Here is a 110,771-nt window from a genome sequence, read left to right as displayed (position 1 = left end):
CAACGGGCGACGGTGTGCCGACGCCACACCACGCGGCCTTCACGCCGCCCGCCTATGGCGCCGGCACGGTGGAACGTTACCAGGTCGGCTACGCACAGCACTTGCGCGACGCGCTGCCCAATGCGACGTTCGTCGCTTTCACCGGTACGCCGGTGAGCGGTGAAGACCGCGATACGCGTGCCGTGTTCGGCGACTACATCCATGTCTACGACATGCAGCAGGCCCGCGAAGACGGTGCGACCGTGGCGATCTACTACGAGTCGCGCCTCGCCAGGCTGCGGCTGAAGGAATCCGAGTTGGCGCTGCTCGACGACGAAGTCGACCAACTGGCCGAAGACGAAGAAGAAAGCGACCAGTCTCGCCTCAAGAGCAAATGGACTGCGCTCGAGAAGGTGGTGGGTGCCGAGCCTCGTGTGGCGAGTGTTGCTGCAGATCTGGTGGCGCACTTCGAAGAGCGGAACAAGGCACAGAACGGCAAAGCGATGGTAGTGGCCATGAGCCGCGACATCTGCGTGCACCTGTACGACGACATCGTGAAGCTTCGCCCCGACTGGCACGACGCCGATCCTGAAAAGGGTGCGATCAAGATCGTGATGACCGGATCGGCCAGCGACAAGGCGCTGCTGCGTCCGCACATCTACAGCCCGCAGGTGAAGAAGCGGCTCGAGAAGCGATTCAAGGACCCGGCGGATCCGCTGCGCCTGGTGATCGTGCGTGACATGTGGTTGACCGGCTTCGATGCGCCCTGCGTGCACACGCTCTACGTCGACAAGCCGATGAAGGGCCACAACCTGATGCAGGCCATTGCGCGTGTCAACCGCGTGTTCAGCAACAAGCAGGGAGGACTGGTGGTCGATTACATCGGGATCGGCAACGAGTTGAAGGCCGCGATGAAGGAGTACACCGCAAGCAATGGGCGGGGCCGGCCCACAGTGGACGCGTACGAGGCCTACAGCCTGCTGGCCGAGAAGATCGACGTGCTGCGCGGCATGCTGCACGGCTTCGACTACAGCGGGTTCTTGACCGGTGGGCACAAGGTGCTCGCGGGTGCGGCGAACCATGTGCTCGGCATCAAGGAGGGCAAGAAGCGCTTTGCCGATGCGGCGCTCGCCATGAGCAAGGCGTTCACGTTGTGCTGCACGCTCGACGAGGCCAAGGCAGTGCGCGAGGAGGTCGCCTTCTTGCAAGGCGTGAAAGTGATCCTGACGAAGAAGGAAATCACCGCCAAGAAGCGTACCGACGAACAGCGCGAGTTGGCCATTCGCCAGATCATCGGTTCGGCGGTGGTGTCCGACAGCGTGGTCGACATCTTCGATGCGGTCGGCCTTGAGAAACCCAACATCGGATTGCTGGACGAAGCCTTTCTGGCGCAGGTTCGCAGCCTGCCGGAGCGCAACCTTGCAGTCGAATTGCTGGAGCGCCTGTTGGAGGGCGAAATCAAGAGCCGATTTGCCGGGAATGTGGTGTTGGACCGGAAGTTTTCGGAATTGCTCGGCAATGTGATCAGGCGCTACCAGAATCGCTCCATCGAGACGGCGCAAGTGATGGAAGAACTGGTCGATATGGCCAAGAAGTTTCGCGAGGCTGCCCAGCAGGGAGAGAAGCTCGGTCTCACGGAAGATGAGGTTCGCTTCTATTCAGCGCTGATCGACAACGAGTCGGCGGTGCGTGAGTTGAGCGATGAAACGCTGAAAAAGATTGCGCATGAGCTGACCGAAAGCCTGCGGCAGAACCTCTCGGTGGATTGGGAGAAGCGTGAGAGCGTGAGAGCCAAGCTTCGGTTGCTCGTGAAACGGATCTTGCGCAAATACAAGTACCCGCCGGATCAGCAGGATGCAGCAGTGGAGCTCGTGCTGCGGCAGGCCGAGGCGTTGGCGGCCGAAATGGTGGACTGATCAGCGACTGACAGCGGCGATCGCAAACAACTCCCCCACCAGCCGCTCCCCCAGCTCCACGCGCACCGGCTCCCCCCCGAACACCAGCCGGAACACGATCGGCGCGATCAGGTGATCGATCACCTGTTCGGCCGTCGGCGTGGCCTCGCCGCGCGCACGGGCCTGTTCGACCAGGGCCAGCGCCTCGCGGCGGCGGTTGCGCAGGCAGTCGGTGTCCTCGTCGCCGTTGGCCAGCGCGGCCGCGGCCTTCAGCAGCGAGGTGTTGCACGGCTTGGCCAGGTGCTCGATCAGTTCGCGTGCCCAGGCCGCGAGGTCGGCGCGCAGCGTGCCGGTGTCCGGCAGCGGGCGGTCGGGGTCGAGGCGGTGGGTGGCGGTCTCGGCCAGCAGGCCGGAAAGATCGCCCCAGCGGCGGTAGATGCTGGAGGCGCTGACGCCCGCGCGTTCGGCCACGGCCGGCACGGTGACGCGCTCTCGGCCCTGTTCGGCGACCAGTTCCTCGAGCGCGGCGCGCACCTGCGCCTGCACCTGCGCGCTGCGCCCGCCGGGGCGCTTGGCTGAAGAAGAGGAAGCGGCGGACGGGACGGCGGTGTTCATGGTGAATCGACTTTAACGCAAAGATATTTGCTTTAACAGCGGGAGAGGCCTAGAATCGCAAACGCAAAGATTTGTGCGTTAAGAGCCGTTCCGCGCCAAGGAGTTCACCGTGTCCCAATGCCCCGACCTCGCAAGCCGTCCCGGCACCGCCGCCGCCCCTGTCCGCGCGGCGCCCCTTGCCGCGGCACCCCGGCGCATGCCGGCGGCGCTGGCCTTCCCGCTGCTGGCGGCGGTGCTGTTCGCCTTCTTCTTCGCGGCGGCCGCGCCGTCGCCGCTGTTCGTGGTGTTCCAGCATGCCTGGGGCTTCTCGTCCTCGATGCTGACGGTGGCGTTCGCGATCTACGCCATCGCGCTGCTGATCTCGCTGCTGGTGGCCGGCTCGCTGTCCGACCACATCGGCCGCCGCCCGGTGGTGCTCGCGGCGCTGGTGCTGCAGGCGGTGGCGATGGGGCTGTTCCTGCTGGCGGGCGACATCGGCGGGCTGATCCTCGCGCGCGTGGTGCAGGGCGTGGCGACCGGCATCGCGAGCGGCGCATTGAGCGCGGCCGTGGTCGAGGCAGCACCGGCCGCGAAGAAGCGGCTGGGTGCGCTGATCACCAGCGTGTCGCCGCTCGCGGGGCTGGCGCTGGGCGCGCTGCTCACGGGCATGGCGGTGCGCTGGACCGGGCAGCCGGTGACGTGGGTGTTCGGCGTGCTGGCGCTGGTGTTCGCGTTCGGCGCGGCGCTGGTGCTGTGGATGCCCGAGACCGTGACGCCGCGCGCCGGCGCGCTGGCCTCGCTGGTGCCGCGGGTGTCGATTCCCGTGCGGGCGCGCGCCGAGTTCGCGCGCGGGCTGCCGGTGTTCATCGCGGTGTGGGCGCTCGGCGGCTTGTTCCTGTCGCTCGCGCCTTCGCTGATGCACCACGTGTTCGGCATCGACAGCGGCGTGGTCAACGGCCTCACGATCGCGGTGCTGTCGGGCGTGGGGGCCGTGGCGCCCACGCTGCTGGGCCGCTTCGCGGCGCCGCGCCCGGCGATCCTCGGCATGGCCAGCCTGGCGCTCGGGCTGGTGCTGCTGCTGGCGGCGCTCGCCACGCGGTCGCTGGCGCTGTTCTTCGTCGGCACGGCGGTGGCCGGCATCGGCTTCGGCGGCGCCTTCTCGGCGCTGGTGCAGACGCTCGCGCCGCTGGCCCAGTCGCACGAACGCGGCGAACTGTTCGCGGCGATCTTCGTGGTGAGCTACCTGGCCTTCAGCCTGCCGGCGATGCTCGCGGGCTTCCTGGTCGCGCCGCTGGGGCTGCTCGCGACGGTCGAGGGCTACGCGGGCGTGCTGCTGCTGGTGGCGGCGGTGGGCACCTGGAACCAATGGGCGCCGCTGCGCCGACGTGCCGCGCCTTAGTTCGGTCGCGCCGCGAGGATCGCGGCCACCGCCTCGCCGAAGCCCGCGCCGCGCTCGCCGCGCGTCACGTAGTGCGGCAGGAACTCGAGTTGCGGCACGAAGCGCGCGACGTTCGCCACGCCGATGCTGTGCGCGAAGCTGCGGAACATCAACTGGTCGTTGGTCGAATCGCCCACGTAGGCCCAGCGCGCCATCTCCTCGTCGAGCCGGCGGCCCCAGAGTTCGCGCACGATCCAGCGCGCGCCCTCGAGCTTGTCGTTGCCGCCGTACCAGCCGTTGATGTGGATGCTGCTCACGGTGGCATGCATGCCCTCGCCGCGCATCAGCGCCACCACGCGCGCGATGGTGGCCTCGTCGAGCCGTACGAACTCGCTGTGGTCGATCGCGATGTCGGTCTCGCGGCCCGGCGAGTCGGTGGCGCGGCCGACGCCCGGAATCTCCGCCTCGATGCGCGCGAGCACGCCCTGCATGCGCCGGTAGTTGGCGGCGCGCGTGGGCGCGTCCTGCTGGTAGCGCTTGGCGATGCCGCCGCCGGGCAGCGGCAGCAGCGCCACCGCGCCGTTCTCGGCCACGATCGCATCGACCGGCCAGGCGTTGACGAAAGGCTCGCTCCAGCCCACGGGCCGGCCGGTGATCGCCACCACGTGCAGCCCGGCCGCGCGCAGCGCGCCGAGCGCTGCGAGCGCATCGGCGGTGATCGCGCCCTCGGTGGTCAGCGTGTCGTCGATGTCGGTGAACACGCCCGCGAGCGTGGCGCGCGCGGTGGCGGGCCATTGGCCCAGCGGCAGCAGACGGTCGGGCGAGGCGGGGAGGGAGGAAGACTTGGTGGAGGAGGACATGGCGGACGGCACGGCAGGAGCGCGGATCGTACCGGTGGCCGCGCGCGCCGCGCTTTCGTGTAGCATCCCGCCCCCGCCGGCCGGTCGCGCAGACCGCACCGGCGCGGCCCGCCCATGTCCCAGATCGTCGTCGACCGCCTCCTCAAGACCTACCGCATCGCCGAGCGCGACCCCGGCGTGCTCGGTGCCGTGCGCGGCCTGCTGCACCGCCGCCATCGCACGGTCGAGGCGCTCGCGGGCGTGTCCTTCGCGCTCGAGCGCGGCGAGCTGCTGGGCTTCATCGGTCCCAACGGCGCGGGCAAGTCCACCACCATCAAGATCCTCTCGGGCATCCTGCGGCCCGACGGCGGCAGCGTGCGCATCGACGGGCGCGATCCCTTCGTCGACCGCGAGCGCCACGTGGGCCGCATCGGCGTGGTGTTCGGCCAGCGCACCCAGCTGTGGTGGGACCTGCCGGTGGGTGAGGGCTTCGACCTGCTGCGCGACATCTACCGCGTCGACCGCGAGCGCTACCGCCGCACGCGCGACGAGCTGGTCGCGCTGCTGAGCCTCGAGCGCGTGCTCGACCAGCCGGTGCGTCAGCTCTCGCTGGGCCAGCGCATGCGCGCCGAGATCGCGGCCGCGCTGCTGCACGAGCCCGAAATCCTGTTCCTCGACGAGCCCACCATCGGCCTCGATGCGCCCTCGAAGCTCGCGGTGCGCGACTTCGTGCGCCGCGCCAACCGCGAGCGCGGCACCACGGTGCTCTTGACCACGCACGACATGCACGACATCGAGGCGCTCGCGCGGCGCGTGATCGTGATCGGCCATGGCCGCGTGCTGGCCGACAGCCCGGTCGAGGCGCTGCGCGCGCAGGTGCTGGCCGAGCGCCGGCTGGTGGTCGATTTCGCGCAGGAAGCGCAACTGCCCGACGACCTCGGCGCGCACTGGCCCGGCGTGCGCGTGAACGCGCGCGACGGCCGCACGCTGGTGCTCGACTTCGATCCCGCGGCCGTCTCCGCGCCGGCGCTGATCGCGCGCATCGCGGCCGAGCATGCGGTGGAGGACATCCGGCTCGAGGGGCTGGCGATCGAGGCCGTGATCGCGCGCTTCTATGCGATGCATGGAGCGGCCGACGCATGACGGACGGATGGCGCGAGATCGCGCGCCCCTACACCGCGGCCTTCGCATCGCGCTTCCTGCAGATGCTGCAGTACCGCACCGCCGCGCTCGCGGGCTTCGGCACGCAATGCTGGTGGGGCGGCATCAAGGTGATGGTGTTCGCGGCCTTCTACGGCGGTGCCTCGGCCGCCGCGCAGGCGCCGATGTCGCTCGAGCACGCCATCACCTACACCTGGCTCGCGCAGGGCCTGCTGGTGCTGATGCCCTGGCTGGTCGATCCCGAGGTGGCGCAGTCGGTGCGCACCGGCTCGGTGGCCTACGACCGGCTGCGGCCGGTCGATGCCTATGCGCTCTGGTATGCGCGCAGTGCGGGCTGGATCGCCGCGCGCCTGCTGCCGCGCGCGGCGCTGATGCTGGGCTTCGCCGCCGTCGTGCTGCCGCTGCTGGGGCTCGGCGCCTGGGCCTGGCAGCCGCCGGTGGGCGTGGCGGCCGCGCTGGCCTTCGCACTGTCGATGGGGCTGGGCCTGGCGCTGTCGACCGCGATGGTGATGCTGCTCAACGTCGCGACCTTGTCGGCGCTCAACGAGCGCGGCATCAACGCGCTGTCGGCGCCGCTGGTGATCGTGCTGTCGGGCAACCTGCTGCCGCTCGCGCTGCTGCCCGATGCCTGGCAGACGGCGCTGCTCGTGCAACCGCTGGCCGGGCTGATGGACATTCCCGCGCGGCTGTACTTCGGCCAGCTGCGCGGCGCCGACGCGCTGCTCGGGCTGGCGCTGCAATGCTTCTGGATCGCGCTGCTGGTGGCCACCGGCCGCTGGCTGCTGGTGCGCACCATGCGCCGGCTGCAGGTGCAGGGCGGGTGAGGTCCGCATGAGCAGGTCCCCGGGATCGATCGCGCTGTTCCTGCGGCTGGTGAAGGCCTCGGTCGGCGCGCAGGCGCGCTACCCGGCCTCGGCGCTGATGCTGACGGTGGGCCAGTTTCTCGTCACCGGCATCGAGGTGGTCGCGGTCTGGGCCATGTTCCACCGCTTCGGCGAGGTGCGCGGCTGGACCCTCGGCGAGGTCGCGCTGTTCTATGGCCTGGTCAACTGCATGTTCGCGCTGGCCGATGCCCTGGGCCGCGGCTTCGACGTGCTGGGCACCGAGTTCCTGCGCAGCGGCGCCTTCGACCGTCTGCTGCTGCGCCCGCGCCCGCTCGCGCTGCAGCTCATGGGCCACGACTTCCGCATCAGCCGCATGGGCCGGCTGCTGCAGGGGCTGGCGGTGATCGGCTTCGCGACCGCGCAGGCCGGCATCGCCTGGACGCCCGAGGCCGTGGCCGTCGCGCTGTTCGCGCTGGCCGGCGGCGTGGCGCTGTTCCTCGGCATCCTGGTGCTGCAGGGCACGCTGGCCTTCTGGACCGTCGAGAGCCTGGAGATCGCCAATGTGCTGACCTATGGCGGCGTGCAGGCGGCGCAGTATCCGCTGGCGCTCTACGCGCGCTGGTTCCGGCGCCTGCTCACCTTCGCGGTGCCGCTGGCCTGCGTGGCCTATTACCCCGCGCTGCTGATCCTCGGGCGGCCCGATCCGCTCGGCGCGCCGCACTGGGTGGGCTGGGTGTCGCCGCTGGCGGGCTTCGTCTTTCTCGCGCTGGCGTTCCGCGTCTGGGGGCTGGGCTTGAGGCACTACGCCTCGACGGGCAGTTGAATTCGGACTTCCGGACGCGAAGAACGCGAAGGTTTCGCGAAGGGCGCGAAGAAAACCTTTTTGTTTCTCTTTGGCGTCCTTCGCGAAACCTTCGCGTCCTCTGCGTCCGGCTACCTGCTTCCGCGTTATCCCGCGCTCTGCAGCGCCAGCCCCGCGTGTTCGCGCAGCGGGTGGAAATGGATCTTCGGGAAGCGCTCCTGCGCCAGCCGCACGTCGTAGGGCGAGGTGCACAGGAAGGCCAGCGTGTCGGCCGCGTCCTTGGCCATGCGCTGCGGATAGGCGTTGACGAACTCGCGCAGCTCGGCCGGCGTGTCGGCCGTGATCCAGCGCGCGCCGGTGTACTGGCAGCCCTCGAGCCGCACGTCGGCGTCGTACTCGGCCTTCAGCCGGTGCTGCACCACTTCGAACTGCAGCTGGCCGACCGCGCCCAGCAGCATCGGGCCGCCGATCTCGGGACGGAACACCTGGATCGCACCTTCCTCGCCGAGCTGGGCCAGGCCCTGCTGCAGCTGCTTGGTGCGCAGCGGGTTCTTGAGGATCACGGTCATGAACAGCTCGGGCGCGAAGAAGGGCAGCCCGGTGAACTGCAGGCTCGCGCCGTCGGTGATGGTGTCGCCGAGCTGCACGCCGCCATGGGTGGTGAAGCCCACGATGTCGCCCGCGTAGGCTTCCTCGACCGCCTCGCGGCGCTGGCTCATGAAGGTCACGACGCTGGTGGGGCGCAGTTCCTTGGCGGTGCGCTGCACCTTCAGTTTCATGCCCGGCGTGTACTTGCCCGAGGCCATGCGCACGAAGGCGATGCGGTCGCGGTGGTTGGCGTCCATGTTGGCCTGCACCTTGAAGACCACGCCCGCGAAGTCCTTGTCCTCGGGCTGGATCTCCTTCGTCACCGGCTGGCGGTTGACCAGCGTGGTGCTGGTGCGCGATTGCGGCGAGGGCGCGAGGTCGACCAGCGCGTCGAGCACTTCCATCACGCCGAAGTTGTTCACGCCCGAGCCGAAGAACACCGGCGTCTGCTTGCCGGCGAGGAAGGCCTCGCGGTCCCAGGTCGGCGATGCGCCGGTGGCGAGCTCCATGCTGTCCATCGCGGTCTCGAAGTCGGCGCCGAAGCGCTTGGCGAGCGTGTCGCGCTCGCTCAGGGGGATGGTCTCGAAGTCCTGCGGCAGGCGTTCGCTGCCCGACTCGAACACCGTCATGGCCTGCGTGCGCAGGTTCATGATCCCGCGGAAGCTCTTGCCCTGGCCCACGGGCCAGGTCATCGGCACGCAGGGCATGCCGAGCTCGCGCTCCACCTCGTCGAGGATGTCGAGCGGCTCGCGCACTTCTCGGTCCATCTTGTTGACGAAGGTGATGATCGGCGTGTCGCGCTGGCGGCAGACCTCGATCAGGCGCCGCGTCTGCGCTTCCACGCCGTTGGCCGCGTCGATCACCATCAGCGCCGAGTCGACCGCCGTGAGCACGCGGTAGGTGTCTTCCGAGAAGTCCTTGTGGCCGGGCGTGTCGAGCAGGTTGATCACGTGGTCGCGATACAGCATCTGCATCACCGACGAGGCCACCGAGATGCCGCGCTGCTTCTCGATCTCCATCCAGTCGGAGGTCGCGTGGCGCGAGGCCTTGCGCGCCTTCACCGAGCCGGCGATCTGGATCGCGCCGGAGAACAGCAGCAGCTTCTCGGTCAGCGTGGTCTTGCCGGCGTCGGGGTGGGAAATGATCGCGAAGGTGCGGCGGCGGCGGGTTTCGGAGGCGAAAGACACGGTAGGGCCAGGTAGAAGGGGTCGGTCGGGCGAACCGGCGATTGTCGCAGGTCACCCCGCGGACCGCACCCCTGCCCCTCAGTTGTGCCCGTGGGGCAGCGACAGCGCGTCGTCGGCCGCGACGAAGCGCCGCGAGGCCTTCGGATCGCGAAACACCAGCGGCTGCGCGGGCAGCTCGCCCGCGTCGGCGCGGCGCACCGCCTCCAGCACCTCGCCGTGCGCGGGGCTCTTGGCGCACACCGGGTCGGCCGCCGCGGCGTCGTGCGCCAGCATGTAGGCCTGGCAGCGGCAGCCGCCGAGGTCGCGCTCCTTGTGCTCGCAGCTGCTGCAGGGCTCCTTCATCCAGCCGGTGCCGCGGTAGCGGTTGAAGCCGTCCGAATCGCGCCAGGCGCTGCGCACGCTGGTCTCGCGCAGGTTCGGGAATTCGAGGCCCGGCAGCATGCGCGCCGTGTGGCAGGGCAGGGCGGTGCCGTCGGGCGCGACGGTCATGAACATGCTGCCCCAGCCGTTCACGCACTTCTTGGGCGCGGCCTCGTGGTAGTCGGGCGCCACGAAGAAGATCCGCATGCGGCCGTCGAGCTTGCGGCGCCAGGCCTCGGTGGCGGCCTCTGCTTGGCGCATCTGCTCGCGCGTGGGCAGCAGGTGGGCGCGGTTCTCGCGCGCCCAGGCGTAGTACTGGGTGTTGGCGAGCTCGAGGTACTCGGCGCCCATGGCCTCGGCCATCTCCACGATGCGGTCGATGTGGTCGATGTTGAGCCGGTGGATCACCACGTTGAGCACCATCGGCCAGCCGTTGGCCTTGATCAGGCCGGCCACCTTCTGCTTGAGGTCGAAGGTCTTCGTGTGCGAGAGGAAGTCGTTCATCTCGCGCGTGGAGTCCTGGAACGAGAGCTGCACGTGGTCGAGGCCCGCGGCCTTGAGCGCCGCCGCGCGCGCCTCGCTCAGGCCCACGCCCGAGGTCAGCAGGTTGGTGTAGTAGCCAAGGCGCCGGGCCTCGGCCACCAGCACCTCGAGGTCGTCGCGCAGCAGCGGTTCGCCGCCCGAGAAGCCGCATTGCACCGCGCCCAGTTCGCGCGCCTCGCGCAGCACGCGCAGCCAGTCCTCGGTGGGCAGCTCGTCGGCATGGCCGGCGAAGTCGACCGGGTTGTAGCAGAAGGCGCAGTGCAGCGGGCAGCGGTAGGTGAGCTCGGCCAGCAGCCACAGCGGCGGACCCGGCAGCGCCGCCGTCGCGCTCACTTCAGCACCACCCAGCGCTGCGCGAGCGCGATCTCGAGGAAGGCCAGCACCTCCTTGCCGAGGCCGGTGGTGTCGAAGCATTCCTCGAGGTCGAGCACGATCGCGCGCACGTCGCTTTGGCCGTCGCAGCGCTTGAGGATCTCGCCCGCGCTCTGGTTGAGCTTGACCATGCCCTCGGGGTAGAGCAGCACGTGGCAGTCCTGCGCGGGCTCCCACTGCAGCCGAAAGCCGTCGGCGATGCCGGGCCGGCTGTCGAGCGTGGGCGCGCTCATGCGGCACCTCCCTCGGCGGCCGGTGTCACGCCATAGGCCAGCGCCATCGCATCGTTCATGGCCCAGAGGATGTCGAGCTTGAACTGCAGGATGTCGAGCGCGCGCTCCTGCTGCGCGCGCGTGGCGAAGTGCTCGAGCGTGAGCGCCAGGCCCTGCTCGACGTCGCGCCGCGCCTGGCTCACGCGGTTGCGGAAGTAGGCGAGGCCGCCGGGCTCGATCCACGGATAGTGCTCGGGCCAGCCGGCCAGCCGCTGCTTGTGGATCTCGGGCGCGAACAGCTCGGTCAGCGAGGAGCACACGGCCTCCTGCCAGGGCGCGCGGCGCGCGAAGTTCACGTAGGCATCGACCGCGAAGCGCATCGCGGGCGTCACGTGGCGCAGGTCGACGATCTCCTCGCGCGCCAGGCCGGTCGCGATGCCGAGGCCGATCCAGGCCTCGATGCCGCCGGGGTCGTCGCCGCTGCCGTCGTGGTCGACGATGCGCTGCACCCAGCCGCGCCGCACCTCGCGCACGGGGCAGTTGGAGAGGATCGCCGCGTCCTTCACCGGAATCGCGATCTGGTAGTAGAAGCGGTTCGCGGCCCAGCCGCGCACCTGCGCGGGCGTGGCGCGGCCCTCGTTGAGCATGCGGTTGAACGGATGGTGGATGTGATAGGCCTTGCCCCTGGCGCGCAGCTGCGCCTCGAACTCGGCGTGGCTCCAGGCCGGCTCGCCGCTGGGCGCGCGTGGCGGCGCGAGGGAGATGTCGATGAGGGCGATGATGGGCTCCTGGGTCCTGGCGGTTCGTTCGTCGTGCTCAGAGCACGATCTCCATGCCGTCGAAGGCGACCTCGATGCCGCGCCGGTCGAGCTCGGCGCGCTCGGGCGAGTCCTCGTCGAGGATCGGGTTGGTGTTGTTGATGTGGATCAGCACCTTGCGCGTGCGCGCGGGCAGGTCGGCCAGCCATTCGAGCATGCCGCCCGGTCCCGACTGCGGCAGGTGGCCGATGCTGCGGCCGGTCTTGCGGCTGAAGCCCAGCGCGATCATCTCGTCGTCGCGCCAGAAGGTGCCGTCGACCATCACGCAGTCGGCCGCGCGCATCGCGGCATCGACCTCGGGGCTGTGCGCGCCGAGGCCCGGCGCATAGAAGGCGCTGCGGCCGCTCGCGGTGTCGGTCAGCGTGAGGCCGATGTTGTCGCCGGGCACGGGATGCTCGCGGTGCGGCGAGTAGGGCGCGGCCTTGCCGACCAGCGCGAGCGCGCGCAGCGCCAGGCCGCTCACGCCCGGCACCTCGAAGCCGCGGCCGTCGAGCGGCAGCTCGTGGTGCGCGACGCCGCAGAAATGCGAGAGCACGCGCAGGATCGGGTTGCCCTGCGTGAGGTCCTCGTGGACCGGCCCGGTGCACCACAGCGGCAGCGGCGCGCCGCGCTCGCGCAACATGTAGAGGCCGGTCGAATGGTCGACCTGCCCGTCGACCAGCACCACGCCCGCGATGCCGGTGTCGCGCGGGCCGCGCCCGGGCTGCAGCGCGGGCGTGGCCTTGATCTGTTCGAGGATGTCGGGCGAGGCGTTGACCAGCACCCAGTCATCGCCCACGTCGCCCTTGGCGCAGATCGACGACTGCGTGCGCGCGCGGGCGCGCACGGTGCCCGCGCGCAGGCCGGCACAGTTCGCGCAATTGCAGTTCCACTGCGGAAAGCCGCCACCGGCGGCGGCGCCCAGGACGCGGATGTGCATGCGGTGCAGCGCCGCGACGCGGCGCGAGAGAAGGGGGAAGGGAAAGCGAAACCGGCACGGACCGCCGAAGCGGGCCGTGCCGGAAAGGGCGTGGCGCTCAGCGCGCCGCCACGTACATCGTGATCTCGAAGCCGAAGCGGAAGTCGGTGGCTTGAGGGGTGGTCCAGGTCATGAAGTCTCCTTGAGGAATTCCATTCGCAGGCGAAGGTCGATGGACGCCTTCGGAAGCGGCGAAAGCGCGCTCCGCGGACAGCATACCCAGTTTGAGCAGGCCGCGCAGCGTGGTCGCGGCACCCGTCGTGGCGTGGGCGTGGTCCGACGGCGTAGCATCGGTTGCATGCTGGAGGCACTTGGTTCTACAGGGAATGGCACGGGCCGGCTGGACGTGGGCGAGGGTCATCGGTTGTACTGGGAGAGCACCGGTGCCGTCGAGGGTCGCGCCGCGCTCGTGCTGCATGGCGGGCCGGGCTCGGGCGGTTCGCCCGCGCTCGCGCGCGGCTTCGATCCACAGCGCTATCGCGTGGTCGCCTTCGATCAGCGCGGCGCGGGACGCAGCACGCCGCGCGGCGAGACGCGCCACAACCGCACCGAGCTGCTGATCGCCGACATCGAGGCGCTGCGGCGGCACCTGGGCATCGAGCGCTGGCTGGTGGTCGGCGGTTCGTGGGGCGCGACGCTGGCGCTGGCCTATGCGGCGCGCCATCCCGCGGCGGTCGACGGACTGCTGCTGCGCGGGCTGTTCGTGCCGAATGCCGCGGAGTTGCATTGGAGCTTCGAGGGCGCGCGCGCGAGCTATCCCGAAGCATGGTCGCGGCTGGCCGGCGCGGTCTCGCTGGCCGAGGGCGCGCCGTTGCTGCCCGCGCTGTGTCGCGTGTTCGCGGACGACGACCTCGCGCCGCAAGCGCGCGCGACGCTCGCCTGGCTGGCCTGGGAGCACGCGCAGGGCGGACAGTCCGGCGCCGCGCCCGAGCCGCAAGGCGATGCGCTGCAACGCGCGATCGATCGCTACAAGGTGATGGCGCACTACCTCGCGCACCGCTGCTGGCTCGCGGACGGCGACGCGGTGGCGTGGGGCGCGCTCGACGCGCTGCGCGACCATCCGGTGCTGTTCCTGCACGGCGAGCTCGATCTGACTTGTCGCCCGGCCGCCGCTCGAGCCGTACAGTGCCTGCTGCCCGCGAGCCGCTTCGAGACCGTGCCAGGCGCGGGCCACGATCCCTTTCATCCCGCGATGGCGCAACGCATGGCGCGCGCGCTCGATGCCTTCGCCGCGCAAGGCCGCTTCGACCCGCCGCCTCAGAACGCCTCGGTCACCCCGTAGGCCCGCATCTGCGCCTCGACCTGCGCGACGTCCTGGCACAGCACCACGAGGTCGTGCGCGCGGCCCTCGCGGTCCTTCACGTGCTTGCTCAGCAGTGCCTCGGGCCGGAAGCCCAGCGCCTGGAACACCGCGATCGCGCCGCGCTGGTCCACGGTCATCTGCGCCACCACCTTCTCGTGGCCCTGTTCCATCGCGAGCGCGCAGCCTTCCTGCGCGAGCTGCTGGCCCAGGCCGCTGCCGCGCAGGGCAGGCTCGACCAGCACGCGCAGCTCGGCCACGTGGCGCGACCACGAATGCGGATCGCGGATCACCGCCGCGCAGCCCAGCACCTTGTCGTCGCGCACCGCGAGCACGCTGTCGATGTCGCCGCGCGCGATGGCGCGCACCCAGGCATCCATCACCTTGGGCTGCGTGATGTCGCGCGGCAGGAACAGCAGGTCGTGCGTGGGCAGCGCCTGCGCGAAGGCCAGCACCGCGCCGGCATCGGCGGCGTCCATGCGGCGCAGCGCGATCTCGCCGTCGGCATGCGGCAGCGTGCGCGGATAGAGCCGGGTCGAACCCGGGTTCGTCGAGGTGTCTGCGGCATTCGTCATGTGGATCGCACTCCCAGCCATTCGTCGAGCTTCGGCCACAGCCGGCGCACCGCGTTCGGTCCCGCGGCCAGGCTCACATGGCCCCCCTTGAGCACCACCTCTTCCTTGTCCGCCGATCCGATGCCCGCGATCAGCGGCGCGCCCGCCTCATAGGGAACGATGTGGTCGTGCTGCGCGAGCGCATGCAGCACCGGCACCTCGATGTTGGCGAGGCGCACCGGCCGTCCGCCGATCGAGAGCTCGCCTTTCAGCAGCTTGTTGCCCCACATCAGCTCCTTCACGGTCTGGCGGAAATACTCGCCCGCCAGCGGCAGCATCTCGGCGCCCCAGCGGTCGAACATGCGGTAGGACTTGACGAACTCGTCGTTCGCCATGTTGTCCCACAGCTGCACCAGGCCCGCGCCGCGGCCCGCGGGGCGCAGCATGTCGAAGGAGGCGAACAGCATCTCGGGCGGCACGTTGCCCACGCCGTCGACCAGCCGGTCGACATCGAAATAACGGCGATCCGACCAGGCATGGAACATCGTCATGCGGCTGAAGTCGATCGGCGTGGTGAACAGCGCGAGGTTCTTCAGCGGCCCGCCCGGATGCAGCGCCGCGTAGAGCGTGGAGAGCACGCCGCCCATGCAGTAGCCGACGATGGTCACGTCCTCCTCGCCCGAGCGCTGCTGCACGCGGCGGATCGAGTCGGGAATGAAGTCGAGCACGTAGTCCTCGATGCGCAGCCGCTTCTCCTGCGGCCGCGGCGCGTTCCAGTCCATCATGTAGACGTCGTAGCCCTGCCGCAGCAGGTGCTCGACCATGCTCTGGCCCGGCGCGAGGTCGAGGATGTAGCCCTTGTTGGTGGTGGCCATCACGATCAGCACCGGCACGCGGTAGATCTCGTCGACCATCGGCCGGTAGTGGTAGAGGCTCAGCGTGCCGCGGCGATGGATCTCGTCCTTGGGCGTGAGCCCGACCGCGGGCGTGGCGCTGGTCAGGAAATCCAGGCCCTTGATGTTGCGCTGGATGGTGCGCTCGATCTCGGCGCGCAGATCGGGCAGCACCGGCAGTTCGGCGGCGGGCGTGCTCATGGGCGCGGGCGGCGGGTGCGGGCCGGGGACTTCGAGGCCTTGGCCGCTGCCTTCTTCGCGGGTGAGGGTGCGGGAGCGGGTGGCGTGGCCGCCATCGAGGGCGGCTGCTTCGTGCGCTTCGGCGCCGATGACTGCGGCGCCGGCGCTGGCGCAGCACCGCCCTCCTCGAGCTGCCGCGCGATCCGCGCCAGGTGGTCGTCGATGTGCTGCAGCTGCTCCGAGAGCGCCTGCAGGTCGGCGCGCGTGGGCAGGTTCAGCATCGTGAGCAGCCGCGCCATCAGGTCGCCGAGCGCCTTCTGCGCGCCCAGCGAGGCGTTCATGCCGCCATGCATGCCCTGTCGGAACGGATCGGAGGCCATGGCCTCGTTGGCGAACGCGTTGGTGCTCTTTTCCCATTGCGCGGTGAGCTCGCGCCAGATCGCCATGGGGTCGAGGGGAGAGGAGGACTGGGTCATGGCCGCACACCGAGGTTCGTCGTCGGAAGGCCGCGCCGTGCGCCGGCGCGGCGCCTGGGCCGCGCGCTACTTGCGCTGCAGCATCTTCGTGACCTCGTCGACGTTCGACTGGATGCGCTGGCGCACCACCTCGAAGGCATCGGCCTGCGACTTGGCCGCGAGGTTGGCGAGTTCCTTGATGTCGTCGACCGCGCGCTGGAACGACTGGCGGCCGAGCGCGTCGAGCTTGGCGAGGCTTTCCTTCGGGTCCTTGCCGGGGATGTCCTTGGCGGCGGCCTGCCAGTCGGTGATCGCGCTCTTGATCATCTCGGTCTGGCGCTGCACCACGGTCTGCAGGCCCTGGAACGACTTCTCGTTGGCCTGCATCAGCGCCTGCAGGTCCTTGCGTCCGCTGTCGAGCAGCTTGCTCGCGCCATCGGTCATGTTGAGGTTCTGCAGCCGCTCGGCCATGCCTTTGAGCGGGTTGAGCATGTCGGCCGCGCTCGGGGCCGCTTTTCTCTCGGCGCTTCCGCTGCTGCTGCTGGCAGTGGTCTTCTTGGCGGCGGCTTTCTTGGCAGTGGCCATGGTGCGGAATCTCCTGAGGACGTTGGACAAGATGGTGGCGGGACCGGCCGCGCACGCGCGTGGTCCGCCGCCACGATACGCCGCGGCGACCCTGCCGCGGCGATCGCGGCCGCGGATTTGCCTGGGGGATTTCCCGAAGGGATGGTGTGCGCCGCGGCACCGGCGCTCGCTGGAGCGCCGGCGGGTAGCGGCAACGGCTTACATCGGCGGCGTGAAGCCGTCGCGGCCGGCCACCACGCGCAGCGCGGTCGGCGTGCCGTTGCGCTCCTGCGCATTGACCAGCACCTTGGCGCCCGGCACCAGCAGCGCCTCGGTGCCCGCGCGGAAGGTCACGACCGGCACGTCGCGCGGCACGATCACGGTCTTCTCGCCGCCCTTGTAGGACAGGCGCAGCTGCTGCCCGCCGCGCACCGAGCGCGGCGCGGCTGCGAGGTCGGCCACGGTGGCATTGGTCATGGTGCTCTGCGGTTGCAGGTCCCACGGATAGTGACCCTCGCCGGTGCCGCGCGCGGCCTCGGGGAACACCACCACCTCGAGCGCCTTCTGCGTGCCGTCGGCCTGCGGCATCGCGGCGGTGCCGATGAAGCTGCCCTTCTTGATGTCGGACAGCTTGATGCGATAGACCTCCGACAGCGACATGTCCGCGGGCCGCGCGAGGCTCACGACCTCGCCGCCACGGTCCTTGACGACGAGCTTGCTCGCATCGGCGTAGACCAGCGTGCCGCGCACGCGCACCACGGGTTGCGCGGCCTGCGCCTGCTGCGCGAAGGACAGGCCCGGCAAGGTGGCGAGGCCGAGCAGGGCCGCCGTGCAGAGCGCGCGGCGCGCGGTGGGCGACGAGGGAAGGGAAAGACGGGATGAACGCATCGGAGGGGCTTTCGCGGAAAAGGAATGCAAGCAGCGTTGTACGCCTCGACTCTGAGCCCTGCATGACGCGGGGTGTTGGCGCGCCCTCGCGTTCCGTGATGTGGGAAGCCCCGGCCGTTGGCGCCCGTGTCCGGCACGTCTACAATCCGCCGCTTCCGAGGAGCGTTGCAGCGCCGCCAGGCGTGAGGCTCGGACCCATCGCAACCACGCTCATCCGCTGTTCTCGCGGTGAGTCTTTTTCCCCCGACGCAGTGGCCTCGTTCAAACACAGTTCTGGAGTTCACTTCACATGAGCGCTGTTCTCAAGCCCACCCCTGTTTCGTCCGCCGACCAGGCGATCGCCGACCTTTCGCTCGCCGCCTGGGGCCGCAAGGAAATCCGCATCGCGGAAACCGAGATGCCCGGCCTGATGGCCATCCGCGAGGAATTCGCCAAGAGCCAGCCGCTCAAGGGCGCGCGCATCACCGGCTCGCTGCACATGACGATCCAGACCGCGGTGCTGATCGAGACGCTGCAGGCCCTCGGCGCGCAGGTGCGCTGGGCCTCGTGCAACATCTTCTCGACGCAGGATCACGCGGCCGCCGCGATCGCCGCGTCGGGCACGCCGGTGTTCGCGATCAAGGGCGAGTCGCTCAAGGACTACTGGGACTACACCCACGCCATCTTCGACTTCGGCCCCAAGGACTCGAAGGGCGAAGGCCCGAACATGATCCTCGACGACGGCGGCGATGCCACGCTGCTGATGCACCTGGGCCAGCGCGCCGAGAAGGACCTGGGCGTGATCGCCAACCCGGGCAGCGAGGAAGAGCGCATTCTCTTCGCCGCGATCAAGGCCAAGCTGGCCGTCGATGCGACCTGGTACACGCGCAAGTCGGCCGAGATCATCGGCGTGACCGAGGAAACCACCACCGGCGTGCACCGCCTCAACGAGATGAGCGCCAAGGGCACGCTGCTGTTCCGCGCCATCAACGTCAACGACTCGGTCACCAAGAGCAAGTTCGACAACCTCTACGGCTGCCGCGAATCGCTGGTCGACGGCATCAAGCGCGCGACCGACGTGATGATCGCCGGCAAGGTGGCCTGCGTGGCCGGCTACGGCGACGTGGGCAAGGGCTCGGCCCAGGCGCTGCGCGCGCTGTCGGCGCAGGTGTGGGTCACCGAGATCGACCCGATCAACGCGCTGCAGGCCGCGATGGAAGGCTACAAGGTTGTGACGATGGAATACGCGGCCGACAAGGCCGACATCTTCGTGACCACCACCGGCAACAAGGACGTCATCACGCACGACACGATGGCGAAGATGAAGGACCAGGCCATCGTCTGCAACATCGGCCACTTCGACAACGAGATCGACGTCGCGTCGATCGAGAAGTACGAATGGGAAGAGATCAAGCCGCAGGTCGACCACATCACCTTCCCCGACGGCAAGAAGATCATCCTGCTGGCCAAGGGCCGCCTCGTGAACCTGGGCTGCGGCACGGGCCACCCGAGCTTCGTGATGTCGTCGTCGTTCGCGAACCAGACCATCGCGCAGATCGAGCTGTTCACCAAGCCCGACGCCTACCAGGCCGGCAAGGTCTACGTGCTGCCCAAGCACCTCGACGAGAAGGTCGCGCGCCTGCACCTGAAGAAGGTCGGCGCCATGCTCACCGAGCTGACCGACGCCCAGGCCGCCTACATCGGCGTGAGCAAGAACGGCCCCTACAAGCCGGACAGCTACCGCTACTGATCGCCGCGCATGCGAGCCGACCAGTTGCTGGTGGAACGCGGCCTCGCCGCCTCGCGCTCGCAGGCCGTGCGGCTTATCGCCGGCGGCATGCGCTGGCGCGATGCGGGCTCGACCGATGCGTGGCGTTCGGTCGTGAAGAACCGCGACGAGGTGCCCGAGTCGGCCGAGCTCGAGCTCGACGATGCGGCCGAGGCGCGCTATGTCTCGCGCGGCGGGCTCAAGCTCGAAGGCGCGCTCGAGGCCAGCGGCGTCGATGCCGCCGGCAAGCTGTGCCTCGACGTGGGCCAGTCGACCGGCGGCTTCACCGACTGCCTGCTGCAGCGCGGCGCCGCACGGGTGGTGGGCGTCGACGTCGGCCACGGGCAGCTGCATGCGAAGCTGCGCGAGGACGCGCGCGTGCTCGCCATCGAAGGCGTCAATGCGCGCGCTCTCTCGGCCGACGACCTGCAGGAAGAGGGCGAGGAGCCCTTCGACGAGCGCTTCGACCTGATCGTCGGAGACCTGTCGTTCATCTCGCTCACGCTGGTGCTGCCGGCGGTGGTGCAGTTCCTCGCGGACGACGGCCAGCTGCTGATGCTGGTCAAGCCGCAGTTCGAACTGCAGCCGGGCCAGGTCGGCAAGGGCGGCATCGTGCGCGACGCGGCGATGTACGAGATCGTCGAGAAGCGCCTGCGCGATGCCTGCGCCGCGCTTGAGCTGCGCGTGCTGCGCTGGTTCGACAGCCCGATCGCCGGCGGCGACGGCAACCGCGAGTTTTTTATTCACGCCGTGCGCGCGACGGGCGCGGGCGGTTCCTAGGAGACGCAGGTGCGCCTTCCGCTGAGTTTCGAATTCTTCCCGACCAAGACGCCCGAAGGCGCGGTCAAGCTGCGCGCGGCGCGCCAGCAGCTCTATGCGCGCAAGCCCGAGTTCTGCTCGGTCACCTACGGCGCGGGCGGCTCCACCCACCAGGGCACCTTCGGCGCGGTGCAGGAGATCCTGTCCGAGGGCGTGGACGCGGCCAGCCATTTCTCGTGCATCGGCGCCACGCGCGAGACCGTGCGCGCGCAGCTCGCCGAGCTCAAGGCCATGGGCGTGAAGCGCCTGGTGGCGCTGCGCGGCGACCTGCCCAGCGGCTACGGCGCCGGCGGCGAGTTCCAGTACGCGAGCGACCTCGTGGCCTTCATTCGCGAAGAGACCGGCCGCGACTTCCACATCGAGGTGGCCTGCTATCCCGAGGTGCATCCGCAGGCGCGTTCGCCCGAGGCCGACCTGCAGGCCTTCGCGGCCAAGGTGAAGGCCGGCGCCGATTCGGCGATCACGCAGTACTTCTTCAGCGCCGATGCCTACTTCCGCTTCGTCGACGAGGCGCGCGCGCTCGGCATCGACACGCCGATCGTGCCCGGCATCATGCCGATCACCAGCTCGACGCAGCTGATGCGCTTCTCGGACGCCTGCGGCGCCGAAATCCCGCGCTGGATCCGGCTGCGGCTGCAGGCCTTCGGCGACGACACGGCCTCGATCAAGGCCTTCGGCCTCGACGTCGTGACCGACCTGTGCGCGCGGCTGCGCGAGGGCGGCGTGCCGGCGCTGCACTTCTACACGATGAACCAGTCGGCGGCCACGCTGGCTGTCTTGGAGCGCCTGGATTGAGAGGGGCGGCGCGGGCGCCAGGCTCGCTGCGCGCGGGGCTTCGCGCCGCGCTCGTGGCCTGCACCTGCGCGCTCGCGGGCTGCGCCATGCCGCCGGCGACCGAGGGCGGCGCGGCGTCGGACACCGTGGCGCAGGAGAGCCTGTCGCCGATCCCGCGCCAGATGACCGTGCCGCCCGGCGCCGAGCCGCGTTCGAACGTGCCCTCGGTGCGCTACGACCTCGCGGTGACCGGGCCCGACGAACTGCCCGCCGATGGCCTGCCGGGCGACGAACCGCGCGGCGAGATCTTCGAGCGCGGCGGGGCCTCGTGGTACGGCATCCAGTTCCACCAGCGCCGCACCGCCAGCGGCGAGCGCTTCGACATGGGCGCCCTGACGGCCGCGCACAAGACCCTGCCCTTCAACACCCGCGTGTGCGTGCGCAGCCTCGTCAACGGCAAGGAAGTGCTGGTGCGCGTGAACGACCGCGGCCCCTACACGCAGGGCCGCGTGATCGACCTGAGCCGCGCCGCGGCCGACCGCATCGGGCTCGCGAGCCTGGGCATCAAGCAGGTGGCGCTGACCGTCATCGACCGCGAGGGCATGCGCTGCGACGGCGAACTGGCGCAGCCGGGCGAGACCGACACGCCGTCGCTCGACGTGGCGCCGGTGCGGCCGCAGGCCCAGCCCGCGGCGGCCCGCAAGGCGCCGGCGCGCCGCGCGCCGGCACGGCGGCGCTGAACGGCCGCCGCGCGGATCAGCCCGCGGCTTCGACCGTGAAGCCCGCGTTGCGGTCCTGTCCCAGCTTCTGCACCAGCTGCGGCAGCGCCGCCTCGAGCAGCGGCTTCAGCGTATAGGGCGGGTTGATCAGGAACATGCCGCTGGCCGGCAGGCCCGGGCGGCGGGTTTCGCCGCTGGGCGCGGTCGTGATCTTGCTCGACTTGACCGTCAGCGTGACGTTGAGCGAGGACTTGCCGGCCTTGGTGGCCAGCGTCTTGAGGCGGCGCGGCAGGTCGTGCGCCTCGGGCCGCGGAATGATCGGATACCAGACCGCGTAGGTGCCGGTGGCAAAGCGCTTGAGCGCCTCGGCCGCGAAATCGAGCACCCGGCCGTAGTCGGTCTTGAGCTCGTAGCTCGGGTCCATCAGCACCAGCGCGCGCCGCGAGGGCGGCGGCAGGAACTTGGTCGCGCTGCCGAAGCCGTCCTCGTGCAGCACCGCGATCTGGCGTCCGGCCTCGAGCTGCGCGATGTTGGCCGTGAGCGTGCGGCTGTCGGTGGGATGCAGCTCGAACAGCTTGAGCCGGTCGTGGTCGCGCAGCAGGTGCTGCACGATGAACGGCGAGCCCGGGTAGACGCGGGCGCCGCCCTTGGCATTGAAGTCGTGGATCACCTCGAGGTAGCGCGCGAGCGCATCGGCCAGCGGAGCCTCGGCTTCCTTGGCCGCCTTCTTGGCGGCGGCGGTCGTCGCGGGAGCGGGCGCCGGGGCCGGCGCGGCCTTGGGGTCGGCGACCAGGCGCAGCACGCCCTCGGCGGCCTCGCCGCTGGTGCCCGCGTAGTCGCCATCGAGCCGGTACAGGCCCGCGCCCGCGTGCGTGTCGACCACCGTCAGGGCGGTCTCCTTTTCGAGCATGTGATCGAGCGTGGCGATCAGCACCATGTGCTTGAGCACGTCGGCGTGATTGCCGGCATGGAAGGCGTGGCGGTAGCTGAACATTAGAAAAAATACCTAAAAGGTGGAGGCATGCGGCCGGCGGCATCGCTAGACTCGCGCGCCGGAAACATTAATTAACAAGAGGGGCGCAAATGCGTGGAGCAGGGTGGAGATTCTGGGGCCTGTGCGTGGGTGCGGGCGTGCTGTCTATTTTGACGGGGTGCGCGTCGGTGACGCACGGCACCCAGCAGAGCGTGAAGATCGAGACGCTGACGGAGGCCGGAAAGACCGTCGAGGGCGCCAAGTGCACGCTCACGAACGACCGCAACGGCATCGTGATGCGCTCGGGGGAAAGCGTCTCGGTGCGCCGTTCGGGCGCGCTGCTGAACATCGAATGCACGCAGCCCGGCCTGGCGCCGGCCACGGGGCAGGCGATTTCGCGCGTCAACACCGGCATGGTCGGCAACATCCTGATCGGCGGCGTGCTGGGCGCGGCCATCGATTCGGGCACCGGCGCCGGCTTCAACTACCCGAGCTGGATGCAACTGGTGTTCGGCGAGGTGCGCAGCTTCGACCGCAGCGGCCAGACCGGCGATCAGGCGCTGGCGGGCGTTCGCATCGGCGAGACCCGGCTGGCGGCGCCCTCCGTCGTGCCGCCGCCGCCCACGGCCATCGCGGTGACGCCGCCGCCCCAGATCGCGCCCACGCCCGCACCCGCGCCGACGCCGCCGGTGGCCGAGGAGAAGCCCGCCGTCCCGCCGGTGGTGGCCTCGGCCGCACCGCCACCGGCCGCGTCCGCGGCCCCCGTCGTGCCCCAGCCGGCGCCGCGCGCCGCCGCCGTCGGCGCACGCGTCTCGATGGAAGACCTCGGCGCGCTGCTTCCCGCCAAGCCATGAGGGCCGGCGTTCTCTGCCTGGCGGCGCTGCTGGCCGCCGGCCCCGCCGCGGCGCTCGAGCCCGATGCGCTGTTCGCCAAGGTGTCGGGCAGCGTCTGGGCGGTCCGCACCTTCGACGCCCAGGCCCGGCCGCTCAGCGCCGGCAGCGCGGTCGTGATCGCGCCCGGCCGGCTCGTGACCAACTGCCATGTGCTGGCGAAGGCCAGCAGTTTCGTCGTGCGCCAGGAGAACGTGGCCTACGGCGCCACCCTCGAGTACCCCGATCCGCAGCGCGACCTGTGCCAGGTCAAGGTGGCGAACTTCACGGCGCCGCCGGTGGCGCTGGCGCCCGCGGGCAGCGCGCGCGTGGGCCAGCGCGTCTACGCCATCGGCAATCCGCGCGGCCTCGAGAACACCCTCAGCGACGGCATCCTGTCGGGCCTGCGCGGCGACGAGGGCGAGCGCCTGCTGCAGACCACCGCGGCCATCGCCCCCGGCTCGAGCGGCGGCGGGCTGTTCGACAGCGAAGGTCGGCTGCTGGGCATCACGACCTTCGCCGCCAAGGACGGCGGCAGCCTGAATTTCGCGGTGCCGGCGGAGTGGCTGGCCGAACTGCCGGCGCGCGCGAAGACCGCGCTGGAAGCACGCGCCGGCGGCGCCGACGGCAACGGCCGCGGCGCGCCCGCGGCGGGCCGTCCGGGGGCGCCCCGGCTCGGCGAAGTGTTCGAATACGTGCTGATCGATGGCCTCACGGGCGTGCGGACGCCGGTGCGCTATCGGGTCGACCGGATCGAGGGCGATAACGTCTATTACAACCAGGGCGCACGGGTCGAGAAGGCCGATGGCCAGCTGGTGTCGATGACCTCGCCGGCCGGCGGCCTGTTCGACGCGGCCTCGCCGCCCGACGGCTGGACCCGGCCCGCGATGACGCCGGGCATGCGCTGGCGCAGCGAGTACACCTCGTCCTCCAGCGGGGAGAAGGCGCGCTACGCGCTCGATGCCGCGGTGATCGGCACGAGCCGCCTGACCGTCGACGGCGAGGCGCTGAGCGTGCAGCAGATCGCCTTCGAGGGCTGGATGTTCGCGCTCGTGGGCACCGGGCCCGCGCAGGCGCTGCCCTTCAAGGCGACGGCCTATTACGCGCCCGACCTGGGCCGGGTGGTCCGTTTCGAGGCCGAATACCGCCGTGTCTACCTGGGCATGACGCGCGAGACGCTGGAGCTGGTGCGGGTCTGGCGCTGAGCCCGGAGCGGGCATTCGAGGGGCTCGAGGGAGCCGCCATCCCGAAAATTGCCCGCCAACCCCGATTCTTCGTATAATCGCGGGCTTCGCAGCGTTTTTGTGGCCCCGCGGCGAAGTACTTCCACCACCTAAGAGATTCCCACCAGAGGAAAACCGACCGTGGAAAAGGGCCCGCCAAACCCTCTTTTGAAAAGAGAAATCTCATGACCACGTTCAGCGCAAAACCCGCTGACGTGAAGCACGAGTGGTTTGTGATTGACGCGACCGACAAGGTCCTCGGACGGGTAGCCAGCGAAGTTGCCCTCCGTCTGCGCGGCAAGCACAAGGCCATTTATACGCCTCACGTCGATACCGGTGACTTCATCGTCATCATCAATGCAGCACAGCTGCGCGTCACCGGCGCCAAGTCCATCGACAAGGTGTACTACCGTCACTCGGGTTACCCGGGCGGCATCACGGCGACGAATTTCCGCGACATGCAGTCGAAGCACCCCGGCCGCGCGCTGGAGAAGGCAGTCAAGGGCATGCTGCCCAAGGGCCCGCTCGGCTACGCCATGATCAAGAAACTCAAGGTGTACGGTGGTGCAGAGCATCCGCACACCGCCCAACAGCCCAAAGTGCTGGAACTGTAAGGAGCCTTGAGAATGATTGGTGAATGGAACAACGGCACCGGCCGTCGCAAATCCAGCGTCGCTCGCGTGTTCCTGAAGAAGGGCACCGGCAAGATCACGGTCAACGGCAAGGACATCCAAGCGTTCTTCGGCCGCGAGACCTCGATCATGATCGCCAAGCAACCGCTGGCGCTGACGAACAACCTCGAAGCCTTCGACGTCATGGTGAACGTGCACGGCGGTGGCGAATCGGGTCAGGCCGGCGCAACCCGCCACGGCATCACCCGCGCGCTGATCGACTACGACGCGAGCCTCAAGCCGGTGCTGAGCCAGGCCGGCTTCGTCACCCGCGACGCGCGTGAAGTCGAACGTAAGAAGGTCGGTCTGCACTCCGCACGCCGCCGCAAGCAGTTCTCGAAGCGCTGATCTCCAGCCTTCGGCCTGCCGAGAAAACCGCCTTCGGGCGGTTTTTTCATGGGCATCGCGGCTCGAGCCGGCCTTGCCCTCGTGTGGTTGCGACCCCACTTGCATTGGGTGCACCGCCTGCAGCCCCGGCTCCAAAGCCCGCATTGCAGTAGCATTCCCTCCCTTGGCCGCATGTTCCGGCCCCTCTCCAGGAGTTTCCCCTCATGAGCGCCCTTGCCGAAAACATCCAGACCCAGATGCCCGAACCGATCGTCTTCACCGACAGCGCGGCCGCCAAGGTGGCCGACCTGATCGCCGAAGAGGGCAATCCCGACCTCAAGCTGCGCGTGTTCGTCCAGGGTGGCGGCTGCTCGGGCTTCCAGTACGGCTTCACCTTCGACGAGATCACCAACGAAGACGACACGACCATGACCAAGAACGGCGTGTCGCTGCTGATCGATGCCATGAGCTACCAGTACCTGGTCGGCGCCGAGATCGACTACAAGGAAGACCTGCAGGGCGCCCAGTTCGTGATCAAGAACCCGAACGCCACCAGCACCTGCGGCTGCGGCTCCAGCTTCTCGGCCTGATCCGACCGATGGTGCCTGCCTGCAGCGCACCATCCCCCCACCAAGCCGCCTCCGGGCGGCTTTTTGCTTTGCGCCTCCATCCCAGCCCATGCCGCCCGACACCGCCGTAGCCAACACCGCCGTCGCCCCCGCCCGCAAGAGCCTGCTGTGGCTCGTGGCGGTGGGCTTCTTCATGCAGACGCTGGACGCCACCATCATCAATACGGCGCTGCCGGCGATGGCGGCCAGCCTCGGCGAGAGCCCGCTGCGCATGCAGTCGGTGGTGGTGGCCTATGCGCTGACCATGGCGATGCTGATCCCGGCCTCGGGCTGGATCGCCGACCGCTTCGGCACCCGGCGCGTGTTCTTCGCGGCCATCGTGCTGTTCGCGCTGGGCTCGGTGCTGTGCGCGCTCTCGCACGGGCTGGGCCAGCTGGTGGCCGCGCGCGTGGTGCAGGGGCTCGGCGGCGCGCTGCTGCTGCCGGTGGGCCGGCTGGCGCTGCTGCGCACCGTGCCGCGCGGTGAGTTCCTGCAGGCAATGAGCTTCGTGGCCATTCCCGGCCTGATCGGCCCGCTGCTCGGGCCCACGCTGGGCGGCTGGCTGGTGCAGTACGCGTCGTGGCACTGGATCTTCCTGATCAACGTGCCGGTGGGCCTGGCCGGCTGCATCGCCACCCTGCGCTTCATGCCCGACCTGCGCGGTGCCGCGCTGCGGCGCTTCGATGGCGTGGGCTACGGCCTGCTGGCCTTCGGCATGGTGGCGATCTCGCTCTCGCTCGACGGCGTGGCCGAGCTCGGCCTGCGCCAGGGCGGCGTGATGGTGGTGCTGGTCTTCGGCTTCGCGAGCGTGGCGGCCTACTGGCTGCGCGCGGCGCGCACGCCCGAGCCGCTGTTCGCGCCCTCGCTGTTCAAGGTGCCGACCCTGAGCATCGGCTTGCTCGGCAACCTGTTCTCGCGCCTGGGCAGCAGCTGCATGCCCTTCCTGGTGCCGCTGCTGCTGCAGGTGTCGATGGGCTATTCGCCGGTGCGCGCGGGGCTGATGATGCTGCCGGTGGCGCTGGCCGGCATGGCGATGAAGCGCTTCGCCACCTCGCTGATCACGCGCCACGGCTACCGCCAGGTGCTGGTGGTCAACACGGTGCTGGTGGGGCTCGCGATGGCCAGTTTCGGCCTCACGGCACCGGGCCAGCCCGTCGCGCTGCACGTGCTGCAGCTGCTGTTCTTCGGCGCGGTCAATTCGCTGCAGTTCACCGCGATGAACACCATCACCCTCAAGGACCTCGACGGCAGCATGGCCAGCAGCGGCAACAGCCTGCTGTCGATGGTGCAGATGCTCGCGATGAGCATGGGCGTGGCCGCCGCGGGCGCGGTGCTGGCGGGCTACAACGGCATCTTCGGCACCGACACCGCGGTGCGCACGCTCGATGCCTTTCAGGCCACCTTCGCCAGCATGGGCCTGATCACGGTGGCTTCGGCGCTCATCTTCTGGCATCTGCCGGCGGAAGTGCGGGCGCCACGGCCCGCGCAGCCCGAAGTCTCGGGCCAGGGCTGAGTCAGGCCGGGTAGATCGCGCCCAGCACGCGCGCGCCGCGGGCGCCGGTCACGCTGGCGAGGTTGCCGCTCTCGCGCCGCACCGTGGCGCGCGCCAGCCAGGCGAAGGCGGCCGCCTCGACCTGCTGCGGCGGCAGGCCGCGTTCGTTCGAGGCCACCACGGCAATGCCCGGCAGCAGGGCGCGCAGCCGCGACAGCAGGTGGCCGTTGAGCGCGCCGCCGCCGCAGACGATCAGCAGCTTGCTCTCGTTTCCGTAGCGCAGCAGGTCGGCGGCGCAGGTGCTGGCCGTCAGCTCGGCGAGCGTCGCCTGCACGTCGACCGGGGCGTCGCCCGCGCCGGTGCCCACGTGCGCGGCCAGCCATTCGGGATTGAACAGGTCGCGCCCGGTGCTCTTGGGGGGGGCCTTGGCGAAGAAGGGCTCGCCCTGCAGCCGCGCGAGCAGCTCGGGCAGCACCTTGCCGCTCGCGGCCCACTGGCCGTCGAGGTCGAAGGGCTGGCCGTGGTAGCGCTGGCACCAGTGGTCCATCAGCGCATTGCCCGGGCCGCAGTCGAAGCCCAGCACCACCGCGCCCTCGGGCGCATCGCTGGCCGGCAGCAGGCTCAGGTTCGAGATGCCGCCGAGGTTCAGCACCGCGATCGGCTCGCCGGGCCCGGCGAACAGCGCCCGGTGGAAGGCCGGCACCAGCGGCGCGCCCTGGCCGCCGGCCGCGAGGTCGCGGCTGCGGAAGTCGGCCACCACGTCGATGCCGCAGAGCTCGGCCAGCAGCGAAGGATTGTTGAGCTGCAGCGTGTAGCCGACCTCGTCGAATTCGCCGGGCCGGTGGCGCACGGTCTGGCCATGCACGCCGACGGCACGCACCGCGCCGGGTTCGTGGCCGGCATCGGCCAGCAGTTGCTCGACCACGCCCGCGTAGACGCGCGCCAGCCCGTTGCCGGCGAGCGCCGCGCGGTGCAGTTCGTTGTCGCCCGGGGTGTTGAGGGCCATCAGCTCGCCGCGCAGGCCGACCGGAAAGGGGGCGGTGGCGTAGCCGGTGACCGAGATCCCGCCGTCGGAGAAGTCGGCGAGCACGCCGTCCACGCCATCGAGCGAGGTGCCCGACATCAGTCCGATGTAGAGATCGCCGGTGGCCATGGGGCTGGGGGAGCTGCCGGACGTTCCGGCGCTTCTATATATGGAGAGGAGGAGCGCGGCGCTCAGTCCGCGCTGGCCTGCACCACCGAGAACGCGGCCGCCAGTTCGTTGCGCGCGCCGACGGCGATGCGCTCGAAGGCCGGGCGCAGCGCGGCGGTGATCGGGGCGCCGCCTTCCTGCGCGATCGAGGTCGGGTTCTGGTAAACGCCGTTGACCCGGAATTCGAAGTGCAGGTGCGGACCGGTGGCCCAGCCCGTGGAGCCCACGGCGCCGACGGTCTGGCCCTGGCTCACGCTCTGGCCGGCCTTGACGTCGATGCGGCTCAGGTGCGCATAGGCCGTCTGCTGGTTGTTGCGGTGGTTGATGATGACGATGTTGCCGTAGCCGTTCTGCGTGCCGGCGAAATCGACCGTGCCGTCGCCGACCGTGCGCACGGCGGTGCCGGTGGGCGCCGCGTAGTCGATGCCGTTGTGCTGGCGCCAGCTGTTGAGGATCGGATGCATGCGCATCGCGAAGCCGCTCGACACGCGCGTGAATTCCACCGGCGTCGCCAGGTAGGCCTTGCGCAGGCTGTCGCCGTTCGGGCGGTAGTAGCTGCCCTTCTGGCCCGCGCCCGGCGGCTGGAACCACACGGCCTGGTGGATCTTGCCGTTGTTCTCGAACTCGGCCGAGAGCACGCGGCCGCTGCGCAGCGCCTGGCCGTCGGCCTCGAAGGTCTCGTAGACCACGGCGAAGCGGTCGCCCTTGCGCAATTGGCGCACGTCGACGTCGCCCGCGAAGATGTCGGCCAGCTGGCTCGCGACGCCATCGGGGATGCGCGCTTCGTCGGTGGCGGCGAACAGCGAGCTGCGGATGGTGCCGCTGGCCAGGCGGGCGCCCGGCGTGAGGGTGTCGCGTTCGGTCAGGGCCACGAAGCCCACGGGCGTGCGTTCGATCACGAAGCGCTTGAAGCCGCCGTCGCCGTCGGGAATCCAGCGTGCGCTGAGCTTCTTGAGCTGGTTGTCCTGCGTGGCCTCGGCGGTCACGGTGCGGCCGGCGCGCGCGAACAGCGCGGAACGGGCCTCGCCGCTGCCGCGCACGAAGGCGCTGGCGACCGGGTCGGAGATGCCGAGGCGCTTGAGCAGCGCCTCGGCGGTGTCGCTCGAGCGGGTGACGTCGGTGCGAAACAGCGTGAAGCTGAAGTCCTCGAGCGACGTGGCCTGGTCGGCGAACGACAGGGGGGCGGAGGTGGCTTCGAGCACCTGGTGGACCGGGAGGTCCGAGGCGTCGGGTCCGAGCGAAGCCACGGCGAGGGTTCCGGCGCTCAGCAGAGCCGCCGCGATGATCGCGGTGATCTGCTTGGGGTAGGTCCGGAACGTATAAGCCACGCGAGAAGCGAGAAGCTCCTCGGCGGCAAGAATGCCGTTGATCAAACTATGAATTCCAGCTCAGGTTTCTGCAGATCCGCGCTGCGGAGCCCAGAGCGGTCAGGGCGGCAGGACGGTGCGGAAAAAGCGCCGCTTAGAATCCGGCGCTTGAAAAAGTCGGGCGAGTATAGCTTCCGCACTCAAAAAGTCAGCCAAAAAAAGCCCATGAACGCCGAATCTGTTACATCCATGGACCTTTCAAATAGTGTAGGACGCGCGCTCGAAATCTCCCTCCGGGGGGCTGACGAACTGCTCCCCCAGGACGAGTGGGTCCGCAAGCTGCAACGCTCCGAAGCCAGCGGCACCCCGCTGCGCATCAAGCTCGGGCTGGACCCGACCGCGCCCGACATCCACATCGGCCACACGGTGGTGCTCAACAAGATGCGCCAGCTCCAGGACCTGGGGCACCGCGTGATCTTCCTGATCGGCGACTTCACCACCACCATCGGCGACCCCTCGGGCCGCAACAGCACGCGTCCGCCGCTCACGCGCGAGCAGATCGAGGCCAACGCCCAGACCTACTACAAGCAGGCCAGCCTGGTGCTCGATCCCGAGAAGACCGAGATCCGCTACAACTCCGAGTGGAGCGACCCGCTGGGCGCGCGCGGCATGATCCAGCTGGCCGCCAAGTACACGGTGGCGCGGATGATGGAGCGCGACGACTTCAACAAGCGCTTCAAGGCCGGCCAGTCGATCTCGGTGCACGAGTTCCTCTACCCGCTGATGCAGGGCTACGACTCGGTGGCGCTCAAGAGCGACCTCGAGCTCGGCGGCACCGACCAGAAGTTCAACCTGCTCGTGGGCCGGCATCTGCAGCAGGAATACGGCCAGGAACCGCAGTGCATACTCACTATGCCGCTGCTGGAAGGGCTCGATGGCGTCGAGAAGATGTCGAAGAGCAAGAACAACTACATCGGTATCAGCGAAGACGCCAACACCATGTACGCCAAGGTGCTGTCGATTTCCGACGACCTGATGTGGCGCTGGTACACGCTGCTGAGCTTCCGTTCGCTCGAGGAGATCGCCGCGCTCAAGGCCGAGATCGAGGGCGGGCGCAACCCGAAGGACGCCAAGGTCGCGCTCGCCAAGGAGATCACGGCGCGCTTCCACAGCCCGGCGGCGGCCGAGGCGGCCGAGCAGGATTTCGTCAACCGCAGCAAGGGCGGCGTGCCCGACGAGATCCCCGAAGTGACTTTGGCCGGCGCCCCGCTGGGCATCGGCCAGCTGCTCAAGCAGGCCAACCTCGCGGCCTCGTCCGGCGAGGGCAACCGCCTGATCGACGGCGGCGGCGTGCGCATCGACGGCGCGGTGGTCAGCGACAAGGGGCTCAAGCTGCCGGCCGGCAGCTACGTGGTGCAGGTCGGCAAGCGCAAGTTCGCGCGCGTGACCTTGTCCTGAATCGGGCGCTCCCAAGAAAAAAGGCCGGGTCGATCCCGGCCTTTTTTGCGCGAGGGGCGCGCCTCAGCGCACTTCGATCGTCACGCGCCGGTTGCGCGGCTCGTCGACCTCGTCGGCCGTCGGCACCGCCAGTTCGCGTTCGCCGCGGCCCGCGGCCTCGATGCGGTTGGCCGGGAAGCGGCGCTCGATGAAGAGCTGGGCCACTTCCTGCGCGCGGCGGCGCGAGAGCGCGTCGTTGTTCTGCAGCGTGCCCTTGGTGTCGGTGTGGCCGACCACGACGATGTCGCCGCCCGGGCGCGCCTGCGCGGCGGCCAGCGCCTCTTCCATGATCTTCTGCGAGGCGGCCGTCAGCGTGATGGTGCCGAGCTCGAAGTACACCGTGTAGCGCTGCGACGGCGGCGGGCGCATGTCGAACAGCGGCTTGTTCTCGGCCTGCACCTTGGCCGCATCGGCGGCGTCGACCACCGGCGCGCCCGAGGCGCCCTGCTTGGCCGTGGCGCGCTGGTAGGGCTGCGAGAGCACCTCCTCGCCGTTCTTGGCGCGCACCACCACCGCCGAGGCGGAGCCGTCGGCCTGCGGCAGCAGCACCACGCGGGTGGCGGGCGAGGAACAGGCCGCGAGCAGCGCGACCAGCAACGCGGCACCGAGGAAGCGCAGGCGGGAGGAAACGAGGGAACTGGAACCGGAACGCATCATGGCTGGCCGTCGGTCTGGACGATGAAGTCGGTGCCGCGAATGCCGATGGTCGCCGTCTGCGTCTCGACGCGCACCGCGTCGGGGTTGGTCTTGCCGATCAGGCCGGTGATCATGCGCATCGAGCCGCGCAGCAGCGAAACGAGCAGCCCGCCTTCGTGGGTGGTCGCGTCGAAGTGGAACTGCTTGAGGTCGAGCCGCGAGGAGGGGCCGACCACCAGCGTGGTGTCGTCGCGCAGCACGACCGCGGCCGAGGAGTCGGGGCCGGTCACGATCCGGTCGACCGAGGCCAGGGCGTCGCCGGGCACGGCGTTGCGGGCGGTGGCGGCGGCGGCGCTCAGCAGCTTGACGTCGCCACGCACCGACTTCACGAAGCCGGCCTGGCGCTCGGGGGCGGTCGCGGCGGGCGCTGCTGCGGCGGGCGCGGTGGGAGCCGGCGCGGCGGCCGGGGTGCTCGGGGCGGTCTGCGCCTGCGAGATCGCCGCGGCGCCAAGCAGCGCGCAGCCCAGCAAGGGCAGGAGGAATTTCTTGTGCATCATCGGGTTTTCCGCGAACTGTTTCGGGGCGGACACAATTATTAATGCGAAGGCGTTACACCTGGACACGAACATGATAATTCGGTGGCTAACTGCGGCCTTTTACCGTTTTTCCTGTCGCCTGTCGCCGTCATCACCCTCCACGCTCGCATGAATCTCACCCCCAAGACCCTGTTGCGGGCGTCCATCGCGGTGGCGCTGGTCACGATCGTGCTCAAGAGCCTCGCGGGCTACATCACCCATTCGATGGGCCTGATCTCGGACGCCATGGAGTCCTTCGTCAACCTGGCCAGCGCCACCTTCGCGCTGGCCATGGTGACGATCGCGGAGCGCCCCGCCGACGAAGGCCATCCGTACGGCCACCACAAGGCCGAGTACTTCTCCTCGGGCTTCGAGGGCATCCTGATCGTGGGCGCGGCCGTGGCGATCTTCTGGGTCTCGGTGCAGCGGCTGCTGGCGCCGCAGCCGCTCGAGCAGCTCGGCTGGGGCCTCGCGCTGTCGATTGTCAGCTCGGGCCTGAACGCCGGGCTCGCGTGGCTGCTGTTCCGCGCCGCCCAGGCCCGCCGCTCGATCGCGCTCGAGGCCGACGCGCGCCACCTGATGGCCGACGTCTGGACCTCGGCCGCCGTGCTGGTGGGCATCGTCGCCGTGCATTTCACCGGCTGGCTCTGGCTCGACCCGCTGCTGGCCATCGGCGTGGCACTGAACATCGCGCGCGAGGGCGCGAAGCTGGTCTGGCGTTCCTCGCAGGGCCTGATGGACCAGGCGTTCGAGCCCGAGACCCAGGCACTGCTGCGCGCCACGCTCGAGCGCTTCGCCGCTGGCGTGCCCGAGGGCGGCCGGCTGCGCTTCGACGACATCTTCACGCGCAGCGCCGGCCAGCGCCGCTTCGCCGACCTGCACATGCACGTGCCCGGCGACTGGACCCTGGAGCGTGCCGCCGCCCTGCGCGATGCGCTCGAGCAGGCCCTGATGGACGCCGTGCCCGGCCTGCGCGTGACCATCCAGCTGCTGCCGCTGGGCATGGAAGCCCGCGCCACCCAGCTTCCGTCAGACACCCCCGAGGAATCCCATCCATGAAAGCAGTGCTCCAGCGCGTGGCGCAGGCGCGCGTCGACATCGCGGGCCGCACCGTCGGCGAGATCGGCGCCGGCCTGCTCGTGCTGCTGTGCGCCGAGCGCGGCGACAGCGACGCCGCGGCCGACCGCATGCTCGCCAAGCTGCTCAAGCTGCGCATCTTTTCCGACGCGGCCGGCAAGATGAACCGCAGCGTGCAGGACATCGGCGGCGGCCTGCTGGTGGTGAGCCAGTTCACGCTCGCGGCCGACGTGAGCGGCGGCAACCGCCCGAGCTTCACGCTCGCTGCGCCGCCCGACGAAGGCCGCCGGCTCTACGATTACTTCGTCGCCAAGGCGCGCGCCGCGCATCCCGTGGTGGCCACGGGCGAATTCGGCGCCGACATGCAGGTGCACCTGCTCAACGACGGGCCGGTCACGATTCCGCTGCAGATGAGCTGAGGGCGGCGCCCCCTGGTTCAGTCGCGCCGCAGCAGCGCTTCCCACGCCACCTTCGGGTGCTCGTAGCGGGCTATGCTCAGTTCCTCGAGCTGCGCGATGCGCCAGCCGCGCGCGAACAGCCGCTGCACCGTGCCGCGCTCGAAGAAGCGCTTCGGCGCGCCATCGACGAGGTAGAGGTTGTCCTCGTCCGCGCGCCCCGGGCCGCGCCCGCCGTAGTGCCGGTCGTTGACCGAGTTGAGCCGGCACAGCAGCACGCCGCCGGGCCGCAGCAGCGCATGGATGCGCTCGACCAGTTCCAGCGTCTGCGCCCATTCGAAGTAGTGCAGCGACAGGCTCGCGAGCACGACGCCGATGCGCTGCCCCTCGGCCAGCGGAAAGGGCGCGCGGAAATCCTGGTTGTGCACGCGCACGCCCGCCAGGCGCCGCTCGCGCGCCGCATCCGCCGCGCGTGCCGACAGCTCGATCGCCTCCACGCGCAGCCCCGCGGCCGCCAGCGTGGCACTGTCGCGGCCGTCGCCGCAGCCCAGTTCGAGCACCGGGTCGGCGCCCGCGCATTCGGCCAGCAGCGGCAGCCAGCGCACGAGCCACGGGTCGGTGTCATCCATGGTCATCGGTGCGCGGGTCTCAGCGGTTGTAGGGATCGCGGATGCCCAGCCCCGCGAGGATCTCGATCTCGCGCGCTTCCATCGCCTCGGCGTCTTCCTCGCCGGTCTCGTGGTCCCAGCCCTGCGCATGCAGCGTGCCGTGCACCAGCAGGTGCGCGTAGTGCGCGGCCAGCGTCTTGCGCTGCTCCTTCGCCTCGCGCGCCACCACCGGCGCGCACAGCACCAGGTCGGCCATGACCACGGGCGCCTGCGCATAGTCGAAGGTCAGCACGTTGGTCGCGTAGTCCTTGCCGCGGAATTCGCGGTTCAGCTGCTGGCCCTCATCGGCATCGACGATGCGCACCGTGATCTCGGCGTCGGCATCGAGCGCATGGCGGATCCAGCGCGTCACGCCGTGGCGCGGCAGCGCGGCGCGGTGCCGTTCCACGCCCTTGAAGCGTCCGAACTGCAGCGACAGGGTGAGTGCGGCCAGCGCCATCTCAGTGCCCGCCCGTGCCGGCGCGCTTGCGCTGGCCGTCGTAGGCGTCGACGATGCGCGCCACCAGCGGATGGCGCACCACGTCGGCGCTCGTGAAGTGCGTGATCGCGATGCCGTTCACGCGCCGCAGCACGCGCTCGGCATCGATCAGTCCGCTGAGCTGCTGCTTGGGCAGGTCGATCTGGCTCACGTCGCCCGTCACCACCGCCTTGGCGCCGAAGCCGATGCGCGTGAGGAACATCTTCATCTGCTCGGGCGTGGTGTTCTGCGCCTCGTCGAGGATCACGAAGGCGTTGTTGAGCGTGCGCCCCCGCATGAAGGCCAGCGGCGCGATCTCCAGCGCGTTGCGCTCGAAGGCCTTCTGCACCTTCTCGAAGCCCATCAGGTCGTAGAGCGCGTCGTACAGCGGCCGCAGGTAGGGGTCGACCTTCTGCGTCAGGTCGCCGGGCAGGAAGCCCAGGCGCTCGCCGGCCTCGACCGCCGGGCGCGTGAGCACGATGCGCTGCACCGCGCTGCGCTCGAGCGCATCGACCGCGCAGGCCACCGCGAGGTAGGTCTTGCCGGTGCCGGCCGGGCCGATGCCGAAGGTGATGTCGTGCTTGGCGATGTTGTCGAGGTACAGGCTCTGGGTCGGCGTGCGCGCGCGCAGGTCGGCGCGCCGGGTGGCGAGCGTGACCGCGCCGTCCACGTCCTCGTCCATCGAGCCGTCGCCGGCCAGCGTGAGCTGCACCACCGCCGCGTCGATCGGCCGCTGGGCGATCTCGTAGAGCGCCTGCAGCACGTCCATCGCGCGCTGGGCGTTGACCTTGGGGCCGTCGATCTTGAACTGCTCGTGGCGGTGCGCGATCTTCACCGCGAGCGCCTCCTCGATGCGTCGCAGGTGGGCGTCGAGCGGGCCGCACAGGTGGCCCAGGCGCGTGTTGTTGGGCGGAGCGAAGGTGTGTCGCAGAATCACGCGGTTTCCATTTCCATCTTTATTGGTAGCCCATGCAAGACCGGCCCTGCTCCAGAAAATGCAACCCAAGGCGGGAAGCGCCGCAAGCGTCGGGGGGGCGCCAATGATAGGCAAACTCACCGGGATACTCGCCGAACGCAATCCGCCGCAGGTCGTGATCGACTGCAACGGCGTCGGCTACGAGGTCGACGTGCCGATGAGCACCTTCTACAACCTGCCCGGCGTCGGCGCCAAGATCTCGCTGCTCACGCACTTCATCGTGCGCGAGGACGCGCAGATTCTCTACGGCTTCGGCAGCGCCGAGGAGCGCGCCGCCTTCCGCCAGCTCATCAAGATCTCGGGCGTGGGCCCGCGCACCGCGCTGGGCGTGCTCTCGGGCATGAGCGTGGGCGAGCTCTCGCAGGCCGTCACCCTGCAGGAGGCCGGCCGGCTGGTGAAGGTGCCCGGCATCGGCAAGAAGATCGCCGAGCGCCTGCTGCTCGAGCTCAAGGGCAAGCTCGGCGCCGACATCGGCCTGCCCGCGCACGCCGCCTCCGATGCCCAGGCCGACATCCTGCAGGCGCTGGTGGCGCTGGGCTACAGCGACAAGGAAGCGGCCGCCGCGCTCAAGGCACTGCCGAAGGACGTGAGCGTGAGCGACGGCATCAAGCTGGCGCTGAAGGCGCTGGCGAAATAAGGCCTAGGCGCGCAGGGCGCCCGCCAGCGCGCCCAGCAGCGCATGCGTCTCGACCAGGCTCGGCCCGTGCACCGGCTGCGGCCAGGCGCTGTGGATCGCGACCACGAGCTGTTCCTTCGGATGGATGTAGAGCTGCTGCCCGAAGATGCCGAGCGCGGCGAACAGGCCGCCGTCGAGTTCGGGCAGCGCCTGCGCGCCGCGCGGGAAGGTCCACCACTGGTAGCCGTATCCCATCGGCTCGTAGCCCTCGAGCGTGCCGGGTGCGAGCCGCTGCGCGGGGTCGGCGCGCGTGGCGTCGCGCAGCCAGCCCTCGGGCAGCACGCGCTGTCCGCCGGCCATGCCGCCGCCGAGGATGAACAGGCCGAAGCGGCCGAAGTCGCGCAGGGTCGCGTTGACGCCGCTGCCCGCGAACTCCTGGCCGCCCGGCGCATCGAGCTGCCAATAGGCATCGGCCTCCATGCCGAAGGGCGCCCAGATCTTGCGCGACAGGTAGTCGCCGATCGGCTCGCGCAGCGCGCCGGCCAGGATCCTGCCGACCAGGTAGGTCTCGCCGGTGCTGTAGTTGAAGCGCGTGCCGGCCGGCGCCACGCGCGGCAGCGTCGCCATGAAGGCCAGCACCGCGCCCGCGTCCTGGTCGAGCTGCGCGCGCAGCATGCGGCGGCGGTCGGAGGCCGGGTCGAGGTAGTCCTCGTTCCAGGCCACGCCCGAGCTCATCTGCAGCACCTGCCGCAGCGTGACGCCGTCGTAGGCCGAGCTGCGCAACGCGGGCACGTAGGCGACCACCGCGTCGTCCAGGCTCGCGATCAGGCCGTCGTGCAGCGCCGCGCCCACGAGCGTGGAGGCGATCGACTTCGCGACCGAGAACGACATCCAGCGCGTGGCCGCGTCGTTGCCCATGGCGTAGCGCTCGAGCACCACGCGGCCGTTCTTGAGCACCAGCAGGCCGGCCGTGAGGTTGCGCGCCATGAACGCGTCGATGCCGAACTCCGCGTCGCCCGCGCGGTAGCGCACGTCGACCGCGCGGCCCGCGGGCAGCGGATGGACCTGTGCGCCGCGCTTGATCGTGCGCGTCGCATAGAGCCGGTCCATGTGGCGGTAGGTGGGCGCCTGCAGCTCGGGCGCCAGCGTCATCAGGTCCTCGAGCCGGCCGATGGCCTCGGTGTCCGCCATGCAGCAGCTCCTTACCTGGCCGGCTTCGCCGGCCGGTTCAGCCCCAGCGTCGGCGTCTCGTCGAAGAAGTTCCAGGGCTTGAGCAGCGCATGCACCCACTCGGTGGGCATGATCGGCCATTCCTCGGCGCGTGCGACGTGGGTGGTGCCGGTGGTGAGCCAGACCACGTTGTCGGTGTTCACGATCGCCTGGTCGTCGGCGGTGAACTGGCCCAGGCCGGTGTCCTTGTTCGAGCGGTTCGGGTACTTGCCCTCGGGGAACTGCTCCTCGGGGTCGTAGCGCGTCACCCAGAGCTGGCGGTCCATGAAGCTCAGGCGGTGGTTGATCCACTCGTCCTGCGCGAAGTTGGCGCCCTTGGCGATCGGGTGCGTGCCGCCCGCGTAGGGAATCAGCTGGTACGAGACCGGGTTGCCGACCTTGTTGTTCTTGGCCGGATTGCTCAGCAGCCGGATCGTCGACGGGTCGAACTTCTGCGCCGCCTGCCGCTCGGTCGCCACCGTGCGCTGCACCGTCTGCATGGTGCTGGTGCGCGGGCCGCCGCGGGTGTTGGGCAGCACCACCGGGTCGACCTCGGTCAGCGAGTTGTTCTCGCCGTCCACGTCGAGGTCGAGCCGGAAGTTGTAGATGTGCTGGTGCGTGGTGCCGACGATGTGGTGGTCGAGCAGGGTGCCGTAGCGCGTGTCCTCGGCGGCGGTCGCGTCCTGCATGGTGCGCGACTTCACGCCCTTCACGGCCTCGATGCCGGTGGCGCCCGCGTTGATGCCGATGGTGCCGTTCTCGGCGAACACCCAGTCGAACAGGTAGTCGTAGTTGCCCACCGTGCTGATCCAGCGCACCACGAGCTCGCGCCGCTCGGTGCTCACGTTGGGCTTGCCCATCTCCTGGTGCTTGAACTCGGGATCGGCATAGCGCTCGAAGACCGCGATCGCGCGCGGCACCTTCACGGGCGCGCCGGTGTAGTCGGCCAGCGTGGCGTCGAGCAGCACCGCGTTCTGCGGCGCGTCCTTCTCGGGCTCGATCGGCGAGGTCAGCGTGCCCATGCCGTACTCGCCCGAGTCGAGGTAGGCCTTGAAGTACCAGCCGGTGTCGGGGTCGCCGTAGGGCACGATCATTCCGCCCAGCGAGCCTTCGTACATCACCTTGCGCTTGGTGCCCTTGTCGTTGTAGGTCACGGTCGAGAGCACCAGGCCCACGCGCGAGTCGAGCCGCAGATGGAAGTCCCAGTTGCGCCAGTGCAGCATGTTGCCGGCGATGGTGTAGTTCTTGCCCTCGGGCTCGGTGATCTCCAGCGGCTTGGGCGCGGGCGTGCCGGCGCGGTCGCGGCCGTCGTAGGGCGTGGGCTTGAGCGGCACCGGCACCAGGCCGCCGTCCTCGATCTTCAGCACCTTCTTCTGCTCGAGGTCGACCACCGCCACCAGGCCCTCGATCGGGTGCGCCCAGTAGTTGCCGTCGCCCACGTCGAGGTAGCTCACCACCTTGAGCAGGCGGTCTTCCTGGCGCAGCGAATCCTTGCCGTCGAAGTAGCCCACGGTCAGCGGCGTGGCCACCACCTTCTTCACGTCGTCGATGCCGCGCGTGGCGAGCGCCTTCGCATAGTCGGTGCTGGCCTCGATCGCACTCTGCACGGTGGCGAAGTCGTCGAGCAGCACCATGCCGTGCGCGCCTTCCACCGGCTTCCATTCGAGCAGCTTGCGTGCCGCGAGGTCGATGCTGCCCTCGATCACCTTCTTGCCGTCGAGCGCGACGAAGCTCGCCTGCCGCGCGGCGCGCACCGGCTGGCCCGAGAGCGCGAAGGCCCAGACCTGGTCCTTGGGCGGGCGCTTGAGGCTGATCTCGGTGAAGCGCAGGCCGGGCCTGTAGTTGCCCGAGGCCTTGATGGTCTCGAGCGCGGCCTGGATCTCCTCGGCCGACAGCGGATTGAGCGGATTCGGCGTGCGCTCGACCACGAAGGTGCGGTCCAGGCTGGACTGGAACACCTGGTTGATGAAGTCGTGCGGCACCCAGGCCGCGCCCTTGCGCAGCACCACCGGCACGTCGAGCTGCAGCGGCTGGCCATTGATCAGCGCGGTCTTCGAGCCGGGCTTGATGCGCACCAGCGTACCGTTGCGCGCCACCGTGTAGACGTTGGCGAAGCTGTCGAAGCGCACGGTGGCGCCGAAATCTTCGACCGTCTTCTTGAGCGGCACCATGTGGGCCGCGCCGCCATGGGCCTGGGCGCCGCCGGCCGCGAGCGGGCCGAGGGCCAGCGCCAGCGCGGTGGCAAGAAGGGTGCGGGGGGTGCCGCGGACCGGCGTTCGATGGTGGCTGCTGCGCATGGACGACTGTTCCCTTTTCTTCGCATGTTGTGACGAGCGACAGCGAAGTTAAGGGCGTGGCCCATACGGCGGTTAGCCGGATTCGGCAAGCCAGCGCGCGCGCGTGGCGGAAGGCAGCTCGCCGAACAGCCGGCTGTAGTCGGCCGCGAAGCGCGACAGGTGCCAGAAGCCCCAGCGCGCCGCCACGTCGCCGATGCTGTCGCGCCGGTGGGTCTGCAGTTCGCGCCGCACCCGGTTCAGGCGCATCACGCGCAGGTAGGTCACGGGGCTCAGGTGCACCACGTCCTCGAAGGCGTACTGCAGCGCGCGGCGCGACACGCCGGTGGCCGCGCAGAGGTCGGGCACGCTGATGGCCTCGTCGGCATGGGCGCGCATGTACTCGCGCGCCAGCGCAACGATGTGGCGCCGCGCCACCGTGCCGGGCGGCAGCCGGGTCTCGAAGGCGTCGCAGCCGATGCAGTGCAGCACCGCGTCGGCCAGCGACAGCGACAGCATGTGGCGCGCCGCCGGCTGCTCGAGCTGCGCGAGGTTGCCGCGCGCCAGCGACAGCGCCGCGCCCAGCAGCTTCGACAGCTCGCTCTCGTCGAAGCCCGGCTGGCGCACCGGTGCCGGCTCGGGCAGGCGCAGCTCGAAGTCGGCGCCGAACAGCGTGGCCGCGAGCTCGGCCAGCGGCGCCGTGTCGATGCACACCGCCATCAGGTCCATGCCGGCGCCGGCCAGCAGTTCGAATTCGCGCTGCGGTGACAGCGCGATCAGGCGCCGGCCCTCGATCTCGTGGCCGCAGTACCAGCTGCCGCTGCCCGCGACCTCGGTGACGGCGAACGAGACCGTGCCCGGGCGGCCCTGGCCGTTCTGCAGAAGGGTCTGGTTCGCATGCTCGTGGAAGACCTGGACGAAGCCCAGGTGCAGGTCCTCGGACAGGCCCTCGAAGCGGCCGTTCGAGAGCTGCTCGTAGTGCTGGTCCCAGTGGTCCAGGCTCGAGGCCTGTGCCTGGGCCTCGGCGTTCAGGTGGCGGGAGAAGTGAAGCTCGGTCATGGTCGGCGCGGACGCTGGCACGGCGGCCGTCGTCGAGCCGACGAGCAGGAACCGTGCCGATCAGCGCGCAGTCTGCAAGAAGCGCGGACGCTTGACCATCTTGCTTACCCTCGGTCCGGCCGCCGCCTCATTCGGGCTGGAGCCCGATGTCCTTGACCAGCGCGCCCCAGTCGCGCAGGTCCTGGCGCAGGGTCGCGGCGAACTGCTCGGGCGTGTTCTGCGGCAGATCGGTGAAGTTGAGCTCGCGCAGGCGCTGCACCACGGCCGGGTCCCGCAGCGCGCGGTTCACCGCCTCGTTGAGCGTCTTCACGATGGCCGGCGGCGTCTTCGCGGGCGCCAGCACGCCGTACCAGGCATAGGTGGTGAACGGGTAGCCGGACTCGGTCATCGTCGGCACCTCGGGCAGCATCGGGATGCGCGAGGGCCCGCTGTTGGCCAGCGCCCGGAGCCGGCCGGCGCGCACCAGCTCCACCGTCGAGGACATGTCGGCGAAGGCCGCCTCGACCTGGCCGCCCATCAGGTCCTGCACGCAGGGGCCGCTGCCCTTGTAGGGCACGTGCTCGATCACCAGGCCGGCCTGCTTCTTGAGGCTTTCCATCGCCAGGTGGCCGCCCGAGCCGTTGCCCCACGAGCAGTAGCTGAGCTTGTCGGGCCGCGCCTTGGCATAGGCGACGAAGTCGGCCAGCGTCTTCACCGGCAGGTCGTTGCGCACCAGCAGCAGGTTGCCGCCGCGGCCGATCTGGGCCACCGGCGCGAAGTCCTTCACCGGGTCGTAGGGCAGCTTGCGGTAGAGGCTGGGGTTCACCACCATCGCGGCGGCATAGGTGAACAGCAGCCGGTAGCCGTCGGGCGCCGCGCGCGCCACCTGCTCGGTGCCGAGGATGCCGTTGGCGCCGGGCCGGTTGTCGACCACGAAGGGCTGCTTGAGCGACTTGCCCAGCGCGTCGGCGACCAGCCGCGCGATGGTGTCGGTGCCGCCCGCGGCGGCCGTGGGCACGACCAGCGTGACGGGCTTGTCGGGATAGGCCTCGGCGCCCTGCGCGGCGGCCGTGGCCAGCAGGCCGGCGAGGCCGGCAAGGAACAGGCCGGTGCGGAGAAGGGATGCGGTCATGGATGCGGGTCCTCGGGAAGTCATTGGATACCGAAGCGCGCCTGCGTGCCCTGCTCGATCATGTCGGCGCTCACGCGGTAGAGGTTGCGCGACACGTAGCTGGGCACCTGCCGCGCACGCTGGCGCAGCCACTCGGCCTTGAGCGCGCGCGCCTCGACCAGCTCGGGCGCGTCGCCGCGCGCGGTGGCCAGCAGGTCGATCACGTGCAGCGCGAGCTGCCATTGCCCTTGCTGCGCCAGCGCGCGTGCCCGCGCGACCAGGCCGGCCTTGTCGGTGATGGCCTCGGCCACGGCCTGGCCGACGGCCTCGGGCGGCTCGGGATGCAGGCTGGTCGGGTTGCGGTCCCACCAGCCGTTCTCCGAGCGGTAGATGTCGCGCACGATGTAGGCCGGGTCGCCGTAGGTGGGCTTCATCCAGTCGACCGCGAACAGTTCGTCGGGGCAGCGGATGCGCGCCAGCAGCTCGCGCTCGTTGAGGCCCTCGTTCATCAGCCGCACCACCTCGGCGCGCAGCCAGCGCAGGGCGCGCGCCGTGTGCGTGAGCACGTGCCGTACCTGCTCCTCGCCCTCGAGCGTGGCGCCGAACTCGCGCACCGCCTTGCGCGCGCCGAGCGCGGCCAGCGCCTCGAGCGTGCCGGCCCAGCGCACCGTGTCGCGCAGGGTGCGAAAGGGCGTCCCGATGTTGGGGATCGAATCGATCAGCGCCGCGCCGCCGTAGAGCACGCGCTGCGCGGGGCTCCACAGCGCGATCGCGTCGTCGGTCTCCGAGGGCGCCCAGCGCAGCTCGACGGCGCGCTCGCCGTGGCCGATGGCCAGCCGCTCGTCGAAGGTCTCGGTCGGCGCATGCATCGACAGCCGCTGCGCGAAGAAGCCCGCGGGCCGGTTGAACTGGATCTCGGCCATGCGGTGCTGCAGCGCCTCGGTCTCGCGGTAGCGCGCGAGGCGCCGCGGCACGTTGCGGTGCGCGATCACGCGCGGCGGCGCGTCGCCGCGCCGTGCCGCATGGGCGAGCCACATCGGCACGCCGGCGTTGTAGCCCACATGGCCGTGGCTGTAGCACAGCGCATGCAGCGGCGCGTCGCTGAGTTCGCGCACCGCGTCGATCATGCCCTGCGTCACCGCGCCGCCCGGGCCGGCGTCGATCACCACCAGGCCGACATCGGTCTCGGCCACGAAGGACTGTCCCTGCCCGCGCAGGATGTGCAGGCCCGGCGCCACCGTCTCGGTGCCGCTGCCGACGATGAGGAAGGGCTTCTCCTGTTCCTGTGTGCTGCTCATGCGTCGTCTCCCAGTCGTTGAAGCGGCGGCAGCGCATAGCGGCCGTCGAGCATCTCCGCGCGCGGCACGTAGGCGCGCAGGCAGAGGTAGAAGGCGCCCGCGGGCGCGGGCAGCCAGTTCGCGCGCGCGGCCTGGTCCGCGGGCGCCGCATGCTGGATGCGCAGCGTGAGGCCGCCGTCGGCGTCGTGGCGCAGCGCCGGCGTGCGGTCGCCGATGGCGTAGCGGTCGATCGGGTTGTCGACCAGCATGCAGTCGCGGCTGTCGTACAGGGTGAGCGACCAGAAGGCCTCGACCGGCGGCAGCTCGCCGGGCCCGAAGCGCAAGGTGTAGCAGTGGCTGCCGTGCAGCGCGCGACCCGCGGCGTCGTGCCAGGCGAGCGGGTAGGTGGCCTCGCGGCTCTCGAGCATGCCGATGTACTTGAGCGCGACCAGCGCGCGCATCCGGTGGTCGTCGCCGAAGCTCGCTTCGACCGGCGGCATCGATACCCAGCCGCTGGCGGCCGCGCGGCCGGCTTCCGTGGCACGCAGCCGCGGCAGCACGCGGGCTATCGCGTCCTGCAGCCGGTCGCGCTGCGTGTCGTCGAGCGCGCCGGCATCGGGGTGCAGGCCGAGCGCCGCGTAACGCGCGAGCCGGTCGGCATCGCGCGCGGGCGGCGGGTTCTCGCGCAGCGCGCGCTGCACCTGGGCCGCGAAATGCCCGGCGTCCGGCGGCGCCTGCGGATCGCAGGCCGGATCGAAGGCCATCGGCCGGGGCGCCTTGCCGGCCTGCCAGTCGGCCAGCGTGCGCACCACGAAGCCGTCCTGAAGCGCATGCACCGCGGGCAGGTCGTGCGGCCCGTCGACCAGGATGCGGCCGATGACCCAGAGCCAGCGCGTGGGCGCCTCGATGCGCGTGCCGGGCGCGTCGAAGGCGGGCGGCAGCTCGCCGCGCCAGCCCGGCGGCACGAGCACGAAGGAACGCGCCGCCGTGCCCGTGAGCCGCTGGCCGATGTGGGCGAAGGGGTTGGTGTAGAAGTCGAGCAGGCCCAGCACGTAGTAGCGCCCCGCGGTGTCGGGCACGTCGATCACCAGCGGGCCCGCGCCGAGGTCGAGCCAGGCGTTGGTGTAGAGCGTGTCGTTGTTCGGCGTCACGACGCGGCTCCTGCCCGGGCCCAGCAGCTTGCGCGCATGGGTGAACACGTTGCACCAGCGTTGCGGTGCCGGTGCCTCGCCGGCGGTCTCGCAGCGTTGCGGCGAGGTGGCCGCGCGCATGCGGCACATCTCGTACAGCGGCCAGGCGTAGACCACGGCCTCCTCGGCCAGGGTGTCGGTCACGGCGTCGATCGTCGCGGCCATGGCGTCAGTCCTCCTGCGGCTGCAGGGCCGGGATGCGCCAGGCGCGCACGCCTTCGCGCGGGTGGTACATGCGCAGGATCAGGTAGAAGCGGCCGGCCGGCGCGGGCAGCCAGTTGGCGGCATCGGCGGGCCGTGCATGGCCCAGCACCAGTTCCAGGCTGCCGTCGGCGCCGCGCGCGAGGCCCTGCGTGCGGTCGCCGATCGCATGGCGGCCGATGGCGTTGGGATAGAGGAAGCGGTCGCTGTCGTAGAGCGTCACCGACCAGAAGGCGTCGGCCGGCGGCATGTCGTCGGCCTCGAAGCGCATCGCGTAGCGGCGCCGGCCATCGAGCGGCTCCAGCGTCGCGTCGTGGTGCGAGGCGGCGTACACGGCCTCGTTGGTGGCCAGCGCGCCCAGGCCCAGGTAGGCGGTGCGCGCGCGGCCGAGGAACTCGCTGCCGTAGCGGCCGGTGGCGGGCGTCATGGCCCAGGCCTTGGGCCGGTGGTGCCGGCCCACCGCGCCGACCACCCGCACGCCCTCGGCGAAACCTTCGACCAGGCCCTCGCGCAGCGGCGCGTCGAGCGTGTCCCACGCGAAGGCCGCATCGGGCCGCAGCCCGGCCTGGCCGAACCAGGCCACCAGCGCGCGGTCCTCGACGCGGCCCGGCGCCTCGGCGAGCGCCTGGCAGAGGTTGGCGAAGAAGCGCGGCGCGACCTGCGCGGCCGGCTCGCCGTTCTCGAAGGCGGCCGCCATGGCATCGACCGGTTCGCCGACCCAGCGCTCGATCGCCGCCGGGCGGCCGCGCGGCACCGTGCCGGGCGCGGGCGCGAGCCGGATCTCGGCCTGCAGCGCGCGCGCCGCGGGCCAGTCGGCCTCCTCGCCGACCAGGATGCGGCCGATCAGCCACACCAGGTCGGTCGGGCAGCGCACCACGCGGTGCGCGACCAGCGCCTCGGGCACCGTGCCGCCCGGTCCCACGAGCACCACGGTCTCGCCCGCGGGATCGCAGTTGCGCGGCCCGAGGTTCTCGAAGTTCTCGGTGTAGGCGTCGTACAGCGGCAGCACGAAGTAGCGCCCTGGATGGCGCGCGGCCGCGGGCACGCTCAGCAGCATCGGGCCGTCGGCGAGGTGGATCCAGGCGATGGTGTAGAGCAGGTCGTTGGCCGGCGTCACCACGTCGCGGTCCTCGTGGGTCGAGGGGCGCGGCGCATGGTGCAGCGTGTTGATCGGCGCGCGCACGTCCGAGCCGGCCGAGGTGCCGATCCGGCGTTCGGCGCGCGGCGCGGTCTGCAGCGCGCAGGTGCGATACGTCTCGGTCAGCGGATAGCCGTAGACGAAGGCGGCGAGGCCGATCGAGCGCGCGAGCGCCTGGCGCGCGGCGTCGACGGTGGCCTGGGAGGCGGGAGCATTCATGGGGACGGGACCTCTTGGCTGGTGGCGATGAAGGAAAGGGAAAGGAATCAGTCGAGCTTCACGCCCGTGGCCTGCGTGAGCCGCAGCGTCACGGGCAGGAAGGCGCGGTAGGCGGCGCTGGCCTCGGCCGGCAGGTTGCCCACGGGTTCGGCGCCGAGTTCCTCGATGCGGCGCGCGACCTCGGGCTGGTGCACCACCGCGGCGACCTCGCGCCCGAGCCGCTCGACCACCGCGTCGGGCGTCTTCGCGGGCGCCATCAGCGAGGTCGGCCCGGTCAGCGCGTAGACCTCGTCGGCGAAGCCCTGCTCGGCGAAGGTCGGCACCTCGGGCAGCGCCTTGGCGCGGCGCGGCCCGGCGACCGCGAGCGCGCGCAGCTTGCCGGCCGCGATGTAGGGCTGCAGCGTGGCGATCGAGCCCACGGTCAGCTGGATCACGCCGCCGATCAGGTCGATCGCCATCGGGCTCTCGCCCTTGTAGGGCACGTGCAGCGTGCGCAGGCCGTAGGCGCGGTCCATGTAGACCTGGATCTGGTGCGGCTGCGTGCCCGGGCCCCAGGAGCCCATCGCGTACTTGCCGGGCGCGGCCTTCAGCACCGCGATCAGGCCGGCAAAATCCTTCGCCGGCACCGAGGGATGCACCGCGAGCACGGTGCGCGTGGTGGCGATGTCCGAGACCATGCGCAGGTCGGTGCGCGGGTCGTAGGGCAGCTTGCCGTAGAGCACGATGTTGGCCGTGACCGGGCCCGGCACCGTCAGCAGCAGCGTGTGGCCGTCGGGCGCGCTCTTGGCCACGTAGTCGGTGCCGATGATCCCGCCCGCGCCGCTGCGGTTCTCGACCACCACGGGCTGGCCCAGCCGCTTCGACAGCCCCTCGGCGACCAGGCGCGCGAGGATGTCGGAGGAGCCGCCGGCCTGGTACTGCACGACGATGCGCAGCGGCTTCGACGGGAATTCGGCGCGGGCGCCGGCGGCCGCGAAGGCCGCGAGCGCGCACAGCAGCAGGCGTCGCTTCGATGGCGTCATGCGATGGCTCCTTCCGCCGGCGATGGGTCGCGGCCCACGATCAGCGCATCGACCGCCACGCAGCCGCCCTCGGTATTCGGCCGCGCGATCAGCGGATTGATCTCGGCGCTCGCCAGCGAGTCGCCGGCGCGCAGCGCGAAGTCGGCGAGCGCGCACAGCGCATCGGCGATCGACGCGAGGTCGACCGGCGCCTGGCCGCGCGCGCCGTCGAGGATCGCGAAGGCGCGCAGCTCGCGCACCATCGCCAGCGTGTCCTCGCGCGTGACCGGCAGCACGCGCAGCGCCACGTCGCGCAGGGTCTCGACGTGGATGCCGCCGAGGCCGAACATCAGCACTGGCCCGAACACCGGGTCGCGGTGCACGCCCGCGATGCATTCGACGCCGCCGCTCGCCATGCGCGCCACCAGCGCGCCGTCGAGCCGCGCGTCGGGCCGCGCGCTCAGCGCATGGTCGCGCGTGCGCTCGAAGGCCGCGCGCGCCTGCGCCGCGCCGCGCAGGCCGAGCGCCACGCCGCCGACGTCCGACTTGTGCGGGATGTCGGCGCTCACGATCTTCAGCGCCACCGCGCCGCCAAAGGCCTCGGCTGCCGCCGCGGCCTCGTCGGCGCTGTACGCCACGCGGTGCGCGACCACCGGCACGCCGGCCTCGGCGAGCAGCGCGAGCGCCGCGGGCTCGTTCATCGCGCCGGGCGTGAGCGCGATCGGACCGCCGACGGGTCGCGCATCGGCCTCGGGCAGGGCGCCGCCCTTCAATCCCGCGAGCGCGGCGATGGTGCGGATGCCGTCCGACGGGTCGGCGAACACCAGGCAGCGCAGGTCTTCGAGTTCGGCGCGGCGTTCGGGCGAGAGCAGCGTGCTGATCGCGAGCAGCGTGTCGGGATAGGCCGCGCGCAGCGACGCCACCAGCGCGCGCAGCGTGGGCCAGAACGCGTCCGACGCGCCCGCGGCCGCGAGGAAGCCCAGCCACGAGGCGAAGCCGCGGTCGTCGAGCATGAGGCGCGCGCTGCGTTCGAGCAGGCTCATGTCGTTGGTCACCTGGCCCGTGATGTCGACCGGGTTGCGCGGCGCCGCGAACGGCACCCAGTCGCGCAGCGTGGCCTGCGCGGCCTCGCCGAGCGGCTGCACGTCGAGGCCCTGCGCCGAGGCGTCGTCGGCCATCAGCGCGCCCACGCCGCCCGACAGCGTGAACAGCCCGATCGAGCGGTCGCGCGGCCGGCCGGCCACGGCGGCGCTGTGCGCCAGGTCGAAGAACTCGCCGAGGCTGCGCGCGCGCAGCACGCCGTAGCGGCGGAACACCGCGTCGTACACCGCGTCGTCGCCCGCGAGCGCCGCGGTGTGCGAGGCCGCCGCCTGCGCGCCCAGCGCGGTGCGGCCGACCTTGACCATCACCACGGGCTTGCCCGCGGTCTGCGCGAGCGCCAGCGCGGCGCGCAGCCGGGGACCGTCGCGGCAGCCTTCCATGTAGCCCATGATCACGTCGGTGGCCGGGTCCTGCGCGAGCCAGGCCAGGCAGTCGGCGAACTGCAGGTCGGCCTCGTTGCCGGTGGTGGCCCACAGCGACAGGCCGACGCCGCGCTCGCGCGCCATCGCGTAGGCGTAGGCACCGAAGGCGCCCGACTGGCTCACCAGCCCGATGCGCCCCGGCGCCACGCGGCCCACGCCGGGCGCGGGCGAGAAGGTGGCGTAGACCTTGTGCGCGATGTTCATGAAGCCCAGGCAGTTGGGTCCGATGAGCCGCAGGCCTGCCGCGCGGGCCCTGGCGCCGAGCCGCGCCTGCGCGGCCGTGCCTTCGGCGCCGGTCTCGGCGAAGCCCGAGGAGAACAGCACCACGCCCTTGACCTTCGCTTCGATCGCGTCGTCGAGCGCCGCATCGACCAGCGCGGCCGGCACCGAGAGGATCGCGAGGTCCACCGGCTGGCCGATGGCGCGCAGGCTGGGCCAGGCCCGCAGGTCCTGGATGCGCTCGGCGTTCGGGTTGACCGGGTAGAGCGCGCCGTCGAAGCCGAAGCGGCGCTGGTAGTCGACCGGGATGCCGCCGATCTTCTGCGGGTTGGAGGAGGCGCCGACCACCGCGATGGAACGCGGCGCGAACAGGGCCGACAGGGATTCGGTCTGGGAGCTGAAGAAATCCATGGAAGAGGCGACGAGGGGTTTCAGAAGTTGTGGCGGATGCCGGTCGCGAGCACGCGCACGCCGTTGCCGCTGTCGGGCGCGACCGCGACCGTGGCGAGCGTGGCCGAGGCGCCATGCCGGTTGAGCAGCCGCAGCCAGCGCGCGTAGAGCACGGTGCGCTTGCTCAGGTAGTAGTCGTAGCCCAGGGTCCAGGCCAGCTGCGAACGCTCGCTCGCGTCCACCTTGCGCTGCATGGCCTCGAACATCAGGTTCGAGGCCGGCGTGATGTTGTAGGTGAGGCCGAGGCTCGCGAGCTTCGCGCTCGGCACGCCGGGCAGGCTCGAGCTGTTGCGCACGTAGTTGGCGTAGAGCTGCAGCCCGATCGCCTCCCAGTCGTAGGCCGCGCTCAGCGCCTGGTAGGTGCTGGTGCTCGGCTCGGCCACGGGCGCGGCGGCCGAACCCGAGCGCGCGCGCTGGAAGGCATAGCCCACGTAGTAGGGCTTGTGCCCCCAGCTGAGGCTGCCGCCGTAGAGCGTGCCGCTGCGGTGGTTCGCGGCGCTGGCCTCGCCGGGCGCATAGACGATGTCGGCGTAGAAGTCGGCGATGGCCGGCGTGCGGTAGCGCACCATGTTGCTGGCGCGCGCCGCGAAGGGCAGCAGGCCGGGCTGCGCGTCGTTGGCGGCCACCAGGTTGATCGGCGAGAACACCGAGTTCACGCCATAGGGATCGGCCTTGAACAGCGTGTAGAACATCGGCGTGTACATGCGGCCCGCGTCGACCTGGCCCCAGGGCGTCGACAGGCCGACGAAGGACTGGCGCGTGAACGCGATCTCGGGTCCGGCCAGCGTGCCCTTGCCGGTGTCGGGCGCGAAGCCGGCCTCGAGCGTGAAGTGCGCATCGAACCCGCCGCCCAGGTCCTCCGCGCCGCGAAAGCCGAGGCGCGACGCGGTCTGGCCGCCGTCCTCGAGCCGCGTCGAGGAGTTCGGTCCCGACTTCGCATGGGCCAGGTAGAGATCGGCGGTGCCGAAGATCGTCACGCTGCCCTGTGCGAGCGCGAGCGAGGAGGAGGCCGCGAGCGCGAGGCCCGCGGCGGCTGTCTTCTTCATGTCGTGTTGTCTCCGGTGGGGCTCGCCGCCCGTCGAGGGCGGCTGCCGCTTGCGTGCTTGTCGGTGTCCGGTGCTTACGATAGAAACGACCGCCCCCCGAATCTGTCAAAGCGTTGACAGATTCCCGAACATCGCCGCAGGGAGAACCCGCTGACCCGACCGCGCAAGACCACCGAACGAGAGGCCGAGGAGAACGCCGCGCTGCTCGAGCGCGCACTGCGCTGGAACGAGCTGTTCTCGCGCTGGCCCGATGCGCGCCGCGCCGAGCTCATGAAGTCGGCGCGGCTCGAGCGCTACGGCCGCCGCACGCAGGTGCTCGCGCACGACCGCCATCGGCGCGAGCTGCTGGTGGTGGTGTCGGGCTGCCTCGAGATCAGCAGCATGAGCCCGAACGGCCGCAAGTACGTGAACGCGCTGCTCGGCCCCGGGCAGGTGGCGCCGCTGGTGCGCCTGCTCGAGGAGGTGCCGCTGGCCTACGACTACCACGCGCACGAGGACTCGGTGATCGTGCACCTGCCGAGCGACGCGGTGCTGGCCGTGCTCGATGCCGAGCCGCTGCTGTGGCGCGACGTGGCCAAGCTCGGCCTGCAGCGCCAGCGGCTGAGCATCGTGCTGCTGCAGAACCAGATGCTCAACTCGATCCACGGCCGGGTGGCGGCCGCGCTGATGAACCTGGTGCACTTCTACAGCGGGCAGGGCGAGGACGGCGCGCCACCGCTGGTGCGGTTGTCGCAGACCGACCTCGCGGCCATGCTCGGGCTGTCGCGCCAGACCGTCAACAAGGAGCTGGGGCGGCTGGTGGAGGAGGGCGCGATCGACATGCGCTACAAGCGCATCCGCATCGTCGACGCCGAACGGCTCGCGCGCATCGCGGCCGGGACCTGAATCAGGGGTGGATCTTCTCGCCCTTGGCGAGCATCTCGACGAACTGCGCGATGCGCCGCGCGCGGGTCTCGGGCTTCTTCGCGCTCTGGGTGCGGAACAGCACCGCGAAGCGGTTGCGCGCATCGAGCGCGGCGAAGAACTTCGCGGCCTTCCTGTTGGCGTCGAGCGCGGCCCGCAGGTCGGGCGGCACGGTCGCCACGCGCGAGGCCTCGTAGGCGGCCTCCCAGCGGCCGTCGGCCTTGGCGCGTTCGACCTCGACCAGGCCGCCCGGCTGCATGCGGCCTTCCTCGATCAGCTGCAGCGCCTTGGCGCGGTTGATCTGCGACCAGGTGCTGCGCTTCGTGCGCGGCGTGTAGCGCTGCAGGAAATGCGTGTCGCTGTCGCTCTTGCGCTGGCCGTCGATCCAGCCATGGCACAGCGCGAGATCGAGCGCCTGCGCGGTATCGACCGAGGCGATGCCGCTGGCCTTCTTCGCGAGCCGCAGCCAGACGCCGGCATGGCTCGCGTGGTGGCGCTCGTACCAGCGCGCGAGCGCGGCGGCGTCGGCGCACTCGAGCGGCGTGTCGTCGACGATGCGCTCGGCCGTGGCGGCCGCCTTCTTCGCCGGGGCCTTCTTCGCCGCCGTCACGGCACCCACCAGTAGCGCAGCGCGTGGAAGAAGATCGGCGCCGCGAAGATCACCGAGTCGAGCCGGTCGAGCATGCCGCCATGGCCCTCGATCATCGACCCCCAGTCCTTCACGCCGCGGTCGCGCTTGATGGCCGACATCACGAGGCCGCCGAAGAAGCCCATCAGGCAGATGGTCAGCGACATCAGCGCGGCCTGCCAGGGGTTGAAGGGCGTGGCCCACGACAGCGCGGCGCCCAGCGCGGTGGCGCTCGCGATGCCGCCGATCAGGCCCTCCCAGGTCTTCGAGGGCGAGAGCTCGGGCGCCACCTTGCGCTTGCCGAACAGCTTGCCCCAGATGTACTGCAGCACGTCGCTGCCCTGCACCACGATCACGAGGAAGGCGATCAGCAGCAGGTTGCGGCCCTCGAAGCCCGGGATCTGCAGGGTGAGCAGCGCCGGCACGTGGCTGATGCAGAATACGCAGATCATCAGGCCCCACTGGATCTTCGAGGTGCGCTCGAGGAAGCGCTGCGTGTCGCCGCCCACGGCCGCGAGGATCGGCAGCACCAGGAAGGCATAGACCGGGATAAAGATCGAATAGAGGCCGTACCAGTCGATCCAGACCAGGAAGTACTGCACCGGCAGGCCGATGTAGAAGGCGGCCGCGATCGCGTGGTGGTCGCCGCGCCGGGTGTAGGCCAGGCTGATGAATTCGCGCAGCGCGTAGAACGAGATCAGGTAGAACAGCACGATCACGCCGCCCTTGCCGAAGGCGAAGGCGAGCCCGATCGCCGCCACCATCACCCACCAGGCATTGACGCGCGCATTGAGGTTGTCGATCACCGAGTGCGGCTGGCCGTGCGCCACGCGCCACTTGAGCACGGCGCCGATGCCCGAGGCCAGCAGCAGCACGCCGAGCACGCCGCCGAACAGTTGCAAGGTGGTCTGCGCGAAAGGCGAGAGCTCGATCATGCGGCGCTCCCGGAGGCCGGCTTCGGCTGCTCGTCGAGGCGGTCGTATTCGGGCCGCAGGTCGAGCATGGCGCTGCGCGCGCGTGCGAGGAAGCTCAGCTTGTCCTCGCCCTCGGCCAGCACGATCGGCGTGCCGAAGCGCACCGTGCAGGCCAGCGGGATCGGCACCAGCGTGCCCTTGGGCAGCACGCGCTTGAGGTTCTCGATCCACACCGGCACCAGCCGCACGTTGGGGCAGGCGCGCGCGAGGTGGAACAGCCCGCTCTTGAGCGGCAGCAGGATCTCGTCGCCGGTGTTGCGCGTGCCCTCGGGGAACATGATCAGCGAGTCGCCGGCCTCGAGCGCGGCCTTCATCTGCTCGACCGGGTTGTCGCCCTGGCCCGAGCCGTCGCGCCGGATCATCAGCGCGTTGAACACGTCGGCGCCGATGAACTGGCGCAGCTTCGAGGCCATCCAGTAGTCCAGCCCCGCCACCGGCCGCGTGAGCGCGCGCAGGTCGGGTGGCAGCGTGGCCCACAGCAGCACGAAGTCGCCATGGCTGGTGTGGTTGGCGAAGTAGAGCGTCTGCTCGGCCTTGGGGCTGGTGCCCGACCAGATGGCGCGCACACCGGTCAAAAGGCCCGCGGCGCCAATGATCAGCTTGCCCGCGACCACGGCGAGCGCGCGGCGCACGATGCTGCTGTCGGGGCGCTTTTCTTCTGGGGGAGGAGAGACGTCGTTCAAGTGAGATCCTGTGTCATGAGGGCGAGCAGGAACATCGCGCTCTGGCAGGCGACCACGATGGCGTGGCGCTGCAGCAGCTGGCGGGTGCCCTGCGCGCGGTCGGCCAGCGGCCGCGCGGCGGAAGAAGCGTCGTCGGCGCGCAGCCCGAGCCGCGCCAGTGCCTGGTCGAGCGCTTCGAGCGAGGCGATGGTGCCGCGCGCGAGGTCGTCGAACAGCGCCTGGTCGAGCCGCAGCCGGAACGCGAAATAGCGCTCGAGCACGCCGAGGATGGCGACGGCGCCGAAGGCCATGCTCGGCGTGGTGGGCAGCGAGCGCAAGGTGAGCGCGAGCACGAGTGCCGCGATCGCGCTGAGCGCGAAACCCCAGAGGGCCAGCACGCCGGCCGCGCGCAGCAGGCCGGCGAGCGCGGCGCAGGTGGCGCGGTCGGTGTCATTCATGGGGCGCTGCTCCGGTGGTGACGGTGGGAGCGCCGAGCGGCGCGAGCGCGGCGAACCAGGCCGGCCGCAGCACGATCTGCGGCCGCGCGCGGCGCACCGCGGCTTCGGCCGTCGCCAGCCCGTCGGCGGCGCTCGCCACGCCGTGCGTGCCGAGCCAGGCGATGGTCGCGGCCGCGCTGCGCGAGAAGCCGAGCGCGCAGCAGACCCAGACCGGGCCGCCGCGCGCGGCGCGCCGCTGGCCCTCGATCACCGCGGCCGCGCGCCGCAGCCGCTGCGAGGGCGGCACCACGAGGTCGAGCAGCGGCACGCAGCGCGCGCCGGCGGCATCGCTTGGCACCTGCAGCTCGGCGCTGAGGCTCACCAGCCGTGGCCGGCCCGCTGCCTGCCATTCGGCCGGCGTGGGCAGGCGGCCGAGCCAGAGCCCGGGCACCACCTCGGCCGCGGGCGGCAATCCGCGCGTCCACAGCCGTGCGTTGAGCGCCGCGCCGAGCCGGTAGGGCGCGAACAGCCAGCGCGCGGCCCAGCCCATGCGGCCCTGGCCGTCCATCTGGAAGCCGCGCGCGCCGAAGCCCGCGTAGTTGAGCGCCACCAGCGCCAGCGAGGCCGCGGGCCAGGCCAGCCACAGCGCCCAGCCGCCACCCCACAGCGCGAGCGCGAGGCAGGCCAGAGCGCCCAGTGCATAGCAGGCCGCGAGCTTCCAGCGCTGCGGATCGCGCGCGAGCCGCCAGGCGCGCGGCAGCGAGACCGTACGCTGCAGCGGCCACAGCCAGATGCAGACCAGGCCCAGCAGCGCGCCGGTCGGGATGTCGATGAAATGGTGCTGCCAGGTGGTCAGCACCGAGGCGCAGATCGCGAAGGCCCACAGGTGCAGCACGAGGCGCGCCCAGCGCGGCCGGATGAACTGCCGATACCAGTCCCACAGGATCACCGCCAGCGCGATGTGCAGCGAGGGCGCCTGGTTGTAGGGCTGGTCGAAGCCGCGCAGCGCCGCGAACAGGAAGGCCGGCGCGCCCTCGACCGCGGGCTGGCCGAAGCTGAAGTGCAGCGGCCAGATCACGAAGCAGCTGCAGGCGATCAGCGTGGCGCTGACCAGCCGCGCGCCGTGGCGGTCGAGCGTGTGGCGGTCGCGCGCGAGGAACAGCGACAGCGCGTAGAAGACGTTGATGGTCCAGTAGGGAAAGATGGTCCAGGGCCAGAACGGCACCTGGCGTTCCCACGCGAAGGCCATCGAGGGCACCTGCGCGCGCGTGGTGGCCCACCAGTTGGCGAGGCCGTAGGTCAGGTAGAACAGCGGCCCCAGCAGCACCAGCCAGCCGGCGGCACGCTTCCAGGGTCTTGCCGCGAACCAGGCGCGCATGGCGTTGCGGGCCCGCTCAGTGCTCGGTGCGCCGGGCCAGCGAGACGGTGAAGATGCCCCACTCGTCGCTGCGCTGGTCGATCTTGCGGAAGCCCGCCTCCTCCACCAGCTGGTCCATCTCCACCTGCGTGCGGCGGCGCATCACCCAGGCCTCGCCCTGGCGGTGGCTGGTGAGCGCGCGCGCGATCATCTCGAGCTGCGGATGCCAGGGCTGGCCGGTGTAGACCAGGTAGCCGCCGTCCTCCACCGCGTCGCCCACGCCCGCGAGCGAGCGCCGCACCATCTCGTTGTCGGGGAACAGCTCGTACAGCCCCGACACCACCGCCAGCGTGGGCCGCGGCGTGACGCTCGCGAGGCTCATGCGGTCGAAGGCGTCGGCCTGCACGAACTGGGCGACGTCCTCCAGGCCCTTCTCGGCGATCAGCGCGCGGCCGTCGCGCACGTTGATCTCGCTGTAGTCGCGCAGCAGGATCGAGCTGGCCTTGACCGGGCTCGCGAGCACCGCGTCGAGCACGTAGCGGCCATGGCCGGCCGCGATGTCCATCAGCCGCACCTCGCGGTGCATCTCGGCCAGCCGCTCCATCGCGATGCGCAGCAGCTCCTCGACGTGGATCTTGCGCTGCCGGATGCCGCGCCAGCCGATGGCCTCGAGGTAGTTGCGGTCGATGGCGCGGCCCAGCGCGCCCTTGCCCTGCGCGACGTTGCGGTAGACGTAGTCGAGCGTGCTGCCCGAGTCGAAGCCGGTGTCGTGGCCCAGCTTCACGCCCTCGGACAGCCCGCCGCCGAAGCGCAGCCCGGCGCGCGTGAGCGACCAGTAGAGGCCGCGCGGCGACAGCGCCGGCAGCGGCGCGGCCAGCGCGCGCGATTCCTCGGCGGTCTCGCCCTCGAGGTGGGCGCCGCGGCGGTCGACCGGCGCGGGCGCCTCGTCGAACAGGCGCAGCACGAATTCGCGGATGGCCTGCACCGCGGGTGCGCGGTCCTTCTCGCCCAGCGTGTCGTGGAAGAAGCCCGACAGCACCGTCTTGGTCTTGACCGCGCTGCCCAGCCGCTCGAAGAACTGGTGCTGCGGCTTGTGGTGGACCACCCAGTCGGCGCCCGAGATCAGGAGCTGCACCGGCAAGGTGATCGCGTTCGCGTCGGCCACCACGCGGTCGGCCGCCTCGTACAGGCCCAGCAGGATGTTGACCGCGATCGGCCGCGTGATCAGCGGGTCGCTCTCGTAGCTCGCGATGCGCGCGGGGTCGTGCGTGAGGAACTTGGCCTTCACGTAGCTGTTGACGAAGAACAGGCCGCGCAGCTTGTGCATCAGCGCCAGGCCCGGCCGCGCGAACGGCACGTAGAGCTTGACCTTGAAGGCCGGCGAGGCCAGCGTGAGGCCGCGCACCTTGGGCGCGTAGTCGTGGGCCCAGGTCGCGACCAGCACCGCGCCCACGCTCTGCGCGATCACGTGGATGTCGTGCTCGGCCACGCCGTGCGCGCCGACGATGTGCTGCACGAAGGTCTGCACGTCGCGCACCGAGGTGCCGAAGCTGGGGCTGTAGCCGCGCTGGCCCGGCGAGCGGCCGTGGCCGCGCGCGTCCCAGGCGAAGACGTCGAAATCGGGCAGGTCGAGCTCGTCGACCAGGTGCGCCATGCGCGCGCCGTGCTCGTGGCCGCGGTGGAACAGCACGATGGCACCGCGCCGCGCGGGGCCGGTGGCCGGCCAGTGGCGGTAGAACAGCGATTCGCCGTCGTGGGTGCGGAACTGGCGCTCGGCCAGCGGCCGTTGCGTGAGGGGAGACGGCGAGGCGCCGGAGTAGGTGTCGGTGGTGTTGTCGTTCATTGAATCCCTGTTGTTTGTTTTGGTGTGGTGCCGTCCGCGGCCTCGGCTTCGGCGAGCGCGCGGCGCACGCGGTTGACCACGGTCCAGGCCACCAGCAGCGCCAGCAGCGGCATCAGCACCGCGGTCCAGCCCGGCAGCGGGCCGCCGAGCGCCACGTAGAGGCCGAGTGCGCCGAACACGAAGGCGCGGTCGCTCTTGCCGAGCGGCCCATCGTAGCGGCGCGAGGCACCGACCGTGGGGCCGAGCGCGCCGGCGAATTCGCTGAGGCCGGCCAGCACGATCACGGTGCCGACCCATAACGGGCTGAAGGGCTGCACCAGCACGAAGGGCAGGTACAGCGCGGCATCGGAGACCACGTCGGTGAGTTCGTTGAGGAAGGCGCCGAGCCGGCTTTGCTGGTGGTGCTCGCGCGCCAGCATGCCGTCGATGGCATTGAAGGCCATGCGCAGGAACATCCAGGCCGGGATCAGTCCGAAGGCCGCGAGCGAGGGCGCGGCCAGGTAGAGCCACAGCCCGAGGGCCACCGAGACCACGCAGGCGCTCAGCGTGACCTGGTTGGCGGTGACGCCCCGTGCATGCAGTCCGACCACGAGCGGCCGAAGCAGGGCCTGGAAACGCGGCTTCAGTTCGTAGATCGACACTGTCGTGATCCCCTCTTCATTCTGGTCGGGGCATTCTGCCAGTGCAGGCGAGCGCTCCTGTAGGCGCAGGTCCCGCCTGCAAAAGCCCGCGAAAGGCCCTCGTGGCGCCGGGGCCGCGGGCCGTCCGCGGCGGCGATGCAGCCACTAAACTCGCCGCACCCCCCGCGCCCATGACCATCCAGACCGACGACTTCGCCCCCGCCCCGCAACGCGTGGTGTCCGCCGCGCCCGCCTCGCCCAACGAGGAGGCGATCGAACGGGCCCTGCGCCCCAAGCTGCTCGACGAGTACGTCGGCCAGGCCAAGGTGCGCGAGCAGCTCGAGATCTTCATCGGCGCCGCGCGCAAGCGCCGCGAGGCGCTCGACCACGTGCTGCTGTTCGGCCCGCCGGGCCTGGGCAAGACCACGCTGTCGCACATCATCGCGGCCGAGCTCGGCGTGAACCTGCGCCAGACCTCGGGCCCGGTGCTCGAGAAGCCCAAGGACCTGGCGGCGCTGCTGACCAACCTCGAGCCCAACGACGTGCTGTTCATCGACGAGATCCACCGGCTCAGTCCGGTGGTCGAGGAAATCCTCTACCCGGCGCTCGAGGACTACCAGATCGACATCATGATCGGCGAGGGCCCGGCCGCGCGCAGCATCAAGCTCGACCTGCAGCCCTTCACGCTGGTGGGCGCGACCACGCGCGCGGGCATGCTCACCAATCCGCTGCGCGACCGCTTCGGCATCGTCGCGCGGCTGGAGTTCTACACGCCCGAGGAGCTCGCTCTGATCGTGCGCCGCAGCGCCGGCCTGCTCAAGGTCGAGACCGACGAGACCGGCGGCTTCGAGATCGCGCGCCGCTCGCGCGGCACGCCGCGCATCGCCAACCGGCTGCTGCGCCGCGTGCGCGACTACGCCGAGGTCAAGGGCGACGGCCGCATCACCGAGGAGATCGCGCACAAGGCGCTGGCCATGCTCGACGTCGACCCGCAGGGCTTCGACCTGATGGACCGCAAGCTGCTCGAGGCCGTGGTGCACCGCTTCGACGGCGGCCCGGTGGGACTCGACAACGTCGCGGCCAGCATCGGCGAGGAGCGCGACACCATCGAGGACGTGATCGAGCCCTACCTGATCCAGCAGGGCTACCTGCAGCGCACGCCGCGCGGGCGCATCGCCACGCTGGCCGCCTACCGCCACCTCGGCGTGACGCCGCCGGCCAGCCGCGCCGAGGGCCAGGACCTGTTCGGCAGCTGAGAGACTCTTCACCATGCACACCCATGACCTGAGCGCGTGGCAGCACGAGCACCACTTCGGCAGCGACAACGAACGCGCCGAGCGCAGCACGCGGCTCGTGATGTGGATCACCGCCGCGATGATGGCGATCGAGATCGGCGCCGGCTGGTGGTTCAACTCGATGGCGCTGCTGGCCGACGGCTGGCACATGAGCTCGCATGCGCTGGCCATCGGCCTCAGCGCCTTCGCCTATGCGGCCGCGCGGCGCTATGCGCGCGACCCGCGCTTCGCCTTCGGCACCTGGAAGATCGAGGTGCTCGGCGGCTTCGCGAGCGCGCTGGTGCTCCTGGGCATCGCGGCTCTGATGGTGGTGGGCTCGCTCGAGCGGCTGTGGTCGCCGTCGGCGATCCACTATCCCGAGGCGATCTCGGTGGCGGTGCTGGGACTGGTGGTCAACCTGGTCTGCGCGCGGCTGCTGGGCGGGGCGCACCACCACCATGGCCACGACCACGGGCATGCGCACGACCACGACCATCACCATGCGCACGGCGAGCATGGCCACGACCTGAACCTGCGCTCGGCCTACATCCATGTCGTGGCCGATGCCGCGACCTCGGTGCTCGCGATCGCGGCGCTGCTGGGCGGGTGGTTCTACGGCTGGGCCTGGCTCGACCCGGCGATGGGCATCGTCGGCGCGGTGCTGGTCGCGGTCTGGGCCAAGGGGCTGCTGAAGGAAACCGGCAAGGTGCTGCTCGACCGCGAGATGGACCACCCGGTGGCCGAGGAGATCCGCGAGGGCATCGAGGCCGGCCTGGCCGATTCGCTCACGCGCGTGGCCGACCTGCACGTGTGGCGCGTGGGCCGCGAGGCTTATGCTTGCGCGCTCACGGTGGTGACCCATTCGCCCACGCTGACGGCCGACCAGGTACGCGCCTGCTTTTCGATGCACGAGGAGATCCGGCATTCGACGGTCGAGATCCAGCGCTGCCACGACTGACGCGACCGCTGGCGCACGGCGTCAGCCCGGCGGCCGCGCGTGCCGCACGATCAGCGTCTGCGCCACGTAGTAGGTCGCGAGCACCCACAGCTGCGCCAGCGGCAGCGGCGCCACGAAGCGGTTGGTCGCGAGCAGCGCGTCGCTCAGCATGAAGCAGCAGGCGCCCGCCGCCACCCAGCCCGCGCCCCATCCAGCCGTTGTGTCGCGCAGCACGAAGGCCCGGCCCAGCGCCTGGGCCGCCATGCAGGCGATCACCAGCACGTAGAGCGCGACCGGGATGCGCAGCGCGGCCGGCAAGCCGCCCTGCCACAGGAAGGCGTACATCGCCGCGCCGATCGCCAGCGTGACCGCCAGCGCCGCGGGCCGCGGGAAGAAGCCGACGCCGATGCGGAACACGCCGATGTAGGCCAGGTGCGCGAGCAGGAAGCACACGAGGCCGGGCACGAACAGCGAGGCCGGGCCCATCAGCAGCACGTCGCCCGCGAGCGAGCCGACCAGGCCCGCGACCAGCAGCAGGTCGAAGCGCGTCATGCCGCCGGGCCGCGCCAGCGCGCGCCGCGTGGCGATGAAGACCGCGATGGCGAGCGCCAGCGGCTTGGTCGCGTGGTGCAGCCAGGGCAGGCCGAGCGCGGCGCTCGCGGTCGCCAGCGCCGCGGCTTCCACCAGCAGGGCCTCGGCGATCGAGAGCCGCCCCTGCAGCACGCCGCCGATGGCCCACAGCGCGGCGGTGAGCGCGGCCAGCCACACGCTCGAGCGCGAGAGCGGCATGCCGTCGGAGAACCAGAGGAACACCGCCACGGCCGCGAGCAGCAGCAGGAACTGCACGCCCGCGAACCACTGCACGCCGCGGCCCACTTCGGGCTCGTAGCGCCGCACCTGCGCGATGTCGAAGGCCGGCTTCGGAAAGCGCGCCGCCACGTCGGCCGGCCGCCAGCCCGGCGACTTGAGCCACACGCGCAGCTTGTCGCCCCAGCTGCGCGCATGCCACGAATCCTTGGCCAGGCCCCAGTAGACCTCGGCGTTGGCCCACAGCGGGTCCCAGCTCGCGAGCGGGCTGCGCGTGCCGTAGACGCAGCGCTCGTCCTCTTCCTTGAAGCTGCCGAACAGCCGGTCCCACACGATCAGGATGCCGCCGTAGTTGCGGTCGAGGTAGCGGTCGTTGACCGCGTGGTGCACGCGGTGGTTCGAGGGCGAGCAGAACCAGCGGTCGAACCAGCCGAGCCTGCCGACCTGCTCGGTGTGAACCCAGAACTGATAGAGCAGGTCGACCAGCGAGACCACGGCGAACACCAGCGGCGGCACGCCCGCGGCCGCCATCGGCATATAGAAGATCCAGCCCAGCAGCGCGCCGCTCGAGGTCTGGCGCAGCGCGGTCGACAGGTTGTAGTGCTGGCTCTGGTGGTGCACCACGTGCGCGGCCCACAGCACGGCCGACTCGTGGCCCATGCGGTGCAGCCAGTAGTAGCAGAAGTCGTAGAACACCAGCGCCAGCAGCCAGCCGTACCAGGTGGTCCAGAAGTCGGTGTCGGGGAACAGCGCCACGGCCGAGTACACCGCGGTGTAGATGCCGATGCGCAGCAGCCCGGTGAGCACCGCGCTGATCTGGCTCAGCATGCCCAGGCCGATGCTGTTGACCGCGTCGGCGAGGCGGTAGGTGTCCTGCCCCGTGCCGCGGCGCGCGCGCACGCGGCCGACCGCGAACTCGATCGCGATCAGCAGGAAGAAGACGGGGGTCGCGAGGACGATGATCTGGCCAGGACGCATCGCGCGATTGTGGGCCGCGCGCGCGTGGGGACGTCATCGGGATGTCACGCACTTGCCATGGCCAGGTCACGCAAGACAGCCAACCTATCGGTCCATGCAACGCGACGATGCTTTTCTGCGCGCATGGCGCGACACCGATGCCCGCCCCCCCGAGGCGGAGGACGAGGACGTTTCGCGGCCGATGCAGCGGTTTCGAACGCTGTGGATCTCCGACCTGCACCTCGGAACGCCAGGCTGCCAGGCGCGGGCGTTGCTCGATTTCCTCAAGCACACCGAGTGCGAGACCCTGTTCCTGGTCGGCGACATCATCGACGGCTGGCAGCTCAAGCGGCACTGGTACTGGCCGCAGGCGCACAACGACGTGATCCAGAAGCTGCTGCGCAAGGCGCGCAAGGGCACGCGCGTGATCTTCATCCCGGGCAACCACGACGAGTTCGCGCGCAAGTACCTGAACCACAACTTCGGCGGCATCGACGTCGCCGAGGAATGGATCCACGAGACCGCCGACGGCCGCAAGCTCTGGATCATCCACGGCGACCTGTTCGACGGCGTGATCCAGTGCGCCAAGTGGCTGGCCTACGTGGGCGACTCGCTCTACGAATTCACGCTCAAACTCAACCGCCACCTCAACTCGCTGCGCGCGCGGCTGGGGCTGCCGTACTGGTCGCTGTCGAAGTACCTCAAGGGCAAGGTCAAGCGCGCCGTGAGCTATGTCGGCGACTTCGAGAACGCCGTGGCGCGCGAGGCCCGCAACCGCGGCGCGCAGGGCGTGGTCTGCGGCCACATCCACCATGCCGAGATGCGCGACATCGACGGCATCCTCTACTGCAACGACGGCGACTGGGTCGAGAGCCTCACGGCGCTGGCCGAGCATGCGGACGGGCGGCTCGAGATCATCGAGTGGTCGGCGCACATGCCGGTGCCGTCGAAGGTCGCGCCGGCGCGCGAGGCCGTGGCGGCCTGAGACCGTCCCGTTCAGGGATAGGCGGCTTCGCACAGCGCCAGCACCTCGCCGCGCAGCCAGCGGTGCGAGGCATCCTGGTCGAGCCGCGGATGCCAGATCGCCGAGACGTTGAAGGGCGGTGTCGGCACGGGCAGCTCGAAGTGCCGCAGGCCCAGGGCCGCGGCATGGCCGGGCGTGAACCGATTGCCGAGGCAGGAGTGCGGGATGACGGCCAGCAGGTCCGACCGCCGCGCGACCTGCATCGCGTGGGTGTAGGCCGGCACCACCATCGCCACCTGCCGTGACAGGCTTCGCGCGGCCAGCGCTTCGTCGACCGGGTGGTCCATCTCGCCGGCGCGCGAGGCCACCACGTGGCCGCAGGCCGCATAGCGTTCGGCGCCGATCTCCGTCTCGTCGAGCAGCGGATGGCCGCTGCGGCACACGCCCACGTAGCGGTCGCGGAACAGCCGGCGCGTGCGCAGTTCGGGCGCCGTGGTCCTGAGGGTGCCGATCTCCAGGTCGATCCCGCCCTCGCGCAGCGGCCGGGCGTCCCAGTCGGGCTTGGGCGCGAAGCGCAGCCGCACCTGTGGCGCGGCCTGCCGGATCCGCGCCAGCAAGGGCGCGGCGAGCAGGTCGATGAAGCCCTCGCCGGCGCGCAGCGTGAAGCACTGGTCGAGCGTGGCGATCTGCAGCGCATGGTCGGCCGGGGCCAGCGCGGCCTGCGCCTCGCGCGCCAGCGCCGGGATGCGTTCGCGCAACTGCATCGCATAGGGCGTGAGCACCAGGCCGCGGCCGGCCTGCAGCAAGAGCCGGTCGCCCGTGGCCTCGCGCAGGCGCGTGAGCGTGCGGCTCATGGCGGACACGCTGAGCTCGAGCCGGCGCGCGGCGCCGGTCACGCTGCCCTCGGTCAGCAGGGCATCGAGGGCGGGCAGCAGGTTGAGGTCGACGCGGGGCATGGCGCCAGCATAGGGCAGGAGCGGCCAGGCATGGCGTTCGGTGCAATCGTTGGTTGCAGACAAGGTGTCTGGTGCAAGGAAGAGGGTGTCCCCAGAATTCGTGGCATCGCAGTCCCCAAGAAAAAGGAGCACGCCTCATGTCCCATCCGCAACACAGCATCCTCATCGTCGGCGCCTCGCGCGGCCTCGGCCATGCCATCGCGGCCGAATTCCTGAAGAAAGGCTGGAAGGTCATGGGCACGGTCCGCGGAACGGCCCGCACCCTGCTGCACGACCTGGCCGACGCGCATCCCGGCCGCGTGGAGATCGAGTCGCTCGACATCACGCACCCCGGGCAGATCCAGGCCCTGCGCGAACGGCTGGCGGGGCATCTGTTCGACATCCTGTTCGTCAATGCCGGCACCACCAACCCCGATCCGACCCAGACCATCGGCGAGGTCTCGACCGAGGACTTCGTGAACCTCATGGTCGCCAATGCGCTGAGCCCGATGCGGGTGGTGGAAAGCCTCGCGGGCAACGTCCCGCCGGACGGCCTGATCGGCGTCATGTCGTCGGGGCAGGGCAGCATCGCCGACAACGAGACGGGCCAGCGCGAGGTCTATCGCGGCAGCAAGGCGGCGCTGAACCAGTTGCTGCGCAGCTTCGCCGCGCGCCAGGTCGGAACGCCGCGTGCCCTGCTGGCGATGGCGCCCGGCTGGGTGCGCACCGAACTCGGCGGACCCGAGGGCCGGCTGACGATCGAGCAGAGCGTGCCGAGCCTGGTCGAAGTGATGCTCGCGAAGCGCGGGCGGCCCGGGCTCGAGTACCTGGACTACCGGGGGCGCACGGTGGCGTGGTGAGGCGGTGCGCCGCGCTCAGGGTGGGGCGGCACCCTCGCTGAGGTGTCGACGTCCCAGCGGCGTGATGGCAAAGATCACCGCCGGGCGGGCGTCCGGCCGCTCCGGGTTCGGCAACTGCGCCTTGATCATCCCGGCGGCTTCCAGAACGATCGCGCTGCGGACGTCTTTTTCGTCGGCGATGACCAGCGGGAACGAGGCGTCTTCGATGCGGCGAAGAAAGTCCATGGGCATTTCACGTCTCCAGGGCTGCTGCGCGCACCTGCCGCGCAGACTGGACGCTCGAAAAGAGACTCGAGCGTCACGAAACAGACTTTACGTCTTGATGGCATTCACACCGTGACTTTTGTCACATTGGAGCGCAATAATAAGGGTTCACCATTAATACTCAGGTATCAACACAATGTCGGTTTTTACCTGCTGTCAATGCAGCGTGACCCATCTGAACCGGATCGAGCGCAGCACCTGGATGCGCTTCTTTCCCTGGCTGCGCGCCTACCAGTGCAGCAACTGTCGCAAGGTGCAGCTGCTGTCGCCGCGCGCGGTCAATGAGGCGCTGGCGGCCCATGCGTCGAGGGCCGCGCGCCACCCGGGGGCTCGGCCGGGCGAGCGCAAGGCTCCCGTGCTCAACGATGTGCCCAAGCGCAGTCCCGATGTGAACTGATGTGCAGACCAGTCGCTGGTGCAAGCCAGCGGCAGGACCAAAGAAAAAGCCCGCTGTCCGATGGACAGCGGGCTTCTCTTTTGTGTGGTGGCTCTTCACGGACTCGAACCGCGGACCTGTGGATTATGATTCCATCGCTCTAACCGACTGAGCTAAAGAGCCGAGCCCGCGATTATAGCCCAGGCTTTTGGCACAGTTCAACCACCGCGCGAAGCTTGTGCGCCGGGCAGCTTGCCGAGTTCCTCGGACACCAGCCGCACCACCAGCTTGTCGAGCGTCTGCACCGAGTAGTTGCCCACGTCGTGCACGGTCTGCGTGCCCGGGCCGCTCGCGGGATCGGCGGCGTTCCGGTAGGTCAGGAACACGAAGCGCCCGCCGGTGTATTGCGCGATCTGGCGCTGGATGTATTCGCCCTGCTTGTCGAGTCCCGAGGCGCCCACGCTCAGCACCTTGATGCCCTTGCCGAGCGCGGCGGCCATGCTGTCGTCGTACTGCGGACCGGGGTAGTCCAAGTGCGGCGGCGCGTCGGCCAGCAACATGACGAGCCGCGTGGTGTCGTCGCCGCGCCAGCTCAGGCGCTGCACCGTCTCGTGCAGGGCCTCGTTCATCGCCTCGGGATAGTCGCCGCCGCCCGCGGCCTGCAGCGCGTCGAGCACGCCCTGGAAGGCATCGAGGTCGTTGGTGAAGTCGTGCCGGCGCACCACGAACTCGTCGCTGAGGTCGCGGTAGGCGACGAGGCCGAAGCAGGTGTCGGGACGGCTCGGCAGGCGCGCGACCTGGTCGGCGATGTCGCGCAGCGTGCTGCGCAGGCGGGCGATCTCGTCGCCCATCGAGCCGGTGGCGTCGATCAGGAACACCAGGTCGAGCTGCGCGCGCGCGGGGCGGGCGCCGGGGCGCTCGAGCACCACGTCGACCGCGTTCTTCTGGCCACGGCGCAGGAACGAGGTCGCCTGGCGGCCGTTCTTGCGCACCGTCACTTCATAGACCGGGCTCGGCTCGGCATCGAAGGCCTTGGGATGCAGCCAGGCGCGCCCGCCCGCATCGGTGCGGGCCCACATCGCGGCGCCGTTCGCGGCCTGCACGGCGACCTCGGCATCGGGCACGACGCTGCCCTGCGCATCGCGCACCTGCAGCAGGTAGCGCTCGCTGATGTCGCGCTCGCGGTGCGCGACCTGGGTGCGGTTGCGGAAGGCCAGGTATTCGCCGAAGTCGGCGTTGTCGTCGACCATGCCGGCGGTGACGGGCTCGCTCGCGGGACGCTGGGCGACGGCGGCCGCGATGGGGGCCGGGACCGGCGCCGCGGCCGATTCCACGACCGCCGAGCGCGCCATCTTCGCGCTGGCGCGGGCTTCGGCCATGGGGGCGGCGCTGGGTGCCGGGGCCATCGGCGCCGCCATCGACGCGAGGGGCGGGGTAGGCATGGCCGGCGGTGCCATGCCCGGCGCGACGGGCGCGGGCATCGCGTGGGGCGCGCCGACGGCGGCCAGGGCGGACCGGTGCCGCGCGCTCCCGCCGCTGCCCGGGGTCTCGCTGGTCCGGATCGGGCGCGCGCAATGCTTGGCCGACGGCGCCTCGAAGTTCGGCATCGCCGGCTCGATCCTGCGCGCGGGCGTGGCGGTGTCGGTGGTCTGCACCGCCGGCGCGGGCCAGCGCGTGGCCGTGGCGGCGACGGCGGCATCGTTGCGGCCCGCTGCCTGCGGCTCGGTGGCGCCGCAGGCGCTCAGGACCAGGGAAGCGCACAGCAGCGCGACGAGCGGACGGCGAGGGCGAAAGGCCGGTGACGGGATCATGGAACGGCTCCGTGAAGTGAATCGGTGCAGGCTGTTACGGCCCACCGCCGCCAACGGGGTTAAGCCGATGCGTCTTTTTTTGCGCCGCGCCAACCCCGACCGGCGCCGTCCCGCGTACCAGCTGAGGTGAGAATCCACCGATGTCCGCGCTGCCCCGCGCCCGTTCCGCCACTGCCAGCCAGGCCGCGCCCGAAGCGACCGGCCGCGACGCCATGCCCGACGATCAGCTGATGCTGGCCTACGCGCGCGGCGACGCCGCCGCCTTCGACGTGCTCTATGCGCGCCACGAGGGCGGGCTGTTCCGCTTCGTGCGGCGGCTGCTGGGCGCGCGGCTGGCGTCGCAGGCCGACGAGGTGTTCCAGGACACCTGGGTGCGGATCATCACGGCGCGCGAGAGTTTCTCGCCGCAGGGCGCGGCCTGGCGCACCTGGGCCTTCACGATCGCGCACAACCTCGCGATGGACCGGCTGCGCGTGAGCGGGCGCGAAGTGGCGCTCGACGGCCATGCGGGCGAGGACGACGAGGCCATTCCGGCGCTCGAGCGCGGCGTGCACGGCGCCTCCGACGACGTCGCGACCCATCCCTCGGCCGAGGAACTCGCGTTCTGGCGCGCCGCGGGCCGTCGCCTGCTGGCCTGCCTCGACGAGCTGCCCACCGAGCAGCGCGCGGCCTTCCTGCTGCACCACGAGGACGGCCTGACAGTGGAAGCGCTGGCGGCCAGCCTGCAGATCGGTTTCGAGACCGTGCGCAGCCGGCTGCGCTATGGGCTGCAGAAGCTGCGCGGCTGCATGGAACGCTACCTCGCGGTGCTGGAGGGCGCGCGATGAGCGCCGGGTTCGACGACGACGACCTGCGCGACGCGCGCCTGCGCCGCGCGCTCGAGCATGCGCCCGACAACGAGGCGCTGCCCGAGGCACGCACGCGCGAGGCGATCCGCAAGATGGCGCACAACCTCGCGGCCGCCACGCCGCCGGCCGCCGCCAACGTGCCGGCCGCGCAGCCGTGGTGGCGGCGCCTGTTCGGCGGCGGCGAAGCGCGCGCCCGCATGCCGTGGAACGCGGCCTTCGCGACCCTGTTGGTGGTCGGTTTCGTCACCGTGCTGTGGCGGCAGGAGCCGGTGCCCGATGCGCGGCTCGATGGCGAGGCACGCGTGGGGGGCGCGGTGGCGGAAGCGCCGCCGGCACCGCGCGAGGCGCCCGCGGTGGTGCCCGAGGCGCGGCCCGAAGCTGCCGCGCCCGTTGCGCCCGTTGCGCCCGTTGCGCCCGCTGCGCCCGCTGCGCCCGCTGCGCCTTCTGGTGCGGCGGCCGAGGCGGCCGGCAATGCCGACACGGTGCGTCGACCGTCCGCGCCCGCCGCGGCTGCGCAACGCGCGCCGGCACCGCAGGCCGAGCGGCGGCAGGCCCCGGCCGAGCCGGTTGCCAAGTCGCGCGAGTCGGCCTCGCTGGAGCGGGCCGCGCCGGTGCCCGCGACGCCGCCACCGGCCGTGGCCGTCGCGCCGCCACCGCCCGAAGTCGCTGCAGCACCCGTGGCGCCAGCGCCTCCGCCTCCAGCAGCCGTCGCCGCGCCGCCCGCAGCCGTGGCACCACCACCGCCTTCGGCGCCCGCGCCCGTGATCGCCGCTGCACCACCCGCACCAGGCGCAGCGCCGCCCGTCGCCGATGCCGCACCCGGCGCCGCGCCGCTGGCGGCCGAACAGTCGTACAAGAAGAGCGAAAGCGAACGGGCCTCGGTCCGCGGTGCCGGCTCCGCCCTGCAGTCCGTCCCGCCGGCACCCTCGTACGCACCGCCGCAGCCATCGGCCGCCGCGCCGGCCGCGCAGCTCTCGCAGGCCGAGTCCGCCGCGCTCCCGGCGCCCTCGCGCGCCCGGCTGGCCGGCGCCGCGGCGCCCGCCGTCGAGCGCGCGCCGTCCTTCGCCGCGCTCGATCGCTGGACCGCCTGGTCGGCCGCGGGCGACACGGCGCCGCGCCATGGCCGTGCCGACATCGAAGCCTTCCCCGCATTGCTGGGCGCGGTGGCGCGCTCGGCCATCCAGCCCGATGCGGCGCTGGCCGCGCCGGTCGAAGCGCGCATCGCGCTCTACCGCGGCCGCACCGTGGTCGCCGTGCTCGAGATCGCGGGCGAGCAGGTGCGCTGGTCGCCGCAGCCCGGTGCTTCGGCCTTCATCGGCGCGCCGCCCGCGCAGGCGCTGGCCTCGCTGCGCGCCGCGCTCGAGCGCGCACGCGCAACGCCTTCGACGCCGCAGCGCTGAAGGCATCAAGTTCCAGGGCAAAAAAAAGCGGGCCGTCCGGCCCGCCCGCCATCAGGCGTTCTTGAAGTCCGGCTGGCGCTTGGTCAGGAAGGCGTCCATGCCTTCCTTCTGGTCCTGCGTCGCGAACAGCGCATGGAACAGCCGGCGCTCGAACATCACGCCGTCGCTCAGGCCGCTCTCGAAGGCGCGGTTGACCGACTCCTTGGCCGCGATCACCGAGATCTGCGAGAAGCCGCAGATCACCAGCGCGGCACCCAGTGCTTCGTCGGCGAGCTTCTCGAACGACACCACGCGGCTCACGAGGCCTGCGCGCTCGGCTTCGGCGGCGTCCATCATGCGGGCGGTCAGCACCATGTCCATGGCCTTGCTCTTGCCCACCGCGCGCGGCAGGCGCTGCGTGCCGCCGGCGCCGGGGATCACGCCGATCTTGATCTCGGGCTGGCCGAACTTGGCGTTGTCGGCCGCGATGATGAAGTCGCACATCATCGCGAGCTCGCAGCCGCCGCCTAGCGCGAAGCCGGCCACGGCGCCGATCACCGGCTTGCGGATCGAGCGGATGGTCTCCCAGTTGCGCGTGATGTAGTCGCCCCGGTAGGTGTCGATGAAGCTGTACTTGGCCATCGCCGCGATGTCGGCGCCGGCCGCGAAGGCGCGCTCGCTGCCGGTGAGGATGATGCAGCCGATGGCGTCGTCGGCGTCGAACGCCTTCAGGGCCTGGCCCAGCTCGGTCATCAGCGCGTCGTTGAGCGCATTGAGCGCCTTCGGTCGGTTGAGGGTGATGATGCCGACCTTGCCAGCTTCGGTCCGCACTTCGATGTTCTCGTAGCTCATGGTGTCTCCGGGGAAGGGAAGAAAAACGCGCTTCACTATACCCACGGTGCCGTGCGCCACCGTGGCACGGGGCTGCTGGCCGGTGCCTTCGCCCTTCCCGCTGCATGGCTTTGTTGAGAATTGTTCTCAACTAGAATCCGCGGCCATGGAGTTCCCGATGCAAGAACATGCCGTGTTGCTGCGGGCCTATGCCCGCGTGCAGGAGCGCTGCTCGCAGCTGCTGGCCGAGCAGGCCGCGCTGGTGGAGCGGCTGGAGGCGCAGATCGTGCGCCTGCGTGGCGCGCTGGTGGCGCGCGATTCGGCGATGGCGATGGTGCGCGAGGAGCTGGCCGCGCGCGCGGCCGTCGGCGCGGCGCTGCCCAAGCGGCTGCATGCGCTGCTCGCGCCGGGCACCGCGCGCCGCCTGGCCGTGCCGGTGCCCGCGCCGGTGCCCGCCGACCTGCGCGAGAAGGCCGTGCTCTGCGTGGGCGGCGACGAGCGCACGCCCTCGCTCGCGCGCCAATTGGTCGAGATCGCGGGCGGCCGCTTCCTGCACTTCGAAGGCGCGGACGGCACCGACGATCCCGCGTTCGAGGCCAGCCTGCGCGCGGCCGACCTCGTCATCTGCCAGACCGGTTGCCTGAGCCACGACGCCTACTGGCGCGTGCAGGACCATTGCCGCCGCACCGGCAAGCCCTGCGTGATGGTGGGCGAGCCGCAGCCGATTCATTTCGTGCGGCGCGAGACGGCCGAGGAGGCCGCGGCCGAACGGGCCTTGCCCGCGGGCTGAAGCACCAAAAGAAAAACGGGCCGCTGACGGCCCGTTGTTCATGCTGCGTAGCTCGCCGGCCTAAGCCTTCGTCGCCGCGATCGCCACCGGCGCCAGCCACTTCGAGACCCGGCCCGTGTCCTGCGCCAGCAGGCGCCAGGTCGTGACGCCCGTGGGCAGCACCAGCGGCAGCTTCACCAGCTTGCGGTCGCGCGCGACCAGCGCGGTGCAGCGCTTGCCCGCGCCGAGGTAGAGCGCGAGATCGTCGAGCCGGCCGATGCGCCAGCCCTGCGCGCTCTTGCGTCCCGCGGCCGGCAGCTCGATGCCGATCCATTCGTCGCCGGCTGCGAAGCCGGCCTTCTCGGCCGCGCCGCCGCGCAGCACCACCTTGACCTGCACGCTGCCGCCGCTCTCCGCCACGCGCAGGCCCAGCGTCTGCGCGGGCTGCGAGGGATCGTCGAGCGTGGCCACGCCGTGCAGGCGCAGCAGCTCGGACAGCGGCAGCTCGGCGGTAGCATGCACCCAGGCCGCGAGCTCGGCCGCGTACGAGCGGCCGCCGGCGGCCTCGAGCGCGGCCGCGATATCGGCCTCGCTCACCGGCCCGCCGCCGCTCGCATTCCACAGGTGGCGCATCGCGTCGTCGAGCGTGCCGCGGCCTTCGGCGCGCAGCTTGAGGTCGAGGCACAGCGCGACCAGCGCGCCCTTGGTGTAGTAGCTGACCGTGCCGTTGGGCGTCTGCTCGTCCTGCCGGTAGTACTTGACCCAGGCGTCGAAGCTCGCATCGGCCACCGACTGCACCTGGCGGCCCGGCGTCTGCTGCACCTGGTTGATGGTCTTGTTGACCAGCCGCAGGTAGGCCGCGTCGTCGATCAGCTCGGCGCGGCGCAGCAGCAGGTCGTCGTAGTAGCTGGTGAAGCCCTCGAAGAACCACAGCAGCCGCGTGTAGTTCTCGCGGCCGTAGTCGTAGCGCGCGAACTCGGCCGGCCGCAGCCGCTTCACGTTCCAGGTGTGGAAGTACTCGTGGCTGATCAGGCCCAGCAGCGTGACGTAGCCGTCTGCGGACTTCTTCATGCCGAGCTGCGGCAGGTCGCGCCGGTTGCAGATCAGCGCCGTCGAATGGCGGTGCTCGAGGCCACCGTAGCCGTCGTCGACCGCGTTGAGCATGAACACATAGCGGTCGATCGGCGGCTTCGGACCGCCGCGCTTGCCGACCTTGTCGCCGTGCCAGAAGCGCATCTCGGCTTCGCAGATGGCCTTCGTGTCGGCCAGCAGCCGATCGCCGTCGAACGAGGCCGCGGCACCCGCGACCACGAAGCGGTGCGGCACGCCGCCGGCCTCGAACTCGCCGCTCCAGAAGGCGCCGAGCTCGACCGGGCTGTCGGCCAGTTCGTCGTAGTCGGCCGCGAGGTAGCGGCCGAAGCCATGGCGGTCGGTCTTCAGCGGCGGCAGCGCGGTGGCGCAGGACCAGGGCGCGGCGCCCTCGGGCAGCGCCGAGGCGGCGGGCGCGACGATCTCGATCGCATGCGGCGCATCGGTCTGGCCTTCGACCCGCAGGCACAGGCTGGTGCCGTTGAAGAAGCCGCGCTCGGCGTCGAGCCAGGCGGTGCGCACCGAGTTGTCGTAGGCGCAGACCTTGTAGCGCAGCACCAGCGGCTGGCCGGCCGTGCATTCGACGCGCCAGCTGCACTTGTCGAGCTGCGTCAGCACCGGTGCCTTGCGCCGGCCCTGCGAGGCCTGCAGCCCCTGCAGGTTCTTGGCGAACTCGCGCACGAGGTAGCTGCCCGGGATCCACACCGGCAGCGTCAGCTGCTGCTCGGCCGCGGGGCGGTCGATGGTGAGCGTGACCTCGAACAGGCGCGCATGCAGGTCGGCGCATTCCACGCGGAAGTGCACGCCGGGCGCGGCCACGGCCGCGGGCGCCGCGGCCGCGCGCCGCGAGGGGGACTTCGTCGCCATCAGCTGGCGGAGGCGGCGAGTTGCTTCTCGACCTGCTCGGCGGGCACGGCGCCCGGGGTGCGGGTGCCGTTGCTGTAGATCAGGGTGGGCGTGCCGGTGATGTTGTAGCGGCGGCCGAACTCGACGTTGCGCTGCAGCGCGGTCACGTCGCAGCTGCCGGGCGCGGTGGCCGGGCGCGTGCCCGCTTCCATCCAGTCGCTCCAGGCCTTGCCCTTGTCCTTGCTGCACCAGATGTCGCGCGACTTGACGGTCGAATCGGGTCCCAGCACCGGGTAGAGGAACAGGTAGACGGTGACGTTGTCGACCGACTTCATGTCCTTCTCGAAGCGCTTGCAGTAGCCGCAGTTCGGGTCCTCGAAGACCGCGAGCTTGCGCTTGCCGTTGCCGCGCACGATCTTGATCGCGTCCTTCACGGGCAGCTTGTCGAAGGCCACCTCCGACAGCTTCGCCACGCGTTCCTCGGTGAGGTTGCGGCGCGCGTTCACGTCGATCATGTTGCCCTCGAGCAGGTAGTTGCCCTGCTCGTCGGTGTAGTAGATCTGCGCGCCGTTGACGCGCACCTCGTAGAGGCCGGGCATCGGCGACTTGCTGACTTCGTCGATGGTCGGGAACTGCGGGATGCGTTCCTTGAGGTTCTTGCGGATCTCGGCTTCGCCGGCATGGGCGCCGAAGGCCGCGAAGAGCGCGAGCGACGCGAAGGCGGCGGGAAGCAGGTGGCGTGCGAGTGTCTTCATGGGTTCGAGGGAGTCGTGTTTCGGTTCGTCCGGGATCAGGTCTTCAGGCCCATGGCCTGCCGCGTGACCCAGTGCTTGACCAGGCGCGTGCGGTCGAAACCGCGCATGCCCCAGTTGCGCAGCGCGGGCAGCGGACCCAGGCTGTGGGAGAAGAGTTGCTGCAGCCCGTCGGTGGCGAGGCTCATCTGCAGCACCTCGGTGCGGCGCGCGCGTTCGTAGCGGCGCAGCAGGCGCGGGTCGCCCACGCTGCGCCAGTAGTCGCGCTCCTTGACGACGGCGGCCAGCGCGGCCGCGTCGGCCAGGCCGAGGTTCAGGCCCTGGCCCGCGAGCGGATGCACGGTGTGGGCCGCGTCGCCGGCCAAGGCCCAGGTGCGCGGCGCCTGGCCGGCGGTCTGCTCGGTGGCGGGCAGGGTGCCGGTCCAGCGGTCGGCGATGGCGCGCGAGAGCGGCCAGGCGGCGCGCTCGCTCACCAGCCGCAGCGCGCCGAAGGCCTGGTGGCTGGCCTCGGTCACGGCGGCATTGAATTCCTCGGCCGATTGCGCGAGCAGCGCCGGCGCGCGCAGCTGGTCGACCGACCACACCAGCGCCAGCCGGCGGCCGTGCACGCCGTCGAGCGGCAGCAGCGCGAACACCTCGCCCTTGTCGTTGAACCACTGGCGCGCCGTGCCGTCGTGCGATTGCTCGGCCTCGAGCCGCGCCGCGATCGCATGCTGCGGATAGCGCGTGACCGCGTAGCTCACGCCGAGCGCTTCGCGCGTGGCGCTGGCCTTGCCTTCGCAGACCACGGTGAGCGGCGCGGCGACCGGTTCGCTCACCACCTCGATCTGGGGCTGGAAGCGCACCGCGTCGACCAGCTGCTTCTCGAGCGCCGGCACGTCGACGATCCAGGCCAGCGCCTCGACCTTCTGGCGCGCGGCGCTGAACTGCACGCGGCCGCCCTCGTCGCCATCGACCACCATCTCGCGCACCGGCGTGGCGCTGATGCCTTCGGGCCAGGCGCGCAGCGAGGCCAGCAGTTCGCGCGAGGCGGCATTGAGCGCATAGGCGCGGACGTCTTCCCGCTCGGCGGCGGCGGGCGGCGCCACCAGCGCCACGCGCACGCGTTCGCGCGCGAGCAGCAGGGCCAGCGTGCGGCCGACGATGCCGGCGCCGCGGATACAGACTTCGGGGGGGAGGGCCATCGCGGCATTGTAGGAGGACGCTCTTGTGGCCGACCCCGTGGGGAAACCGGCCATTGGGGGTATGCCGGGAGCGAGGACAATCGAGCCCCCATCCGAGGAGCCCCCGTGACAGATTTCGATCTCCAGGCCACCATCGCGCGCCTGTTCGTGTACCCCGTCAAGTCGTGCGCCGGCGTCGAGCTGCCCGAAGCGCTGCTGACCGAGACCGGCCTCGAGTTCGACCGGGCCTGGATGGTGGTCGACGCACAGGGCGAGTTCGTCACGCAGCGGCAGCTGCCGCGCATGGCGCTGATCAAGCCGCAGATGAAGCACACCGAGGTGGTGCTGCGCGCGCCCGGCATGCTGGCGCTGCACCTGGCCTTCGACCGGGTCGAGCAGCCGATGCGGGTGCGGGTCTGGAAGGACGAGGTCGATGCCTACGACATGGGCGACATCGCGGCCCAGTGGTTCAGCGACTTCCTCTCCGAGCCCGGCAAGCCGCAGAAGCTGCGCCTGGTGCGCTTCGATCCCGAGGTCAAGCGGCTGTCGAGCCTCAAGTGGACCGGCGGCATCGAGGCGCAGACCCAGTTCGCCGACGGCTTCGCGCTGCTGGTGGCCAGCGAGGGCTCGCTGGCCGAGCTCAACGAGCGGCTGGCGCGCGACGGCCATGGCCCGGTGGGCATCGAGCGCTTCCGGCCCAACATCGTGCTGGCCGGCATCGAGTCGCACGACGAGGACCGCGTCGAGATGCTGCACGTGGCCAGCGGAGCCGACGGGTCGGAGGACGGCGCGCAGCTGCAGCCGGTCAAGCCCTGCACCCGCTGCCCCATTCCCGACATCGACCCGGCCACCGCGCTCAGCAGCCCCGAGGTCAACGACACGCTGCGCACCTACCGCGCCGATCCGCGCGTCGACGGCGGCATCACCTTCGGCATGAACTGCATCGTGATCCAGGGCATCGAGCAGATGCTCAAGGTCGGGCAGCCGGTGGGGGCGAACTACAAGTTCGAGTGAACAGGCCCTAGAAGGTCACGCCCGCGCACAGGATGATGTTCGCGTAGGGCGTGCATTCGCCCGTGCGCACCACCGCCCTGGCACGCGCGCTCAGGCGTTTCAGTTCCTCGTGCGACACCGTCTCGGGCACGACCGCGAGCTGACCCGCGCACCATTCGGGCAGTTCGCCCGTGGCGCGGCCCTCGACCGCCTCGCGCGCGAGCAGCGCGCGCTCGACCTGCAGTTCGCTCAGCACCGCCTTCAGCACCTCGGCCACGCGCGGCACGCCGGGCGTGAGCGCGAGGTCGATGCGGCGCGGGCCGTCGGGAATCGGCAGGCCGGCATCGCCGATCACGAGCATGTCGCCATGGCCCATGGTGGCGATGACCTGGGACAGTTCGGAGTGCAGCAGGGCGGTACGTTTCACAGCGGAATCCAGTCGGGAGGCAGGGGGCTGCGCAGCACGGCCTCGCGCTGCGGGATGGAAGGCTGGGCGCCGGGCTGCTGGATGCACAGCGCGGCGGCGCGGATGCCCAGGCGCACGGCCTTGTCGAAGGACTGGCCCTCGCCCAGTGCGGTGGCGAGCGCGCCGAGGAAGGTGTCGCCGGCGGCCGTGGTGTCGACCGCCTGCACCACCAGCGCCGGATGGTGGCGCGCGCCGTCGGCATCGACCGCCACCGCGCCGCGCGCGCCGAGCGTGACCACCACGCGCGCGATGCCACGCGCGCGCAGCGCCTGCCCGGCGGCCGCGGCCTCCTGCGGGCTGTCGGCGCCCAGGCCGCTGAGCGTGCGCGCCTCGATCTCGTTGACCACCAGCGTATCGATCTTCGGCCACAGGGGCTCGGCGATGGCCTGCACCGGCGAGGGATTGAGCAGCACCTTGCAGCCGGCCTCGTGCGCGAGGGCGATCGCGCGCTCGACCTGCGCCATCGGGGTCTCGAACTGGGTCACGAGGAAGGCCGCGCCCTCGAGCCGGGTGCGCAGGTCCGCCGCGTCGAGGTCGACGCGGGCATTGGCGCCCGCGATCATCACGATGCGGTTCTGGCCGCTGTCCTCGACCATGATCAGCGCGGTGCCGGTCGGTTCGGCGGCATCGGTGCGCAGCGCCTCGGTGTCGATGCCGTCGCGTTCGAGCGCCTGGCGCAGCGCGCGGCCGTGGTCGTCGTCGCCCACGCAGCCGATCATCCGCACCTGCGCGCCCTCGCGCGCGCAGCTCACGGCCTGGTTGGCGCCCTTGCCGCCGGGAATGGTGGCGAAGGAGCGGCCCAGCAGGGTCTCGCCCGCGGCGGGTGCATGCGGCACGCGCAGCACCAGGTCCATGTTGAGGCTGCCGAGCACCACGATGCGCGGTGCCGCGGGGCGGGAGGAAGACGTCGGGCTCACGGGGTGCGGGACTTTCGGGTGTCGGCGGAAGAAGGGGCGCAGACGGGTGCGGCCGCGGGCGCTCCGGAATAGCGCGCGGTCGAGGCGCGCACGTGCAGCTCGGGCTGCAGCACCACCTTGCGCGCATCGCGGCGGCGGCCGCCCACGCGCTCGAGCAGCATGTCGACCGCCAGCGCGCCGATGCGCTCCTTGGGCTGGGCGACGGTGGTGAGCGCGGGACTGGTGTAGGCCGAGAGTTCGATGTCGTCGAAGCCGACGATCGAGAGCTCGTCGGGCACCCGCACGCCGCTCTCGTGCGCAGCGCGCAGCGCGCCGATCGCCATCAGGTCGTTGCAGACGAAGACGGCCGAGGGAATGTCGTTGGTGCCGGCGCGCAGGATGGCGTGCATCGCCTCGTAGCCGCCCTGGCTGGTGAAGCCGCCGCGCCACAGCAGTGCGTCGGCGTCGGCCGCGCCCGTGCTGTTGCCGCTCTCGGCCAGCGCCATGCGCCAGCCCGCGATGCGCTGCTCGCTCGGCGACACGCCCTGCGGCCCGCCGATGCAGGCGATGCGGCGATGGCCCAGCGACAGCAGGTGGCGCACCGCGAGCAGGCCGCCCTGCATGTGGGCGGTCTCGACCAGGTCGCAGTGCGGGTCGGCGATCTCGCGGTCGAGCAGCACGGTCGGCACCTTGAGGCCGTTGAGCTGCCTGGCCAGCGAGTCGTCGTCGCCGGTCGACACCACGATCAGCCCGTCGATGCGGCGCTCGGCCAGCACCTGCAGGTACACGCTCTGGCGGTGCGGCTCGTCGTCGGTGTTGCACAGGATCAGCGTGTAGCCGGCGCCGAAGCAGCGGTCCTCGATGATGCGCACGATCTCGGCGAAGTAGGGGTTCGAGCTGTTCGGGATCAGCATCCCGAGCGTCGAGGTGGTGTTGCTCTTGAGGCTGCGCGCCATCGCGTTGGGCACGTAGCCGAGTTCGCGGATCGCGAGCTCGACGCGCTCGCGGCCCTTGGCGCTCACGTGGCGCGTGTCGTTGACCACGTGCGAGACGGTGGTGACCGACACGCCCGCGCGCAGTGCGACGTCCTTGATGGTGGCCATGGCCTGGGTGTTCCTGTTGCGGGGTGCTGCTTCGTGGGGAGGGGGAGCGTCAGGCCAGCCGGCGGTCGGCGCGGCGCTGGCGCAGGGTGTCGATGATCACCGCAACCACGATCACCGCGCCGGTGATGATGCGCTTGCTCGGTTCGCTGGCGCCGACCTGCGCCAGGCCGGCCTCGAGCACCGCGATGATCAGCACGCCGAAGAAGGTGTTGACCACCGAGCCGCGCCCGCCCATCAGGCTGGTGCCGCCGATCACCACCGCGGCGATCACCTGCAGCTCGATGCCCACGCCCGAGTTCGGGTCGGCTGCCTCGAGGCGCGCCGACTGCATCAGCCCCGCCAGGCCGGCCAGCAGGCCCGTGACCGCGAACACCACGATGCGGATCGGCCGCGGGTCGATGCCCGCGAGGCGCATCGCTTCCTCGTTGGTGCCGATGCCCACCACGTAGCGGCCGAACACCGTGCGCGACAGCACCAGCTGGCCCACGATCACCAGCACCACCGCGAGCACGAAGGCCGCCGAGATGCCGCCGATCCACGGCGCCGCCAGGCCCGAGATGGCATCGCCCACGTACTGGGTGCGCGAGTCGGTCACCAGGTAGGCACCGCCGCGCACAGCCTCGAGCATGCCGAGCGAGACGATGAAGCTCGGCAGCCGCCAGGCCACCGACACGGCACCGGTGATCGCGCCGCAGATCAGGCCCGTGGCCAGGCCCAGCAGCGCGGCCAGCGGCACCGGCAGGTGCCATTGCAGGATGGCGGCGGCGGCCACCGCCGCGCTGAGCGCCAGCACCGAGCCCACCGAGAGGTCGATGCCCGCGATGATCAGCACGAAGGTCATGCCCACGGCCATCACGGCCAGCGCGGGGATCTCGTTGGCGATGGTGACGAAGGTCTCCACCGTGAGGAAGTATTCGCTGAGGCTGCCGAACAGCGCGATCATGCCGAGCAACACCACGGCCAGGCCGATGTAGGTGCCGAGCTGGCCCTTGAGGGAGCCGGCGCCGGAGGCGGGGGGAGCGGAAGCGGTGGTGGTCGTCATGGGGCGAAGGAGGATGAGGCTCAGGCGGCGGCCGCGAGAGCGTGAGCGGTGGGGGCTGCGGAGGTGGCGCGGCCGGTGTCGCCGAAGGCCGCGGCCAGGATCGACTGCTGGTCCCAGGCGCCGCGCTCGAACACCGCCACCAGGCGGCCGGCGTGCATCACGCCGATGCGGTCGCACATGGCCATGAGTTCGCGCAGGTCGCTCGACACCATCAAGAGCGCCTTGCCGGCCTCGGCCATGCGGTCGAGCTCGGCATAGAGGTCGGCGCGCGCGCCCACGTCGACGCCGCGCGTCGGCTCGTCGAGCAGCAGCACCTTGCATTCGCGGTGCAGCCAGCGCGCGAACACCACCTTCTGCTGGTTGCCGCCGCTGAGCGTGGCTACGCTCTGCTCCTCGCTGCGCGAGCGGATGCGCAGCGTCTGCACCAGCCGGCGCGCGATGCCGCGCTCGGCGGCCGCGCGCAGCCAGCCCAGGCGCGAGACCGCGCCGAGGTCGCTGAGCGTGGCGTTGACGCGGATCGACTGCGTCATCAGCAGGCCCTGCGACTTGCGGTCCTCGGTGACCAGGCCGATGCCGGCGCGGATCGCCTGCATCGGCGAGCGCCAGCGGCCCGCGGCCGGTTGTTGCGCGCCGGGCCAGTGGAGTTCGATCGTGCCGCGCTCGGCCTTGTCGGCGCCGAACAGCAGCCGCACGAGCTCGGTGCGACCCGAGCCCACGAGCCCGGCGATGCCCATCACCTCGCCCGCGCGCAATTGCAGGTCGACGTCGCGCACCGCGCTGCCGCGGCCGATGCCGTGCGCGCTCAGCATCGGCGCGCCGGCCACGCGGCGCGGGCGGCCATCGTGCTCGTGCACCGCGCGGCCGACCATGCGCTCGACCAGCTCGGATTCGCGCACGCCGGCCATCGGCCGCACGTCGACCAGGCGGCCGTCGCGCAGCACCGCCACGCGGTCGGCGATGCGCTGCAGCTCCTCGAGCCGGTGCGAGACGTAGACGATGCCCACGCCGCGCGCCTTCAGCAGCGCGATCTGCTCGAACAGGTGCTCGGTCTCGCGCGGCGTCAGCATCGCGGTCGGCTCGTCGAGGATCAGCACGCGGGTGTCGTCGAGCAGGTTGCGCGCGATCTCCACCATCTGCTGCTGGCCGATGCCCAGGCGCGAGACCGGCACGGCCGGATCGATGCGCGAGAGGCCGATCTTGGCCAACTGCAGCCGCGCGGCCGCGTGCAGCTCGGCGCGCTGCAGCCAGCCCATGCGCTGCGGCAGCCGGTCGAGCAGCAGGTTCTCGGCCACCGTGAGCGTGGGCACCAGCCCGAGTTCCTGCATCACCATGCGCACGCCGTGCGCCTCGGCGTCGCGGCGCGAGCCCGGCTGGAACGGCGCACCGCCCAGCAGCATCGTGCCGCGCGTCGGCGTGACCAGGCCGCAGACGATCTTGGAGAGGGTGCTCTTGCCGGCACCGTTCTCTCCGGTCAGCGCGAGCACTTCGCCGGCCTCCAGGGTGAGGCTCACGCCGTCGAGCACCGGCGCGGCGTAGTCCTTGCCGATGTCGTGGAGCGCGAAGAGCGGCGTGGCGGAAGTTGCGGACATGGGCGCCGGCAAGGGTGGTCTCTCGAGGTGTGTGACAGCGGTGAAGGAGGCGCGGTGCTTACTTCTTCGAGTCCTTGGTCACCAGCACCACGTCGGTCTTGATCTCGGCCGGCATGTCGGCCTGGCTCTTCTTGTCGGCGATCGCCTTCAGCGCGGTCTCGATGCCGAACACCGCCTGCTTGTCGGCGAACTGGTCGGCCGTGGCGAGCACGCGGCCGTCGGCCAGCATCGGCTTGATGGCGCCGATGTTGTCGTAGCCCACCACCTGCACCTTGCCGGCCTTGCCCGCGGCCTTCACCGCCGCCACCGCGCCCAGCGCCATGCTGTCGTTGCCGGCCAGCAGCGCCTTGAGGTCGGGGTTCTCGCGCATCATGCCGGCGGCCACCGTGTTGCCCTTGTCGATTTCCCACTGGCCCGACTGCACGCCCGCGACGTTGATGCCGGCGGCCTTCATCGCGTCCTGGTAGCCGAGGGTGCGCTGCTGCGCATTGAAGGTGGTCGACACGCCTTCGATGATCCCGACCTTGTCGCCCGACTTCAGGCTCTTGGCCAGGTAGTCGCCCACCAGCTTGGCGCCGGCGCGGTTGTCGGGGCCGACGAAGGGCACCTGGATGTTCTTCTCCTTCAGCGCGGCCGCGTCAAGGCGGTTGTCGATGTTGACCACCAGGATGCCCTTGTCGATGGCGGCCTTGACCACCGGCACCAGCGCCTTCGAATCGGCTGGCGCGATCACCAGCGCGTTGACCTTCTGCGCCACCATCTGCTCGACCATCTTGATCTGCGCGGCGGTGTCGGTCTCGTCCTTGATGCCGTTGGTCACCAGCGTGTACTTGCCCGAATTCGCCTTCTGGTGCGCCTTGGCCCCGTCTTCCATGGTGCGGAAGAACTCGTTGGCCAGCGACTTCATCACCAACGCGACCTTGGGCTTGTCCTGCGCGAGCGCCGGCATGGCGGCGAAGGTGCCCAGCAGGGCGAGAGCGGCGGCGGTCTGCACGGTGCGGCGGGTGAACTTCATGGTGCGTGTCTCCTGAGGTGTGTTGGAACGAACGATGACCGATCTGGCGGCCCGGCGCTGATGGTAATGGACGAAAACGTTTGCGCAAACGTTTGCTTATCGGGTTTTCATCGGGTTTTACCCTGACCCGCCGGCCCTGTTTAGCGGCCTGCCCGAACCGCCGGGCGAGGCGCCTCGCCTAAAATCGCCGGTTCACCTGAGGACCCCCCATGAGCTTGAAGTGCGGCATCGTCGGCCTGCCCAACGTCGGTAAATCCACCCTTTTCAATGCGCTGACCAAGGCCGGCATCGCAGCGGAAAACTATCCCTTCTGCACCATCGAGCCCAACGTGGGCATCGTCGAGGTGCCCGATCCGCGGCTCGCCCAGCTCGCCGACATCGTCAAGCCCGAGCGCGTGGTGCCCGCCATCGTCGAGTTCGTGGACATCGCGGGCCTGGTGGCCGGCGCCAGCACCGGCGAAGGCCTGGGCAACAAGTTCCTGGCCCACATCCGCGAAACCGACGCCACGGTGAACGTGGTGCGCTGCTTCGACGACGACAACGTGATCCACGTGGCCGGCAAGGTCGACCCGATCTCCGACATCGAGGTGATCCAGACCGAGCTGTGCCTGGCCGACCTGTCGACGGTCGAGAAGGCACTGCAGCGCCACACCAAGGTGGCCCGCTCGGGCGACAAGGACGCGCAGAAGCTGGTCGGCCTGCTCGAACGCTGCCAGGCCGCGCTCAACGAGAACAAGCCCGTGCGCGCGCTCGAGTTCACCAAGGAAGAGCTGCCGCTGGTCAAGAGCTTCACGCTGATCACCGCCAAGCCCGCGATGTTCGTGGGCAACGTGGCGGAAGACGGCTTCGAGAACAACCCCTACCTCGACCGCCTGCGCGAGTACGCCGCCAGGCAGAACGCGCCCGTGGTGGCGATCTGCGCCAAGATCGAGGCCGACCTGTCCGAGATGGACGACGAGGACAAGAAGATGTTCCTGGCCGAGATCGGCCAGGACGAGCCGGGCCTCAACCGCCTGATCCGCGCCGCCTTCAAGCTGCTGGGCCTGCAGACCTACTTCACCGCCGGCGTGAAGGAAGTGCGCGCCTGGACCATCCACGTCGGCGACACCGGCCCGCAGGCGGCCGGCGTGATCCACACCGATTTCGAGAAGGGCTACATCCGCGCCCAGACCATCGGCTTCGACGACTACATCGCCCTGAAGGGCGAGCAGGGCGCGAAGGACGCGGGGAAGATGCGTTCGGAAGGCAAGGAATACGTCGTCAAGGATGGCGACGTGATGAACTTCCTGTTCAGCTCCTGAACCTTTCGCGCCCTGCGCGATGAAAGCGCCGTGATCCGCAGCGTGACGGGTCCGGCGCCGTCTCCACCTCCCCCGCTTCACGCTTGCCAGCGGCGCAGCCTTCTGTTCGCGCTCGCGCATCCGGCCCATTCCTGTTCATTTCAAAGCCGGTTCGACTGGAGAGCGTGATTTGCTTCTCGGAAATTCGGATGTCTCCGAATTGAGTGGCAATTGATGAAATCCTGCGTGTGTATTATCCCGGGAGTTTTTGGGTTCCTGCGAGGTAAATTCTCTTTGGAATCCGACAAATTCTGATTGAAATCCAAGCCAAATCATTCCATTGATTTGAGTCGGGCTCGATTCGGAATTCTCGAGGGATGCTCAAACATCCAGGAATAAAAAAGGGGAGGGAATTCAATGAACGGGATATTCACGCGCCTGCTTGCCGCCTGCCTCATGGCCGCGGGCCTGCAGATCGCCGCCGCGGCGCCACCGGTGTCGGATGCGGCGTCCGACGAGTTGCTGCGCGCCGCGACCGACATCCTTCGCAAGGCCGACGCCGACCAGGTGAGCGAGCTCTGGGATTCGGGCTCGAGCGTGCTGAAGAGCCGCATGGGCAAGACCGCCTTCGTGCGGGCCACGCGAAAGGCGCGGCTGTCGATGGGGCCCGTCACGGATCGCGAGTGGTCGAGCGTGACGCGCCTCAAATACCAGGCCGACAACGAGCCCGGTTTTCCCGCGGGCCTCTATGCCAATGTCGTGTTCTCCACCCAATTGGACAGCGGCAGGAAAGCCTCCGAAAGAATCAGCTTCGCGCGGGAGAACAACCGCTGGATCTTCACGGGCTATGCGATAGCGCGGGAGGCACCGGATACCGCCGCGACGCAGGACACGTCGGCGGCGCCCGCCAAGCCTGCAACCCAGCCCGCAACCCAGCCCGCAACTCAGCCCGCAACTCAGCCGGCGGCGCCTGCGGCGCGCCCTGCCGGCGCCGCCGAGGTCGAGACCGCGGTGCGCGCCTGGGCCCAGGCCTGGTCGGCCCGGGACATGGATCGCTACCTGGCGGCCTATGCGCCGGACTTCACGCCGGCCCGCGGCCAGAGCCGCTTCCGGTGGGAAGAAGAGCGCCGTGCCCGCATCACGAGCAAGTCGAGCATCGGCGTCACGCTCGAGGACCTGGTGATCGTCATCGATGGCGAGACCGCAAGCGCCCGGTTCCGGCAGAACTACCGCGCGGACACCCTGAGGGAAGTGAGCCGCAAGACGCTGGAGTTGCAGCGCTCGGGCGGCCAGTGGCTGATCCGCAGGGAAAGCAGCGGCGGCTGAGCTCGCCGCGAACGGCCATGGCCTCGATGTCGAACGACGAACTCTTCGCCCAGGCCGTGTTCGCCTCGACCCAGGCGGGCGAGAAGCTCATGCGCAGGGACGGGGCGCTTCCTCCACTGGGTCTCGCGTTCCTGCGCGAGGGCGCCGATGTCCTGCTGGTCAATCCGCAGGAAGAAGACCGGGCGAAGAACCTCGATGGCGAGCGGCTCCAGGAGCGGGTGCACGAGCGTCTTCGCGCCATCGTCGGGCAGCGCGACGATGTGGTCGCCGTGTCGACCGTCCTGTACCAGCGGGGACGAGGACGGATCTATGTCCAGGTCGAGCTGCCCGAAGCGGTGATGCAGCCGCTGGTCTTCGCCGTGGCGCGGGTCAATGGCGTGTGGACCGTCTCGGACAGCTGGGAGTCGTTCCACCGCCTGATCGCGGCCCCCCTCTTCGCGCGCTGAGCTGAGTCGAGGGAGGGCGGTTCAGCGCGCCGCCTGCTGCTTGCCCCACACCACCGTGTTGTCCACCGCGTAGGCCGCGCACACCACCTTGCGCTGCGTGCAGCCCTTGAGATGCTCGGTCAGCGCGGCCGAGCTGGTGGCGGTGCCGAAGCGGCTGTCGCTGGTGATCAGGAAGGCGCGCGGCCGCGCCTGCAGCAGGAACTGGCGGTAGGCGACGCGGATCTGCTGCGGATCGGCGCCGACCACCGGCAGCGCGGCTTCGTCGGCGATGTCGGCATGGCCCGAGGGCGTGGGCTCGCCGTTCGACTGCAGCACCACGCCCACGGTCTTGAGCAGCTCGCGCCAGGTCTCGCGCTCGGCCATCACGCGCTGCGGCAGTTCCATCACCCATTGCGCCGGATAGGCGAAGCCCAGGTTCGAGCCGCCGGGCGAGATGCGGTCGGTGACGCCGATCAGCCGGCCGTCGGTATCGAAGAGGCCGCCGCCGCTCGAGCCCGAGGACACGGGCGCCGAGGTCTGGACGATCGGCAACTGCCCCGGCGCGCGCGGCCTCAGCGCCGAGATCAGGCCCTCGCTGAGCGTGCGCTCGAGGCCGTGCGGGCTGCCGATGGCGAACACGCGCTGGCCCACGCGCAGGCTGTCGGCCGGCGCAATCTCGACGGCGTGCAACTGCAACGGTGTCTCGGTCATCAGCACGCAGAGGTCGCGCGTCGCATCGGGGTCGCGCAGGATGCTGCCGATCTTGATCGTGGTCTGTCCCTGCATGACGGTCACGGCCGCGGCGCCGTCGACCACGTGGCAGGCGGTGGCCAGCGCGGTGGGCGTGACCGCCACGGCGCTGCCCACGGTCACCTGGTTGTCGCCGCGGTCGCCCTTGACGGTCCAGACCGCGGGCGAGGCGTGCTGGTAGAGGGCCTCGGGATCGAGCGCGGCCTGCGCGGGACGGTGGGCCACTGCGGCCGCCGTGAAGAACAGCGCGAACATCGCGCCGCGCCAGCCCCCGTGCATGCGGCGCGGCGGGGTCGGCGTGGTGGTCGGTGTCATGCGGCCAGTGTAGGAAGCGGCTTCGCCCGCGCCTGTAGGCGACCGCGCTGACAGGGCTGCGCTTTGCCGCGCGTCACGCTAGACTGCCGCGCCCCGTCGCCCTCGCTTCATTCCAACCTCGCCATGCTCACCGTCCACCATCTCAACAACTCGCGCTCGCAGCGCGTGCTCTGGCTGCTCGAAGAACTGGGCCTGCCCTACGAGATCGTCCACTACCAGCGCGATCCGAACACCATGTTGGCGCCCGCTTCGCTGCGCGCGGTGCATCCGCTGGGCAAGTCGCCGGTGGTGACCACCGACGATGGACTGGTGCTCGCGGAATCGGGCGCGATCATCGAGACCGTGATCGAGCGCTACGGCCAGGGCCGCCTCGCGCCCGCGCCGCTCACGCCCGAGGCGCTGCGCTACCGCTACTGGCTGCACTTCGCCGAGGGCACGGCGATGTCGCCGCTGCTGCTCAAGCTGGTGTTCGACCGCATCGAGAGCAGCAAGATGCCCTTCTTCGCCAAGCCGGTGGCCAAGGCCATCGCCGCCAAGGCCAAGTCGGCGTTCATCCTGCCGAACATCGCGAGCCACCTCAACTACATGGAAGCCGAACTCGGCAAGAGCGAATGGTTCGCGGGCGATGCGTTCAGCGGTGCCGACATCCAGATGAGCTTCGTGGTCGAGGCCGCGCATGCGCGCGGCGGGCTCGATGCGAAACGCCCGAAGCTCATGGACTGGCTCGCGCGCATCCATGCGCGTCCCGCCTACCAGCAGGCCCTCGAGCGCGGTGGCCCGTACGAGCTGCTGAACTGAGTCCCTCGCTCAGGACGGAAAGATGTAGAGCAGCGCCACCGTCATCGTGACGTAGCGCAGGAACTTGCCGATCGCCATGTAGGCCAGGCAGGGCCAGAACGGCAGCCGCAGCCAGCCCGCGACCGCGCACAGCGGATCGCCGACCAGCGGCAGCCAGCTCAGCAGGCAGGCCTTCGGGCCGAGCCGCTCGAGCCAGCCGAGCACGCGCACGTGGTGCTTCGAGTGCGAGTACTTGTCGGCCACCTTGTGCGCGCCGTAGCCCATCCACCAGTCGACCGCGCCGCCGAGCGTGTTGCCCACGGTGGCGACCGCGATCGCGGGCCAGAACAGCTCGGGATTGAGCTTGAGCAGGCCGAACAGCACCGGCTCCGAGCCCACGGGCAGCAGCGTCGCCGAGATGAAGGCGGCGATGAACAGCGTGGAGAGGCCGTATTGCGGCAGCGCGAGAAGCGCGAGGAGTGCGTCGAGCCAGGCTTGCATAAGGTCGGCGCAGTATAGGCAGCGCGTTCGCGATGCCGAGTCGGAAAAGGCGCCGCCGCGCATGGGATTTCCACCCGTGTTTACACCCGTACCAGCGGCGCGAATCGGCGCAAATCGTTTCAGTCACTGAAATGGCAGGTGGCTACAATCGTGCCTCATTTTTCAGCAGCCGACGCGCACAGCCTTCCTCCGTCATGACCTTGCAGATCGGCAACCACACGCTGGAGAACCGCCTGTTCGTCGCGCCCATGGCCGGCGTGACGGACCGGCCCTTCCGCATGCTGTGCCGCGCGCTCGGCGCGGGCTACGCGGTCAGCGAGATGGTGACCTCGCGCAAGGACCTCTGGAATTCGCTCAAGACCTCGCGCCGTGCCAACCACGATGGCGAGCCGGGCCCCATCGCGGTGCAGATCGCGGGCACCGACGCGGCCATGATGGCCGAGGCCGCGGTCTACAACATCGAGCGCGGCGCGCAGATCATCGACATCAACATGGGTTGCCCGGCCAAGAAGGTCTGCAACAAGTGGGCCGGTTCGGCGCTGATGCGCGACGAGCCGCTGGCGCTCGAGATCGTGAGCGCGGTGGTCGATGCCGCGCAGCCGCATGGCGTGCCGGTCACGCTCAAGATGCGCACCGGCTGGAGCATGGAGCACCGCAACGCGGTCAAGCTCGCGCGCGATTTCGAATCGGCCGGCGTGCAGATGCTCACGGTGCACGGCCGCACGCGCGAGCAGGGTTACAAGGGCCAGGCCGAGTACGACACCATCGCCGCCGTGAAGGCCGCGGTGCGCGTGCCGGTGGTGGCCAACGGCGACGTGCGTTCGCCCGAGAAGGCGCGCGAGGTGCTCGCGGCCACCGGCGCCGACGCGGTGATGATCGGCCGCGCGGCCCAGGGCCGGCCGTGGATCTTCCGCGAGATCGCCCACTTCCTCGACACCGGCACGCACCGCGCGCCGCCGCTGGTGGCCGAGGTGCGCCGGCTGCTGCTCGACCACCTGGTGGAGCACTACGCGCTGTACGGCGACTACAGCGGCGTGCGCACCGCGCGCAAGCACATCGGCTGGTACGTGCGCGCGCTGCCCGGCGGCGAGGAATTCCGTTCGCGCATGAACGCCATCGAGGACTGCGAGGCGCAGCTGCGCGCGGTCGGCGAGTATTTCGACGGGCTCGCGGACCAGATGGACCGCATCCCGCAGCACCAGGCGGCCGAAGAGCTGTCCGGCGAAGAGGAGGCGGCCTGCGCCGCCGATTGAGAGAAGAGAAGAAAAGCATGAGCAAGAAACACATCGAGGACTGCGTGCGCACCAGTCTGGAGAGCTACTTCCGCGATCTGCGCGGCACCGAACCCGACGGCATGTACGAGATGCTCGTGCGCGTGGTCGAGAAACCCCTGCTCGATGTCGTGATGACGCGCGCCGAGGGCAACCAGTCGAAGGCCGCCCAGTGGCTGGGCCTGAACCGCAACACGCTGCGCAAGAAGCTGGTCGAACACAAACTTTTGAAATGAACGAGAACGCACGGCGTAACGACACCATGGCCAAGACCGCACTGATTTCCGTCTCCGACAAGACCGGCATCCTCGAATTCGCGCAGGCGCTGCATGCGCTGGGCATCAAGCTGCTGTCCACCGGCGGCACCGCCAAGCTGCTGGCCGATGCCGGCCTGCCGGTGACCGAGGTGGCCGACCACACCGGCTTTCCCGAGATGCTCGACGGCCGCGTGAAGACGCTGCATCCGAAGATCCACGGCGGCCTGCTCGCGCGGCGCGACCTGCCGGCGCACGTGGCGGCCATCGAGCAGCACGGCATCGACACCATCGACCTGCTGATCGTCAACCTCTATCCGTTCGAAGCCACCGTGGCCAAGCCCGGCTGCTCGCTCGAAGACGCGATCGAGAACATCGACATCGGCGGCCCGGCCATGGTGCGCAGCGCCGCCAAGAACTGGAAGGACGTGGGCGTGCTGACCGATGCCTCGCAGTACGCGACGGCACTGGCCGAGCTCAAGGCCGACGGCAAGCTCAGCGACAAGACCAAGTTCGCGTTCTCGGTGGCCGCCTTCAACCGCATCGCCGACTACGACGGCGCGATCAGCGACTACCTCTCGGCGATCGACTTCGAGACCAGCCAGGGTCAATCGACGCCCACGCGCTCGCTGTTCCCGGCGCAGAGCAACGGCCGCTTCGTGAAGGTGCAGGACCTGCGCTACGGCGAGAACCCGCACCAGCAGGCCGCGTTCTACCGCGACCTGCATCCGGCGCCCGGTTCGCTGGTGTCGGCGAAGCAGCTGCAGGGCAAGGAGCTCAGCTACAACAACATCGCCGACGCCGATGCGGCGTGGGAATGCGTGAAGAGCTTCGACGTGCCGGCCTGCGTGATCGTCAAGCACGCCAACCCCTGCGGCGTGGCGGTCGGCAAGGACGCGGCGGAGGCCTATGCCAAGGCCTTCAAGACCGACCCGACCTCGGCCTTCGGCGGCATCATCGCCTTCAACCGTACGGTCGACGCCGCCACCGCGCAGGCCGTGGCCAAGCAGTTCGTCGAGGTGCTGATGGCCCCGGGCTACACGCACGAGGCGCTCGAGGTGTTCCAGGCCAGCAAGGCGAAGCTCAACGTGCGCGTGCTCGAGATCGCGCTGCCGCCGGGCGGCGCCACCGACTGGGACAACGGCCGCAACGCGACGGACGTGAAGCGCGTCGGCTCGGGCCTGCTGATCCAGACCGCCGACAACCACGAGCTCGCGCTGTCCGACCTCAAGGTCGTGAGCAAGAAGCAGCCCACGCAGCAGCAGCTGCAGGACCTGCTGTTCGCCTGGAAGGTCGCCAAGTACGTGAAGAGCAACGCGATCGTGTTCTGCGCCGACGGCATGACCATGGGCGTGGGCGCGGGCCAGATGAGCCGCCTCGATTCGGCGCGCATCGCGAGCATCAAGGCCGAGCATGCGGGCCTGTCGCTGCAGGGCACGGCGGTGGCCAGCGATGCCTTCTTCCCGTTCCGCGACGGCCTCGACGTGGTGGTCGACGCGGGCGCGGGCTGCGTGATCCAGCCGGGCGGCTCGATGCGCGACCAGGAAGTGATCGACGCGGCCGACGAGCGCGGCGTGGTGATGGTGCTGTCGGGCGTGCGCCACTTCCGGCACTGAGCCGGGCACGGTTCGAAAAGCAAAGGCGGCCTCGGCCGCCTTTTTTCATGGGCCTCGGCGGCCGCTCACTCGAAGCGGTACTTGAGCTGGAAGCTCAGCGCGCCATAGAGCCGGTTCTTGACCGTCGGCACGTAGGCGATGTTGAGGCCCCAGTTCTTGCCCTCGATCGCCGCGGTGGGGATCAGCGCCGGGAACCAGTTGCCGTTGCGGTAGTTGGGGTAGCCGTCGAAGCCGCCGACCACGGCGCCGAAGCGCACGCCGTGGAATTCGAACGGCAGCACGTAGAGGCCGAGGTAGTGCGACTGGCGCCGGTCGCTGTTGTGGAAGGTGCCGAGCGTGACGCGGTAGACGTCGTTGAGTGGGTACTCGAAGCCCAGGCCGGGGTTCTTGTTCTCGAGGCCCTTGTCGCGGTCGAAGTGGGCCGAGTAGAAGCCGACGTTGATCCAGGTCTTCTGGATCTCGAAGGGCTGGTCGAAGGTCGGCAGCGTGAAGTCCACCGACTGCGCGAGCGCCGGACCACAGACGAGAAGGGCTGCACTCAGGACCGGCAGCAGGCGCAGGGATTTCATGGCTGGATGTTCTGGAGATCTCGTGCGGCTCGAGGCTGGCCGCGATGTCTTCTTCCCTGGTGTCGTCGCGCTCCGCGAAGCGCGGGCGCAATATACACGCCGCCGCTGTCATCGCCGTGGCACCTGCGTGCGTGCCGCCGCTCAGGCCGGCCGCGCCAGGTACTTGCGAAACAGCTCGGCCAGCCGCAGCGCGGCCAGCGACAGCGGCTTGCCGCGTGGCGAGACGATGCCCAGCTCGAGCGGCGGCACCGGCATCGCGAGCGGCACGCGCTCCACCAGCGCGTCATAGGGCGGCATCGTGAGCATGCCCGCCGGGCCGACCATCAGCGCGTCGCTGCGCGTCAGGAGGCCCCAGCTCACGCCGAAGGAGGCGACCTCGATGCGGTGCTCGGGCAGCGGCAGCCCCTGCGCGGCGTACTGCTCGAGCAGGAAGCTGTGCTGGCTGCCCGGTGCCAGGTGCATCAGCCATTCGGCGCCCGCGATCTCTTCCCAGCGCGTGGCGTGGCGCAGCGGATGGCCGCGCCGGCACAGCACGGCCATCTCGATCATGTCGAGCCGCTCGAACGCGAAGTCGGCATCGAGGGCCGAGGCCACCGGGCCCGCCACCGCGAAGTCGACCGCGCCCTCGCGCAGCAGCGGCAGCACCTGCGGGATCAGGCCGTCGAACAGCTTGAGCTGCGCCTGCGGCATGGCCTTGCGGAAGGCGCGCACCACCTCGGGCAGCACGCCGAGGAACACCATCGGCGTGACCGCCACCGCCACGCGGCCGTGCTGGCTCCCCTGCAGGATGCGGATGTCCTGGCGCGCGAGCTCGAGCTGCTGGTGCGCGAGCCGCGCGCGCACCGTGAGCTGGCGCCCGGACTCGGTGAACTCGATGCCGCGCGAGCTGCGCAGCACCAGCTGCGCATCGACCTCGGCCTCGAGCTCGCGGATCGCCTTGGTCACCGCCGCCTGGCTCAGGTGCAGGCTGCGCGCGGCGGCGCGGATGCTGCCGGTGTCGGCCAGCCGCAGCCAGGCCTTGAGCTGGTGATCCTTCATGCGGGCGATTCTGCCGCGCGGCCCGGCGCGGGAATCTACCGACAAACGCAGGTTGTCATCGCGACAAGCGATTGTCTTTTGCGGCGCGGGCCCGGTTCCTAGACTTCGGCCACCAGCCGGCTCGTGGTGAACGGCGGGATTCCCCAAGAGGAGATGCTTCGTGCCCGCCCTGTCATTCGCATGGACCCGCCGCGCCGTCGTGGCCGCCCTGGCCGCCGCCGCGCTGGCCGCCTCGGCCCAGTACCCCGAGCGCCCGGTGAAATTCATCGTGCCCTATGCCGCCGGCTCCGGCGTCGACGTCGCGATGCGCCCGGTGGCCGACGCGATGGCGCGCGAACTGGGGCAGGCCATGATCGTCGACAACCGGCCCAGCGCGGGCGGCATCGTCGGCACGCAGGCCCTGGTGAGCTCGGCGAACGACGGCTACACGGTCGGCTACGGCAACCTCGTGACCCTGAGCATCAACCCGGCCTTCTTCTCGAAGCTGTCGTACGTGCCCGAGAAGGACCTGGTGCCGGTCGGCCTGATCTCGAGCAACGCCTACGTGCTGATCGTGCGCAAGGACCTGCCGGTGCGCAGCCTGCAGGAGCTGGTCGCCTACGGCCGCGAGCACCCGGGCAAGCTCTCGGTCGGCACGCCCGGCATCGGCAGCGCGGGCCACCTGACCGGCGAGCTGCTGAAGACCGAGACCGGGCTCACGATGGTGCAGGTGCCCTACAAGACCGGCACCCAGGCGGTCGCCGACATGGTCAACGGCCAGCTCGACGTGACCATCGAGAACATCTCGGCGGTGCTGCCCTTCGTGCAGCAGGGCCGGGTCAAGGCGATCGCCGTGACCAGTGCCAAGCGCGCCGCGGTGCTGCCCGAGGTGCCGACCGTGGCCGAGAGCGGCGTGCCGGGCTTCGAGGTGGTGGCCTGGGGCGCGCTGATGGCGCCCGCGGGCACCTCGCGCAAGACCGTCGACCGGCTCAACACCGCGCTGCGCGCCGCGCTGGCCGACCCGGCCGTGGTGCGCGCCAATGCCGCGCTGTCGATCGAGGCATTGCCCTCGAGCCCCGAGGAGCTCAGCGCGCTGATGAAGCGCGAGAAGCCGCGCTGGGCCGAGGCGGTGCGGCGCGCGGGCGTCAAGGGCGACTGATCCATCCATCTTTTTCGAGGAGACAAGCCATGCAACCCTGGCAACTGGAAGCCGCAGAACTCGCGCGGCGCATCGCGGCACGCGAGCTCTCGTGCGTGGAGGCGGTACGCAGCAGCCTGGAACGGCTCGAGGCCGTCAATCCGCGCCTCAATGCCGTGGTCGACGGCGGCGCCGAGGAAGCGCTGCAGGCCGCGCGGCAGGCCGACGCCGCGCTGGCCGGCGGCGAGGCGACCGGGCCGCTGCACGGCGTGCCGGTCACCATCAAGGTCAACGTCGACCAGCGCGGGCATGCCACCACCAACGGCGTGGCGGCCTACCGCAAGGTCGTGGCCGCCGAGGACAGCCCGGTGGTCGCGAACCTGCGGCGCGCGGGCGCGATCCTGATCGGCCGCACCAACACGCCCGCGTTCTCGATGCGCTGGTTCACCGACAACGCGGCCCACGGGCGCACCCTCAATCCGCACGACGCGGCGGTGACCCCCGGCGGCTCGAGCGGCGGCGCGGCGGCCGCGGTCGCGGTCGGCATCGGCGCCATCGCGCATGGCAACGACCAGGGCGGCTCGATCCGCTACCCGGCCTATGCCTGCGGCGTCTACGGCCTGCGCCCGAGCTTCGGCCGCGTGCCGGCCTTCAACCCGTCGGGCACCGGCGAACGGCCGCCGGTGGTGCAGCTCAGCTCGGTCCAGGGGCCGCTGGCGCGCAGCGTGCGCGACCTGCGGCTGGCCTTCGCCGCGATGGCCGCGCGCGACGTGCGCGATCCGTGGTGGGTGCCCGCGCCGCTCGAGGGCGCGCGGCCGGCCGGCCCGCTGCGCGTGGCGCTGTGCACCGCGCTGCCCGGCTACGCCTGCGATCCCGAGGTGGCCGATGCCCTGCAGCGCGCCGCGCGTCGGCTCGAGAGCGCGGGCTACCGCGTCGAGCCGGTGGAGCCGCCGCGGCTGCGCGAGGCGGCCGAGCTGTGGCTCGCGCTGACCATGGCCGACAGCCGGCTGCTGGTGGAACCGGCGCTGCTGCGCGACGGCGACCAGACCATCCGCCAGGCCTACCGCGCGATGGACGCGCACGCGCCGTCGTTCGACACCGAGGCCTACATGCGCGCGCTGGCCGCGCGCACGGGGCTGATGCGCGACTGGGCGCTGTTCCTGCAGCGCCATCCGCTGCTGCTGATGCCGGTGTCGTGGCGCCACCCGTTCCCGGTCGATGCCGACCAGCGCGGCGCGGACGCGATGCGCGAGCTGCTCGACGCGCAGAGCCCGCTGCTGGCGACCGCGATCCTGGGCCTGCCGGGGCTGTCGGTGCCGATGGGGTTGCGCCAGGGCCTGCCCACGGGCGTGCAGCTCGTGAGCGATCGCTTCCGCGAGGACCTGTGCCTGGCGGCGGCCGAGGTGCTCGAGGCCGAGGCCGGGCCGGTGATGCCCATCGACCCGGCCTGAGCCTCCCGCTCAGCGCTTGCTGAAGATCTCGCGCGCCGCCTCGACGGTGGCCGCGATGTCCGCGTCGCTGTGCGCGGCGCTCACGAAGCCGGCTTCGTAGAGCGCGGGCGCGATGTACACGCCGCGCTCGAGCAGGCCGTGGAACAGCGCGTTGAACTGCGCGTTGTCGGTGGTCATCACCTTGGCGTAGTTCTGCGGCAGCTCGTTCATCAGGAAGAAGCCGAACATGCCGCCCTCGCTGTCGGCGCTGAAGGGCTGGCCCTCGGCGGCGGCCGCGGCCTTCAGACCGTCGACCAGCGCGCGGGTCTTGCGGCCCAGCGCCTCGTAGAAGCCGGGCCTGGCGATCTCCTTGAGCGTGGCCAGGCCGCAGGCCGTGGCGACCGGGTTGCCCGAGAGCGTGCCGGCCTGGTAGACCGGGCCCAGCGGCGCGAGCTGTTCCATGATGGCGCGCGGCCCGCCGAAGGCCGCCAGCGGCATGCCGCCGCCGATGACCTTGCCGAGCACCGTGAGGTCGGGCTGGATGCCCAGCACGCCCTGCGCGCCGTGCAGGCCGACGCGAAAGCCCGTCATCACCTCGTCGAAGATCAGCAGGGCGCCGTGCTGCGTGCACAGCGCACGGCAGCGCTGCGCGAACTCGGGCGTGGCGCGCACGAAATTCATGTTGCCGGCGATGGCCTCGATCATCAGGCAGGCGATGTCGCTGCCGTGCAGCGCGAAGGCCTCCTCGAGCTGCTGCAGGTTGTTGTACTCGAGCACCAGCGTGTGCTGCACCACCTCGCTCGGCACGCCGGCCGAGGTCGGGTTGCCGAAGGTGGCGAGGCCCGAGCCGGCCTTGACCAGCAGCGCGTCGGCATGGCCGTGGTAGCAGCCCTCGAACTTGATGATGGTCTTGCGGCCGGTGGCGCCGCGCGCCAGCCGCAGCGCGCTCATGGCGGCCTCGGTGCCCGAGCTCACGAGACGGACCATCTCCATCGAGGGCACCAGCGCGAGGATGGCCTCGGCCAGCTCGATCTCGCGCTCGGTCGGCGCGCCGTACGAGAAGCCCTCGAGCACGGCCTTCTGCACCGCCTCGACCACCGCCGGATGGCCGTGGCCCAGGATCATGGGACCCCAGGAGCCGATGTAGTCGATGTAGCGCTTGTCGTTGGCGTCCCAGAAATAGGCGCCCTGGGCGCGCTGGATGAAGCGGGGCGTGCCGCCGACGGCCTTGAAGGCGCGCACGGGCGAGTTCACGCCGCCGGGAATCACGGCGCGGGCGCGCTCGAAGAGGATGTCGTTGCGATCGGAATTGGGCATCTGGAACGGGGAAGTGGAATCAGTGGCGGGTGTCGTGGGGCGGCAGGGCGAAGTCGGGCACGTCGTCGCCGGGCTCGCCGTCGTCCTCCTCGGGCTCGGGTTCGGCCCAGAACAGGCGGTCGGGCAGCACGTGGCCCATGCCGGGGCGGAAGCCCGCGTCGAGGCAGCGGTCCATGTAGGCCAGCGCCTCGGTGGTGGCGGCCACCAGGTCGGTGCCGCTGGCCAGCAGCGCGGCCAGCGCGGCCGACAGGGTGTCGCCGGCGCCCGAGAACACGGCCTCGAGGCGCTCGTACTTCTCGCTGGTCAGCACCGACTGCGGCGAGGCCAGCACGTTGTCGATGAACTGGTCGGGCAGCACCAGGCCGGTGACCAGGGTGTAGGGCACGCCGAACTCGCCGGCCGCCATCGCGATGTCGCGCGCGCCGGGCGGGCGCTCGCCGCTCCAGTCGGGCAGCAGCCAGCGCCACAGCGTGCTGTGGTTGCCGACCAGCACCGTGGTCTGGGGCAGCACCAGGTCGCGGAAGGCGTCGAGGTAGGCGTCGATCTCGTTCTCGTCCCACCACGAGAGGTTGGGCATGTACGCCACCACCGGCACCTCGGGGTAGTCGGCGGCGGTCTCGGCGATGGTGCTCAGCGCCTCGGGCGTGCCCGCGAAGCCGACCTTGATCAGCTGCACCTCGACGTCCTCGAGGATGGCGCGGGTCTGCTCGGCGATGGCCTCCTCGTCGAACGCGAAGTGGTCGAAGATCTCGGCCGTGTCGCGCGCGTAGGCGCCGGTCACCACCGGCAGCATGTGGGCGCCCACCGATCCCATGGCCAGCCCGTCGCCGGCCAGGCCGCCGGCGCCGCTCGGGTCGCTGGCATTGAACACCAGGACGCAAGGGGGATTCAGGTCCTGATCCGCCAATGCATCGTCGTCGGGCAGCGGATCGTTAAGATCGCCCGGTTTGTCAACGCTGTCTGCTGGATGTAAGTGGAAGGTCATACGCCGGGCGGAATCCGCTGGATGGTGGCATGGGCGCGACGTTTACACGGCGCCAGTGAGATACGCATAGATACACTCGTTGCATTTAATGAACAAGGACTTTAAGCTCCGATGAATACGAAAACTTGGATGTGCCTGATTTGTGGGTGGATCTATGACGAAGCTGTAGGTGTACCGGAGGACGGGATTGCGGCAGGCACGGCCTGGGCCGACGTCCCGATGAACTGGACCTGTCCCGAGTGCGGTGCGCGCAAGGAAGACTTCGAAATGGTTGAAATCTGAAAAGCATGGCATAGAGCTACGCGATCTGCGCCGGTGTACGGCGCGGCGGGCATCCAAGTCTCATGAGCAGGAGCTTTTGCAATGGGCCCGAATGGATCAGGTTACAAGGTGCTGGTCATCGACGACAGCAACACCATCCGGCGCAGTGCCGAGATTTTTCTGAAGCAGGGTGGTCACGAGGTTCTCCTCGCCGAAGACGGCTTCGACGCGCTTTCCAAGGTTAACGACCACAAGCCGCACCTGATTTTCTGCGACATCCTGATGCCGCGGCTGGACGGCTACCAGACGTGCGCCATCATCAAGCGCAACGCTCATTTCTCCAAGGTCCCGGTCGTGATGCTGTCGTCGAAGGACGGCGTGTTCGACAAGGCGCGCGGCCGCATGGTCGGATCGCAAGACTACCTGACCAAGCCATTCACCAAAGACCAGCTGCTGCAGGCCGTGCAGCAGTTCGGCAACGTTTCACAGGAAGTGCAGTAAATGCCCATTCGAAAAATCCTCGTCGTCGACGACTCCAAGACTGAATTGGTGTTCCTGTCCGACCTGCTCCACAAGAACGGCTTCGCCGTGAAGACCGCCGAGAACGCCGAGGACGCCATGCGCCGCCTCGAGGAAGACCAGCCCGACCTGATCCTCATGGACGTGGTCATGCCGGGCCAGAACGGCTTCCAGCTCACGCGCGCGATCGCCCGCGATCCGCAGTACGCCGCGATCCCGATCATCCTGTGCACGAGCAAGAACCAGGAAACCGACCGCGTCTGGGGCATGCGCCAGGGCGCGCGCGACTACATCGTGAAGCCGGTGAACGCGCAGGAGCTGATGTCGAAGATCAGCGCGCTGAACTGAGCGCGGATCTGCCGAGTCCATGGCGAATCGCGACGCACTGAGAGCCTTCCAGTCCCGGCTGGCGAGCCGCCTGCAGGCCGCGCGCACCACCGGCGTGGCCGCGACCTGGCTCGCGGTCGAGGCGGGCGAAGGCAAGTACCTGTTCCCGCTCGGCCATGCCGGCGAAATCTTTCCCTGGACGCCGCCGCAGCCCGTGCCCTACACGGCGCCGTGGTTCCTCGGCGTGGCCAACCTGCGCGGCGGCCTCTACGGCGTGGTGCAGCTGTCGGCCTTCGCCAGCGGCGCGCCCAGCGGTCCGGCCGCCAGCGAAGCGGCCCGCATCCAGTCCCGGCTGGTCGCGCTCAACGAGCTGCTCGACGTCAACTGCGCGCTGCTGGTCGACCGGCTGGCGGGGCTGCGCGGCGTCGAGGCCTTCGCGGCCTCCGAGCCCCCGGGCGCCGATGCGCCGCCCTGGGCCGGGCACCTCTACATCGACGCCGCCGGCGAACGCTGGCAGGAAGTCAACCTGCAGGCGCTGTCGCAGCAGCCCCAGTTTCTGAGTATCGGCGCCTAGCTGTCACAGGCGCCTCTGCACCCGACCACCACCTGAAGGACCGACCGTGAGCTCGATCGCCGACAAGTTCAAGAAATTACTGCCCGCCAGCGGCAACGACAAGGCCCGCGTCGATGGTTCGGGTTCGCTCGCGATCGACAACGTCGACACGGTGCAGGTCCCCGACGAGAAAACCGTGCGCATCGCGCGCGCGCCGGGCGACGGTTCGTTCGGCGGCGCGCCGGCCGCCGGCTCGTTCAGCGAAGGCGGTGCACTGGTCGATGGCGGCGAGGCCGCCAACGAACCGGGCCGGCCCGATGCCGCCGACCTGCTCGCGGACGACGGCCGCGCCGGCCAGAGCCCCGCGCGCCAGCAGCGCGTGCTCGCGATCCTGCTGGCGGTGGTGGTGCTGGCGCTGCTGCTGGTCGCCGGCCTCGCCATCCTGCGCGCCGAACGGCTGGCGCAGCAGGTGGCGGCCACCGGCCAGTCGCTGATGCAGTCGCAGCGCCTCGCCAAGTCGATCTCGCAGGCCCTGGTGGGCAGCGCGCCGGCCTTCACCGAGGTGAAGGACAGCGCCGACGACCTCACGCGCCGCGTCAACGGCCTGACCAACGGCGACGAGGCGTTGCGCCTCGAGGCCGTGGGCGAGGCCTACGGCGAGGACATGGGCAAGATCGGCCCGCTGGTCGCGCGCGCCGATGCGAGCGCCAAGGCCGTGCTGGCCCAGCGCCAGATCCTGACCCAGGTGGGTGCCGCCCTGCGCGACATCAACCAGCAGTCGTCCACGCTGCTCGAGATGACCGAGACCGTCGCCTCGCTCAAGATGCAGCAGAACGCCACGCTGCCCGAGATCTCGGCCGCCGGCCAGCTCGTGATGCTGACGCAGCGCATCGGCAAGTCGACTAACGAGTTCTTCACGGTCGAGGGCGTGAACCCCGACGCCGTGTTCCTGCTCGGCAAGGACCTGAACACCTTCCAGGAAACCACGCGCGGCCTGCTCGACGGCAATGCGCAGCAGCGCTTCCCCGGCTCGAAGGACCCGCAGACGCGCCAGCAGCTCGAAGCCATCCTGAAGACCTACGAGCAGATGCGCACGCAGGCCTCGGCCATCCTGGGCAACCTGCAGGGCCTGGTGGCGGCGCGCGAAGCGCAGGCGTCGATCCTGACCGACAGCGAACCGCTGCGCAAATCGCTGGGCGAGCTGCAGGACAAGCTGTCGGCGCGCACCGGCCTGGGCGCCGGCACCATCGTGCTGCTGTTCGTGCTCTCGCTGGCCGCCCTGGCACTGGCCGGCGCCATCGGTTTCGTGCAGGTGCGCGAAGGCCGCGAACGCGCCGCCAACGCCGAGCGCGAACGTCTCTCGGCCGAGCAGGCTTCGGAGGAAGCCAGCCGCATCAACAACGCCAACCAGGCCGCCATTCTTCGGCTGATGAACGAACTGCAGACGGTGGCCGAAGGCGACCTGACGCAGGAAGCCACCGTGACCGAGGACATCACGGGCGCCATCGCCGACTCGGTGAACTACACGGTGGAAGAACTGCGGCTGCTGGTGGGCAACGTGCAGAACACGGCCACGCGCGTGGCGCTGACCACCTCGCAGGTGGAAAGTACCTCGACCGAGCTGCTGGCGGCCTCGACCGAACAGCTGCGCGAGATTCGCGAAACCGGCCAGTCGGTGCTGACCATGGCGGAGCGAATCAACGGCGTGTCTTCGCAAGCGCAGGAATCCGCCACGGTGGCGCGCCAGTCGCTGCAGGCCGCGTCCTCGGGCCTGCAGGCCGTGCAGAACGCCATCGGCGGCATGAACGCCATCCGCGACCAGATCCAGGAAACCTCCAAGCGGATCAAGCGGCTGGGCGAATCCTCGCAGGAGATCGGCGAAATCACCGAGCTGATCTCGGACATTACCGAACAGACCAACGTGCTGGCACTGAACGCCGCCATCCAGGCCGCGTCGGCCGGTGAAGCCGGTCGCGGCTTCTCGGTGGTGGCGGAAGAAGTGCAGCGGCTGGCCGAACGCTCGGCCGATGCCACGCGCCAGATCTCGGCGCTGGTGAAGGCGATTCAGACCGACACGCAGGATGCGGTGGGCGCCATGGAGCGTTCCACGCAGGGCGTGGTCGAGGGGGCCAAGCTGTCCGACAACGCGGGTACCGCGCTGTCCGAGATCGACCGCGTGTCGCGCCGCCTCGCCGAGCTGATCGAGCAGATCTCGCAGTCCGCCTCCCGCGAGGCCGATTCGGCCAACGTGGTGGCGGCCAACATCCAGCACATCTTCGCCGTGACCGAGCAGACCGGCGAAGGCACGCGGACCACCGCGCAGCAGGTGCGCGAACTGTCGCAGATGGCCGAGGAACTGCGTCGTTCGGTGGCCCGTTTCAAGATTGCCTGACACAGAAGAACGGCGAGCATCCAAGGTGGCTATCCAATCCCCCGTCGCGGCCCCCCTCGCCGGCAATCCGCCGGCCACCGAAGACCTCGGGCCGCTGGCCTGGGTGCTCGGAGAAATCCAGAAGTCGCTCGAGAACGTCGGCAAGTCGCTGCGCCGCTTCGCACGCGACGTCGGCAACGCGGCCGAGATCGAGAGCGGTCCGCTGCAGATGGCGCGCCAGCAACTGCACCAGGCCGTCGGCGCGCTGCAGATGGTGGGCCACAACGCGCCCGCGCTGGTGCTCGGTTCGATCGAGTTCGCGGTGCAGGGCTTCGTGGCCGAACCGCAGCGCTGCACCGACAGCGCCGCGCTGAAGATCGAGCGCGCCGGCTTCGCCGTCACCGATTTCCTGCAGGCCCTGCTGGCCGGCAAGAACGTGTCCTCGATCGCGCTGTTCCCGCAGTACCGCGACGTGCTCGAACTGGTCGGCAACGAGCGCGTGCATCCGGCCGATCTCTGGAGCGCCAGCTGGCGCTGGGTCGAGATCCGTCCCGCGCTCACGCAGGCCTCGCTGGCCTACGACCCCTCGGTGCGCTCGCGGCTCGACCGCGAGGTGCTGCAGCTGGTCAAGACCGGCGACACGCAGGCCGCGCGCCGCCTGCAGGCGCTGTGCCTGGGGCTCGGCCGCGGCGCGCTGCTGCCGCGCGTGGCCAGCTTCTGGACCCTGGCGGCCGGTTTCTTCGAGGCACTGGCGCTGGGCCTCGTGCCCGCCGACAGCTACGTCAAGCGCGCCGCCTCGCGCGTGCTGCTGCAGTACGCCACGCTCGCGCGCGGCGACAGCGTGGTGTCCGACCGGCTCGGCCAGGACCTGCTGTTCTTCTGCGCCCAGGCCATGCCCACCGCGCGCGACGAAGCCACCACCCTGCGCAGCGTGCGCACGGCCTGGGGCATCGCGCATGAACAACGCGTCGACTACACGGTCGAGCAGTTCGGCCGCTTCGATCCGCTGGTGCTGGCCCAGGCCCGCAAGCGCATCGAGACCGCCAAGGAGATGTGGTCCGGCCTCTCGGGCGGCGACATCACGCGCACGCGCCAGGTCGCCGACACCTTCGCCCAGCTCGGCGAATCGCTGCACCGGCTGCATCCGCCGAGCGAGCCGATGGTGCAGGCGCTCGCGCATGCGGTCGACGCCTCGGTGCGCAGCGGCCAGCCGCCCGACACCGAGCTCGCGATGGAAGTCGCGACTTCGGTGCTCTACCTCGAGGCCGCGCTCGAAGACCTCGACCCCAGCGATCCGCAGCTCACCCAGCGCATGCTCAAGCTCGCCGGGCGCATCGAGCGCGTGCGCGCGGGCGGCCATTCCGAGCCGCTCGAGCCCTGGATGGAGGACCTGTACCGCCGCGTCAGCGACCGCCAGACCATGGGCACCGTGGTCGACGAGCTGCGCAGCCACCTGAGCGAACTCGAGAAGTCGCTCGACCAGTATTTCCGTCGCCCGGGCGAAAAGGGCCTGCTGCGCACCGTGCCGAGCCAGCTGCAGCAGATGCGCGGCGTGTTCTCGGTGCTCGGCCTCGACCAGGCCGCGCACACCGTGCAGCGCATGCGCGACGACGTGGAGTCCATGGTGGGCAGCGCCTCGCCGGCCGACGAGATGGCCGGCTTCGACGCGCTGGGCAACAACCTCGGCGCGCTGGGCTTCCTGATCGACATGCTGGGCTACCAGCCGGCGCTGGCCAAGCGCCTGTTCGTCTTCGACGCCGAGGTCGGCGAGCTCAAGCCGCTGATGGGCCGCCAGGCCGCCGATGTCGAGGACGCCGAGAGCGTGGCCGCGCCGGCCGCCGAGCCGCTGCTCAGCATCGAGGAAGTCGATGCCCAGATCGCGTCGAAGCTGGCCGCGCTGGCCACGCCGGCGCGCAAGGCCAAGCCCTCGCCGATCGAGGAATTCAGCCGCAAGGCCGACAGCTGGACCGCCAAGATCGTCGGCCCCGGCGCGCTGCCCGACACCGAGGTCACCGAGCTCGAGGAAGACGACCTGCAGAACATCTTCCTCGACGAGGCGCGCGAGGTGGTGCACAACGGCCAGAACGCGATCGTCGCGCTCGGCAGCCGCCCCGAGGACACCGACGAGCTCACGATCCTGCGCCGCGCGTTCCACACGCTCAAGGGCAGCTCGCGCATGGTCGGCCTCACCGACTTCGGCGATGCCGCCTGGTCGCTCGAACAGGTGGTCAACACCTGGCTGGCCGACCAGCGCCCCGCCACCCCCGAGCTGCTGGCCGGCACGCAGCAGGCGCTGCGCGACTTCGGCCTGTGGGTCGAGGACATCGCGGCCTCGGCGCCGCACGGCTGGCAGTCCGCCCCGTTCAGCCGCCTCGCCGAAGCCCTGCTGGCCGGCGAGCCGGTGCCGACCGCGCCGCCGCGCGTGGCCGATGCCGAGGCGCTCGCGATCGCGGCGCGCCAGATCGCGGCCGATCCCCTGCCCACCTCGCCGGCCCCGCTCGAGGAGCTGCCGCCGCAGTTCGCGCTGCCGGCCGCGGCCGCGCAGGCGCTGCCCGAGTTGCCCGAGCTGCCGGACCTGTCGCTCGAACCGGCCGACGCCTCCGACACCTCCGACGTGCCGCGGGCCGCGTCGCGCACCGTGGGCCCGGAGGACGACGACTTCGTCTCCACCGACTTCCTCGACTTCGAGACCCGCGAGCCTTCGTCCACCGCGCCGGCACCGCTGCCGACCGCGCTGAGCGACGGCATCGACTTCGATTTCCTGGCGCCGATCGGCGCTGCCGCGAAGGCGAGCCAGCCGGCCGAGGAGGCCGCGATCGAGGCCGCCGGCCTGGCCGAGCTGCCGTCCTCCGCGCTGTCGATCGACGCCGCGCAAGCCTCGGCCGAGCGCGCCGAGGCCACCGCGCCCGCGCTGCCCGACCTCGACTGGACGCCCGAGCCGCTGCCGCTGCGCGAAGCCAGCGATGCCGGCACGGCCGTGCCGATCGACTTCCCCGAGATCCAGCTCGAGCCCGTGGAGACGCCGGCCGAGTTCGCCCAGGCCACCGTGGTCGCGCCCGAACCGGCCGCGCCCGAGACCGCCGCGCTGCTCGATATCACGGCCGAAGCACTGCCGCTGGAGGCACCGGCCGAGCCCGAGGAAACGGTGCAGCCCGAGGCCGCGCCCGCCGCCGAGGTGCCGGCCGTTGCCGAGCCGCAGCCCGAATCCGTCGAGGTGACCGCCGCCGGCAGCGCCGACGACCAGGTCAAGGTGATCGGCCCGCTGCGCATCGGCATCGCGCTCTACAACGTCTACCTCAACGAGGCCGACGAATGGTCGCGCCAGCTCGCCACCGAGGTCGGCGAGTGGGCGCTGCAGCCCTACGAACGCGTGGCCGACTCGACCATCGCGCTGGCCCATTCGCTGGCCGGCAGTTCGGCCACGGTCGGCTTCCACAGCCTGTCGGGCATGGCGCGCTACTTCGAGGCCGCGCTGCAGCACCTGCAGATGCAGGGCAGCGGCACGCGCGAGCAGGGCATGGTGCTGGTCGCCGCAGCCGACGAGCTGCGCCGCCTGCTGCACCAGTTCGCGGTCGGCCTGCTGCGCGACCCCTCGCAGCAGACGCTGCAGGCGCTGCGCGATATCGCGGCCTCGCCGATGCCCTCGCCCTATGCCGAGGAGCTGGCACGCGACGAGCCGCGCGCGCCGCTGCAGGTGGTGTCGCCGCAGGGCGGCGCCGACGTGGCGCTCGACGACTCCGAGGACGCCATCGACCTGGCCGACGCGGTCGACGTCGACCTGTTCCCGATCTTCGAGGAAGAAGCGGCCGAACTGCTGCCGCAGCTCGGCGAGGCGCTGCGCCAGTGGTCGCACCACCCCGACGACGGCGCGCCGCGCACCTCGGTGCTGCGCACGCTGCACACGCTCAAGGGCAGTGCCCGGCTGGCCGGCGCCATGCGCCTGGGCGAGCGCGCGCACCGCATGGAATCCGAGATCGAACTGCTGGGTACGCAGGGCCACGTCGACCGTTCCGACATCGAGAAGCTGCTGGCACGGCTCGACACGCTGCAGGCCACCTTCGACGCGCTGCGCGCGGCCGACGATGCGACCCAGGTCGAACTGGCGCAGCGTGTGGCGGAAGCCACCGCGGCATCTGCGCCCACGCCCGTGGAGCACCCGGAGCTGCGCGCCGAGCCCGCCAACGACGCCATCGCCGCGGTCGATGCCGACACCGACGCCGAACCGGCGGCCGCCACGCCCGCACCGGTGCGCCCGGCCCCCGCCACGCTCGCGCCGCTGCGCGCGCCGGTCGGCCAGGCCGTGCGCATCCGCACCCAGCTGCTCGACCGCCTGATGGCGCAGACCGGCGAGGTCATCATCACGCGCTCGCGGCTCGAGGCCGAGATCGGTTCGCTGCGCGGCTCGCTGGCCGACCTCACGGGCAACCTCGACCGCCTGCGCCAGCAGTTGCGCGACATCGAGGTGCAGGCCGAGAGCCAGATGCAGTCGCGGCTGGCGCAGGCCAAGGATTCACAGCAGGGCTTCGACCCGCTGGAGTTCGACCGCTTCACCCGCGTGCAGGAACTCACGCGCATGATGGCCGAGTCGGTGAACGACGTGGCGACCGTGCAGCGCACCCTGCAGAAGACGGTGCAGGCAACGGAAGACGACCTCAGCGTGCAGGCGCGCCAGACGCGCGAACTGCAGCGCGGCCTGCTGCGCACGCGCATGGTGGAGTTCGAGGGCATCTCCGACCGCCTCTACCGCGTGGTGCGACAGGCCTCGAAGGACACCGGCAAGCAGGTGCGCCTCGACATCACCGGCGGCTCGATCGAAATGGACCGCGGCGTGCTCGACCGGATGACGCCGGCCTTCGAGCACCTGCTGCGCAACTGCGTGGCCCACGGCATCGAGGACGCCGCGCGGCGCGAGGCTTCCGGCAAGGACGCCAGCGGCCTGATCGTGATCGACCTCGCGCACGAGGGCAACGACGTGTCGGTGAGCTTCCGCGACGACGGCGCCGGCCTCGACCACGAGCGCATCGCCGAGCGGGCCCGCTCGCTGGGCCTGCTCGCGGCCGACCAGCCGCTCACGCCCGAGGAGGCCACCGAGCTGATCTTCCGGCCCGGCTTCTCCACGGCCGGCCAGGTGTCGGAGCTCGCGGGCCGCGGCATCGGCATGGACGTGGTGCGCGCGCAGGTCGCCGCGCTCGGCGGCCGCATCGAGACGCGCAGCCAGCCGGGCCAGGGCACAACCTTCAAGCTGGTGCTGCCGCTGACCACCGCGGTGACGCACGTGGTCATGCTGCGCTTCGGCGAGGTGTCGATCGGCGTGCCGTCGAACCTGGTCGAGCTGGTGCAGCGCGTGAACGCCACCGACCTCGAATCGGCCTACCTGCACGACACCCATCCGTTCGGCAGCGAACAGGTGCCGTTCTACTGGGGCGGCGCGCTGCTGCAGGCCTCGCCGCGCAGCGAGCACATCGCGGGCCGCACCAACACCCTCGTGATCGTGCGCAGCGCCGCGCAGCGCGTGGCGCTGCACGTCGACGAAGTGCTGGGCAACCAGGAAGTGGTGGTCAAGAACCTCGGGCCGCAGCTCGCGCGGCTGCCGGGCCTGGCGGGCATCTCGGTGCTGGCCTCGGGCGCGGTGGCGCTGATCTACAACCCGGTGGCATTGGCCGCGGTGCATGGCGAACAGGCGCGGGCGCGCCAGGCCGCGGCGCTGGCGCAGCCGGTGGCGGCGGCCGACGAGCCGCGCGGCCCGCACGGCCAGGACCCGGCCGCGGCGCTGGCACCGGTGGTGCCGCAGATCCCGCTGGTGCTGGTGGTCGACGACTCCATCACCGTGCGCCGCGTCACGCAGCGCCTGCTGCAGCGCGAAGGCTACCGGGTCTCGCTGGCGGCCGACGGCCTGCAGGCGCTCGAGCGGCTGCAGCAGGAACGCCCGGCGGTCGTGCTGTCCGACATCGAGATGCCGCGCATGGACGGCTTCGACCTCGCGCGCAACATCCGCGGCGACGCGGCGCTGGCCGAGCTGCCGATCATCATGATCACCTCGCGCATCGCCGAGAAGCACCGCGACTATGCGCGCGACCTCGGCGTGAACCACTACCTCGGCAAGCCCTACTCCGAAGAAGAGCTGCTGCGGCTGGTGCGGGCCTATACCAGCGACACGGCGGCGCTCGCGGCGGCCTGAGGCGCGCCCCACGAAAAAAAGCCCGGACGGCGACGAGCCTCCGGGCTTTTTCTTTGGGGGACGGCCGGCGCTACTTCTTCGCCAGCGTCTTGCTGCGCGCCACCGCGTAGCGCTGCAGCGTGCGCTCGCGCGCCTCGGCATGGTCGACCACCGGCACCGGGTAGTTCTCGCCGAGCTTCACGCCGGCGGCCTCGAGTTCCACCGGCGTCGCCGTCCACGGCGAATGGATCGCGCCGTTCGACAGCCCCGCGAGCTGCGGCAGGTAGCGCCGGATGAACTTGCCGTCGGGATCGAAGCGCTCGCTCTGCGTCACCGGGTTGAAGATGCGGAAGTAGGGCTGCGCGTCGCAGCCGCTCGAGCTGGCCCATTGCCAGCCGCCGTTGTTCGACGCCAGCTCGAAGTCGTTGAGGTGCAGCGCGAAATAGGCCTCGCCGCGGCGCCAGTCGAGCCCCAGGTCCTTGCACAGGAAGCTCGCCACCACCATGCGCAGCCGGTTGTGCATGTAGCCGCTCTGGTTGATCTGCAGCATGGCCGCGTCGACCAGCGGATAGCCGGTGCGGCCCTGGCACCAGGCCTCGAACAGCTGGTCGGCATGCTTGCCGTGGTGCCACTGGATCTTGTCGTACTCGGGGCGGAAGCTCTTCGATTCGCCCTTGGCGTGCACGTGCGGGAAATGGGCCAGGATCTGGAAGTAGAAGTCGCGCCAGATCAGCTCGCTGAGCCAGGTCGCGGCGCCCGCGTCACCCCGCAGCGAGAGCTGGCGCGCCACGCCCGCCACCTGCCGGATCGACACCGTGCCGAAGCGCAGGTGCACGCCCAGGTAGCTGGGCCCGCGCACCGCCGGGTAGTTGCGCGCCGCCTCGTAGCGCTCGATGCGCTCGAAGAAGTCCTCGAACAGGATCGCCGCGCCGCGCGTGCCGGTGGGGATCTCGAGCGTGCCGAGGTTGCTCTTGGCGAAGCCCAGCGCCTCGAGCGAGGGCACCGGCGCGCGCCAGCCCTCGGGCGGCGGCACCAGGGCGTCGGCATGGCCGCGGCTCGGGTAGGACTTGAGGAAGAAGTCGTCGACCTTGGCCAGCCAGGCCCGCTTGTAGGGCGTGAAGACCGTGTAGGGCTGGCCGGTCTTGGTCATCAGCTCGTCGCGCTCGAAGACCGTCGAGTCCTTGTGGGTGTGGAAGCTCACGCCCGCATTGGCCAGCGCGCCGAACACGCCGGCGTCGCGCGCCAGCGCCTCGGGCTCGTCGTCGCGGTTGGCGAACACCGCCTGCACCTCGAGCGCGCGTGCCAGCGCCGGGATCTCCTCGGCCGCCGCCGCATGGCGCACGATCAGCCCGCCGCCGAGCGCGCGCAGCTCCTCGTCGAGCTCCAGCAGCGATTCGCGGATGAATTCCACCCGCCGGTCGATCCGCGGCAGGGGGGCGAGGATCGTGCTGTCGAACACGAACACGCAGACCAGCTGGCGGCAGCTTCGCAGGGCGTGGTAGAGGGCCGCGTTGTCGTCCACGCGCAGGTCGCGGCGGAACCACATGAGCCCTTTGGGGTAGGTCTTGTCGACGGCCAGTAAAATCGGAGGCATATGGCTTCCGATTCTGCCCCGATGAACCTGACGCATCACTTTTTGATAGCGATGCCGGGCCTGGAAGACAAGACCTTCAACCGCAGCGTCGTCTACCTGTGCGAGCACAGCGAGCGCGGCGCCCTGGGCCTGGTCATCAACAAACCCAGCGACATCAACCTCAAGGTGCTGTTCGAGAAGATCGAGTTGCACCTCGCGCGCCCCGAGCTCGGCGAGGCCCCGGTCTTCCAGGGCGGCCCGATGCAGACCGAGCGCGGCTTCGTGCTGCACGAGCCGGTCTTCACCGAGGCCGACAAACCCGAGGAATCGGTCTACGCCTCGACCATGACCATTCCCGGCGGCCTCGAGATGACCACCTCGAAGGACGTGCTGGAGGCCCTGGCCACCGGCGCCGGCCCGCGCAAGGTGCTGGTCTCGCTGGGCTACGCGGCCTGGGGCGAGGGCCAGCTCGAGTCCGAACTGGCCGAGAACAGCTGGCTCACGGTGGGCGCCGACCCGGCCGTGATCTTCGACACCCCCATCGACCAGCGCTACGACAAGGCGCTGCTGCTGCTGGGCCTGGAGGCCTGGAAGCTCTCGCCCGACGCGGGGCATGCGTGAACGCCACGGCCATGCCCGACGCGCCAGCTTCCGTTTCCAGCCCCGCTTCCCTTCCCGTTCCCGCTCATTTCCAGAGCTTCCTGGCCTTCGATTTCGGCCAGAAGCGCACCGGCGTGGCGAGCGGCAACCGGCTGCTGCGCAGCGCCACGCCGCAGGCCACCATCAAGGCCGAGGGTGCCGATGCCCGCTTCGCGCAGGTCGAGGCGCGCATCCGCGAGTGGCAGCCCGATGCGCTGGTGGTGGGCGTGCCCTTCCATCCCGACGGCGCCGCGCACGAGAACACCCGGCGCGCGCAGAAGTTCGCGCGCCAGCTGCGCGGCCGTTTCAACCTGCAGGTGTTCGAGGTCGACGAGCGCTACAGCACCACCGAGGCGCTCTCCCAGGGCGCGCGCGATGCCGATGCCGCCTCGGCCTGCATCATCCTGGAGCAATTCTTGAGGAGTCTTCCGTGAGTTCCACCCCCGCCATTCCCGACGCCGAGGCGCTCTACACGCAACTGCTGGCCGGCGTCCGCGCGCTGCTGCGCCCCGACACCCGGCTGGTGGGCGTCACCTCGGGCGGCGCCTGGCTGGTCGAGCGGCTGCAGAAGGACCTGGGCCTGGCCGGTGCGCCCGGCGTGATCTCCTCGGCCATGCACCGCGACGACTTCGCGCGCCGCGGCCTCGCGGCCAGCGCGCAGACCGCGCTGCCCTTCGACGTCAACGGCGCCGACGTGCTGCTGCTCGACGACGTGCTCTACACCGGCCGCACCATCCGCGCCGTGCTCAACGAGCTGTTCGACTTCGGCCGTCCGGGCTGCGTGCGCCTGGCCGTGCTGGTCGACCGCGGCGGGCGCGAGCTGCCGGTGGCGGCCGACTTCGCCGCCACCACGCTCGCGCTGCCCCATTCGCAGTCGCTGGCTCTGGCGCGCGCGGACGACGGCGCCTTCAGCCTCCAGGTCGAGGAAAGCAAGTAAGCCATGCTCTACAAGCGCAATCCCCAGCTCAACAAGAACGGCGAGCTCATCCACCTGCTGTCGATCGAGGGCCTGCCCAAGGACATCCTCACCCACATCCTCGACACCGCCGCCAACTTCACGAGCGTGAGCGACCGCGAAGTGAAGAAGGTGCCGCTCTTGCGCGGCAAGAGCGTGTTCAACCTGTTCTTCGAGAACAGCACGCGCACCCGCACC

At 70.5% G+C, this 110,771-nt stretch carries 108 protein-coding genes, 1 tRNA gene and 1 riboswitch (2 of these 110 only partly in view); of the genes, 49 read left to right on the top strand and 60 right to left on the bottom strand.

Annotated features, from left to right (window positions below):
* On the top strand, positions 1-1,895 hold the 3' portion of the coding sequence (locus tag BM109_RS23900) for a type I restriction endonuclease subunit R (RefSeq protein ID WP_093348119.1). It extends 1,306 nt beyond the left edge of the window; only the last 1,895 of its 3,201 coding nucleotides appear in the window; its start codon lies off the left edge, out of view; its stop codon occupies positions 1,893-1,895.
* Here the strand turns inward: BM109_RS23900 and BM109_RS23895 are convergent, their stop codons facing one another.
* Positions 1,896-2,489, bottom strand: coding sequence for a TetR/AcrR family transcriptional regulator (locus BM109_RS23895; protein ID WP_093348117.1), 594 nt, complete (start codon positions 2,487-2,489; stop codon positions 1,896-1,898).
* A 109-nt stretch (positions 2,490-2,598) separates the two neighbouring features.
* Between BM109_RS23895 and BM109_RS23890 the strand changes: the two genes are divergently transcribed.
* Positions 2,599-3,867 carry an MFS transporter gene (locus BM109_RS23890; protein WP_256222745.1) on the top strand — a complete coding sequence of 423 codons (1,269 nt, stop codon included), beginning with the start codon at positions 2,599-2,601 and terminating at the stop codon, positions 3,865-3,867.
* Here the strand turns inward: BM109_RS23890 and BM109_RS23885 are convergent.
* Positions 3,864-4,706: an HAD-IIB family hydrolase gene (locus BM109_RS23885; RefSeq protein ID WP_093348112.1), complete on the bottom strand. Its 843-nt coding sequence runs from the start codon at positions 4,704-4,706 to the stop codon at positions 3,864-3,866. The genes BM109_RS23890 and BM109_RS23885 overlap by 4 nt on opposite strands.
* 114 nt (positions 4,707-4,820) lie before the next feature.
* Here BM109_RS23885 and BM109_RS23880 point away from each other — a divergent pair, with 114 nt between their 5' ends.
* The 3 genes from BM109_RS23880 to BM109_RS23870 are packed head-to-tail and all read left to right on the top strand — an operon-like array spanning position 4,821 to position 7,493.
* A complete protein-coding gene (locus BM109_RS23880; RefSeq protein WP_093348109.1) occupies positions 4,821-5,828 on the top strand; it encodes an ABC transporter ATP-binding protein in 1,008 nt (335 codons plus the stop codon).
* Entirely contained in the window at positions 5,825-6,670 is an 846-nt protein-coding gene (locus BM109_RS23875) for an ABC transporter permease (RefSeq protein ID WP_093348107.1), read from the top strand. Before BM109_RS23880 ends, BM109_RS23875 begins: the two co-directional genes overlap by 4 nt.
* Before the next feature lie 7 nt (positions 6,671-6,677).
* Complete coding sequence (locus BM109_RS23870) at positions 6,678-7,493, top strand: ABC transporter permease (RefSeq protein ID WP_093348104.1); 816 nt, start codon at positions 6,678-6,680, stop codon at positions 7,491-7,493.
* A 125-nt stretch (positions 7,494-7,618) separates the two neighbouring features.
* Here BM109_RS23870 and BM109_RS23865 read toward each other — a convergent pair whose 3' ends face one another.
* The 6 genes from BM109_RS23865 to pqqA all read right to left on the bottom strand — a co-directional run bounded on the left by BM109_RS23865 (position 7,619) and on the right by pqqA (position 12,871).
* The gene (locus tag BM109_RS23865) at positions 7,619-9,247 is read right to left on the bottom strand and encodes a peptide chain release factor 3 (RefSeq protein WP_057590743.1); all 1,629 of its coding nucleotides are present in this window, start codon (positions 9,245-9,247) and stop codon (positions 7,619-7,621) included.
* 78 nt (positions 9,248-9,325) lie between these two features.
* Positions 9,326-10,483 (bottom strand): pyrroloquinoline quinone biosynthesis protein PqqE, encoded by a 1,158-nt coding sequence (pqqE, locus tag BM109_RS23860; RefSeq protein ID WP_256222744.1) that lies wholly within the window; start codon positions 10,481-10,483, stop codon positions 9,326-9,328.
* On the bottom strand, positions 10,480-10,755 hold the full coding sequence (gene pqqD / locus BM109_RS23855; protein WP_093348099.1) for a pyrroloquinoline quinone biosynthesis peptide chaperone PqqD: 276 nt from the start codon (positions 10,753-10,755) through the stop codon (positions 10,480-10,482). The genes pqqE and pqqD overlap by 4 nt, the downstream gene beginning before the upstream one ends.
* Complete coding sequence (pqqC, locus tag BM109_RS23850) at positions 10,752-11,498, bottom strand: pyrroloquinoline-quinone synthase PqqC (protein WP_093348096.1); 747 nt, start codon at positions 11,496-11,498, stop codon at positions 10,752-10,754. Before pqqC ends, pqqD begins: the two co-directional genes overlap by 4 nt.
* Before the next feature lie 52 nt (positions 11,499-11,550).
* Positions 11,551-12,471, bottom strand: coding sequence for a pyrroloquinoline quinone biosynthesis protein PqqB (pqqB, locus tag BM109_RS23845; protein ID WP_093348094.1), 921 nt, complete (start codon positions 12,469-12,471; stop codon positions 11,551-11,553).
* Between the two features lie 97 nt (positions 12,472-12,568).
* A complete protein-coding gene (pqqA, locus tag BM109_RS41515; protein ID WP_218159414.1) occupies positions 12,569-12,871 on the bottom strand; it encodes a pyrroloquinoline quinone precursor peptide PqqA in 303 nt (100 codons plus the stop codon).
* Between pqqA and BM109_RS23835 the strand changes: the two genes are divergently transcribed.
* Positions 12,857-13,792, top strand: coding sequence for an alpha/beta fold hydrolase (locus tag BM109_RS23835; protein ID WP_218159413.1), 936 nt, complete (start codon positions 12,857-12,859; stop codon positions 13,790-13,792). The genes pqqA and BM109_RS23835 overlap by 15 nt on opposite strands.
* On the opposite strand, the gene BM109_RS23830 is transcribed toward BM109_RS23835, so the two are convergent.
* The 5 genes from BM109_RS23830 to BM109_RS23810 all read right to left on the bottom strand — a co-directional run bounded on the left by BM109_RS23830 (position 13,768) and on the right by BM109_RS23810 (position 17,344).
* Positions 13,768-14,385, bottom strand: coding sequence for a GNAT family N-acetyltransferase (locus tag BM109_RS23830; RefSeq protein WP_057590749.1), 618 nt, complete (start codon positions 14,383-14,385; stop codon positions 13,768-13,770). The two genes, BM109_RS23835 and BM109_RS23830, sit on opposite strands and share 25 nt — an antisense overlap.
* Complete coding sequence (locus BM109_RS23825) at positions 14,382-15,458, bottom strand: alpha/beta fold hydrolase (RefSeq protein WP_093348089.1); 1,077 nt, start codon at positions 15,456-15,458, stop codon at positions 14,382-14,384. Before BM109_RS23825 ends, BM109_RS23830 begins: the two co-directional genes overlap by 4 nt.
* Complete coding sequence (locus tag BM109_RS23820; protein WP_093348086.1) at positions 15,455-15,913, bottom strand: hypothetical protein; 459 nt, start codon at positions 15,911-15,913, stop codon at positions 15,455-15,457. The genes BM109_RS23825 and BM109_RS23820 overlap by 4 nt, the downstream gene beginning before the upstream one ends.
* Positions 15,914-15,979: 66 nt before the next feature.
* Entirely contained in the window at positions 15,980-16,477 is a 498-nt protein-coding gene (phaP, locus tag BM109_RS23815; protein ID WP_093348084.1) for a TIGR01841 family phasin, read from the bottom strand.
* 198 nt (positions 16,478-16,675) lie between these two features.
* The gene (locus BM109_RS23810) at positions 16,676-17,344 is read right to left on the bottom strand and encodes a hypothetical protein (protein ID WP_093348081.1); all 669 of its coding nucleotides are present in this window, start codon (positions 17,342-17,344) and stop codon (positions 16,676-16,678) included.
* Between the two features lie 150 nt (positions 17,345-17,494).
* Positions 17,495-17,563: riboswitch (S-adenosyl-L-homocysteine riboswitch) on the top strand.
* A 70-nt stretch (positions 17,564-17,633) separates the two neighbouring features.
* Between BM109_RS23810 and ahcY the strand changes: the two genes are divergently transcribed.
* From ahcY to BM109_RS23790, 4 genes are read left to right on the top strand one after another with little or no spacing between them, the layout of a single operon-like run.
* Positions 17,634-19,073: an adenosylhomocysteinase gene (ahcY, locus tag BM109_RS23805; RefSeq protein WP_093348078.1), complete on the top strand. Its 1,440-nt coding sequence runs from the start codon at positions 17,634-17,636 to the stop codon at positions 19,071-19,073.
* A 9-nt stretch (positions 19,074-19,082) separates the two neighbouring features.
* Positions 19,083-19,871, top strand: a complete 789-nt coding sequence (locus BM109_RS23800) for a TlyA family RNA methyltransferase (RefSeq protein ID WP_093348076.1) — start codon at positions 19,083-19,085, stop codon at positions 19,869-19,871.
* A 9-nt stretch (positions 19,872-19,880) separates the two neighbouring features.
* A complete protein-coding gene (gene metF, locus BM109_RS23795; RefSeq protein WP_093348073.1) occupies positions 19,881-20,705 on the top strand; it encodes a methylenetetrahydrofolate reductase [NAD(P)H] in 825 nt (274 codons plus the stop codon).
* A gap of 53 nt (positions 20,706-20,758) precedes the next feature.
* Entirely contained in the window at positions 20,759-21,424 is a 666-nt protein-coding gene (locus BM109_RS23790) for a septal ring lytic transglycosylase RlpA family protein (RefSeq protein WP_371268833.1), read from the top strand.
* A gap of 16 nt (positions 21,425-21,440) precedes the next feature.
* Here the strand turns inward: BM109_RS23790 and BM109_RS23785 are convergent, their stop codons facing one another.
* Positions 21,441-22,397, bottom strand: coding sequence for a 23S rRNA (adenine(2030)-N(6))-methyltransferase RlmJ (locus tag BM109_RS23785; protein ID WP_093348071.1), 957 nt, complete (start codon positions 22,395-22,397; stop codon positions 21,441-21,443).
* Between the two features lie 167 nt (positions 22,398-22,564).
* Between BM109_RS23785 and BM109_RS23780 the strand changes: the two genes are divergently transcribed.
* From BM109_RS23780 to mdtD, 6 genes are all read left to right on the top strand, one after another.
* Positions 22,565-23,230, top strand: a complete 666-nt coding sequence (locus BM109_RS23780; protein ID WP_093348068.1) for a hypothetical protein — start codon at positions 22,565-22,567, stop codon at positions 23,228-23,230.
* On the top strand, positions 23,227-24,450 hold the full coding sequence (locus tag BM109_RS23775) for a S1C family serine protease (protein WP_093348066.1): 1,224 nt from the start codon (positions 23,227-23,229) through the stop codon (positions 24,448-24,450). The genes BM109_RS23780 and BM109_RS23775 overlap by 4 nt, the downstream gene beginning before the upstream one ends.
* 203 nt (positions 24,451-24,653) lie before the next feature.
* Positions 24,654-25,082 (top strand): 50S ribosomal protein L13, encoded by a 429-nt coding sequence (gene rplM / locus BM109_RS23770; protein ID WP_057590758.1) that lies wholly within the window; start codon positions 24,654-24,656, stop codon positions 25,080-25,082.
* A gap of 12 nt (positions 25,083-25,094) precedes the next feature.
* Positions 25,095-25,487 carry a 30S ribosomal protein S9 gene (rpsI, locus tag BM109_RS23765; protein ID WP_093348063.1) on the top strand — a complete coding sequence of 131 codons (393 nt, stop codon included), beginning with the start codon at positions 25,095-25,097 and terminating at the stop codon, positions 25,485-25,487.
* A 203-nt stretch (positions 25,488-25,690) separates the two neighbouring features.
* The gene (gene erpA / locus BM109_RS23760) at positions 25,691-26,056 is read left to right on the top strand and encodes an iron-sulfur cluster insertion protein ErpA (RefSeq protein WP_093348061.1); all 366 of its coding nucleotides are present in this window, start codon (positions 25,691-25,693) and stop codon (positions 26,054-26,056) included.
* An 88-nt stretch (positions 26,057-26,144) separates the two neighbouring features.
* Complete coding sequence (gene mdtD / locus BM109_RS23755; RefSeq protein WP_093348058.1) at positions 26,145-27,587, top strand: multidrug transporter subunit MdtD; 1,443 nt, start codon at positions 26,145-26,147, stop codon at positions 27,585-27,587.
* Between the two features lies 1 nt (position 27,588).
* Here the strand turns inward: mdtD and BM109_RS23750 are convergent, their stop codons facing one another.
* Together BM109_RS23750 and BM109_RS23745 are read right to left on the bottom strand one after the other, a co-directional pair.
* Positions 27,589-28,719 carry an anhydro-N-acetylmuramic acid kinase gene (locus tag BM109_RS23750; protein ID WP_093348055.1) on the bottom strand — a complete coding sequence of 377 codons (1,131 nt, stop codon included), beginning with the start codon at positions 28,717-28,719 and terminating at the stop codon, positions 27,589-27,591.
* A 62-nt stretch (positions 28,720-28,781) separates the two neighbouring features.
* The gene (locus tag BM109_RS23745) at positions 28,782-30,131 is read right to left on the bottom strand and encodes a M23 family metallopeptidase (protein ID WP_093348053.1); all 1,350 of its coding nucleotides are present in this window, start codon (positions 30,129-30,131) and stop codon (positions 28,782-28,784) included.
* A 159-nt stretch (positions 30,132-30,290) separates the two neighbouring features.
* Here BM109_RS23745 and tyrS point away from each other — a divergent pair, with 159 nt between their 5' ends.
* A complete protein-coding gene (gene tyrS, locus BM109_RS23740; RefSeq protein WP_093348051.1) occupies positions 30,291-31,523 on the top strand; it encodes a tyrosine--tRNA ligase in 1,233 nt (410 codons plus the stop codon).
* Between the two features lie 63 nt (positions 31,524-31,586).
* Here tyrS and BM109_RS23735 read toward each other — a convergent pair whose 3' ends face one another.
* On the bottom strand, positions 31,587-32,219 hold the full coding sequence (locus BM109_RS23735) for an OmpA family protein (protein ID WP_256222743.1): 633 nt from the start codon (positions 32,217-32,219) through the stop codon (positions 31,587-31,589).
* Positions 32,216-32,755 (bottom strand): FecR family protein, encoded by a 540-nt coding sequence (locus tag BM109_RS23730; protein ID WP_256222742.1) that lies wholly within the window; start codon positions 32,753-32,755, stop codon positions 32,216-32,218. Before BM109_RS23730 ends, BM109_RS23735 begins: the two co-directional genes overlap by 4 nt.
* Before the next feature lie 147 nt (positions 32,756-32,902).
* Here BM109_RS23730 and BM109_RS23725 point away from each other — a divergent pair, with 147 nt between their 5' ends.
* A complete protein-coding gene (locus BM109_RS23725) occupies positions 32,903-33,832 on the top strand; it encodes a cation diffusion facilitator family transporter (RefSeq protein ID WP_093348049.1) in 930 nt (309 codons plus the stop codon).
* A complete protein-coding gene (gene dtd, locus BM109_RS23720) occupies positions 33,829-34,269 on the top strand; it encodes a D-aminoacyl-tRNA deacylase (RefSeq protein ID WP_093348046.1) in 441 nt (146 codons plus the stop codon). The genes BM109_RS23725 and dtd overlap by 4 nt, the downstream gene beginning before the upstream one ends.
* A 17-nt stretch (positions 34,270-34,286) precedes the next feature.
* On the opposite strand, the gene BM109_RS23715 is transcribed toward dtd, so the two are convergent.
* Genes BM109_RS23715 through BM109_RS23705 form a run of 3 tightly spaced genes read right to left on the bottom strand, consistent with a single transcriptional unit; the run spans position 34,287 to position 36,307 of the window.
* The gene (locus BM109_RS23715) at positions 34,287-34,880 is read right to left on the bottom strand and encodes a class I SAM-dependent methyltransferase (protein WP_093348044.1); all 594 of its coding nucleotides are present in this window, start codon (positions 34,878-34,880) and stop codon (positions 34,287-34,289) included.
* Between the two features lie 13 nt (positions 34,881-34,893).
* Positions 34,894-35,352 carry an rRNA maturation RNase YbeY gene (gene ybeY / locus BM109_RS23710; RefSeq protein ID WP_093348042.1) on the bottom strand — a complete coding sequence of 153 codons (459 nt, stop codon included), beginning with the start codon at positions 35,350-35,352 and terminating at the stop codon, positions 34,894-34,896.
* Position 35,353: 1 nt separating this feature from the next.
* A complete protein-coding gene (locus BM109_RS23705) occupies positions 35,354-36,307 on the bottom strand; it encodes a PhoH family protein (RefSeq protein ID WP_093348040.1) in 954 nt (317 codons plus the stop codon).
* 103 nt (positions 36,308-36,410) lie between these two features.
* Between BM109_RS23705 and ruvA the strand changes: the two genes are divergently transcribed.
* Positions 36,411-36,983 carry a Holliday junction branch migration protein RuvA gene (gene ruvA, locus BM109_RS23700; RefSeq protein WP_093348037.1) on the top strand — a complete coding sequence of 191 codons (573 nt, stop codon included), beginning with the start codon at positions 36,411-36,413 and terminating at the stop codon, positions 36,981-36,983.
* 3 nt (positions 36,984-36,986) lie between these two features.
* On the opposite strand, the gene BM109_RS23695 is transcribed toward ruvA, so the two are convergent.
* The 10 genes from BM109_RS23695 to BM109_RS23650 form a co-directional block, all read right to left on the bottom strand.
* On the bottom strand, positions 36,987-38,153 hold the full coding sequence (locus tag BM109_RS23695; protein ID WP_218159412.1) for a serine hydrolase domain-containing protein: 1,167 nt from the start codon (positions 38,151-38,153) through the stop codon (positions 36,987-36,989).
* An 11-nt stretch (positions 38,154-38,164) separates the two neighbouring features.
* Positions 38,165-40,468: a primary-amine oxidase gene (tynA, locus tag BM109_RS23690; RefSeq protein ID WP_093348034.1), complete on the bottom strand. Its 2,304-nt coding sequence runs from the start codon at positions 40,466-40,468 to the stop codon at positions 38,165-38,167.
* A gap of 72 nt (positions 40,469-40,540) precedes the next feature.
* A complete protein-coding gene (locus tag BM109_RS23685) occupies positions 40,541-41,503 on the bottom strand; it encodes a helix-turn-helix domain-containing protein (protein WP_057590771.1) in 963 nt (320 codons plus the stop codon).
* A gap of 127 nt (positions 41,504-41,630) precedes the next feature.
* Positions 41,631-42,614, bottom strand: coding sequence for a Bug family tripartite tricarboxylate transporter substrate binding protein (locus BM109_RS23680; protein WP_093348032.1), 984 nt, complete (start codon positions 42,612-42,614; stop codon positions 41,631-41,633).
* Positions 42,615-42,634: 20 nt separating this feature from the next.
* Entirely contained in the window at positions 42,635-43,891 is a 1,257-nt protein-coding gene (locus BM109_RS23675; RefSeq protein WP_093348029.1) for an alkyl sulfatase dimerization domain-containing protein, read from the bottom strand.
* Positions 43,888-45,225, bottom strand: a complete 1,338-nt coding sequence (locus tag BM109_RS23670) for a DUF1254 domain-containing protein (RefSeq protein WP_093348027.1) — start codon at positions 45,223-45,225, stop codon at positions 43,888-43,890. Before BM109_RS23670 ends, BM109_RS23675 begins: the two co-directional genes overlap by 4 nt.
* A gap of 4 nt (positions 45,226-45,229) precedes the next feature.
* Positions 45,230-46,618 carry a DUF1254 domain-containing protein gene (locus BM109_RS23665; RefSeq protein WP_093348024.1) on the bottom strand — a complete coding sequence of 463 codons (1,389 nt, stop codon included), beginning with the start codon at positions 46,616-46,618 and terminating at the stop codon, positions 45,230-45,232.
* 47 nt (positions 46,619-46,665) lie between these two features.
* Positions 46,666-47,640 carry a Bug family tripartite tricarboxylate transporter substrate binding protein gene (locus tag BM109_RS23660; protein WP_093348019.1) on the bottom strand — a complete coding sequence of 325 codons (975 nt, stop codon included), beginning with the start codon at positions 47,638-47,640 and terminating at the stop codon, positions 46,666-46,668.
* A complete protein-coding gene (locus BM109_RS23655) occupies positions 47,637-49,772 on the bottom strand; it encodes an acetate--CoA ligase family protein (RefSeq protein WP_093348015.1) in 2,136 nt (711 codons plus the stop codon). The genes BM109_RS23660 and BM109_RS23655 overlap by 4 nt, the downstream gene beginning before the upstream one ends.
* A gap of 20 nt (positions 49,773-49,792) precedes the next feature.
* Positions 49,793-50,857: a porin gene (locus BM109_RS23650; RefSeq protein WP_093348013.1), complete on the bottom strand. Its 1,065-nt coding sequence runs from the start codon at positions 50,855-50,857 to the stop codon at positions 49,793-49,795.
* Between the two features lie 270 nt (positions 50,858-51,127).
* Between BM109_RS23650 and BM109_RS23645 the strand changes: the two genes are divergently transcribed.
* Positions 51,128-51,742 (top strand): Crp/Fnr family transcriptional regulator, encoded by a 615-nt coding sequence (locus BM109_RS23645; protein WP_256222739.1) that lies wholly within the window; start codon positions 51,128-51,130, stop codon positions 51,740-51,742.
* Position 51,743: 1 nt separating this feature from the next.
* Here the strand turns inward: BM109_RS23645 and BM109_RS23640 are convergent, their stop codons facing one another.
* From BM109_RS23640 to BM109_RS23610, 7 genes are read right to left on the bottom strand one after another with little or no spacing between them, the layout of a single operon-like run.
* Entirely contained in the window at positions 51,744-52,370 is a 627-nt protein-coding gene (locus BM109_RS23640; protein WP_093348389.1) for a YdeI/OmpD-associated family protein, read from the bottom strand.
* Positions 52,367-53,323: a phosphatidate cytidylyltransferase gene (locus tag BM109_RS23635; RefSeq protein WP_093348006.1), complete on the bottom strand. Its 957-nt coding sequence runs from the start codon at positions 53,321-53,323 to the stop codon at positions 52,367-52,369. Before BM109_RS23635 ends, BM109_RS23640 begins: the two co-directional genes overlap by 4 nt.
* Positions 53,320-53,997 (bottom strand): lysophospholipid acyltransferase family protein, encoded by a 678-nt coding sequence (locus BM109_RS23630; protein WP_177239447.1) that lies wholly within the window; start codon positions 53,995-53,997, stop codon positions 53,320-53,322. Before BM109_RS23630 ends, BM109_RS23635 begins: the two co-directional genes overlap by 4 nt.
* A 44-nt stretch (positions 53,998-54,041) precedes the next feature.
* Positions 54,042-54,482, bottom strand: a complete 441-nt coding sequence (locus BM109_RS23625; RefSeq protein WP_093347998.1) for a hypothetical protein — start codon at positions 54,480-54,482, stop codon at positions 54,042-54,044.
* Positions 54,475-55,839 carry a phosphatase PAP2/dual specificity phosphatase family protein gene (locus BM109_RS23620; RefSeq protein WP_093347996.1) on the bottom strand — a complete coding sequence of 455 codons (1,365 nt, stop codon included), beginning with the start codon at positions 55,837-55,839 and terminating at the stop codon, positions 54,475-54,477. The genes BM109_RS23625 and BM109_RS23620 overlap by 8 nt, the downstream gene beginning before the upstream one ends.
* A 16-nt stretch (positions 55,840-55,855) precedes the next feature.
* Entirely contained in the window at positions 55,856-57,661 is a 1,806-nt protein-coding gene (locus BM109_RS23615; RefSeq protein WP_256222738.1) for a bifunctional alpha/beta hydrolase/class I SAM-dependent methyltransferase, read from the bottom strand.
* Positions 57,658-58,302, bottom strand: coding sequence for a CDP-alcohol phosphatidyltransferase family protein (locus BM109_RS23610; RefSeq protein ID WP_093347993.1), 645 nt, complete (start codon positions 58,300-58,302; stop codon positions 57,658-57,660). The genes BM109_RS23615 and BM109_RS23610 overlap by 4 nt, the downstream gene beginning before the upstream one ends.
* A 170-nt stretch (positions 58,303-58,472) precedes the next feature.
* On the opposite strand from BM109_RS23610, the gene ruvB reads away from it, so the two are divergent.
* Both ruvB and dmeF read left to right on the top strand, forming a co-directional pair.
* Positions 58,473-59,537, top strand: a complete 1,065-nt coding sequence (gene ruvB, locus BM109_RS23605) for a Holliday junction branch migration DNA helicase RuvB (RefSeq protein WP_093347991.1) — start codon at positions 58,473-58,475, stop codon at positions 59,535-59,537.
* A gap of 13 nt (positions 59,538-59,550) precedes the next feature.
* Positions 59,551-60,513 (top strand): CDF family Co(II)/Ni(II) efflux transporter DmeF, encoded by a 963-nt coding sequence (gene dmeF / locus BM109_RS23600; protein ID WP_093347988.1) that lies wholly within the window; start codon positions 59,551-59,553, stop codon positions 60,511-60,513.
* A 21-nt stretch (positions 60,514-60,534) separates the two neighbouring features.
* Here dmeF and BM109_RS23595 read toward each other — a convergent pair whose 3' ends face one another.
* Positions 60,535-62,277, bottom strand: coding sequence for a lysoplasmalogenase family protein (locus BM109_RS23595; protein ID WP_093347986.1), 1,743 nt, complete (start codon positions 62,275-62,277; stop codon positions 60,535-60,537).
* A gap of 94 nt (positions 62,278-62,371) precedes the next feature.
* Between BM109_RS23595 and BM109_RS23590 the strand changes: the two genes are divergently transcribed.
* Positions 62,372-63,241: a UDP-2,3-diacylglucosamine diphosphatase gene (locus tag BM109_RS23590; RefSeq protein ID WP_093347983.1), complete on the top strand. Its 870-nt coding sequence runs from the start codon at positions 62,372-62,374 to the stop codon at positions 63,239-63,241.
* An 11-nt stretch (positions 63,242-63,252) separates the two neighbouring features.
* Here the strand turns inward: BM109_RS23590 and BM109_RS23585 are convergent, their stop codons facing one another.
* A complete protein-coding gene (locus BM109_RS23585; RefSeq protein ID WP_093348384.1) occupies positions 63,253-64,176 on the bottom strand; it encodes a LysR family transcriptional regulator in 924 nt (307 codons plus the stop codon).
* A gap of 137 nt (positions 64,177-64,313) precedes the next feature.
* Between BM109_RS23585 and BM109_RS23580 the strand changes: the two genes are divergently transcribed.
* The gene (locus BM109_RS23580) at positions 64,314-65,015 is read left to right on the top strand and encodes an SDR family NAD(P)-dependent oxidoreductase (protein ID WP_093347981.1); all 702 of its coding nucleotides are present in this window, start codon (positions 64,314-64,316) and stop codon (positions 65,013-65,015) included.
* Positions 65,016-65,030: 15 nt separating this feature from the next.
* Here the strand turns inward: BM109_RS23580 and BM109_RS23575 are convergent, their stop codons facing one another.
* Positions 65,031-65,246 (bottom strand): hypothetical protein, encoded by a 216-nt coding sequence (locus tag BM109_RS23575; RefSeq protein ID WP_093347978.1) that lies wholly within the window; start codon positions 65,244-65,246, stop codon positions 65,031-65,033.
* A 199-nt stretch (positions 65,247-65,445) separates the two neighbouring features.
* Here BM109_RS23575 and BM109_RS23570 point away from each other — a divergent pair, with 199 nt between their 5' ends.
* Positions 65,446-65,676 (top strand): hypothetical protein, encoded by a 231-nt coding sequence (locus tag BM109_RS23570; RefSeq protein WP_093347975.1) that lies wholly within the window; start codon positions 65,446-65,448, stop codon positions 65,674-65,676.
* Between the two features lie 85 nt (positions 65,677-65,761).
* Here the strand turns inward: BM109_RS23570 and BM109_RS23565 are convergent.
* Together BM109_RS23565 and BM109_RS23560 are read right to left on the bottom strand one after the other, a co-directional pair.
* Positions 65,762-65,838, bottom strand: a tRNA-Met gene (locus BM109_RS23565).
* A gap of 35 nt (positions 65,839-65,873) precedes the next feature.
* Positions 65,874-67,466 carry a vWA domain-containing protein gene (locus BM109_RS23560; RefSeq protein WP_093347973.1) on the bottom strand — a complete coding sequence of 531 codons (1,593 nt, stop codon included), beginning with the start codon at positions 67,464-67,466 and terminating at the stop codon, positions 65,874-65,876.
* A gap of 140 nt (positions 67,467-67,606) precedes the next feature.
* Here BM109_RS23560 and BM109_RS23555 point away from each other — a divergent pair, with 140 nt between their 5' ends.
* Entirely contained in the window at positions 67,607-68,293 is a 687-nt protein-coding gene (locus BM109_RS23555; RefSeq protein ID WP_093347970.1) for a sigma-70 family RNA polymerase sigma factor, read from the top strand.
* On the top strand, positions 68,290-69,714 hold the full coding sequence (locus tag BM109_RS41665) for a hypothetical protein (protein ID WP_093347967.1): 1,425 nt from the start codon (positions 68,290-68,292) through the stop codon (positions 69,712-69,714). The genes BM109_RS23555 and BM109_RS41665 overlap by 4 nt, the downstream gene beginning before the upstream one ends.
* A gap of 51 nt (positions 69,715-69,765) precedes the next feature.
* Here the strand turns inward: BM109_RS41665 and BM109_RS23545 are convergent, their stop codons facing one another.
* Positions 69,766-70,545, bottom strand: a complete 780-nt coding sequence (locus tag BM109_RS23545; RefSeq protein ID WP_093347965.1) for an enoyl-CoA hydratase — start codon at positions 70,543-70,545, stop codon at positions 69,766-69,768.
* A gap of 157 nt (positions 70,546-70,702) precedes the next feature.
* Here BM109_RS23545 and BM109_RS23540 point away from each other — a divergent pair, with 157 nt between their 5' ends.
* Positions 70,703-71,314 (top strand): DUF2325 domain-containing protein, encoded by a 612-nt coding sequence (locus BM109_RS23540; RefSeq protein ID WP_093348381.1) that lies wholly within the window; start codon positions 70,703-70,705, stop codon positions 71,312-71,314.
* A gap of 60 nt (positions 71,315-71,374) precedes the next feature.
* Here BM109_RS23540 and BM109_RS23535 read toward each other — a convergent pair whose 3' ends face one another.
* The 3 genes from BM109_RS23535 to BM109_RS23525 are packed head-to-tail and all read right to left on the bottom strand — an operon-like array spanning position 71,375 to position 75,164.
* Positions 71,375-73,249 (bottom strand): M61 family metallopeptidase, encoded by a 1,875-nt coding sequence (locus BM109_RS23535; RefSeq protein WP_093347962.1) that lies wholly within the window; start codon positions 73,247-73,249, stop codon positions 71,375-71,377.
* Positions 73,249-73,983, bottom strand: a complete 735-nt coding sequence (locus tag BM109_RS23530; protein WP_093347960.1) for a DsbC family protein — start codon at positions 73,981-73,983, stop codon at positions 73,249-73,251. The genes BM109_RS23535 and BM109_RS23530 overlap by 1 nt, the downstream gene beginning before the upstream one ends.
* A gap of 35 nt (positions 73,984-74,018) precedes the next feature.
* Positions 74,019-75,164 (bottom strand): FAD-dependent monooxygenase, encoded by a 1,146-nt coding sequence (locus BM109_RS23525; protein WP_093347957.1) that lies wholly within the window; start codon positions 75,162-75,164, stop codon positions 74,019-74,021.
* A 105-nt stretch (positions 75,165-75,269) separates the two neighbouring features.
* Here BM109_RS23525 and BM109_RS23520 point away from each other — a divergent pair, with 105 nt between their 5' ends.
* The gene (locus BM109_RS23520; protein WP_093347955.1) at positions 75,270-76,157 is read left to right on the top strand and encodes an MOSC domain-containing protein; all 888 of its coding nucleotides are present in this window, start codon (positions 75,270-75,272) and stop codon (positions 76,155-76,157) included.
* Between the two features lie 7 nt (positions 76,158-76,164).
* Here BM109_RS23520 and rbsD read toward each other — a convergent pair whose 3' ends face one another.
* From rbsD to BM109_RS23490, 6 genes are read right to left on the bottom strand one after another with little or no spacing between them, the layout of a single operon-like run.
* Positions 76,165-76,563: a D-ribose pyranase gene (gene rbsD / locus BM109_RS23515; protein ID WP_093347953.1), complete on the bottom strand. Its 399-nt coding sequence runs from the start codon at positions 76,561-76,563 to the stop codon at positions 76,165-76,167.
* Positions 76,560-77,519: a ribokinase gene (gene rbsK, locus BM109_RS23510; protein WP_256222737.1), complete on the bottom strand. Its 960-nt coding sequence runs from the start codon at positions 77,517-77,519 to the stop codon at positions 76,560-76,562. Before rbsK ends, rbsD begins: the two co-directional genes overlap by 4 nt.
* A complete protein-coding gene (locus BM109_RS23505; RefSeq protein WP_093347947.1) occupies positions 77,516-78,601 on the bottom strand; it encodes a LacI family DNA-binding transcriptional regulator in 1,086 nt (361 codons plus the stop codon). The genes rbsK and BM109_RS23505 overlap by 4 nt, the downstream gene beginning before the upstream one ends.
* Positions 78,602-78,650: 49 nt before the next feature.
* A complete protein-coding gene (locus BM109_RS23500; protein ID WP_093347945.1) occupies positions 78,651-79,643 on the bottom strand; it encodes an ABC transporter permease in 993 nt (330 codons plus the stop codon).
* Positions 79,644-79,663: 20 nt separating this feature from the next.
* Positions 79,664-81,232 (bottom strand): sugar ABC transporter ATP-binding protein, encoded by a 1,569-nt coding sequence (locus tag BM109_RS23495; RefSeq protein WP_093348378.1) that lies wholly within the window; start codon positions 81,230-81,232, stop codon positions 79,664-79,666.
* A gap of 58 nt (positions 81,233-81,290) precedes the next feature.
* Positions 81,291-82,247 (bottom strand): sugar ABC transporter substrate-binding protein, encoded by a 957-nt coding sequence (locus tag BM109_RS23490; RefSeq protein WP_093347942.1) that lies wholly within the window; start codon positions 82,245-82,247, stop codon positions 81,291-81,293.
* A 209-nt stretch (positions 82,248-82,456) separates the two neighbouring features.
* Between BM109_RS23490 and ychF the strand changes: the two genes are divergently transcribed.
* The 3 genes from ychF (at position 82,457) to BM109_RS23475 (ending at position 85,299) form a co-directional block, all read left to right on the top strand.
* Positions 82,457-83,548, top strand: coding sequence for a redox-regulated ATPase YchF (gene ychF, locus BM109_RS23485; protein WP_093347939.1), 1,092 nt, complete (start codon positions 82,457-82,459; stop codon positions 83,546-83,548).
* A gap of 396 nt (positions 83,549-83,944) precedes the next feature.
* Entirely contained in the window at positions 83,945-84,853 is a 909-nt protein-coding gene (locus tag BM109_RS41660; protein ID WP_256222736.1) for a DUF4019 domain-containing protein, read from the top strand.
* A 26-nt stretch (positions 84,854-84,879) separates the two neighbouring features.
* The gene (locus tag BM109_RS23475; RefSeq protein WP_093347937.1) at positions 84,880-85,299 is read left to right on the top strand and encodes a hypothetical protein; all 420 of its coding nucleotides are present in this window, start codon (positions 84,880-84,882) and stop codon (positions 85,297-85,299) included.
* A 21-nt stretch (positions 85,300-85,320) separates the two neighbouring features.
* Here the strand turns inward: BM109_RS23475 and BM109_RS23470 are convergent, their stop codons facing one another.
* Entirely contained in the window at positions 85,321-86,343 is a 1,023-nt protein-coding gene (locus tag BM109_RS23470) for a trypsin-like peptidase domain-containing protein (protein WP_256222735.1), read from the bottom strand.
* 123 nt (positions 86,344-86,466) lie between these two features.
* Here BM109_RS23470 and BM109_RS23465 point away from each other — a divergent pair, with 123 nt between their 5' ends.
* Entirely contained in the window at positions 86,467-87,141 is a 675-nt protein-coding gene (locus tag BM109_RS23465) for a glutathione S-transferase family protein (protein WP_093347934.1), read from the top strand.
* A gap of 9 nt (positions 87,142-87,150) precedes the next feature.
* Here BM109_RS23465 and BM109_RS23460 read toward each other — a convergent pair whose 3' ends face one another.
* Positions 87,151-87,621 (bottom strand): YqaA family protein, encoded by a 471-nt coding sequence (locus BM109_RS23460; protein WP_093347931.1) that lies wholly within the window; start codon positions 87,619-87,621, stop codon positions 87,151-87,153.
* 194 nt (positions 87,622-87,815) lie between these two features.
* On the opposite strand from BM109_RS23460, the gene dusB reads away from it, so the two are divergent.
* From dusB to purH, 3 genes are read left to right on the top strand one after another with little or no spacing between them, the layout of a single operon-like run.
* On the top strand, positions 87,816-88,874 hold the full coding sequence (gene dusB, locus BM109_RS23455; RefSeq protein WP_093347929.1) for a tRNA dihydrouridine synthase DusB: 1,059 nt from the start codon (positions 87,816-87,818) through the stop codon (positions 88,872-88,874).
* Between the two features lie 17 nt (positions 88,875-88,891).
* Positions 88,892-89,128, top strand: a complete 237-nt coding sequence (locus tag BM109_RS23450) for a Fis family transcriptional regulator (RefSeq protein WP_057590811.1) — start codon at positions 88,892-88,894, stop codon at positions 89,126-89,128.
* A gap of 26 nt (positions 89,129-89,154) precedes the next feature.
* Positions 89,155-90,762, top strand: coding sequence for a bifunctional phosphoribosylaminoimidazolecarboxamide formyltransferase/IMP cyclohydrolase (purH, locus tag BM109_RS23445; protein ID WP_093348370.1), 1,608 nt, complete (start codon positions 89,155-89,157; stop codon positions 90,760-90,762).
* A gap of 65 nt (positions 90,763-90,827) precedes the next feature.
* On the opposite strand, the gene BM109_RS23440 is transcribed toward purH, so the two are convergent.
* Entirely contained in the window at positions 90,828-91,331 is a 504-nt protein-coding gene (locus BM109_RS23440; RefSeq protein ID WP_093347926.1) for a hypothetical protein, read from the bottom strand.
* Between the two features lie 141 nt (positions 91,332-91,472).
* A complete protein-coding gene (locus BM109_RS23435) occupies positions 91,473-92,369 on the bottom strand; it encodes a LysR substrate-binding domain-containing protein (protein WP_093347924.1) in 897 nt (298 codons plus the stop codon).
* Between the two features lie 160 nt (positions 92,370-92,529).
* On the opposite strand from BM109_RS23435, the gene BM109_RS23430 reads away from it, so the two are divergent.
* Together BM109_RS23430 and BM109_RS23425 are read left to right on the top strand one after the other, a co-directional pair.
* Positions 92,530-93,507, top strand: a complete 978-nt coding sequence (locus BM109_RS23430; RefSeq protein WP_256222734.1) for a Bug family tripartite tricarboxylate transporter substrate binding protein — start codon at positions 92,530-92,532, stop codon at positions 93,505-93,507.
* Positions 93,508-93,536: 29 nt separating this feature from the next.
* On the top strand, positions 93,537-94,937 hold the full coding sequence (locus tag BM109_RS23425) for an amidase family protein (protein WP_093347921.1): 1,401 nt from the start codon (positions 93,537-93,539) through the stop codon (positions 94,935-94,937).
* 9 nt (positions 94,938-94,946) lie between these two features.
* Here the strand turns inward: BM109_RS23425 and hemL are convergent, their stop codons facing one another.
* Entirely contained in the window at positions 94,947-96,233 is a 1,287-nt protein-coding gene (hemL, locus tag BM109_RS23420; protein WP_093347918.1) for a glutamate-1-semialdehyde 2,1-aminomutase, read from the bottom strand.
* A 19-nt stretch (positions 96,234-96,252) separates the two neighbouring features.
* Entirely contained in the window at positions 96,253-97,218 is a 966-nt protein-coding gene (locus BM109_RS23415) for a bifunctional hydroxymethylpyrimidine kinase/phosphomethylpyrimidine kinase (RefSeq protein WP_093347915.1), read from the bottom strand.
* 111 nt (positions 97,219-97,329) lie between these two features.
* Here BM109_RS23415 and BM109_RS23410 point away from each other — a divergent pair, with 111 nt between their 5' ends.
* The 6 genes from BM109_RS23410 (at position 97,330) to BM109_RS23385 (ending at position 107,427) form a co-directional block, all read left to right on the top strand.
* Complete coding sequence (locus BM109_RS23410; RefSeq protein WP_007838397.1) at positions 97,330-97,500, top strand: rubredoxin; 171 nt, start codon at positions 97,330-97,332, stop codon at positions 97,498-97,500.
* An 81-nt stretch (positions 97,501-97,581) separates the two neighbouring features.
* Positions 97,582-97,980, top strand: coding sequence for a response regulator (locus BM109_RS23405; protein ID WP_057590817.1), 399 nt, complete (start codon positions 97,582-97,584; stop codon positions 97,978-97,980).
* Positions 97,981-98,346, top strand: a complete 366-nt coding sequence (locus tag BM109_RS23400) for a response regulator (RefSeq protein WP_057590818.1) — start codon at positions 97,981-97,983, stop codon at positions 98,344-98,346.
* Between the two features lie 19 nt (positions 98,347-98,365).
* Positions 98,366-98,899 (top strand): chemotaxis protein CheW, encoded by a 534-nt coding sequence (locus tag BM109_RS23395; protein ID WP_093347913.1) that lies wholly within the window; start codon positions 98,366-98,368, stop codon positions 98,897-98,899.
* Positions 98,900-98,945: 46 nt separating this feature from the next.
* Positions 98,946-101,270 carry a methyl-accepting chemotaxis protein gene (locus BM109_RS23390; RefSeq protein WP_093347910.1) on the top strand — a complete coding sequence of 775 codons (2,325 nt, stop codon included), beginning with the start codon at positions 98,946-98,948 and terminating at the stop codon, positions 101,268-101,270.
* Between the two features lie 25 nt (positions 101,271-101,295).
* Complete coding sequence (locus tag BM109_RS23385) at positions 101,296-107,427, top strand: Hpt domain-containing protein (protein ID WP_093347907.1); 6,132 nt, start codon at positions 101,296-101,298, stop codon at positions 107,425-107,427.
* A gap of 70 nt (positions 107,428-107,497) precedes the next feature.
* On the opposite strand, the gene BM109_RS23380 is transcribed toward BM109_RS23385, so the two are convergent.
* The gene (locus tag BM109_RS23380) at positions 107,498-109,000 is read right to left on the bottom strand and encodes a cryptochrome/photolyase family protein (RefSeq protein WP_093347904.1); all 1,503 of its coding nucleotides are present in this window, start codon (positions 108,998-109,000) and stop codon (positions 107,498-107,500) included.
* Between BM109_RS23380 and BM109_RS23375 the strand changes: the two genes are divergently transcribed.
* The 4 genes in view from BM109_RS23375 to BM109_RS23360 are tightly spaced (at most 11 nt apart) and all read left to right on the top strand, a layout consistent with a single transcriptional unit that may run on beyond the window.
* Positions 109,001-109,600 carry a YqgE/AlgH family protein gene (locus BM109_RS23375; RefSeq protein WP_093347901.1) on the top strand — a complete coding sequence of 200 codons (600 nt, stop codon included), beginning with the start codon at positions 109,001-109,003 and terminating at the stop codon, positions 109,598-109,600.
* An 11-nt stretch (positions 109,601-109,611) separates the two neighbouring features.
* Complete coding sequence (ruvX, locus tag BM109_RS23370; RefSeq protein ID WP_093348366.1) at positions 109,612-110,052, top strand: Holliday junction resolvase RuvX; 441 nt, start codon at positions 109,612-109,614, stop codon at positions 110,050-110,052.
* A complete protein-coding gene (gene pyrR / locus BM109_RS23365) occupies positions 110,049-110,555 on the top strand; it encodes a bifunctional pyr operon transcriptional regulator/uracil phosphoribosyltransferase PyrR (RefSeq protein WP_093347898.1) in 507 nt (168 codons plus the stop codon). The genes ruvX and pyrR overlap by 4 nt, the downstream gene beginning before the upstream one ends.
* 3 nt (positions 110,556-110,558) lie before the next feature.
* Positions 110,559-110,771: the beginning of an aspartate carbamoyltransferase catalytic subunit gene (locus tag BM109_RS23360; protein ID WP_093347895.1), read on the top strand. 750 nt of this gene lie beyond the right edge of the window; 213 of the gene's 963 nt are visible here — the first part of the coding sequence; the start codon lies at positions 110,559-110,561; its stop codon lies beyond the right edge, outside the window.

Origin of the sequence: Variovorax sp. PDC80 (genome assembly GCF_900115375.1) — a bacterium.
Taxonomy (GTDB): Bacteria; Pseudomonadota; Gammaproteobacteria; order Burkholderiales; family Burkholderiaceae_C; genus Variovorax.
This window is presented reverse-complemented; position numbering and strand designations above follow the sequence as displayed.

Excerpts from the sequence above, each read along its gene's own strand:
- BM109_RS23895 (WP_093348117.1), bottom strand. The coding sequence starts at position 2,489 with ATGAACACCGCCGTCCCGTCCGCCGCTTCCTCTTCTTCAGCCAAGCGC.
- BM109_RS23885 (WP_093348112.1), bottom strand. The coding sequence starts at position 4,706 with ATGTCCTCCTCCACCAAGTCTTCCTCCCTCCCCGCCTCGCCCGACCGT.
- BM109_RS23880 (WP_093348109.1), top strand. The coding sequence starts at position 4,821 with ATGTCCCAGATCGTCGTCGACCGCCTCCTCAAGACCTACCGCATCGCC.
- BM109_RS23875 (WP_093348107.1), top strand. The coding sequence starts at position 5,825 with ATGACGGACGGATGGCGCGAGATCGCGCGCCCCTACACCGCGGCCTTC.
- BM109_RS23870 (WP_093348104.1), top strand. The coding sequence starts at position 6,678 with ATGAGCAGGTCCCCGGGATCGATCGCGCTGTTCCTGCGGCTGGTGAAG.
- pqqD (WP_093348099.1), bottom strand. The coding sequence starts at position 10,755 with ATGAGCGCGCCCACGCTCGACAGCCGGCCCGGCATCGCCGACGGCTTT.
- pqqB (WP_093348094.1), bottom strand. The coding sequence starts at position 12,471 with ATGCACATCCGCGTCCTGGGCGCCGCCGCCGGTGGCGGCTTTCCGCAG.
- pqqA (WP_218159414.1), bottom strand. The coding sequence starts at position 12,871 with ATGACCCTCGCCCACGTCCAGCCGGCCCGTGCCATTCCCTGTAGAACC.
- BM109_RS23830 (WP_057590749.1), bottom strand. The coding sequence starts at position 14,385 with ATGACGAATGCCGCAGACACCTCGACGAACCCGGGTTCGACCCGGCTC.
- BM109_RS23825 (WP_093348089.1), bottom strand. The coding sequence starts at position 15,458 with ATGAGCACGCCCGCCGCCGAACTGCCGGTGCTGCCCGATCTGCGCGCC.
- BM109_RS23820 (WP_093348086.1), bottom strand. The coding sequence starts at position 15,913 with ATGACCCAGTCCTCCTCTCCCCTCGACCCCATGGCGATCTGGCGCGAG.
- phaP (WP_093348084.1), bottom strand. The coding sequence starts at position 16,477 with ATGGCCACTGCCAAGAAAGCCGCCGCCAAGAAGACCACTGCCAGCAGC.
- BM109_RS23810 (WP_093348081.1), bottom strand. The coding sequence starts at position 17,344 with ATGCGTTCATCCCGTCTTTCCCTTCCCTCGTCGCCCACCGCGCGCCGC.
- ahcY (WP_093348078.1), top strand. The coding sequence starts at position 17,634 with ATGAGCGCTGTTCTCAAGCCCACCCCTGTTTCGTCCGCCGACCAGGCG.
- BM109_RS23800 (WP_093348076.1), top strand. The coding sequence starts at position 19,083 with ATGCGAGCCGACCAGTTGCTGGTGGAACGCGGCCTCGCCGCCTCGCGC.
- BM109_RS23785 (WP_093348071.1), bottom strand. The coding sequence starts at position 22,397 with ATGTTCAGCTACCGCCACGCCTTCCATGCCGGCAATCACGCCGACGTG.
- BM109_RS23775 (WP_093348066.1), top strand. The coding sequence starts at position 23,227 with ATGAGGGCCGGCGTTCTCTGCCTGGCGGCGCTGCTGGCCGCCGGCCCC.
- rplM (WP_057590758.1), top strand. The coding sequence starts at position 24,654 with ATGACCACGTTCAGCGCAAAACCCGCTGACGTGAAGCACGAGTGGTTT.
- rpsI (WP_093348063.1), top strand. The coding sequence starts at position 25,095 with ATGATTGGTGAATGGAACAACGGCACCGGCCGTCGCAAATCCAGCGTC.
- erpA (WP_093348061.1), top strand. The coding sequence starts at position 25,691 with ATGAGCGCCCTTGCCGAAAACATCCAGACCCAGATGCCCGAACCGATC.
- mdtD (WP_093348058.1), top strand. The coding sequence starts at position 26,145 with ATGCCGCCCGACACCGCCGTAGCCAACACCGCCGTCGCCCCCGCCCGC.
- BM109_RS23750 (WP_093348055.1), bottom strand. The coding sequence starts at position 28,719 with ATGGCCACCGGCGATCTCTACATCGGACTGATGTCGGGCACCTCGCTC.
- tyrS (WP_093348051.1), top strand. The coding sequence starts at position 30,291 with ATGAACGCCGAATCTGTTACATCCATGGACCTTTCAAATAGTGTAGGA.
- BM109_RS23735 (WP_256222743.1), bottom strand. The coding sequence starts at position 32,219 with ATGATGCGTTCCGGTTCCAGTTCCCTCGTTTCCTCCCGCCTGCGCTTC.
- BM109_RS23730 (WP_256222742.1), bottom strand. The coding sequence starts at position 32,755 with ATGATGCACAAGAAATTCCTCCTGCCCTTGCTGGGCTGCGCGCTGCTT.
- BM109_RS23725 (WP_093348049.1), top strand. The coding sequence starts at position 32,903 with ATGAATCTCACCCCCAAGACCCTGTTGCGGGCGTCCATCGCGGTGGCG.
- dtd (WP_093348046.1), top strand. The coding sequence starts at position 33,829 with ATGAAAGCAGTGCTCCAGCGCGTGGCGCAGGCGCGCGTCGACATCGCG.
- BM109_RS23715 (WP_093348044.1), bottom strand. The coding sequence starts at position 34,880 with ATGACCATGGATGACACCGACCCGTGGCTCGTGCGCTGGCTGCCGCTG.
- ybeY (WP_093348042.1), bottom strand. The coding sequence starts at position 35,352 with ATGGCGCTGGCCGCACTCACCCTGTCGCTGCAGTTCGGACGCTTCAAG.
- ruvA (WP_093348037.1), top strand. The coding sequence starts at position 36,411 with ATGATAGGCAAACTCACCGGGATACTCGCCGAACGCAATCCGCCGCAG.
- BM109_RS23695 (WP_218159412.1), bottom strand. The coding sequence starts at position 38,153 with ATGGCGGACACCGAGGCCATCGGCCGGCTCGAGGACCTGATGACGCTG.
- tynA (WP_093348034.1), bottom strand. The coding sequence starts at position 40,468 with ATGCGCAGCAGCCACCATCGAACGCCGGTCCGCGGCACCCCCCGCACC.
- BM109_RS23685 (WP_057590771.1), bottom strand. The coding sequence starts at position 41,503 with ATGACCGAGCTTCACTTCTCCCGCCACCTGAACGCCGAGGCCCAGGCA.
- BM109_RS23680 (WP_093348032.1), bottom strand. The coding sequence starts at position 42,614 with ATGACCGCATCCCTTCTCCGCACCGGCCTGTTCCTTGCCGGCCTCGCC.
- BM109_RS23675 (WP_093348029.1), bottom strand. The coding sequence starts at position 43,891 with ATGAGCAGCACACAGGAACAGGAGAAGCCCTTCCTCATCGTCGGCAGC.
- BM109_RS23670 (WP_093348027.1), bottom strand. The coding sequence starts at position 45,225 with ATGGCCGCGACGATCGACGCCGTGACCGACACCCTGGCCGAGGAGGCC.
- BM109_RS23665 (WP_093348024.1), bottom strand. The coding sequence starts at position 46,618 with ATGAATGCTCCCGCCTCCCAGGCCACCGTCGACGCCGCGCGCCAGGCG.
- BM109_RS23660 (WP_093348019.1), bottom strand. The coding sequence starts at position 47,640 with ATGACGCCATCGAAGCGACGCCTGCTGCTGTGCGCGCTCGCGGCCTTC.
- BM109_RS23655 (WP_093348015.1), bottom strand. The coding sequence starts at position 49,772 with ATGGATTTCTTCAGCTCCCAGACCGAATCCCTGTCGGCCCTGTTCGCG.
- BM109_RS23650 (WP_093348013.1), bottom strand. The coding sequence starts at position 50,857 with ATGAAGAAGACAGCCGCCGCGGGCCTCGCGCTCGCGGCCTCCTCCTCG.
- BM109_RS23645 (WP_256222739.1), top strand. The coding sequence starts at position 51,128 with ATGAAGTCGGCGCGGCTCGAGCGCTACGGCCGCCGCACGCAGGTGCTC.
- BM109_RS23635 (WP_093348006.1), bottom strand. The coding sequence starts at position 53,323 with ATGATCGAGCTCTCGCCTTTCGCGCAGACCACCTTGCAACTGTTCGGC.
- BM109_RS23625 (WP_093347998.1), bottom strand. The coding sequence starts at position 54,482 with ATGAATGACACCGACCGCGCCACCTGCGCCGCGCTCGCCGGCCTGCTG.
- BM109_RS23620 (WP_093347996.1), bottom strand. The coding sequence starts at position 55,839 with ATGCGCGCCTGGTTCGCGGCAAGACCCTGGAAGCGTGCCGCCGGCTGG.
- BM109_RS23615 (WP_256222738.1), bottom strand. The coding sequence starts at position 57,661 with ATGAACGACAACACCACCGACACCTACTCCGGCGCCTCGCCGTCTCCC.
- ruvB (WP_093347991.1), top strand. The coding sequence starts at position 58,473 with ATGACCATCCAGACCGACGACTTCGCCCCCGCCCCGCAACGCGTGGTG.
- dmeF (WP_093347988.1), top strand. The coding sequence starts at position 59,551 with ATGCACACCCATGACCTGAGCGCGTGGCAGCACGAGCACCACTTCGGC.
- BM109_RS23595 (WP_093347986.1), bottom strand. The coding sequence starts at position 62,277 with ATGCGTCCTGGCCAGATCATCGTCCTCGCGACCCCCGTCTTCTTCCTG.
- BM109_RS23590 (WP_093347983.1), top strand. The coding sequence starts at position 62,372 with ATGCAACGCGACGATGCTTTTCTGCGCGCATGGCGCGACACCGATGCC.
- BM109_RS23585 (WP_093348384.1), bottom strand. The coding sequence starts at position 64,176 with ATGCCCCGCGTCGACCTCAACCTGCTGCCCGCCCTCGATGCCCTGCTG.
- BM109_RS23580 (WP_093347981.1), top strand. The coding sequence starts at position 64,314 with ATGTCCCATCCGCAACACAGCATCCTCATCGTCGGCGCCTCGCGCGGC.
- BM109_RS23575 (WP_093347978.1), bottom strand. The coding sequence starts at position 65,246 with ATGCCCATGGACTTTCTTCGCCGCATCGAAGACGCCTCGTTCCCGCTG.
- BM109_RS23560 (WP_093347973.1), bottom strand. The coding sequence starts at position 67,466 with ATGATCCCGTCACCGGCCTTTCGCCCTCGCCGTCCGCTCGTCGCGCTG.
- BM109_RS23555 (WP_093347970.1), top strand. The coding sequence starts at position 67,607 with ATGTCCGCGCTGCCCCGCGCCCGTTCCGCCACTGCCAGCCAGGCCGCG.
- BM109_RS41665 (WP_093347967.1), top strand. The coding sequence starts at position 68,290 with ATGAGCGCCGGGTTCGACGACGACGACCTGCGCGACGCGCGCCTGCGC.
- BM109_RS23545 (WP_093347965.1), bottom strand. The coding sequence starts at position 70,545 with ATGAGCTACGAGAACATCGAAGTGCGGACCGAAGCTGGCAAGGTCGGC.
- BM109_RS23540 (WP_093348381.1), top strand. The coding sequence starts at position 70,703 with ATGCAAGAACATGCCGTGTTGCTGCGGGCCTATGCCCGCGTGCAGGAG.
- BM109_RS23535 (WP_093347962.1), bottom strand. The coding sequence starts at position 73,249 with ATGGCGACGAAGTCCCCCTCGCGGCGCGCGGCCGCGGCGCCCGCGGCC.
- BM109_RS23530 (WP_093347960.1), bottom strand. The coding sequence starts at position 73,983 with ATGAAGACACTCGCACGCCACCTGCTTCCCGCCGCCTTCGCGTCGCTC.
- BM109_RS23525 (WP_093347957.1), bottom strand. The coding sequence starts at position 75,164 with ATGGCCCTCCCCCCCGAAGTCTGTATCCGCGGCGCCGGCATCGTCGGC.
- BM109_RS23505 (WP_093347947.1), bottom strand. The coding sequence starts at position 78,601 with ATGGCCACCATCAAGGACGTCGCACTGCGCGCGGGCGTGTCGGTCACC.
- BM109_RS23500 (WP_093347945.1), bottom strand. The coding sequence starts at position 79,643 with ATGACGACCACCACCGCTTCCGCTCCCCCCGCCTCCGGCGCCGGCTCC.
- BM109_RS23495 (WP_093348378.1), bottom strand. The coding sequence starts at position 81,232 with ATGTCCGCAACTTCCGCCACGCCGCTCTTCGCGCTCCACGACATCGGC.
- BM109_RS23490 (WP_093347942.1), bottom strand. The coding sequence starts at position 82,247 with ATGAAGTTCACCCGCCGCACCGTGCAGACCGCCGCCGCTCTCGCCCTG.
- ychF (WP_093347939.1), top strand. The coding sequence starts at position 82,457 with ATGAGCTTGAAGTGCGGCATCGTCGGCCTGCCCAACGTCGGTAAATCC.
- BM109_RS41660 (WP_256222736.1), top strand. The coding sequence starts at position 83,945 with ATGAACGGGATATTCACGCGCCTGCTTGCCGCCTGCCTCATGGCCGCG.
- BM109_RS23475 (WP_093347937.1), top strand. The coding sequence starts at position 84,880 with ATGTCGAACGACGAACTCTTCGCCCAGGCCGTGTTCGCCTCGACCCAG.
- BM109_RS23470 (WP_256222735.1), bottom strand. The coding sequence starts at position 86,343 with ATGACACCGACCACCACGCCGACCCCGCCGCGCCGCATGCACGGGGGC.
- BM109_RS23465 (WP_093347934.1), top strand. The coding sequence starts at position 86,467 with ATGCTCACCGTCCACCATCTCAACAACTCGCGCTCGCAGCGCGTGCTC.
- BM109_RS23460 (WP_093347931.1), bottom strand. The coding sequence starts at position 87,621 with ATGCAAGCCTGGCTCGACGCACTCCTCGCGCTTCTCGCGCTGCCGCAA.
- dusB (WP_093347929.1), top strand. The coding sequence starts at position 87,816 with ATGACCTTGCAGATCGGCAACCACACGCTGGAGAACCGCCTGTTCGTC.
- BM109_RS23450 (WP_057590811.1), top strand. The coding sequence starts at position 88,892 with ATGAGCAAGAAACACATCGAGGACTGCGTGCGCACCAGTCTGGAGAGC.
- purH (WP_093348370.1), top strand. The coding sequence starts at position 89,155 with ATGGCCAAGACCGCACTGATTTCCGTCTCCGACAAGACCGGCATCCTC.
- BM109_RS23440 (WP_093347926.1), bottom strand. The coding sequence starts at position 91,331 with ATGAAATCCCTGCGCCTGCTGCCGGTCCTGAGTGCAGCCCTTCTCGTC.
- BM109_RS23435 (WP_093347924.1), bottom strand. The coding sequence starts at position 92,369 with ATGAAGGATCACCAGCTCAAGGCCTGGCTGCGGCTGGCCGACACCGGC.
- BM109_RS23425 (WP_093347921.1), top strand. The coding sequence starts at position 93,537 with ATGCAACCCTGGCAACTGGAAGCCGCAGAACTCGCGCGGCGCATCGCG.
- hemL (WP_093347918.1), bottom strand. The coding sequence starts at position 96,233 with ATGCCCAATTCCGATCGCAACGACATCCTCTTCGAGCGCGCCCGCGCC.
- BM109_RS23415 (WP_093347915.1), bottom strand. The coding sequence starts at position 97,218 with ATGACCTTCCACTTACATCCAGCAGACAGCGTTGACAAACCGGGCGAT.
- BM109_RS23410 (WP_007838397.1), top strand. The coding sequence starts at position 97,330 with ATGAATACGAAAACTTGGATGTGCCTGATTTGTGGGTGGATCTATGAC.
- BM109_RS23405 (WP_057590817.1), top strand. The coding sequence starts at position 97,582 with ATGGGCCCGAATGGATCAGGTTACAAGGTGCTGGTCATCGACGACAGC.
- BM109_RS23400 (WP_057590818.1), top strand. The coding sequence starts at position 97,981 with ATGCCCATTCGAAAAATCCTCGTCGTCGACGACTCCAAGACTGAATTG.
- BM109_RS23395 (WP_093347913.1), top strand. The coding sequence starts at position 98,366 with ATGGCGAATCGCGACGCACTGAGAGCCTTCCAGTCCCGGCTGGCGAGC.
- BM109_RS23380 (WP_093347904.1), bottom strand. The coding sequence starts at position 109,000 with ATGCCTCCGATTTTACTGGCCGTCGACAAGACCTACCCCAAAGGGCTC.
- BM109_RS23375 (WP_093347901.1), top strand. The coding sequence starts at position 109,001 with ATGGCTTCCGATTCTGCCCCGATGAACCTGACGCATCACTTTTTGATA.
- ruvX (WP_093348366.1), top strand. The coding sequence starts at position 109,612 with ATGCCCGACGCGCCAGCTTCCGTTTCCAGCCCCGCTTCCCTTCCCGTT.